This is a genomic window from Paenibacillus lautus NBRC 15380, assembly GCF_004000945.1.
Lineage (GTDB): Bacteria > Bacillota > Bacilli > Paenibacillales > Paenibacillaceae > Paenibacillus_AQ > Paenibacillus_AQ lautus.
Genome location: NZ_BIMF01000007.1, coordinates 1 through 115,343, shown reverse-complemented (window position 1 = coordinate 115,343; position 115,343 = coordinate 1). Strand labels below are relative to the sequence as shown.

At 47.6% G+C, this 115,343-nt stretch carries 100 protein-coding genes and 2 pseudogenes (1 of these 102 running past the window's edge); 17 read left to right on the top strand and 85 right to left on the bottom strand.

Annotated elements, in window-relative coordinates; genetic code table 11:
• From codB to PLA01S_RS14880, 3 genes are all read right to left on the bottom strand, one after another.
• Positions 1-993, bottom strand: partial view of a cytosine permease gene (gene codB / locus PLA01S_RS14890; RefSeq protein ID WP_100537367.1) — the 5' portion only. Its footprint begins 285 nt before the window's first position; 993 of the gene's 1,278 nt are visible here — the first part of the coding sequence; it begins with the start codon at positions 991-993; its stop codon lies beyond the left edge, outside the window.
• A gap of 297 nt (positions 994-1,290) precedes the next feature.
• Positions 1,291-1,704, bottom strand: coding sequence for a cupin domain-containing protein (locus tag PLA01S_RS14885; protein ID WP_127592884.1), 414 nt, complete (start codon positions 1,702-1,704; stop codon positions 1,291-1,293).
• Between the two features lie 28 nt (positions 1,705-1,732).
• Positions 1,733-2,479, bottom strand: coding sequence for an SDR family oxidoreductase (locus PLA01S_RS14880; protein ID WP_127592989.1), 747 nt, complete (start codon positions 2,477-2,479; stop codon positions 1,733-1,735).
• A gap of 394 nt (positions 2,480-2,873) precedes the next feature.
• Here PLA01S_RS14880 and PLA01S_RS14875 point away from each other — a divergent pair, with 394 nt between their 5' ends.
• Positions 2,874-3,419: a TetR/AcrR family transcriptional regulator gene (locus tag PLA01S_RS14875; RefSeq protein ID WP_127592883.1), complete on the top strand. Its 546-nt coding sequence runs from the start codon at positions 2,874-2,876 to the stop codon at positions 3,417-3,419.
• Positions 3,420-3,682: 263 nt separating this feature from the next.
• On the opposite strand, the gene PLA01S_RS14870 is transcribed toward PLA01S_RS14875, so the two are convergent.
• The 5 genes from PLA01S_RS14870 to PLA01S_RS14845 all read right to left on the bottom strand — a co-directional run bounded on the left by PLA01S_RS14870 (position 3,683) and on the right by PLA01S_RS14845 (position 7,839).
• Entirely contained in the window at positions 3,683-4,909 is a 1,227-nt protein-coding gene (locus tag PLA01S_RS14870) for a copper amine oxidase N-terminal domain-containing protein (protein ID WP_127592882.1), read from the bottom strand.
• Positions 4,910-5,215: 306 nt separating this feature from the next.
• The gene (locus PLA01S_RS33025; protein ID WP_371860420.1) at positions 5,216-5,407 is read right to left on the bottom strand and encodes a GrpB family protein; all 192 of its coding nucleotides are present in this window, start codon (positions 5,405-5,407) and stop codon (positions 5,216-5,218) included.
• Positions 5,408-5,464: 57 nt separating this feature from the next.
• The gene (locus PLA01S_RS14860) at positions 5,465-6,301 is read right to left on the bottom strand and encodes an isocitrate lyase/PEP mutase family protein (protein ID WP_127592881.1); all 837 of its coding nucleotides are present in this window, start codon (positions 6,299-6,301) and stop codon (positions 5,465-5,467) included.
• A 425-nt stretch (positions 6,302-6,726) separates the two neighbouring features.
• Positions 6,727-7,296, bottom strand: a complete 570-nt coding sequence (locus PLA01S_RS14850) for a YdeI/OmpD-associated family protein (RefSeq protein WP_127592880.1) — start codon at positions 7,294-7,296, stop codon at positions 6,727-6,729.
• Positions 7,297-7,374: 78 nt separating this feature from the next.
• The gene (locus tag PLA01S_RS14845) at positions 7,375-7,839 is read right to left on the bottom strand and encodes a VOC family protein (RefSeq protein ID WP_127592879.1); all 465 of its coding nucleotides are present in this window, start codon (positions 7,837-7,839) and stop codon (positions 7,375-7,377) included.
• 98 nt (positions 7,840-7,937) lie between these two features.
• On the opposite strand from PLA01S_RS14845, the gene PLA01S_RS14840 reads away from it, so the two are divergent.
• Positions 7,938-8,846, top strand: a complete 909-nt coding sequence (locus PLA01S_RS14840) for a helix-turn-helix transcriptional regulator (protein ID WP_127592878.1) — start codon at positions 7,938-7,940, stop codon at positions 8,844-8,846.
• A gap of 142 nt (positions 8,847-8,988) precedes the next feature.
• Here PLA01S_RS14840 and PLA01S_RS14835 read toward each other — a convergent pair whose 3' ends face one another.
• The 36 genes and pseudogenes from PLA01S_RS14835 to PLA01S_RS14655 all read right to left on the bottom strand — a co-directional run bounded on the left by PLA01S_RS14835 (position 8,989) and on the right by PLA01S_RS14655 (position 57,165).
• The gene (locus PLA01S_RS14835) at positions 8,989-10,440 is read right to left on the bottom strand and encodes an extracellular solute-binding protein (protein ID WP_127592877.1); all 1,452 of its coding nucleotides are present in this window, start codon (positions 10,438-10,440) and stop codon (positions 8,989-8,991) included.
• Positions 10,441-10,532: 92 nt separating this feature from the next.
• Complete coding sequence (locus PLA01S_RS14830; RefSeq protein WP_127592876.1) at positions 10,533-11,561, bottom strand: alpha/beta hydrolase family protein; 1,029 nt, start codon at positions 11,559-11,561, stop codon at positions 10,533-10,535.
• Positions 11,548-13,455, bottom strand: a complete 1,908-nt coding sequence (locus PLA01S_RS14825; protein ID WP_127592875.1) for a hypothetical protein — start codon at positions 13,453-13,455, stop codon at positions 11,548-11,550. Before PLA01S_RS14825 ends, PLA01S_RS14830 begins: the two co-directional genes overlap by 14 nt.
• Positions 13,436-14,674, bottom strand: a complete 1,239-nt coding sequence (locus PLA01S_RS14820) for a DegT/DnrJ/EryC1/StrS family aminotransferase (RefSeq protein ID WP_127592874.1) — start codon at positions 14,672-14,674, stop codon at positions 13,436-13,438. Before PLA01S_RS14820 ends, PLA01S_RS14825 begins: the two co-directional genes overlap by 20 nt.
• A 23-nt stretch (positions 14,675-14,697) precedes the next feature.
• Positions 14,698-16,401, bottom strand: coding sequence for a polysaccharide deacetylase family protein (locus tag PLA01S_RS14815; RefSeq protein WP_127592873.1), 1,704 nt, complete (start codon positions 16,399-16,401; stop codon positions 14,698-14,700).
• Between the two features lie 125 nt (positions 16,402-16,526).
• Positions 16,527-18,122 carry an extracellular solute-binding protein gene (locus PLA01S_RS14810; protein ID WP_127592872.1) on the bottom strand — a complete coding sequence of 532 codons (1,596 nt, stop codon included), beginning with the start codon at positions 18,120-18,122 and terminating at the stop codon, positions 16,527-16,529.
• 84 nt (positions 18,123-18,206) lie between these two features.
• Entirely contained in the window at positions 18,207-19,082 is an 876-nt protein-coding gene (locus PLA01S_RS14805; protein WP_127592871.1) for a carbohydrate ABC transporter permease, read from the bottom strand.
• 33 nt (positions 19,083-19,115) lie between these two features.
• Positions 19,116-20,078: an ABC transporter permease gene (locus PLA01S_RS14800; protein WP_127592870.1), complete on the bottom strand. Its 963-nt coding sequence runs from the start codon at positions 20,076-20,078 to the stop codon at positions 19,116-19,118.
• Positions 20,066-22,579 carry a heparinase II/III domain-containing protein gene (locus PLA01S_RS14795; protein ID WP_246059529.1) on the bottom strand — a complete coding sequence of 838 codons (2,514 nt, stop codon included), beginning with the start codon at positions 22,577-22,579 and terminating at the stop codon, positions 20,066-20,068. Before PLA01S_RS14795 ends, PLA01S_RS14800 begins: the two co-directional genes overlap by 13 nt.
• Positions 22,580-22,998: 419 nt before the next feature.
• Positions 22,999-26,037 (bottom strand): Ig-like domain-containing protein, encoded by a 3,039-nt coding sequence (locus PLA01S_RS14790; protein WP_164817426.1) that lies wholly within the window; start codon positions 26,035-26,037, stop codon positions 22,999-23,001.
• Between the two features lie 227 nt (positions 26,038-26,264).
• Positions 26,265-27,161 (bottom strand): RCC1 domain-containing protein, encoded by an 897-nt coding sequence (locus PLA01S_RS14785; RefSeq protein ID WP_127592867.1) that lies wholly within the window; start codon positions 27,159-27,161, stop codon positions 26,265-26,267.
• Between the two features lie 535 nt (positions 27,162-27,696).
• Positions 27,697-28,332 (bottom strand): DUF8580 domain-containing lipoprotein, encoded by a 636-nt coding sequence (locus tag PLA01S_RS14770; protein WP_127592866.1) that lies wholly within the window; start codon positions 28,330-28,332, stop codon positions 27,697-27,699.
• Positions 28,333-28,396: 64 nt separating this feature from the next.
• Positions 28,397-29,091: pseudogene (locus PLA01S_RS32540) on the bottom strand (beta-xylosidase family glycoside hydrolase).
• Positions 29,092-29,244: 153 nt separating this feature from the next.
• A complete protein-coding gene (locus PLA01S_RS32535; protein WP_246059572.1) occupies positions 29,245-29,457 on the bottom strand; it encodes a family 43 glycosylhydrolase in 213 nt (70 codons plus the stop codon).
• Positions 29,458-29,706: 249 nt separating this feature from the next.
• Positions 29,707-31,443 carry an ABC transporter ATP-binding protein gene (locus PLA01S_RS14760; protein WP_127592988.1) on the bottom strand — a complete coding sequence of 579 codons (1,737 nt, stop codon included), beginning with the start codon at positions 31,441-31,443 and terminating at the stop codon, positions 29,707-29,709.
• Positions 31,412-33,247, bottom strand: a complete 1,836-nt coding sequence (locus PLA01S_RS14755) for an ABC transporter ATP-binding protein (RefSeq protein WP_127592865.1) — start codon at positions 33,245-33,247, stop codon at positions 31,412-31,414. The genes PLA01S_RS14760 and PLA01S_RS14755 overlap by 32 nt, the downstream gene beginning before the upstream one ends.
• 25 nt (positions 33,248-33,272) lie before the next feature.
• Positions 33,273-34,763 (bottom strand): carboxylesterase/lipase family protein, encoded by a 1,491-nt coding sequence (locus PLA01S_RS14750; protein ID WP_127592864.1) that lies wholly within the window; start codon positions 34,761-34,763, stop codon positions 33,273-33,275.
• Positions 34,764-35,037: 274 nt separating this feature from the next.
• The gene (locus tag PLA01S_RS14745; RefSeq protein ID WP_164817425.1) at positions 35,038-36,402 is read right to left on the bottom strand and encodes a sensor histidine kinase; all 1,365 of its coding nucleotides are present in this window, start codon (positions 36,400-36,402) and stop codon (positions 35,038-35,040) included.
• Between the two features lie 22 nt (positions 36,403-36,424).
• On the bottom strand, positions 36,425-37,108 hold the full coding sequence (locus tag PLA01S_RS14740; protein ID WP_127592862.1) for a response regulator transcription factor: 684 nt from the start codon (positions 37,106-37,108) through the stop codon (positions 36,425-36,427).
• A 656-nt stretch (positions 37,109-37,764) separates the two neighbouring features.
• Positions 37,765-40,089 carry a beta-L-arabinofuranosidase domain-containing protein gene (locus tag PLA01S_RS14735; RefSeq protein ID WP_246059527.1) on the bottom strand — a complete coding sequence of 775 codons (2,325 nt, stop codon included), beginning with the start codon at positions 40,087-40,089 and terminating at the stop codon, positions 37,765-37,767.
• Complete coding sequence (locus tag PLA01S_RS14730; protein ID WP_127592861.1) at positions 40,086-41,309, bottom strand: NAD(P)/FAD-dependent oxidoreductase; 1,224 nt, start codon at positions 41,307-41,309, stop codon at positions 40,086-40,088. Before PLA01S_RS14730 ends, PLA01S_RS14735 begins: the two co-directional genes overlap by 4 nt.
• Positions 41,306-41,638, bottom strand: a complete 333-nt coding sequence (locus PLA01S_RS14725) for a (2Fe-2S)-binding protein (protein ID WP_127592860.1) — start codon at positions 41,636-41,638, stop codon at positions 41,306-41,308. Before PLA01S_RS14725 ends, PLA01S_RS14730 begins: the two co-directional genes overlap by 4 nt.
• Positions 41,638-41,910, bottom strand: coding sequence for a (2Fe-2S)-binding protein (locus PLA01S_RS14720; protein WP_127592859.1), 273 nt, complete (start codon positions 41,908-41,910; stop codon positions 41,638-41,640). Before PLA01S_RS14720 ends, PLA01S_RS14725 begins: the two co-directional genes overlap by 1 nt.
• Positions 41,911-41,920: 10 nt before the next feature.
• Positions 41,921-43,357 (bottom strand): aldehyde dehydrogenase family protein, encoded by a 1,437-nt coding sequence (locus tag PLA01S_RS14715; RefSeq protein WP_127592986.1) that lies wholly within the window; start codon positions 43,355-43,357, stop codon positions 41,921-41,923.
• Positions 43,358-43,399: 42 nt separating this feature from the next.
• Positions 43,400-44,293, bottom strand: coding sequence for a dihydrodipicolinate synthase family protein (locus PLA01S_RS14710; protein ID WP_127592858.1), 894 nt, complete (start codon positions 44,291-44,293; stop codon positions 43,400-43,402).
• Positions 44,294-44,340: 47 nt separating this feature from the next.
• Complete coding sequence (locus tag PLA01S_RS14705) at positions 44,341-45,360, bottom strand: proline racemase family protein (RefSeq protein ID WP_127592857.1); 1,020 nt, start codon at positions 45,358-45,360, stop codon at positions 44,341-44,343.
• Positions 45,361-45,384: 24 nt separating this feature from the next.
• Positions 45,385-46,386, bottom strand: coding sequence for a proline racemase family protein (locus PLA01S_RS14700; RefSeq protein WP_127592856.1), 1,002 nt, complete (start codon positions 46,384-46,386; stop codon positions 45,385-45,387).
• Entirely contained in the window at positions 46,383-47,579 is a 1,197-nt protein-coding gene (locus PLA01S_RS14695) for an NAD(P)/FAD-dependent oxidoreductase (protein ID WP_127592855.1), read from the bottom strand. The genes PLA01S_RS14700 and PLA01S_RS14695 overlap by 4 nt, the downstream gene beginning before the upstream one ends.
• A 22-nt stretch (positions 47,580-47,601) precedes the next feature.
• Entirely contained in the window at positions 47,602-48,672 is a 1,071-nt protein-coding gene (locus tag PLA01S_RS14690) for a M24 family metallopeptidase (RefSeq protein ID WP_127592854.1), read from the bottom strand.
• Positions 48,673-48,789: 117 nt separating this feature from the next.
• Positions 48,790-49,620: a carbohydrate ABC transporter permease gene (locus PLA01S_RS14685; protein WP_127592853.1), complete on the bottom strand. Its 831-nt coding sequence runs from the start codon at positions 49,618-49,620 to the stop codon at positions 48,790-48,792.
• Between the two features lie 6 nt (positions 49,621-49,626).
• Positions 49,627-50,493 carry a carbohydrate ABC transporter permease gene (locus tag PLA01S_RS14680; protein ID WP_246059525.1) on the bottom strand — a complete coding sequence of 289 codons (867 nt, stop codon included), beginning with the start codon at positions 50,491-50,493 and terminating at the stop codon, positions 49,627-49,629.
• 99 nt (positions 50,494-50,592) lie between these two features.
• Positions 50,593-51,969, bottom strand: coding sequence for an ABC transporter substrate-binding protein (locus tag PLA01S_RS14675; RefSeq protein ID WP_127592852.1), 1,377 nt, complete (start codon positions 51,967-51,969; stop codon positions 50,593-50,595).
• 99 nt (positions 51,970-52,068) lie between these two features.
• Positions 52,069-53,874 (bottom strand): cache domain-containing sensor histidine kinase, encoded by a 1,806-nt coding sequence (locus tag PLA01S_RS14670; protein ID WP_127592851.1) that lies wholly within the window; start codon positions 53,872-53,874, stop codon positions 52,069-52,071.
• Between the two features lie 34 nt (positions 53,875-53,908).
• Entirely contained in the window at positions 53,909-55,426 is a 1,518-nt protein-coding gene (locus PLA01S_RS14665; RefSeq protein ID WP_127592850.1) for a response regulator transcription factor, read from the bottom strand.
• A 139-nt stretch (positions 55,427-55,565) separates the two neighbouring features.
• Positions 55,566-56,111: a helix-turn-helix domain-containing protein gene (locus PLA01S_RS14660; RefSeq protein ID WP_100537406.1), complete on the bottom strand. Its 546-nt coding sequence runs from the start codon at positions 56,109-56,111 to the stop codon at positions 55,566-55,568.
• A 169-nt stretch (positions 56,112-56,280) separates the two neighbouring features.
• On the bottom strand, positions 56,281-57,165 hold the full coding sequence (locus PLA01S_RS14655; RefSeq protein ID WP_127592849.1) for a LysR family transcriptional regulator: 885 nt from the start codon (positions 57,163-57,165) through the stop codon (positions 56,281-56,283).
• A 124-nt stretch (positions 57,166-57,289) separates the two neighbouring features.
• On the opposite strand from PLA01S_RS14655, the gene PLA01S_RS14650 reads away from it, so the two are divergent.
• Complete coding sequence (locus PLA01S_RS14650; RefSeq protein WP_127592848.1) at positions 57,290-58,771, top strand: carboxylesterase/lipase family protein; 1,482 nt, start codon at positions 57,290-57,292, stop codon at positions 58,769-58,771.
• Complete coding sequence (locus PLA01S_RS14645; RefSeq protein WP_127592847.1) at positions 58,758-59,531, top strand: sulfite exporter TauE/SafE family protein; 774 nt, start codon at positions 58,758-58,760, stop codon at positions 59,529-59,531. The genes PLA01S_RS14650 and PLA01S_RS14645 overlap by 14 nt, the downstream gene beginning before the upstream one ends.
• A gap of 74 nt (positions 59,532-59,605) precedes the next feature.
• Here the strand turns inward: PLA01S_RS14645 and PLA01S_RS14640 are convergent, their stop codons facing one another.
• Positions 59,606-60,523, bottom strand: coding sequence for a LysR family transcriptional regulator (locus PLA01S_RS14640; RefSeq protein WP_127592984.1), 918 nt, complete (start codon positions 60,521-60,523; stop codon positions 59,606-59,608).
• A 143-nt stretch (positions 60,524-60,666) separates the two neighbouring features.
• On the opposite strand from PLA01S_RS14640, the gene PLA01S_RS14635 reads away from it, so the two are divergent.
• Positions 60,667-61,686 (top strand): alpha/beta fold hydrolase, encoded by a 1,020-nt coding sequence (locus PLA01S_RS14635; protein WP_127592846.1) that lies wholly within the window; start codon positions 60,667-60,669, stop codon positions 61,684-61,686.
• Positions 61,687-62,097: 411 nt separating this feature from the next.
• On the opposite strand, the gene PLA01S_RS14625 is transcribed toward PLA01S_RS14635, so the two are convergent.
• Positions 62,098-62,598 (bottom strand): DinB family protein, encoded by a 501-nt coding sequence (locus tag PLA01S_RS14625; protein WP_127592845.1) that lies wholly within the window; start codon positions 62,596-62,598, stop codon positions 62,098-62,100.
• A gap of 156 nt (positions 62,599-62,754) precedes the next feature.
• Complete coding sequence (locus tag PLA01S_RS14620; RefSeq protein WP_127592844.1) at positions 62,755-63,063, bottom strand: hypothetical protein; 309 nt, start codon at positions 63,061-63,063, stop codon at positions 62,755-62,757.
• A 237-nt stretch (positions 63,064-63,300) separates the two neighbouring features.
• On the opposite strand from PLA01S_RS14620, the gene PLA01S_RS14615 reads away from it, so the two are divergent.
• The 4 genes from PLA01S_RS14615 (at position 63,301) to PLA01S_RS14605 (ending at position 66,581) form a co-directional block, all read left to right on the top strand.
• Entirely contained in the window at positions 63,301-63,975 is a 675-nt protein-coding gene (locus PLA01S_RS14615; protein WP_127592843.1) for a response regulator transcription factor, read from the top strand.
• A complete protein-coding gene (locus tag PLA01S_RS32530; RefSeq protein ID WP_246059524.1) occupies positions 63,960-64,637 on the top strand; it encodes a HAMP domain-containing protein in 678 nt (225 codons plus the stop codon). Before PLA01S_RS14615 ends, PLA01S_RS32530 begins: the two co-directional genes overlap by 16 nt.
• A complete protein-coding gene (locus PLA01S_RS32525; RefSeq protein ID WP_246059521.1) occupies positions 64,631-65,041 on the top strand; it encodes a sensor histidine kinase in 411 nt (136 codons plus the stop codon). The genes PLA01S_RS32530 and PLA01S_RS32525 overlap by 7 nt, the downstream gene beginning before the upstream one ends.
• Before the next feature lie 61 nt (positions 65,042-65,102).
• A complete protein-coding gene (locus PLA01S_RS14605; protein WP_127592842.1) occupies positions 65,103-66,581 on the top strand; it encodes a serine hydrolase domain-containing protein in 1,479 nt (492 codons plus the stop codon).
• A 79-nt stretch (positions 66,582-66,660) separates the two neighbouring features.
• On the opposite strand, the gene PLA01S_RS14600 is transcribed toward PLA01S_RS14605, so the two are convergent.
• Positions 66,661-67,890: a multidrug effflux MFS transporter gene (locus PLA01S_RS14600; RefSeq protein WP_127592841.1), complete on the bottom strand. Its 1,230-nt coding sequence runs from the start codon at positions 67,888-67,890 to the stop codon at positions 66,661-66,663.
• Positions 67,891-68,048: 158 nt separating this feature from the next.
• On the bottom strand, positions 68,049-69,098 hold the full coding sequence (locus tag PLA01S_RS14595) for an NAD(P)-dependent alcohol dehydrogenase (RefSeq protein WP_127592840.1): 1,050 nt from the start codon (positions 69,096-69,098) through the stop codon (positions 68,049-68,051).
• Between the two features lie 211 nt (positions 69,099-69,309).
• Between PLA01S_RS14595 and PLA01S_RS14590 the strand changes: the two genes are divergently transcribed.
• A complete protein-coding gene (locus tag PLA01S_RS14590; RefSeq protein ID WP_127592839.1) occupies positions 69,310-69,858 on the top strand; it encodes a TetR/AcrR family transcriptional regulator in 549 nt (182 codons plus the stop codon).
• Between the two features lie 111 nt (positions 69,859-69,969).
• On the opposite strand, the gene PLA01S_RS14585 is transcribed toward PLA01S_RS14590, so the two are convergent.
• A complete protein-coding gene (locus PLA01S_RS14585) occupies positions 69,970-70,746 on the bottom strand; it encodes an NAD-dependent epimerase/dehydratase family protein (protein ID WP_127592838.1) in 777 nt (258 codons plus the stop codon).
• Between the two features lie 363 nt (positions 70,747-71,109).
• On the opposite strand from PLA01S_RS14585, the gene PLA01S_RS14580 reads away from it, so the two are divergent.
• On the top strand, positions 71,110-71,295 hold the full coding sequence (locus PLA01S_RS14580) for a DUF1049 domain-containing protein (RefSeq protein WP_127592837.1): 186 nt from the start codon (positions 71,110-71,112) through the stop codon (positions 71,293-71,295).
• Between the two features lie 262 nt (positions 71,296-71,557).
• On the opposite strand, the gene vat(I) is transcribed toward PLA01S_RS14580, so the two are convergent.
• From vat(I) to PLA01S_RS14535, 10 genes are all read right to left on the bottom strand, one after another.
• Positions 71,558-72,187, bottom strand: coding sequence for a streptogramin A O-acetyltransferase Vat(I) (gene vat(I), locus PLA01S_RS14575; protein ID WP_127592836.1), 630 nt, complete (start codon positions 72,185-72,187; stop codon positions 71,558-71,560).
• 416 nt (positions 72,188-72,603) lie between these two features.
• Positions 72,604-73,581, bottom strand: coding sequence for a hypothetical protein (locus PLA01S_RS14570; protein ID WP_127592835.1), 978 nt, complete (start codon positions 73,579-73,581; stop codon positions 72,604-72,606).
• Positions 73,571-74,149, bottom strand: a complete 579-nt coding sequence (locus PLA01S_RS14565) for a sigma-70 family RNA polymerase sigma factor (protein ID WP_127592834.1) — start codon at positions 74,147-74,149, stop codon at positions 73,571-73,573. The genes PLA01S_RS14570 and PLA01S_RS14565 overlap by 11 nt, the downstream gene beginning before the upstream one ends.
• A gap of 210 nt (positions 74,150-74,359) precedes the next feature.
• Entirely contained in the window at positions 74,360-75,163 is an 804-nt protein-coding gene (locus PLA01S_RS14560; protein ID WP_127592833.1) for an undecaprenyl-diphosphate phosphatase, read from the bottom strand.
• Positions 75,164-75,452: 289 nt separating this feature from the next.
• Positions 75,453-76,277: a squalene/phytoene synthase family protein gene (locus PLA01S_RS14555; RefSeq protein ID WP_127592832.1), complete on the bottom strand. Its 825-nt coding sequence runs from the start codon at positions 76,275-76,277 to the stop codon at positions 75,453-75,455.
• 116 nt (positions 76,278-76,393) lie between these two features.
• Positions 76,394-77,119 (bottom strand): dimethylarginine dimethylaminohydrolase family protein, encoded by a 726-nt coding sequence (locus PLA01S_RS14550; protein WP_246059569.1) that lies wholly within the window; start codon positions 77,117-77,119, stop codon positions 76,394-76,396.
• 98 nt (positions 77,120-77,217) lie between these two features.
• On the bottom strand, positions 77,218-77,370 hold the full coding sequence (locus PLA01S_RS32520) for a hypothetical protein (RefSeq protein ID WP_246059519.1): 153 nt from the start codon (positions 77,368-77,370) through the stop codon (positions 77,218-77,220).
• Positions 77,371-77,913: 543 nt separating this feature from the next.
• Positions 77,914-80,523 (bottom strand): phosphoenolpyruvate synthase, encoded by a 2,610-nt coding sequence (ppsA, locus tag PLA01S_RS14545; protein WP_127592831.1) that lies wholly within the window; start codon positions 80,521-80,523, stop codon positions 77,914-77,916.
• Positions 80,524-80,825: 302 nt separating this feature from the next.
• A complete protein-coding gene (locus PLA01S_RS14540) occupies positions 80,826-81,290 on the bottom strand; it encodes a DUF8821 family protein (RefSeq protein ID WP_127592830.1) in 465 nt (154 codons plus the stop codon).
• A 78-nt stretch (positions 81,291-81,368) separates the two neighbouring features.
• A complete protein-coding gene (locus tag PLA01S_RS14535) occupies positions 81,369-81,848 on the bottom strand; it encodes a GyrI-like domain-containing protein (protein WP_127592983.1) in 480 nt (159 codons plus the stop codon).
• 110 nt (positions 81,849-81,958) lie between these two features.
• On the opposite strand from PLA01S_RS14535, the gene PLA01S_RS14530 reads away from it, so the two are divergent.
• Positions 81,959-82,921 carry a helix-turn-helix transcriptional regulator gene (locus PLA01S_RS14530; protein ID WP_127592829.1) on the top strand — a complete coding sequence of 321 codons (963 nt, stop codon included), beginning with the start codon at positions 81,959-81,961 and terminating at the stop codon, positions 82,919-82,921.
• A 95-nt stretch (positions 82,922-83,016) separates the two neighbouring features.
• On the opposite strand, the gene PLA01S_RS14525 is transcribed toward PLA01S_RS14530, so the two are convergent.
• The gene (locus PLA01S_RS14525; RefSeq protein ID WP_127592828.1) at positions 83,017-84,408 is read right to left on the bottom strand and encodes an amino acid permease; all 1,392 of its coding nucleotides are present in this window, start codon (positions 84,406-84,408) and stop codon (positions 83,017-83,019) included.
• 751 nt (positions 84,409-85,159) lie between these two features.
• Between PLA01S_RS14525 and PLA01S_RS33020 the strand changes: the two genes are divergently transcribed.
• Positions 85,160-85,753 (top strand): class I SAM-dependent methyltransferase, encoded by a 594-nt coding sequence (locus PLA01S_RS33020; protein ID WP_127592827.1) that lies wholly within the window; start codon positions 85,160-85,162, stop codon positions 85,751-85,753.
• A gap of 91 nt (positions 85,754-85,844) precedes the next feature.
• Here PLA01S_RS33020 and PLA01S_RS14515 read toward each other — a convergent pair whose 3' ends face one another.
• Positions 85,845-86,918: a phosphotransferase enzyme family protein gene (locus tag PLA01S_RS14515; RefSeq protein WP_174819220.1), complete on the bottom strand. Its 1,074-nt coding sequence runs from the start codon at positions 86,916-86,918 to the stop codon at positions 85,845-85,847.
• A gap of 253 nt (positions 86,919-87,171) precedes the next feature.
• Here PLA01S_RS14515 and PLA01S_RS14510 point away from each other — a divergent pair, with 253 nt between their 5' ends.
• Both PLA01S_RS14510 and PLA01S_RS14505 read left to right on the top strand, forming a co-directional pair.
• Positions 87,172-87,915: an EcsC family protein gene (locus tag PLA01S_RS14510; RefSeq protein WP_127592826.1), complete on the top strand. Its 744-nt coding sequence runs from the start codon at positions 87,172-87,174 to the stop codon at positions 87,913-87,915.
• A gap of 316 nt (positions 87,916-88,231) precedes the next feature.
• A complete protein-coding gene (locus tag PLA01S_RS14505) occupies positions 88,232-89,581 on the top strand; it encodes a glycoside hydrolase family 64 protein (RefSeq protein WP_174819219.1) in 1,350 nt (449 codons plus the stop codon).
• A 309-nt stretch (positions 89,582-89,890) separates the two neighbouring features.
• Here PLA01S_RS14505 and PLA01S_RS14500 read toward each other — a convergent pair whose 3' ends face one another.
• The 15 genes from PLA01S_RS14500 to PLA01S_RS14430 form a co-directional block, all read right to left on the bottom strand.
• A complete protein-coding gene (locus PLA01S_RS14500) occupies positions 89,891-91,336 on the bottom strand; it encodes an MFS transporter (protein ID WP_127592825.1) in 1,446 nt (481 codons plus the stop codon).
• A gap of 299 nt (positions 91,337-91,635) precedes the next feature.
• On the bottom strand, positions 91,636-92,049 hold the full coding sequence (locus PLA01S_RS14495) for a VOC family protein (RefSeq protein ID WP_127592980.1): 414 nt from the start codon (positions 92,047-92,049) through the stop codon (positions 91,636-91,638).
• A 59-nt stretch (positions 92,050-92,108) separates the two neighbouring features.
• Positions 92,109-92,633, bottom strand: a complete 525-nt coding sequence (gene paiA / locus PLA01S_RS14490; RefSeq protein ID WP_127592824.1) for a spermidine/spermine N(1)-acetyltransferase — start codon at positions 92,631-92,633, stop codon at positions 92,109-92,111.
• A 24-nt stretch (positions 92,634-92,657) separates the two neighbouring features.
• The gene (locus tag PLA01S_RS14485) at positions 92,658-93,110 is read right to left on the bottom strand and encodes a MarR family winged helix-turn-helix transcriptional regulator (RefSeq protein WP_127592823.1); all 453 of its coding nucleotides are present in this window, start codon (positions 93,108-93,110) and stop codon (positions 92,658-92,660) included.
• 289 nt (positions 93,111-93,399) lie between these two features.
• The gene (locus PLA01S_RS14480; protein ID WP_127592822.1) at positions 93,400-93,954 is read right to left on the bottom strand and encodes a dihydrofolate reductase family protein; all 555 of its coding nucleotides are present in this window, start codon (positions 93,952-93,954) and stop codon (positions 93,400-93,402) included.
• 127 nt (positions 93,955-94,081) lie between these two features.
• Entirely contained in the window at positions 94,082-95,113 is a 1,032-nt protein-coding gene (locus tag PLA01S_RS14475; protein WP_127592979.1) for an alpha/beta hydrolase, read from the bottom strand.
• A 349-nt stretch (positions 95,114-95,462) separates the two neighbouring features.
• A complete protein-coding gene (locus tag PLA01S_RS14470; protein ID WP_246059514.1) occupies positions 95,463-95,825 on the bottom strand; it encodes a hypothetical protein in 363 nt (120 codons plus the stop codon).
• A 112-nt stretch (positions 95,826-95,937) separates the two neighbouring features.
• The gene (locus PLA01S_RS14465) at positions 95,938-96,714 is read right to left on the bottom strand and encodes an SDR family oxidoreductase (RefSeq protein ID WP_127592821.1); all 777 of its coding nucleotides are present in this window, start codon (positions 96,712-96,714) and stop codon (positions 95,938-95,940) included.
• 323 nt (positions 96,715-97,037) lie between these two features.
• Positions 97,038-98,000 (bottom strand): glycoside hydrolase family 43 protein, encoded by a 963-nt coding sequence (locus tag PLA01S_RS14460; protein WP_127592820.1) that lies wholly within the window; start codon positions 97,998-98,000, stop codon positions 97,038-97,040.
• Positions 98,001-98,059: 59 nt separating this feature from the next.
• Positions 98,060-99,115, bottom strand: a complete 1,056-nt coding sequence (locus tag PLA01S_RS14455; RefSeq protein WP_127592978.1) for a glycoside hydrolase family 88/105 protein — start codon at positions 99,113-99,115, stop codon at positions 98,060-98,062.
• Positions 99,116-99,186: 71 nt separating this feature from the next.
• Positions 99,187-100,839 carry an extracellular solute-binding protein gene (locus PLA01S_RS14450; RefSeq protein WP_127592819.1) on the bottom strand — a complete coding sequence of 551 codons (1,653 nt, stop codon included), beginning with the start codon at positions 100,837-100,839 and terminating at the stop codon, positions 99,187-99,189.
• A 53-nt stretch (positions 100,840-100,892) separates the two neighbouring features.
• The gene (locus tag PLA01S_RS14445; protein WP_127592818.1) at positions 100,893-101,792 is read right to left on the bottom strand and encodes a carbohydrate ABC transporter permease; all 900 of its coding nucleotides are present in this window, start codon (positions 101,790-101,792) and stop codon (positions 100,893-100,895) included.
• Between the two features lie 14 nt (positions 101,793-101,806).
• Positions 101,807-102,898, bottom strand: coding sequence for an ABC transporter permease (locus PLA01S_RS14440; protein WP_127592817.1), 1,092 nt, complete (start codon positions 102,896-102,898; stop codon positions 101,807-101,809).
• Positions 102,899-103,022: 124 nt separating this feature from the next.
• Positions 103,023-105,293 (bottom strand): helix-turn-helix domain-containing protein, encoded by a 2,271-nt coding sequence (locus PLA01S_RS14435; protein ID WP_127592816.1) that lies wholly within the window; start codon positions 105,291-105,293, stop codon positions 103,023-103,025.
• A gap of 944 nt (positions 105,294-106,237) precedes the next feature.
• Positions 106,238-107,161 (bottom strand): phosphotransferase family protein, encoded by a 924-nt coding sequence (locus PLA01S_RS14430; protein WP_246059512.1) that lies wholly within the window; start codon positions 107,159-107,161, stop codon positions 106,238-106,240.
• A gap of 409 nt (positions 107,162-107,570) precedes the next feature.
• Between PLA01S_RS14430 and PLA01S_RS31970 the strand changes: the two genes are divergently transcribed.
• On the top strand, positions 107,571-107,744 hold the full coding sequence (locus PLA01S_RS31970; RefSeq protein WP_164817423.1) for a hypothetical protein: 174 nt from the start codon (positions 107,571-107,573) through the stop codon (positions 107,742-107,744).
• Between the two features lie 204 nt (positions 107,745-107,948).
• Here PLA01S_RS31970 and PLA01S_RS14425 read toward each other — a convergent pair whose 3' ends face one another.
• The 8 genes from PLA01S_RS14425 to PLA01S_RS14390 all read right to left on the bottom strand — a co-directional run bounded on the left by PLA01S_RS14425 (position 107,949) and on the right by PLA01S_RS14390 (position 113,932).
• Entirely contained in the window at positions 107,949-108,395 is a 447-nt protein-coding gene (locus PLA01S_RS14425) for an SRPBCC family protein (protein ID WP_127592815.1), read from the bottom strand.
• An 11-nt stretch (positions 108,396-108,406) separates the two neighbouring features.
• On the bottom strand, positions 108,407-108,841 hold the full coding sequence (locus tag PLA01S_RS14420) for an SRPBCC family protein (protein WP_127592814.1): 435 nt from the start codon (positions 108,839-108,841) through the stop codon (positions 108,407-108,409).
• 2 nt (positions 108,842-108,843) lie between these two features.
• On the bottom strand, positions 108,844-109,344 hold the full coding sequence (locus PLA01S_RS14415; protein WP_127592813.1) for a MerR family transcriptional regulator: 501 nt from the start codon (positions 109,342-109,344) through the stop codon (positions 108,844-108,846).
• Between the two features lie 266 nt (positions 109,345-109,610).
• Positions 109,611-110,258 carry a DJ-1/PfpI family protein gene (locus PLA01S_RS14410; RefSeq protein WP_127592812.1) on the bottom strand — a complete coding sequence of 216 codons (648 nt, stop codon included), beginning with the start codon at positions 110,256-110,258 and terminating at the stop codon, positions 109,611-109,613.
• Between the two features lie 250 nt (positions 110,259-110,508).
• Positions 110,509-111,102: a YdeI/OmpD-associated family protein gene (locus tag PLA01S_RS14405; protein WP_127592811.1), complete on the bottom strand. Its 594-nt coding sequence runs from the start codon at positions 111,100-111,102 to the stop codon at positions 110,509-110,511.
• A gap of 130 nt (positions 111,103-111,232) precedes the next feature.
• Complete coding sequence (locus PLA01S_RS14400) at positions 111,233-111,919, bottom strand: endonuclease/exonuclease/phosphatase family protein (RefSeq protein ID WP_127592810.1); 687 nt, start codon at positions 111,917-111,919, stop codon at positions 111,233-111,235.
• Between the two features lie 457 nt (positions 111,920-112,376).
• Positions 112,377-113,309 (bottom strand): hypothetical protein, encoded by a 933-nt coding sequence (locus PLA01S_RS14395; RefSeq protein ID WP_127592809.1) that lies wholly within the window; start codon positions 113,307-113,309, stop codon positions 112,377-112,379.
• A 62-nt stretch (positions 113,310-113,371) separates the two neighbouring features.
• Positions 113,372-113,932 carry a pyridoxamine 5'-phosphate oxidase family protein gene (locus PLA01S_RS14390; protein WP_127592808.1) on the bottom strand — a complete coding sequence of 187 codons (561 nt, stop codon included), beginning with the start codon at positions 113,930-113,932 and terminating at the stop codon, positions 113,372-113,374.
• Positions 113,933-114,259: 327 nt separating this feature from the next.
• Here PLA01S_RS14390 and PLA01S_RS14385 point away from each other — a divergent pair.
• Positions 114,260-115,343 (top strand): annotated as a pseudogene (locus PLA01S_RS14385) (IS3 family transposase); the annotation flags it as partial.

Here is a 115,343-nt window from a genome sequence, read left to right as displayed (position 1 = left end):
CGCACCCAGCACATTCAGAAAACCGACAAAATTGTTGTACATCCACATGGCCAATACGGTACCCACAATGCCGTTTACAATAACGAAGAATTTTTTCGAAATTTTTGTGATGTTGGCAAATCCCAGTCCGGAAGCGTAAAGGGCGTTATCGTTGGTCGTCCAGATATTCAGCCCCAGTACGATGATCGCGGGAAGGATCAATCCTTGCAGGAACATGACCTCCGAGATATCTGCCAGGTTATAAGCCATTGCGCCGACAGCCCCGAACAGGAACATGAGCGAATTCCCCAGGAAGAACGCAATGACCGTAGCGGTAACCGCCTGCCGGGAAGTCCGGGAGAAACGTGCAAAATCGGGCGTCAGCGTTCCGCCGCTAATGAATGAACCGATGCAAATGGTCAATGCCGCTGCCGTGGTGAGTGTCTGTGTCGGCGTGTAATCGAGCAACCCTTGAAGTCCGCCCAGTGTATCTGCGCCTTCGAACATGGAGTAACCACCGAGAATGGTAATAGCCGGAACCGCGATATAACCCAAAATGACGAGCGACTTCATGCCGAAGATGGCCGATGCCGTCATGGCGAGACCAAACAAGAAGATCAACAGGTACACGTTCCAATCCATCGCTTTGGCGACCGGGATCGCAAACATCGCCACGCCGACGCCGAACCATCCGACCTGCGTAAAGCCGAGCAGGAACGAAGGCAGGTACGAACCTTTCTCACCGAACGCATATTTTGCCAGCAAATGCGTGGAAAGGCCCGTTTTGGCAGCAATATGTGCCAGCGCTCCCGTATAGATGCCGAGCGCCAAATTGCCCGCCAGCACGACGCCGATAAACTCCATGAACGTCAAGCTGACGCCTAATGTCCCCCCTGCCAGCATGCTTGCCGAAAAGAAAGTGAACCCTAACATGACGGATAACGTCTTCCAAAAATGGTTTCTCTGCGTTTTCGGCACCTCTTGCCACGAAAACTCTTGATCTTGTTTGCTCATCAGAATACCTCCAGCTTAAAGTGTTCTGATACCAAAGAAGCAGAAAAAAAAGAGGCCACTCGTCAAGTCTTAAACTGACAAGTAGCCTCTTTTTAGTACATCATAACCCGCGCGAAGACGCAGAGCATCCCTGATGGAATACTCAATGATTCACGCGTGATTATAAAAATCCGCTGCCCTTGCCAGCCTCTCTGGACTGAATTAAAGGTACCAGTATTCAATTACATTCTATTATTTTGGAAAAACCTACGATTGTCAATGTTATATTTATCCAATGGTGTTTATTTTGCTTCCCGTTTATATAGTTGCTCTCCCATATACTTCATCTGAGACAGGTTCCAACCATTCCGGCTTACCCGCCGTGATAGCAATGTGTTCAAACCAGCTGTCTTTGGCGGCACCATGCCAATGTTTCACACCATCATGAGTGACAATCACATCACCAGCCGTTAAGAATTGAGCCGGTTTTCCTTCTTCTTGGTACCACCCTTCGCCTCCAGTGACTAATAAAATTTGGAATCCATCCCGATGGATATGCCAGTTGTTTCGACATCCCGGTTCAAAGGTTACATTCCCCACACCAACATTCACTTTAGGGTCGGCGATCAAGGTTTTAAGATAACTTTGCCCCACAAAAAATTGTGCATATGCTTCATTTCGCTCTCCTACGGGGAAAATAACGCCATTTTTCACTTCTTCATGTTTTGCCATTTTGAATTCCTCCAATAAAAAACGGTTTCTAGCCTACTTGAACGGTAGGTCGGATAATCATTTCATTAATTGCTACATCGGATGGTTGCTCGATTGCAAATGCGATGGCGTGGGCAATTCTGTCAGCATCAATGGCAACTTGATAAAAATCCTCCAGTCCGGCTTTCATTGCAGGGTCTGTTGTCGTTTCCAACAGTTCACTGCTGACCGCCCCAGGAGAAATGTTGGTCACACGAATATTGGTGCCATTCATTGCTTCTTCTTGACGCAAACCTTCAGAGATTGCTTTTACGGCAAACTTGGTGCCGCAATAAACCGTCCCGCCCGGATAGATGTTATGTCCGGCTACCGAAGAAAGATTGATGACTTGGCCTGATTTACGTTCTCTCATGGATGGAACAATCGCAGCAATAGCATAAAGGACACCTTTGATATTAACGTCAATCATTTGATCCCACTCATCAACTTTATTCTCGGCCAGAAAAGCTTGCGGCATGATTCCGGCATTGTTGATTAATACGTCGATTTTCCCATATTCTTTGAGGGCATACGCAGCGAGTTCTTCCATCTGTTGACGAGAAGTCACATCTGTCACTTTAAAAATCGCTTGTCCTCCACTGGCTTGAATCGCATCTTGCAATTGCTTTAACCGGTCTTCACGACGAGCAGCTAGAACTAGCTTTGCACCTTTTGATGCCAGTTCTTGTGCAGTCGCTTCTCCAATCCCGGAAGAAGCACCGGTAATAACGATAACTTTATCATGAATATTAGACATCATCATTAACACCCTTTCTTAATGTTCAGGAATCATTTCGTTAATGCAGGCTACTGCATTCAATGTTCTCGGAAAGCCCATAAGGTAATCCTGAATATGCTTTTGATTGGATGGGGCACTTTCCCTCAATTTTGTAGTTGAAATTTTTGCTTGCTCTTTTCAACACGATCCATACGCATATCCCCCCTTGAATGTAAGTACCATTTCTATTATTTCTTAGGAAGTATAGTTGATGTGTTTGTAAATCGTACATTGATGCGGTATCGCACATCTGTGTATAATATAAAATGAAAAAGGGATGTCATCAATAATCAAATTGCCGCAATATGTGCGTTATTATACAAGTTGATTCATATTGTGCGATATTTTATAAGGAAGTTCGGTGAAGGATAACATGTCAAGGGTGGATCGAAGAGTACAAAAATCTCAAGAAGCCATAAAAAATGCGTTTATTGAACTCATGTCTGAAAAAGGTTTTGATCACATTACGATACAAGATATTTCCGACAGGGCCAATGTCGGCCGAAGAACCGTTTATGATCATTACCAGGATAAATTTGATTTATTGGATAAACTCATAGGGGAACATATTGCTGAATTAAAAAAACTATGCGAATCCGCATCGGAATTGAGTTTTACGGAGGGAAATCTGCTTTGGTTTGAGTACTTTGAACGTAATTCCTCATTCTTTTCAACCATGTTGGGGAGTAAAGGTGCCCTTGCGTTTCGTAATCAATTCCTGACATTTGTAATCGAGGAGTTAGAGCGGGATGTAGATGTGACTACAGGGAAAAACCAAGGATTAAGTAAGGAATTGATTCTCAAATTTTTTGGAGCAGCTATCGTGGAGATCGTAGAAGCATGGTTTACCAATGGATTATCTGAACCGACTCAAGTCGTAGCAGAACAAGTGGGGATTTTGTTAGATAGAAATCTATAGCTCGCCTGCCAAAACACCTCCATATTTATGTACTTTAAATGAGAAAAGCCGCATCTTATGCGGCTTTCAATGTCTATTCAAGTCGGGATAAGAAAGTCCTCCACTTTCTTATCTAAACAAAATAAGTCTCCACGGGCCTTCAATCGCATGCCGCCTCACCTACTTGGTCAGTATTTGGGACACCATGAAATCACTAAAGTTTAACGAGGTTCATTTTCGGCGAGATATACCCGAGTTGCCTGCCCATTTTTACAATTTGTCCTCTATTTCATGTCCTGCCAGCTTTTGAAATCGTGAATGGCGAAGCCGGCATAGCTTGCGTAGTGCGCCAATTGATTATGGGCGGACTGCAGCTCTTTTTCCATCACTTCGCTGCTCATGGAATAGAATGAGACCCTCGGACCCTCTTTGCTTTTGAGCGTTTCTACAGCAACAACAACTTTCTTCTTCAGCGTGGAGGCCTCTCTCAGCATGGCCTGTGCATTTTCCACAATTCCATTGCTGCCTAATGCATGATTCCGATAATTCATGATGACGAGGCAATCGAACTTCTCCAGCATCCATGCGCTCATACTGTAATCCTTCCCCGGTACATTAATCGTATTCAGCCAAAATGGAACGTCGATCGCAATTTTCAAGCCGCTTCCTTTGGTTTCTTTCTCGATCAGTCTCATATTGTCCATCCAGCTTTCAAGAATCGTCTTATTGTCCTTCGTCCATTCACTTAGCGCATAAGGTTCAATATCGAAATGCAATCCCGAAAAGCTTGCTTCCGGACCAACAGAGGAGTTATAGGCTTTGACCCAGGCTATAAATTTTTGAATATCCTCCTGCTTAGACTTATAGGCCCATTCGGGACGACCCTCAAGTGCTTCCACTTGAATTCCTTCGCTCTTCGTTTTTCGAATAAAGCCCTCATATATTGCAGAATCTATATCTCTATCAACCTGAAGGTAAATAGATGTCACACCTTTCATTTTTGCGAAGCTTATAATTTTATCTTGATCTTGTTTGATGATGTTACTGTCCCATATCCATGTTCCTTTCGGAACACTGGCAACTGAGGACATAATGTTCACCCGATTGTGCGCAGGCTGCCAATCCACAATTGCATGCAAGGTTTCACTAATAAAGCGCAGCGGAACCATCGTGCGACCTTTTTTAAGCACCGCCGACCCTTCAAAGTCTACTCTTTTTCCATTCACCAGTGCATGATTATGGCCAATCACCAAAATAATGATGTCACGGTTAAGCGAGATCGTGATTTGTTTTAATTTTCCGTTCCATTTCGTAGTAGCTCCGAGCTTGTCGGATACAAAAGCAAGTGGAACCATCGTAAGGTTGGATTTCTGATCAACGTATGGGTGCTCATCTGGGAATTGTACTTCACGCCCATCCACGGATACTCGGACTTCAGAAGCGTAAATAGCGGGGGAAAACGCAGCTAAACTTAGCATGATAGCTAATGCGCATACTAGCAATTTTTTCATGGGTGACTTCCTCATCTTTTTGAATTTGTTCTTTTCCTTACTGTGCACGCATTGTCGCACAATGAGATTATAAGGTATGTAATTATTGGTAACAAGATCAACAGGCTCGATCGATGTGCAGAATTTGAAATAAAAGATGGCTTTTACATAAATCTCGCTGTTCTTGTCATCTTACACATAAGGAGGACAGAACTTGTAGCGTTATAGTACAAGAACTTGTACCCTTTGCCGTAACTCGCCCTTTTCGATTTCCTTCTTCTTATATACAAAATAAAACTTATTTACTATTATTTTTCCGTTTCCATTCTATCGCTCTTCGTTCCAAGTTCTGCACAAAATCAGGTTTACCTTACCATATCCTTCGATATCTTTAGGAAACTGTCGGGGGAGTCCTTCTGTTAACTTTCCGTATTCAATCGCGTCTTCATTACGCGATTGAAGGTAATCGCGAACCGCAAGATGACGTTCTATTTCAAATTCATTATCATATTGTTTCACGGATATCACTTAAAAAAGCCTGATAAGTCAGGCTTTTGTTAATTTTCGTTTTTTGCTTCATTCCCGTTTCCTGTCAGTTTTGGATAAATCGTCATAATTAAGGGCTTTCGAAGTCATGTGCTCAAAAGTTCCCTTCTCCAACATTTCTTGGCCCATGCGATGCAGCAGCGATATTGCGGCCCGAAAAGGTCCTGAGCCGGTGCTGATGCGCTGAATCCCTAGCGCTTCAAGTTCATTTGCGGAAGGCATCCCCGGCCCTGCCAATACATTGATCGGACAGCTTATTTCGTGGCGCAGTGTTTGGATGTCGGAGATTTCCTGGATTCCGGGGGCAAAAATACAATCTGCCCCGGCTTCCTGGTAAGCATGGGCCCGCTTGATCGTCTCTTCGAGCCTCACGGCAGGCGACATAGACTTGATCCAATAAGAATCGATCCGGGCATTGATAAAGAGAGGATAACCCATAGCATTCCCCAGCTCACGTATCACGGCTAATTTTTTTTGCTGGACCGGAATATCATGCAGCGGCGCTTGTCGATCCATGTTGCTGTCTTCAATGTTAATCCCCGCCGCGCCTGCCTTGATCACCTGCCTGACCGAGTCCGCGACTTCATCAAGCGTCTGACCATACCCGTCTTCCATATCCACGGTAACCGGAATATCCACGGTTTGCACGATCCTGCGGACCGTATCCAGCATCATATCGAAGGGCATATTCCGATCCGCATACCCATGGGAAACCGCAATGCCGGCACTTGTCGTGCCAATGGCCTTGAACCCGCACTTCTCGAAGCTTCTAGCACTCGCAGCATCCCATGCATTGGGCAAAATAAAGAAATTGGAATGAAGCTTTTTAAAGGCGGTAACCTTTTCAAGCTGTTTTGTCATGTCCATACTATACCCCTCCCCATCTATTTTCTCTGGCCTACTACTGTGTATAGTATAAACCGAGTACTATTCGATACTCATCGAAATATGAATGTATCGCACCAGATGAGAAGACCTGGTTTCTTTGCGAGGATGAATACAATAATAATCGCTCCGATACTGAATTTAAATGGAATGAATTTGAATTGCTCAGTTTGGAAGCAGCAATGGACGATGAGATATGGAAAGCAGAAATTACTGCGTGGTGGGATCATTGCCTGCCGATATGATCTTGAATTTGAAGAAGTTGAACAAGCAGCCCATAATCTTGAAGAGTTTTTTGAATTAATTATGTCGAACTCCATAGAGTTCCATTGATAGACAGGTAATGCATACAACCTTAGTTCGGTACTCAACCAGACTAAGGTGGTTGGTCTTCGACCCAGAAAATATTAATAATCTAGTAGACGGCCATTATCGTTCCATTGACCGTACATTTTGTTTTCTCTCGTGTTGGTTATGAATTTGTCTAATCTGCTCTTAAATAATTCCGGTTGATTCCTATAGCTTTGTATCGTGTCGATCCGCACTCTTTTATATAGATCCGGAAATGCCATGAAATTCTCATATACTTGCTTTTCCTTTTTTAGCCTTTGTTCTATGACCTCATCTATTCTGAATGAATCGGGATCCATGTCAGGAAGAACCCTTCTGCCTTCGTCACTCATGAACCCCAACTTTTCGAGGCGGCGGACACGTTCTTTATTCAATTCAGTCCATGAGCTTATTTTACTTCTAGGAGATAGTCTCTGGGCCAGCTCGGTTTCGGACACTTTCTTTTTGACTCCATCAATCCATCCAAAGCATAAGGCTTCCTCAACCGCGTCCAAATATAACAACATGTCAGGGGTTGGCGTCATACTAACCAAGACCCAGCAAGACTTCTCAGTCTTGCAATGGTTCTGCAGCCAAATCCTTAAATCCTCTCTCGTTGTTGCTGGCATTACATGCTCGTTTTTCATAGCTAAAACCCATCCTCGTCCTTTCTAAAGAGAATATCAAAACATGGCCTTTCATTGGAAGGCCATGTTTTGAATAATTTACTGTTTGTTTGAAATGACTTTATCAAGGAACCGATCTGCGTCACGATTAAATTTCCAGGCAACTCCAAACTTATCAACCAGCATACCAAAGCACGAAGACCAAGGAGTATCCGATAACGGCATCACAACATAGCCGCCAACAGACAATTGGTTAAAGTATTCTTCCAATGTTTGTTTATTCTCCATGACCAGACTAATAAGTATGTTGTTTCCTTTCACAAACTCACCCGTTACCGCCTTCATGGAAGGCAAAATATCCGACATCATGATTTTCCCGCCTGCAAATTCTACCGAAGACTCCATGATCATATTTAATTCATTTTCTGGCATTGGATAGTTTGGATCCTGCGGAAAATCTTTAAATTTCACTTTTTTTACCTCGTTCGCATTTAGAGCCTCCGAATAAAATTCAATCGCTTGTTCGGCGATTCCATCAAAGTTTAAATAGGCAATAGCTGACATAAAGTTGTACCTCCTTCTTTTGATAAATGAAGTATAATTTATTAGTGGTGACAGATGCATGTCACCATTTAAAAATTTGTACCAAAAGAGGGGCAGCTATGGAGAAGGTGGAGAGATTAATATCTATCATCATGATATTGCTGAAAAAAGATATCGTTTCAACAAAAGAATTCGCACAATTATTTAACGTTTCCAAGCGAACGATTCTTCGCGATATGGAAACACTGAGCTTATCCAACATTCCCATCTATTCTGTTCATGGAATTCATGGCGGATACGGTATTATGGATGAATACAAGGTGGATAAACGACTTTTAAGCAGCTCCGACTTAGAAAATATATTGACTGCGCTCGGCGGATTGGAACAAATTCTAATTAGCGAGGAAGTTGAAATCACGATTAGAAAAATGGAAGCCATGGTTCACCCCATGTCCAGGAAAGGTTCAATCCAACTGTCATTTTATGATTGGGAGGGTCGATCCGAGATTCTTCAAACCTTGAAGACATGCCAAGAATCGATATTAGCGAAAAAGTTAATTTCGTTTGATTATATAGATAAAAATGGCACGATATCGAATCGAATCGTCGAGCCGTATCAGCTTCATTTTAGCGAAACGAGTTGGTATTTGAAGGGATTCTGTTTACATCGTCAGAGCTATAGAACATTTAAATTATCCAGGGTCGATAATCTCAATATGGATGAAGAAACCTTTATCCCGAGGGATTACGGATTAGAACAAAATACAGCCAGTTATCAGCCACAACTAGTCGCCGTTAAAGCGTTGATTTCGCCCAGCATCAAGGATCAATTTATTGAAAGGTACGGTCGAAAGAGTATTGAAAACTATAGTTCTGAATATTTCCTGGCTACCATCCATGTTCCTAAGGACAGTAATGGATTTCAATTTTTAGCAAGCTTCGGTACAAATCTCGAAATCGTAGAGCCTAATTCATACGTGGAGGATTTTCGCAATTATTTGCTTAAAATGGTCGATAAATATTCTTAAAAGTTCTCTTTTCACATGAACATGTTGGTGACTTGTAACGGGTCGCTGACTCTTGCTGCCAACACAAAAACACCTTCAAGACCGTCTCCATATCTTACGACATAGCTACGTTCTCCTGAAGGTGCTCTTCTTTACCGATTCGTCACTTCTCCATCGCGGTACCGGCGCCCTTCAAGCCCAGCTGGGAGTTGAAGAGCTGCTCGATCCGGGTGCAGGTATCCGCCGGGGTTTCCATGCCAGCCCACAGCAGATTCAGCTCATCCAGCAGCGTCAATATTTCAGATTGGCTCATGTTGAGGATATGCAGCGGATAAGCATGCGGCAGCACCTCGAGATAACGGTTATAGTGCTGCGGATGAATGTCCGGATTCAGCAGGCTGTCATCTTCGGCCACTGACCGCAAAACCGGAATGGTGCATCCGTATTGTTTTAGCAGTTTCTGTGCTTCCTCGCCTGTCATAAAATCCACGAGTTTTTCGGCGATATTCCGATGACTGCTCGCAGCGTTGATCGACAGACCCCCACCTAGCAGTATAGTGGCGGGTTTGGTCCCTTTCGGCAAGGTCATCACATCCCAGTCGATGGAATGGTCGCGGAATTCATTCATGAAATAATAAGTGGACATGATCATCGCAACCCGTTCCTTCATAAACAGGCTTTCGGCTAGATGGCTGCTGCCATGGGAAAAGATCGGCGACACATGCTCCTTGTACATCAGCGATACGCAAAACTCCAGCGCTTCGATGTTCCGCTCGTCCGCCATCGAGCTCCGGCTGCGGTCTGCAGCCATGATGCTGCCATCATTTTGAAGCAGAAAGACCGGCCAGCGGTTGGGGGACGATGAGAAGCAGAAGCCGTAATGATCGGTCATTCCGTCTTCGTTCGGGGCCGATGTGCAGGCTTTGGCCGCCTCCAGCAGCTCCTTCCAGTCACCAAGACTGACAGGGTGAGGCAGGCCGTGCTGACGGAAGATCGAACGGTTATAGCAGATGACTACCGGAGAGAATACAAACGGCGCCGCGAGCATGCCGCCTTCATGATTGAACAGCTCGAAGACCCGCGGATAGCTGACCCCTTCCTCCATGAGACGGGGAGGAACATATCCTGTCAGCAGATTCGTGCGCCCGCTTTCGGTCCATTCCCGGAAATGCTGATCCGACATAATAAACAGATCAGGCCCTTGACCGTCCTCCATTGACCGGATGATGGTTTCGGTGTAGAAATCCTCGGAATACAGCACCATCTCCACCTGAACGAACGGATGCTTCCGCTCGAACGCCTCGATCATTTTTTCGATAATCGGAATTTCATAGGAGGAAGAGAACCAAGCGAGTCTCAGCACGACAGGCGTTCTGTCTTCATCCGGCAGCTTCACCCGGTTGCCCTTGCCCGCGATTTTCTCGATCAATCCTTCGTTCACCAGCTCATCCAGCGCCTTCCGGATCGATACCCGGCTCATTTCATATTTCTGACTAAGCGTATTTTCCGGCAAAATAAATTCACCCGGCTGAATAACACCGGCAACGATTTCATTCCTTAATTCTTGGACAAAGCGTTCATAACGCTCATGAAATTCATTTCTTCTACGCAACAATATATACCGCTCCTATACATGTCTATAACATTCAGTATATCATGAGGGACAACAGGATTCCATGCACTGTGGTTAAAGAACGCGTATATATTTTACTCCGCAAGCTGTTTTTCAAGAAAAGCATAGGCGCGCTGCCGGATATCCGGCGGAAAATCATGCCCCTCATGACCGATCCAGCACTCGAAAGCAGATGAAGCGCCCAGAAAATCATACAAACCATCCAGTTCCCCCAGTCCCGTGACAATCTCCCTCCAGTTCGGAAAAATCGGGTCTCGCGTTCCGCACCACATCAACATCGGCACCGGAGCCGCAAGCGCCGCGATTTCATGCCACTCAAACGGAAGGGAGCCGTTGCTCAGGCTGTCCGTAATGGATGGGATATGGGAAAACCATTCCCGAAAGCCCCAGCGGTTCGGCTCCGGATCGCCGCGGAACATCGTAAATCCGCAGCTCGAGACGACGGCCTTGATTCGTTTATCCATTCCGGCCAGAAACCAGCCGTTATAGCCGCCCAGCGAGTGGCCGATGACGCCGGTCCTGTGTGGATTTACCTGCGGCAGCGAGGTCAGCACGTCGACCCCTGCCATGGTATCGGAGAGCATTTTGCCGACTACGGTCCACGCAGGGTGCCGTTGATAGAACGGAGCCGTTTGAAACGGCGCTTCCCCTTCGTAGATTCGGTCGCCGAACGTAATGGAGTCCGGAGCCAGCACGGCAAAACCGCGCTGTACCAACTCTAGGCCGTACTGCCGGTTCGCCCGTCCGGAAGCCAGACATACATCGTCTTTTCCATACTCGGTTGTCGGGTGAAGGGCAAGTACAGCAGGAAATCCTCCTACAGCAGGCTTTCCTGAAGGGAGCAACAGATAAGCCGGGATCGAATCCCCGTCCGGTGATTGGTACATGATCGCCTGTCTTATGTGATCTTCTTCCTCATGCACAGAAAGTACCTGGATGCCCCCGCTGTCTGCGACGGCTCTCGGCTTATAATCAACCGTCTCCGGGGTCTCCCCCAGCAGCTGCAGCCATCGCGCTCTCAGCCTGGACTCCTTCTCCATCCAGGCCTCAAGGGTATGGATTCCCTCCAACAGCGGCACAATTTCCCCATTAAACTGAGTCATAAAAGTAATCACTCTCCTCTTCCATCCGATACCGCCACAGCTCAGCACCGGAACCGAAATACACGCCTCCGTTCAGGCAGGCGATTCCGCTGGTCGCTTCGACCGGAAGCACTTCCAGCAGTTCCGGCTGCATGCTCACCGTATTTACGGTGAATAAAGCCCCGCTCAGCAGACCCAGAAGGAATGGATGCCCCTTGCGTTCTATCATGAGCAGTCCCTGCCGGACAATACCGCCCCAGGAAGAAAGATCGCGGCAATGAATGATCTTTTGCAGTCCTGCATCATAAACAAAGAACACCGATTCCGAGGTCAAGCCATAGAGAAGTCCGTTTGCGCCGGAAATCAGCTGAGCGATTTCCCTGGCACCCGGAACCGGTACCCAGCGCCGAATCACTTGTCGGGCAGGCCAATTCAACTCATACATCACCGCTTCCTCGGCCGTGCTTATCCCGCCGCCGGGCGTCTCGATGCTGGTGCCGCCGAACACCCTGCCATCCGGCAGCACTGCAAGTGAAATCGTACTCTGCCCGCTGACCATTTCCCGGTTCTCCAGCATCTCCACCTGCCCGGCCTGCACATCCACGATGCCGATCCCGCCTCCTGCCGCACCATAACCGGGAAAGCCGCCGTACAACACATGGCGGCCGTCCGGATGAGCGGCTGCGCATCTCGGCCTGTGGACAGCAGCATTTTCATAGATCAGGCGGGGATTCCGATGGGGTCCTGGATCCGTACACCATTCTTTCGCCGTATCCAGCAAATGGATCATGCCCCCGGCATAAGCCGCACCCACGATGATGCTACCTTGAGCCGCATAAGCGGCAATATTGCCGCCGCCTCCCCTCTCCACGATATCGCCGCCCCAATCGGTCAGATGCCCGGCTGCGGTATCGTACGTGAACAAATGAAGCGGATGATTGGAAGTGCCGTATAGAACGCCGTCCGGACCACTGAACAGCGGGGAGAGTGGCGTTCCGCCTCCTTTGTAGGCAAGCGGAAGCCGGCTCAGGCTTCCGTCCGCTTCCATGATTTCGATCTGCCTGTCGGACAGCTGCCATTTCAGCAGCACTCGACCGCCGTCAAGGTCCAGGTGCAGCTTGTTGTAACCTGCCCCCTTATACAGGGACGGGCTGACCTCCTCCGCCGGCACCTGCTCTGCCCCCTGCTCACTCAGCAGGTACCATATGCCGTCTCCGTTCTCCCCGGATGGCAGCCAGCCGTAAACGGCGCCGTCGCAGCCTTGGTGAACGGCAGCGCTGCCTGTCGTACCCGGCGGTCCCTCCAGTACGATCTCAAGCTCTCCGGTCTCCTCATGAAAACAGGCGATGGCCGGCGACGACGTGCCCAGTCCTGCATAGACCTTCCCGCCGCTCCCGCAGGCAAGCGTCATGCCATACTTCCTCTCGGCATCCAGCCTACATAAGGTACGCGAGGAGTCTGACGAGGCATCGAGCTCAATCAGATAGCTTCCCGGGTAAGTTGTTGCGTAGACCCGAGCTTCTCCATTCACGGCAAATGCAAAGCCGGCTCCCTCTTCCCCTTCAGGTACCCGGTACTGACCAACAAATGCCGGTTTGAACGGATCTACAACGTAAAAATAGCGGCCAGCTCCCGTATAGAACCATCCCCGGGAATCACTGATCGACGCAAACGGATACTGGCCCTCACCTCCTGGAAAATAAAGCTGTGTGCTGTTTCCTGTTCCCGGATCCGTGATCAGCACATATCCCCGGGCGGCGATTATGATGCGTTCGGTCCCGTCCGCTCTCTGGCACACCGCTGCGGATCTGCTCTCGTCAATGTCAACGGGGACGCCGATCCGCTCAAAAACCCCCACCGTCGCCGTTACCTTGCCGTCGTTCCCTTCTTCCGTATTATTCATCGCTTTTCGCATAGTAGGCGCCCACCTTGGCAACCGCCTGAATGATATGCTCAATATCCTCGGGCGAGTAGAATTCGTTCATCGGAATCTGCACCGCCGTGTCTAAAATTGCCTCCGCGACAGGACAAAGGCCAGGCTCATAAGAGACGCTGCTACCGTCAAACGGAACATGGCTCCCTGGATAAGCCTGCCGGTTCTGGAACAGCGGCTGCATATAGCATACCTGCGGGATATAGCCGGCACGGTTGGGGATCCCCTCTGCCTCCAGCGCCCTGCAAAACTCTTCGCGGCTGCAGGTCAGCTTATCCAGGTCGAGGCGCAGCATATAGAACCAGTATGTACAGTCGTGCTCCGGGTCGACCCGCGGCGGAATGACGCCCTGGATTCCCTGCAATCCTTCATTGAGCCGGTCGCCGTATTGCTGACGCCGCCCGCAAATCCAGGGGAGCTTCTTGAGCTGGGCGATTCCGACGGCTCCCTGCAGCTCTGTCATCCGGTAATTCGGCGCAATATAGCTGATTCCCCGGTCAACCGTGGTGCCGAGACGGCGGTAGTTTTTGTCCGCAAAGGCGTGAACGGTTTCGTAATCCTCGGGCTTTCCCGAGTTGATCAGCACCATGCCCCCGTCCCCGGTGGAGATATGCTTGAAATCGTTCGTGCTGAAACACCCGTAATCGCCGATGGTACCGGCCAACCTGCCCTTGTACCGGGTCAGGTAGGCCTGTGCGCAATCCTCGATGACCTTGATGCCATGCTTTCTCGCGATCTCCATGATCGGGTCCATATCGCACGGATATCCCGCCAGATGGACAACGAGGATCGCTTTCGTTCTCGGAGTAATGCAGGCTTCGACCGAGGCCGGATTCAGATTGTAAGTGTGCGGCTCAAGATCGGCAAACACGGGAATCGCATTCTGGTACAGAATGCCGATCAGCGTTCCCTGGTCCGTAATTGGGCTTGTAATGACCTCATCCCCTACGGAGACGCCAGCCGCACCCAGCGCGACATGAATCGCCGCGGTGCCGGAGGATGTTGCTACACTGTATTCCCGGCCATACATCGCATTGAAATCGGCCAAAAACTGTTTAACCTTGGTGCCGAAATGATAAAACAGCGTGTTCTGCTCCAGCGCTTCGAGCAGTTGCGCGGCCTCCTCTTCCCCGAATCTTTTGCCTGTGCCAAAAGGACCGGTCTTGACCGGCGCCCCCCCATCAATCGCTAACGGTGCCACTGTCTGATTCCTCCTCATTGTCGTTATTCGGCTGCTGTTTTCATAATGCTCGCAGCTTCTGCACACGGCCGCCCAAAGCGAATGACCGCCTGCGAAGCTGATAGCTCCACCTCTGCATCCGACGGCTGGCGCACTACCGCTCCCTGCGGAAGATTCTCGGTGATGAGAGTACCGTCTGCGCCTACCCGGAGCACCGCTGCTCGTCTGGCCTGCTCCCAGCGGGTGATCTCCTCGCTCGTCCAGAACGCATAACCGAGCCGCTTCGCGGTTTCGACCGCTAGCGAAAACGCATGCCGGACGTTCCCTAGATGATGGATGTGCTGCTGGTGAAACAGAAAATGGGCGACGCCGCGAACTTCCGCCACCTTTTTGAGAAACGGGGCGATCACCGACGCATCCGAAAGCGTGGGATGCTCCAGGTCCTGGGTCAGAAAGCCGATCTGCAGCACCCGGTATAGCCGGTTGCGGTCATTCGAACGAGCGATCGGGTAATACGGATGGCTGGTACCGAACGGAAAGCCGACATTTCCTTTTTTGCTCGGTCCTCTTGTTTGATCCGCTTCGATGCCGTTCTGCTCGCACCATACATAGAGCTCTCCCCAGCCCTCAAAGCGGGTATAGTGGTTCTTGTTCGAAATGACCGGCGCGCCGCTGGTACTCCGGATTATGTTCAGTTGACGGGAAAATTCCTCGGCGCTCCATATCCCCTTCTCCTGCTCCAAAGCATTATAGTGAAATGCCAGCTCATGCCCGGCAGCCTGAATTTCTTTGTAGAGCGACGGGGAATAGCCCGGCTCGATCATGCACCAGGTCGAGCGAACGCCGTTTTCCTGAAGCACGCTCAGGGTCGTTCGGGCCGCCTCCTCCATGTTGAAGTCGCTGTCGTGTGATATCATGGCCACCTGATTGACGCCTTCCGGCCAATAGTCCATAAACGGAAGCGTCATTCCCAGCGCATCCGCTTCCTCCAACAGCTGACGGACCATCACCTCGCGCCACCAGTCTGCATACGGCGTATCAAAGTATGGCATTCCGGTCTCCGTCACCGAGCGGTCCTCATTCCAATCCAGCTCACACCGGTCATCGGCCTTCAAAATGCCTTCGTCCACCGCTCCGGTACCGTCCGGTGCGGGGATGCCGTCCTGGACGACCGGGCCGCCGCCCTGCTGCAGCAGAACGATATTCGCGGGGATGTCCACATTCCAGCGGATCAGCCGGCCTGCACCTAGCGGAAACTCCAGAACGGCTGCGGCTGCCTCGGTTCCCGCTATACGGAGTCGGCGCAGAACGCCATTCGCTTGAACCGGGATGACGGAGTTCTCTGACACCATCCACGGATCGCTGCTTACCGCCCTTAGAACCGGTATGCCTTGCGCATAACTTAACCCTGACAGGTCCCCATACACCGCATCCCGGATGGCAAAGCGGCTACAGCCCAGCCGGCCGGCCATGCGGTTCAATCCGCCGTAACTGATGAGCGTCGCTCCTCGGCGGGCCCACTGCTCCAGTCGGTTCAGATCCTCTTCCATCTCTCCTGGGTGCAGTACGACGATGATATCGGGTTCATATGACTCAAGGGATTCAGCATTGTCAAACCTTGCAAAAGGAATGCCCGCATGACCAAGCACCTCCTCCACATAAAGCTGAAACAGGTCCTGACCGTGTCCCCAGAAGTATTCCGCCGACTGCCTGTTAAACCACAGACCGATTTTCGCTGTCTTTTTCATGATACATGTCTCCCTCCTCCACAGCTCGCATTCCCATAGGCTCTAGATATGCCAATGCAGAACAGGGGCAAAAAGATTTGCCCCGCTGTCCTACAGATCATGTACAAAGCGTCATTTCAAAAGTCTCACTTAAACAGGGCCTTCGGATCCTTCTCTTTGATATTCGCGTTGTATTCCTGGATGATCTGGGCACCGCCTTTGTCCAGATACTCCTGAACCAGTTTATCCCAATCGGAAACCGGACGGGTGCCTGCAATCATTTTTACCTGTTCATCCATGACATACTTTCTCATATCGGCGCCTTTCGAGTTGTCGGTCGGCGACTCCAGTCCATTGATCGGGTTAGCATAAAGCTTGATTTCCCTATACATTGATTCGATCTCCTCCACGAGATCGACCAGCTGCTTGGTCTGATACGTAATGGAGTAATCATTATCGAAATCCTGGGGCGCCCACGAAGTGTTATCAACAAAATAAGTGGAAGGCGCAAGTCCGTCGGATGCGAAATTCTCCTTGTTGACCTGCACGCCGTCCTTCATGTCATAACCCACACCGACTTTGCCCGACCACCAATCAAAATCGGCGTTTTTATCATTCCGCTGATCCTGCGGATAGAACTGGCGGCCGAAATCAATCATTTCGAAAATCTTCTTCAGCTTTTCCGGCTCATCGGCAAGTTTGGCGCTCAGCACGGTAATTCCGTTGTAGCCCGCCCCGGACGTAAGCCCTTTGTTGCCGTATTTGTCTTCGAAAGGGCCAAGACTGATAAACTGGGCATCCGGATGAATACTGAGCAGGCCGTTCATGTAATCCTGCGACATGCCGCGCGGCGTTCCAATAAAGATGCCTGCTTTGCCGGAATAGAACTCCTTGTTGGTGTCTCCCCAGTTCAGGATGGCGTAGTCCTTCGTCATCGCTCCCTGCTTGTAGAGCTCAGACAGCATCGTAATGAACTCCAGGCGGCCTTCACCGATAATGCCCGGGATGTAGTTGCCCTGCGCATCCTGGTGGTACCAGGCATCCGGGTCCCAATACGGTCCCTGGTTGAAGTTCGGGTTAATGTCCTGGCCGATGGCGATCCCGTAGGTGTCCTTCTTGCTGTTGCCGTCCGGATCTCCGTTCGTGAATGCCAGCGCCACTTCTTTCAGTTCCTCATAGTTCGTTGGTGTTTTCAGGTTCAACTTGTCGAGCCAGTCCTTACGGATGACCGTCACCACCTGATACTTCGGAGAATACTGCGGGATGGCGTAAATCTTGCCGTTCACCCGCATGGCATCCCAGATGAAATCAGGCACCACTTTAAGCGACGGATACTCCTTGATATAAGGCTCGATGTCCAGGAAAGCCCCTTGCTTCGCAAATTTATTGTAGCGGTTCTTGATGTCAGCCGACATAAGTCCGATCACATCGGGAATTTTACCTGAGGCGAACACAGCGTTGATCTTCTCATCAAAGGCGGTATTCGGCACAAAAACAGGCTTGTAGTCGACTTTAAATTTCTCGTTGATCATGTCAAGTCCCGGACTTGAAGTCGGTGGCGGATCACCGTAGCGAAAATCAATCGTTGAGATCTCATACGTCTGCTCTGTCTGTGCCGGTTTCTCCTCCCCCCGAGTGGTCGTTCCAGGTTTCTCCTCCGCTTTCGGCTGGCCGCCGCATGCAGCCAGGCTGACGGAGAGCAAGGCTGCCATCACTGCGGTAAGTCTGCGCTTCTTTAACATGTACTTTCCCCCATTCTTATCAATGTTGGAGTGTGACCTCCATTTATGATTCATTCGGACAGCTTATCCGGCCGTTCGAAGTCATCAACCCTTGACGGCGCCCAGCATGACGCCCTTGGCAAAGTGCTTTTGCAGGAACGGATACACGATCAGGATCGGCAGGGTCGCCATCAGAATGGCGGCCATCTGAATCGTTTCGGGAGGCGGCGGATTGTCGAGGAACATGTTATCTCCCCCGAGCGTGCCTGTCGTTTCCCCCACCACCACAATCTGTCTCAGCACGACCTGGATCGTCCATTTGGCCGGATCATTGATGTACAGAATCGGCGCAAAATAGTTGTTCCAGTGCGTGACCGCATAAAATAGGCTGAAAGCCGCCAGCGCAGGCTTCGAGAGCGGCAGGATGATGCGTCCGAAAATTTGCAGGTCATTCGTGCCGTCCACGATACCCGCCTCGATCATATCGCTTGGTATGTTCATGAAAAATTGGCGGATGACAATCAGGTTGAAGGGCGCGATGGCCACCGGCAAAATAAGCGACCAGATGGAATCAAGTAGCCCCGTTTCCTGAACGACCAGATAGGTAGGAATCATACCGGCCGAGAACAAGAGCGCAAATACGACCATAAACATGACGGTACGCTGGCCGACGATCGGTCTTGACAAGGCGTATGCCATCGTCGCCGTAAAAAACAGATTGACGATGGTACCGAGCACGGTAACCAGCGACGTGTTCAGCAGCGCCTGTCGGAACGTCCTGGAGGCCCAGATATATTCATAGGCGTCGGTCGTCCATTTGGACGGCCAGAGCAGCAGTTTGCTGCCCAGAAAATCCTCGAACGAGGAAAATGAAACCGAGAACAAATATACAAACGGAAACAGCATGACTGCGGATATGACAAGCAGCAGACTGATATTCACGCCGCTGAACAAGCGGTCCGCGATGGATTTTTGCTTCATATGTCGTTCTCCTCCCAGAAAGAATCGAAGCCCCTAATATACGCCCTGCTCGCCGAACCGCTTCGACAGCTTGTTGGCGGCCATAACCAGCACAAGACCGACCAGACCCTTGAATACGCCGACCGCGGTGGAGAAGCTGTAGTCCGACTGCTGGATCCCCTTGTAATACACAAAGGTGTCGAGCGTATTGCCGATGTGCATGTTAAAGGCGTTCAGCTGAAGGAACACCTGCTCGAAGCCGACCTCCAGCACGTCGCCCAGACGTATGATCAGCATGATTATGATCGTGCTGCGGATGGCGGGCAGCGTAACATGCCAGATTTGGCGGAAGCGCCCTGCGCCGTCCATGACGGCCGCCTCGTAAAGAGCCGGGTTGACGCCTGCCAGCGCCGCCAGGAAAATAATCGTTCCCCAGCCGGCTTCCTTCCAGATGACCTCCAAAACCAGAAAAGCTCGGAAATAATCGGGCTCGGTGAGAAATGGGATCGTCTGCTGCAAGCCGAACAATTCTCGCAGCACGTCGTTAATCAAGCCCTCGTTGCGGAAAAAGATCGTCACGATGCCGACCACCACGACCCAAGACAGAAAATGCGGCATGTAAACGATGGACTGCAGCCCTCTTTTCAAGAGCGGATTTGCTACCTCGTTCAGCATGATGGCCAGAATGATCGGCGCCGGAAACGCGAACGCGATTTGCAAAAAGGAAATGGTCAGCGTATTCCAGATAACCTGGATAACCTCCGTGCTTTCGAAAATCCGGGCAAAATTCGCAAAACCGACCCAAGGACTCTCCGCGAACCCCCGGAACGGGCTGTATTCTTTAAAGGCAAGCGATATGCCCAGCATGGGGAGATACCGGTACACGATAAAGTAAAGCAGGCCCGGCAGCAGCAGCAGGTATAGATAACGGTCCCTCCACATTCGGCTCCGGATTCGCTTCCAAGCGCTCTTTTTGGCGGGAGCGGATGGATTGACCTCCGAAATCACGTTTTCCACACAGCTTCTCTCCCTTCCGCCTGACCACCTCTGCCGATATTCATAAGATTCCATTCATAATAGCCAGGTGGTGCGGTTTGTTCGACTTCCACGCCAGCAGTTATCTGCTTTAGCTTGAAGGAGACCTCTACATGATGGTGGTTATGCACAATGCAGGTTGAACGGCGGGCATCGCTGTATAGGCTCAGAGGCAGCTCCGCCTCAAAAGCGATGTCTCCGCCGGACAACCGTTCAGCCTTCCACAAATTAAGCATGCCGTTACCGGATATGCGGGCGGCTTCTCCCAGAAAAGTCATGCCCCGGTAGCGGGCTTCCACAGCGTCAGCGCAGAACAGCCAGATATCCTCCGCCTCGCCCGGCCTTCCCACCGTTAAACCGGAAGTCAGGCTTCCGGTATCCTGCTCCTCCTGACGGATGGCCAACCTCTCGCCGTAATGGACCCGCGGATTGATCAGCGTGATGAACCGTCGTCTTTTGCCTCTCGTGCCACCGACAGCTACATAAGAACCGTAGGTTTCAGCCCCGGGGTACTCGCGGAGGGTGAGCACCTTCTCCTTAGGAAAAGGAAACATGAGCTGCAATGCGGCGCTTTCCCCTTGGAATACAACGGATTCACTTCCCAGATTCTCGCCCGGAGCCTTGGGCTCTTCTCCATCCAGAACCGCCGAAGTCGTATGAAACAGCAGCTCGGCCTCATCCGATTCCTGATGAAGCTCCACGTCATCCACGATGAAGTAATATGACGAATCGATATGTAGGACAGATCGCCGGTAGCGTTTCAGCAGCCCGCCATAGCTTTCGGCAGCGTCCCCGACAACCGCCTCAAATGACGGGAGTAACAACTCCTCCCGGAGACCCCCGCCACCCAGGTGGATCTGCCCCTGACCATTGACGAGCAGCGAATTGTGGCCGACCGTGCCGGTCGTGTAATCCGCCTTTGGACCGGGTACATAATCCTGGTAGCCGGGATTGATCAACAGCCACTCTCCGCCGACATTGATCACCAGATTGTTCTGGTCCTTGTGATTATGGTCCTTCGCCGAGCTGCTTGAAGTAAAGCACAGCAGATGATCCTCATCACCCCATCCCGACCGCAGGACGGCCCAGCCTACACTCCGGAATACCGCGGAAGCACGATTGCCGTACAACTCTGATGGGCTTGCAGGTGAGATCTCTTTCCGTAAATAAAGAAGCGATGCATGATGCGTTGCAGCATGCTTGTGCAGGTACCACACCGCTGCCGGATGGCCGTAATGGGTAGCTGTCATGGCCATGAGGTAAGCGATATCCAGCTTGGAAAACGAATCCGACAGATTCGGGAACGAGCTTTCTTCTCCCGGCGCCAGCAGCCGGAAAAAACGTTCAGGAAGCTCTTCCCGCAAATACGGATGCTGAACCAGGCCGTCATCGCCGCTGATTCTCCGATAAAGATCCGCCGCCATCCAGGCATGGCGCGCAGCCACATTGTCGTACAGCAGCCCCTCTGTTTCTCCGGACACCTTTTTTCGGTCCAGATAGCTTTGAAGATAACTAAGTCCTGCTTGCAAATATTTGGCGGCAAACGGGTTCTCATCCATGATGGCCGCTGCACCGTACACCATTGCCACCTGCTTGGCTGCCACGATGTTGTGCATATCACGTCTTCCGATATCGATGGCCAGCGGATGCAGCCCTTTTTCCAAAATGGCTTCGCGAATGGATCGCCGCTCTTCTTCCGTCAGCAAGCTGTGTATGGCATCATAAGCGCACGAAGCGCCTAGCAGCAGATGGGCGTTGCTCAGATTTCCTTCCGCGCCCCGCTCATCAAACTCGTACCATTTGCCGAAGGCGACCAGGGACAACAGATGCTGCTTCACTCGAACCGCATACTTTTCCTCTTCCGTCACCAGGAAGGCCGTGGACATGACGACCAGCCGCTCCTCTATCGCTCTGGCATACATCGTCCAGAACGGGAAGAAGGTATGGCCTTGCGGTTCTGGTACCCGCTTTGGCTCCGTTAGGGGCAGCACTATCTTCCACCGATCCGATATGGAGGGATACAGCACCTCGAAGTTATCTTCCTCCACATAGGCGTCCGCTTTTGCCAAGTATCCGGCCCATAGCCCGGACGCATCGATTACCCTCGCGGAACTGCCGTCATCCCTCTTAATCCGTTCCCGAAATTCAGCGAGTTCCTCTTCCGAGAACAAAATCCTCGGACGGTCCTTCAGCTTCAATTTCGTGGGTTGACCAGCCTGCCTTACAAGAATCCTCCATTTAAACACTGAAAATCTATCGTCCAACAGGTCTAAGGCAATTTCGGTCTCGCCCGGCTTTAACCCAGTGATCAAGCTGCCGTTCACCCCAACGATCTCCGGGTCACAGCAAGTAATGCTAAAGGTCGTATCCGATTGCGGCTCCATTCTTCCGCAGGGGTACACAAGCATGAAGTTAAGCCGATGTTCCTCCCCGATCTCCAGCATCGAGGGCTTAATAAATTCCATCCGCAGCAACAATCGCAAGCTCCTCCTTTAATAAGTGAGTTTCTTTCTTTTCAATGAATCAAGAAAACGCTGTCATAAGTTTTTGCAACAAAGCGCAAATCGAAGCTATCCGTCGTTCCGTAACTTCTGGTTGCCATGCTTCAAATGAATTATCTCGTTAATATACATGTATATTACTTGTATGTATAATGATCTGTCAATTCAAAATTTTGTCTTATTCATCCAACTGCAACGTGATCAACAGGAAGCATATCCCCTTCATACGGCCTGTTACAAGGAAACTTGCCCGTTCCAAAGCGTTAGGCTGTAACCCTATTTATTTCCGACTTAAATCCTTGTTGTTAATCTCGGATCCGTTACTTGCGGCGTCCGATAAGGTGAATCCCAATGTAAAGCAGCACCAAACATTCCATTTGGTGCCGCCTTTTTTTGGCTTGCTATTTAACCGTAACTACACATTCCGCCGTCTTGCTGCCATCCAGTGTCGTGACGTTAATAACCGCCGTGCCCGGCTGCAGTCCTTTGACGACTCCGGCAGCGCTGACGGAAGCAACCGCGCTGTTGCTGGAGGTCCAGGACACATTCTTTACCGTTGCAAAAGATGGCTGAACCTCCGCTTTTATTTCGGCCGTTTGATCGACGGACAGCTCGAGGGTGCTGACGCTTAGACGCACCTCAGTAACCTCAGCTTTGTTATCCTCGATCACATGGCGCCAGAGCTCGTTACCGGTCACAAAGTACAGGTTGCCCATGTTATCCCGTGATAACCAGGCGGCCTGATTCCTCATGATCGTCATTTTTTTGTCCTCAGGATGGATGGAGAACAGCTTGCCACTCATTGTTCCGTAGACGAGGCCGTCTTTCCCGATAACGAGACTCGCATCTCTCCACTGTCCGCCCGCTTCCGGAAACTTCTCGTCATGATACACCACCTCTCCGGACGAAGGGTCATAAATAAATAGCGTGCCCATGGCAAAACCCCAGATATTCCCGTCCGGACCTTCAATCAGTGAAGTGATAGCTCCTTTCCCGGGGACAGGAACCAGTTCCCTTTCCTTGACTCCCTTCGCAATGTCCCACACCAATAACTTCGCTTCACTTTCAGTCGGCGTGCTGCCGAGACCTCCACGGATTGAACTGCCTGCATAAATCTTTCCATTCTTGTAGGCCAAGGACACGATGCTCTGATTCGGCACGATCTGCGTATGAACCGACAAATCATGGGTTGCCGGGTCATAGACGCTGAAGGCTCCACCAAGCTTACCGTAGTCCGGAACCGTGCCAATGAACAGCTTGTTTTCCGCTCCCTGCATAGCAAATGGACGATCCTGCAGATGATCGGTTTTCAAATCAAACAGCTTGTTCACCGTTCGGTTGGTACCGGAGCTTCTCCAGGGCTTCGTTGTGTCATATTCAAAAATATTGGCGCCCGGATAGGTGCCAAAGTACATTTTGTCTCCGATGGAGGTCATCCCTTCGGTTTGCCCGATTGAGTTATTGGTGGAGAGCCCGGTGCTCGGATCATAGATGCCCATGCCGCCGGGAAGAAAACCACCGGCATAAATTTTCCCGTCCGGTCCCTGTCCGGTAATATGCAGATCGATAGGCTGCTTAGGAAGCGGCATGATGACCTGCTTCAGCGTTCCCTGCTCCAAATTGTATTTGATCACTTTTGCCGAAGCATTTCCGCTAACGCCGATCAGCGTCGGACCGGGATAATCGGGGTCATCAATCAAGGCTGATCCCCAACCTATTACGTTGGAGACAAAGTTGATCTTTTCACTGCCTGTGTATATTTCCTTCACTTCGTTGGTCGACAGATCATAGCTTTTTAGAATGCCGCCGTAAGTAAAATACACCTTACCATCGTGCGGTTCGGACACCCCCCTGGAGTGAATCAGCTCATCATCTTTAATCACTGCGCCGGTTCCTTTATCCAGCACGATCATTTTGTAGCCGGGATCCATCTTTAGAAACAGCTTGTCGCCTACGATGTTCAGATCATAAGTGCTCGTCAGATTATACTGCGCCGGCATGATGTTGGTCTTCTGATCGGTATTCAAATCATGGCGAATAAGATAGTTTTTCGTTCCACCGCCTCCGACATACAGGACGTTCTCCTCCTTGTCGTAAGCCACACTCCGCGGATAAATCTGACCCGGTACAGGGTTGCCGAAATTCGTAAAGCCTTTTACCGGGTCATATTCGAACACGGAGCCTGACGGGTAAACACCACCGTAGATTTTGCCATCCAATCCCGGAGTCAGCTCGAAGAATTGAGTGGTTTGACTGGACGTGCCCTCGGCTGGGTCACCGAGATTGACAATCGTATCGGTCGACGGATCATACCGGTAGAGTGAAGCGGTGCCGTAGGAACCGAGATAAACCCTGCCGTCCGTTGCTACCGCCATCCCCCAAGCCCCGGTTGACCCCGGAAGATCGATCGCCTTTAACGTCTCCTCGGTCTGAATATCGACGACAACGAGCTGGGCCGGATCGCCGACCTGAACCATATAAGCGACATCGCGTCCGTTTTCATTGCCGAACACTGCCCGCATGACATAGTTGTTATACACCTGGATGCCCAGATTTTGATAGGCGGGAACGACTTCCACGGATTCCTCGTCTTCTGCCAGCACGTCGCCGCTTTCGCCGTCGATCAGCCGATAGCTGAAGGTGTACTTACCGATTTCCGAAAATTTAATCCGCCAGTCCTTGGTGGAATGGTCGTCTGCCGGCAGCTCAAAACCCGGCTTTCCGTAATCCCCGCTGTTCAGTATCGAGTGATGTCGTCCCTCTTCGTCCTGAACCGTGAACATAATATCACCGTCTCCCTGGGTTTTGGACACCTGTAGATAAGCGGATTTGTTTCCTCCGTTCTCGTGAGCTTTCGTGGAAATCGTGACGGGCAGCGTCAGGTATTCCCCCGCACCGACCTGATCCAGATCCGTGATCTCGATCTGATACGGCGATCGGCCCGTGGTCACATTCACCTTCTTTACCGCGGCAGCAACCACCGTTCCATCCCGACTGACTACTTTATAGGTCACCGTATATTCTCCCGGCTGATCGAACTCTGCGCTCCAATTCGAGGTATTAGAATATTGGGGAGTCAGGCGGAAGCCCTCTTTTTGCAATTCCGACCGGTCAATGAAGGATACCTCTCCGGCTCCGGGAACCTTGGGAGAGCTGTAATCCGCGTGGCCCGGCCCGCTCGTATTCACTTCAAAATAAACATTGCCATAGGTTGCAGGAGCGGGCTCATAGGTAGCAAGCGTAACTGTGTAATCGATCATGTCGCCTGCGGCCGCCGTGTCCGGAAGCGTAAGCTCTAGACGGTACGACGAGTGTGCAGGCTTAGACTCAGGGCTTCCCTCGGCATAGGCGACCTCCGGCATAAACAGCTGGGGAAAAATCAGTGCAAATGCAAGGGTCCAGGTCCAACCTTTGGAGCGGAATAATAATCGAGACTTCATTTCTTGTTCTGTTTTATCCTGGTATGTAATTGTATCCCTACCTTTACTATACATGTATTTAACATGTATTTTATGTTCATAAGTTACCATGTATAAAGGGGCAGGTCAACGCCTGATTATTCGCTTCTCTACTCCCCAGTCGAAGTCGATCCCCAGTATCTCCGGCGCTAAGAACTTATATATTGAACACAAAAAAAGCCGCATCTCATGCGACTTTTATAAAATAATTACCTGCCGGGCAGCTGGATGCCGTACCAGCCGCTTACATCGCATTGGCCATATTCATTATCACCCACAGCAACGACCGTGCCGTCCGACTTAAGGCCGAGCGTATGAGCGCAGCCCGCCGTTACCGCGACGATGTCGCGCCAGCCGCTTACGTTGCATTGGCCATGCTCATTCCAACCCACAGCCATGACCGTACCGTCCGACTTAAGGCCGATGGTATGATAACTACCCGCCGCGATCGCCACGATACCGCTCCAACCGCTTACTTCGCACTGGTCGTGCTTATTCAAACCCGCAGCCAACACCGTGCCGTTCGATTGAAGTCCGACGGTATGAAGGTAGCCCGCCGCTGCCGCCACGATGTCGCGCCATCCGCTTACATTGCATTGACCATACCGATTATTCCCCACGATAGTTACCGTGCCGTCCGTTTTAAGACCGACGGTATGCCAGTCACCTGCCGCGACCGCCACCATATCACGCCAGCCGCTTACATTACATTGACCTTCATTATTTCGTCCCACAGCCACCACTGTGCCGTCCGATTTAAGCCCGACGGTGCGACGCCAACCCGCCGCGACCGCAACAATATCAGACCACCCGCTAACATCGCATTGATCATGCTTATTCCAACCCACAGCCGCCACCGTTCCGTCCGATCTAAGACCGATGGTATGAGCATTACCCGTGTTCGTTGCCATATGAACATTACCGGCCGCGACCGCTACCATATCGTGCCAGTCACTTACGTCGCATTGGCCGTATTGATTATCTCCTGCAGCCGTGACCGTTCCGTCCGATTGAAGGGCCACGGAATGACGTCGCCCCGCCGCTATGGTAGGTTTGGGCCACCGCTTTTCCTCTATCACTGCTTCTGTCAGTGAAGTGTAATCCATGCTTTACCTCCCTCGATTTTTTAGAACCAACTTCGATCATATAACATTCAGGCAAGAATTCGCTTGATATACCAGAAATCCTTGCGGGGAGGGGCATTGTCTCTTAGAAAAGGGATATAGAGTATTTATTAAAAAAGATTATTGTGCTGAGCAGTTTAAGGAAAACCGTCTTTTTCATTGAAAGCCTGAAACCCCTTAAATCATAAATAAAAATCCCATCATTAAGAGCTTGATGGGACTTTAATTTTGAAAAATCACTGTCACATCCTGGCACAGATCTCATCACCACAGATTAGAATGTGACTGAAGGGTACTTCTGCAATCCGCCCGAATTCTGATGGTGTAATCCCATCGCGAGTCAGGAAGCCATGAGACTCTCTTGTCACATGCTTTCTTGGCATTTCCTCCAAGTGTACATAGATTTGACCTCTAATGATAGACCCAATTATTCTTACTAAAGATTGAATAAATTGACTGCCTCCATAAATCCTTCCGTGTTCACTAGAATTGACAGACATGGAGAAAACCTCGTTCTTTATGAATTGCTTTGAACCGTCGATAACGAAACAAGGACCGGTCCGGCAAAATCCGAAGCTTCCTCGCCTTTTGGATTGTGAAGACGGAACAGGAAAGCGTCGCCTGTTTCAGACTGCCACACGATATAATCGTTAATCCCTTCATCACTCGAGGTCTGAAGGTAGAGTTCGGCGGAACCCAGCGGATGCTCGACGAGCTCTCCACTAAAATCGGATACTTTGCCGAACTCTTCCAATTCCTTTTTTCCTGCACTTTTAAGCTGCGTTAGGTCATAATTTGCAGGCAGTGCCTCAATATCAACATAGTATTCTGGATTGCTGCTTAGAAACAGACGTCCTTTGGCAGCATCGAAAGCGAACTTTTCGAATACGTACAAGGAAAAACCTTCGTTCTGATGCAAGGTGGCTGTATGTGACTGGTTACCCTCACCAGTCATCAAATCAAAGGTTTCGTTCTGGGGACGCGTCCCTTCAGAAGCTTGCTCGTTCTCGGTTTCAGGAGCCGTGACCTCTTCATTGGCCGGTGTTGATATTTCAGGACTGGCGGGAGGCTCAGCTGCTCCTGAGCATGCCGTAAGCGATAGAACCACGGCGAAGATCGTTATTTTTAAGAATGCAAAATGCCTTGGATTCACGTCGGATCACGCCTTTCTGTATTGAGTTCATACACGCTTCATGAGTTTCATTACATGAATATGATCAATATGAGTTATTACCCAAGTAAGGGTTTCGAAACGCATAAAGTGAAAGCTTGTGTCCTGCCAGAGATAGTACGATCAACATCAGGAACCAAACGATATCTCTTTTGATCCCCCCTTTATTTAGATAGACGTGAGCACCCCATGATAAGTTACGTCTACACTCGAATAGTTTGTTAAGCTTCAGATCACTCCATCCCCCGCTTGACGAACGATCGATGACTTCATAATCAAACCAGTCAAACAGCGCAGGGGTTGTTTCGTTGTCACCGAATGCATACAAAGCCAACATTACGCCTGTAAACCCGCCGGCAATTTCCGTCGAAAGCAGATGGGTTTCGCCCGATCCCATAAAGATGACCTCCGATGATTTTTGTTCGATGGAGAATCGGAAATGCTCGGGCCTAGCTTCGATCCTTAATACGACGGGTCCCTCAGAACATTGAAGGGTTTGCTCTGTGCTAAGCGACCCCACGGTACGTCTGAATACGACGGATTTTTGACCGTTGACCAGCCTTACAGCCAGATCATAATGATTCTTTTCATTCATAAATACGGTTAATCCGCTTCTTCTCCCTCGTGTACAGGCTCATAGCCCAGGGCAGTGGATATATTGCAGGAAAAATGGCATAAACGACGTCCGACAAAAGCGGGGGAGCCTGCATCATGTAGAGAGGATGGATGGCCCCGAAGCACAAGATATCCCAGACGCTCATGCAGTGACCTGACCAGCTTTCCTGCAACGGATTGCGCAAAAAGACCCAGTCCAAACCAAGGCTGCCCTCATCGAAATCATCTCTGATTGGCTTTGCAGGCCACCGGAGTTCGGGCAGCTGCGGGGTCCATCTCCTACTCCACGCGTCCCTCGATGCCGATGCTCGGCCAACCGTCAGCCGTCCACGTGACGGGAGCCAGAAATGTCTCTCTGCCGAGATGATGACGCATAGGATAAGAAACCGGCCTGATCCCTAAGAAAACGGCCCACCAAGTGCCATCCTGGGCCTGCACCAGATCTGCGTGTCCTGTCGCGTGTATGCTGCTTCTCCGGCTTCGATGCGACAGGATGGGATTATGCGGACATGGCTCAAACGGTCCGTAAGGATGTGGGCTTCGCGCTCGGATTTTCCACTTCCCAATAGTATAGATCGCCTACAATTCCTCCCCATAACAAAAAGCCGCAATTTATGCGGCTATCAATGTCTATATGTTCTTGTCATCTGACAATTGCGAGGTCTCCTTCATTCTCCTGTACTTATCATATTTTTTATTTATTACAAAACAGGAATTTTTTAGTCGTTGCTGCCCTAGCATTCACAGAGTAATCCGCCATTCGCCTGCATCATGCTGCCGTCTCCACAGCCGGGCATACAGGCCATTAAACGAGAGCAATTCGTCATGGCAGCCTTGCTCCACGATCCGCCCATGATCCAGTACAACAATCCGGTCAGCACGCTGCACGGTCTTGAGCCGGTGAGCGACAACGATGACGGTTCGGCCTCGAACAAGCCGATCGATCGCTACTTGAATCTCCGCTTCGTTCTCAGGATCGAGAGAAGCCGTTGCTTCATCGAGTAGAATGATCGGCGCATTTTTCAGTATCGCCCTGGCGATGGAAATCCGCTGTTTTTCACCACCCGACAGTGTGCTTCCGCCTTCGCCTACCATCGTGTCGTAACCGTTTGGCAACTTCAGGATAAAATCGTGACAACAAGCAAGGCGCGCCGCTTCCTCAATTTCCTCGCGCGTTGCGTCGCTTCGTCCGAACCGGATATTGCTTTCAATCGTATCCTGAAAGAGATACACATCCTGAAACACCATAGATACTTTGCTGAGCAACGCTTCCGGGTCCATGGCACGAATATCCTCCCCTCCCATCCTCACGCTCCCCTTTTCCGGGTCGTAAAACCTGGCAATAAGCCGAAGAATGGTACTTTTGCCGCTGCCCGAAGGGCCGACCAATGCGGTGAAGGAACCTGCAGGCATGCTTACGCTCACGTCTCTCAGGACCGGTTGATCCAGATAGCCAAACGTAACCTGTTTCAATTCGACATCATGATCTGCAGGGGGCTGCCGCTCTCCTTGCATGACCGGTTCCCGCAAAAGCTGCACGACGCGTTCGCCAGCCTGCTCGAAATAGCGAAACTCCGCATAACCGGCGAGCGCTGTCGTCAGCGGATCGAAAATTCGGGTTCCGATGATCAGGAACACTACGAATGTGATAACATCCAGGCTACCGCCTATCAGCAGATGGACGCCAGCCATGACCATCAGGGTAAGACCGCCACGAACACAGGCAATCGCACTCAGCACAATCGGCCCTATCGTCCCTTCGAGACGGATGCTCTGCCGCATCAATTCCTTGAATGACTGTTCAAGCCGAACAAAACGTTCTCCGGTCAAGTTATAAGCTTTGATCACCCGGATCCCGTTCAAATATTCTTGCAGCCGGCTGGAGGCATCCATCTTGGCCCGTATATGCTCCGAGCCGAGTTTGCGCTGGATGCCCGTTGTCAAGAGCACCAGCAGGATGGCTACCGGCAGCGCCGCGAACAGGGAAAGCGCTAGACGCCAGTCTAGGAAAGACAGGCCAACCAAGGCGACAACCGGCATGACGGCAGCCCCCATCATCTGCGGAACTAAATGAGAGATGCCGTGTTCCAGCATCGCAAAATCGCCTACCATCCTATTGGCCAAATCGCCCGGATCTCGCTTGTTCAGGTACCCTAGCGACAACTTGCGCAAATGCTCGGCCAGCCGCGATCGTCCATCCGCCGCCGCGCTATATGCATCGCGGTATTGGGCACGATAGGCGGGAATTTCGCATGCGAACAAGAGAACGAGCGAAACCGCCAGAGCGCCGCACACCCACCAGAGCCGTGCCGTATCGAGCGGCATATCGGGATAAATAAACGGATTAAAGATCACTCTCGCCGCTTCCACCAACAGCGCAAAAGGGATTACGCCAGCCAGATTGGCCACGGTCGTGTAAAAAACAGGTTTGACGAGCGATCGCGGATTATCCGCCGTAATGTTGCGCAGCATGCTCATGATCATTTTCCGCCCCCCCTTTGCCCAAATGCCATTGTGTCGCATGACGATAGGAACGCCACATGCGCCCGTACAAGCCGTTAGCCGAGATGAGGGCTTCATGCCTTCCCCGCTCGACGATTCTCCCGCTTTCCATCACGAGAATTTGCTCTGCATCCCGAATGGTGGACAGGCGATGAGCGATGACGATGACCGTCTTGTTTTTCATCAATGCTTTCAACGCCAGCTGCATCTCATACTCATTCTCCGGATCGGCAAACGCCGTCGCTTCATCGAGCACGAGGATGGGAGCGTTTTTCAGTATCGCTCTGGCCACAGAGATTCGCTGCTCTTCCCCGCCGGACAAATAGACGCCTCCTTCTCCTATCAACGTGTCATACCCAAACGGAAGGGTCTCGTCGATGAACGCATGACACTGCGCTGCCTTCGCCGCGGCGTACACTTCTTCCGGCGACGCATCCGGCCGTCCGACCACAATATTGTTGTACACGGTATCGTAAAACAAAAACGATTCCTGAAACACGAATGCGACGGTATTCATAAGGTCAGGGGTCGCGATTTCGCGGATATCCACATCGCCGATGCGGATCGCTCCCGTGTTCACGTTCCAGAAACGAGGCACCAGATTGGCAATGGTCGATTTGCCCGCTCCCGACGGACCGACGAACGCCGTCACTTCCCCTTGGCGGGCGGTAAAGGAAATGTCCGTAAGCGCATCGCGATCTGAAGGATCCGTTCCATACGAAAAATAGACATGATCGAATGAAATATCGTATGAAGACGGGCGCCTCGGACGCTCAGGCTCCCGCACTTGCCCTTCCGCCAATATGCGGTCGACGCGCTGAACGCCTTCGTTAATATCCCTGAGCGTTTCGGCGAGGAACATGATTTTGAACATCGGGGCAGATATACCCGGAGCCATGACTAGGAAAAACAGCAGAACGGAGGCGAAGGCAACGCTCCCCGGATCACGGCTCAACAATAACACGCCGACAGGCAGAACAAATGCGGCAAGCGAGCCGAGAATCACCTTAAAAATCAAAGATCCGTGTTGAAACTGATCCGTTAATTTCACACCATAGTCTCGGTAGTTAATCATGTCCTGATAAAACTGGCGAAATGAATGCACGGTTTGCCCGAACACCTTGACGGCCGGCATCCCCTGCACATACTGGACGGCGGAAGCATTCATCTGTTCCAGCGAATCATGGCAAAGCTTGAGGTTTTCTTTCGTCTTCGGTCCGCTGATCAGCGCGATCTGAACCGCAAAAGCGAGGACAATCGGCACGAAGCACGCAAGCGCCAACCAAACATTCAACGTAAACATCACAGCGATCATCAGGACCGTGGTCACAGTAACATGAACGAGATCGGGTAAATGATGAGCAATGAACATTTCCACTTTCTCCACGTTTTGTTCCAGCGTTTTCTTGACGGCTCCCGTCGACTTATCGTTCAGCCAGCCAAGAGGAAGCTTGCCGATATGGCCGGAAAGCTTGACCCTGAGACCGTAAAGAATACGAAAAGCGGCGATATGAGAAACCATTCCTCCCGCATACATCGTGACCAAGCCGACCGCCAGGCCGATTAATGCGATAACGCCCAAGCGCATCATTTTCGCTCCGTCTACCAAATCCGGCGACGCTGCATGTTCCAACAACTCTTTCAAAATGAAATAGACAGAAGCGTAAGGCACCAGCATGCAAACGGCGCTAAGCGAAGATAACAGCCCGGAGACAATCATCAGTCCGCGCTTCTCTCCAGCGATTTCCAGTAATCTGGTAATTCCTGTTTTATTTTTCATACTCTCCCCCATGACTGACACCTCTCTAATGTATAAGGAAGCGATTTATTTCAGCTAAGTCACCTACAGCACCGATAACAGAAGCATATCGCATGGTTTGTCTTTGATTCGGCTCATAGGGTGGCCATGGGATGGGAAAGCCGGGATTGCCAGTTCGAATAAATTCAATCCAAGCGCCGCGAATAGCAGTTGATAAATCAACAGCAACCTTTGGTTCAGTCCCCTGCAATGCCGGTATATTGCTGCATGCTTCGAGATTTCCGAATACAAAAGGCAATTCTAAACCATGGCAGGCTTTAAAAGGAGATTCAGGCGGCGACCAATCGAACTGATAGACCCAAGTATGGGAGCCAGCTAGATCCGCTGCTTCCGCTAACCTTAGAGCGGGGAACCGAAATGTATAGTCAGTTATCAGATCGGATAACAGATTGATATTCGTGCTGCCAGGTCGCCGCCAGCGGTATTTCTCGATTGTTTCTGCTTTCCCGGTCAAAGTAAGAAAGCGCTCGTTTACCATAGTTGGATCAGCGGGTTTTACGTTCGCTAAAAGAACATTTGCTTCCTCTCGATTGGTACCAATAATGAGATCAATGCCGGCTTCACCAGCACCTTTTGCAGCTTCCTCAATAAAACGATCCGTCGTAGAAAGTGATTCGAAAACCGGCATAAAAGGCAGAATAATCTGTGCAAAACGCGCAGTTTCCTGAGCCAATTTTTCGGTTGCTTGGTTGATTTGGTCAGGTGAAATTGCCTTTAATTGTGTGATTATTTCATGTGAATCCCTCTGATCAACATTCAAGATTTCCAGCAACCGGTTTCCGTTTTCATATGCTTTTGCTTCTGATAAAGGCGCGAGACTTGCGGGAACACTCTGCAGTATAGCTCTGTGGAATAGACCATGAGCGTTTGGCATGGCCAATAGGCACATAATGGCATGTGCTCCTGCGGATTGCCCCATGACCGTGACCTGATCAGGATCACCACCAAAACTCTCAATATGTTCTTGAACCCATTTTAATGCCGTGAGAATATCCGTAATTCCCATATTTCCATCGCTAACCCCCGGATAACGCAAAAATCCCAAAACACCCAGCCGGTAATTGACTCCAACGGTAACGATGTTTCCATCCTTCGAAAGTTTTGCTCCATCATACCAGTCTAGCGACCCAGCGCCGGTCAAATAATGTCCACCATGCAACCAAACGACAACAGGCCGTCTTTCCTTATCAATGGCAGGCGTTGAAATCGTGAGCGATAAACAATCTTCTCCCTGCGGCGGTTCAGATAGATTTCCGATGGCATGACGTAATGGAGAAGGAGGTTGTGGTGCAATATTGCCATGAATGCTTGCATCTCGAATTCCTGTCCAAGCAGAAACAGGGTGTGCTGGGGAAAAACGAAGCTCCCCCACTGGTGCCTCGGCATAAGGAACACCACGAAACTGAATGACGCCATTTCTTCGAATGCCTTGAAGTGAGCCGAGCGAAGTTTCTGCAATCCAAGATTCGTTTCTCATCGAAGGTTACTCCTTTACTTTACCTAGTGAGCAAGGGCAGAGCTTAATGATTTCACCAGGTAACTAGGTATTTGAAAATATTAAATCTAGATTCCAAAATCATTTTAGACTTCTTGTAGTCTGCTCCCCCCTTTTATATGTATCATTACTCTCCCTCCCCATATCAAATGATGGCTCCTGGTTCAGGATTGTTATCGAAACCGATATTACGCATCCAATATGAACGAAACATGAACAATAAGGGAATAAATGTAAAAAAGAGTGAACATATCGTTCACCCTTTTCGCTCGCTTTGTTTTTCAATTGCTTTCACTAGTTGCACAGCTGGCAAAAAGATGGTCACTGCCGTTCCTTTTCCCAAGGTGCTGTCTACTTCGACCGAGCCGCCGTGCAATTGAACAACGCGCTTAACGATCGCGAGTCCAAGTCCGCTTCCCCCCGCTTCGCGGTTGTGCGATTTATCTGCCATAAAAAAGCGTTCGAAGATACGTTTGCGGTCTTCTTCGGCAATCCCGATTCCCGAATCCCGAATGACGATCCGTACTACGCCATCTGCGGACCGAAGCTCGATTGAGATGTCTCCTCCCTCCGGCGTGAATTTGATGCTGTTGCTGAAAATGTTTAACCATACTTGGCTCAACAGGTCTTCGTCTGCATGAATTTCTGTATTTGGAAGCTTGAGGTGAATGTTTAACCGTTTGGCAGCCCATTGCGGCTCTGCTCCTACGACAATACTGCGCAGCTGCCTGTCAAGCCTAATGATCGACGGATGGAAGGGATGATGGTTCGAATCCACCGTGGCCAGTCGGAGCATGTTCTCGCTGAGACGGGACAGCCGCATGCTTTCCTGCCTGATTATGTTCAGACAGCGCAGTTGCTCGGCTTCATCGAGATCGCCCTTTTGCAAAATGGAGATAAAACCCGATATGGAGGCCAACGGTGTTTGAATTTCATGGGATACGTTGGACACGAACTCCTGACGCATTCTTTCGACCTGACTAATTTCGTGAGCCATTTGCTGAAAATGGTCCGACAAAACGCCCAATTCATCACTGCTCTTCGTCCGAAGATCGATGTTATAGTCTCCTCCGGCAATCTTTTTGGTTGCGGTCGTTAATGCTTTTAATGGCTTCACCACAACGCTTGTCAAGAGGATGAACTTGAAGTTGCCGATCACGAGCGCAATCAAAATCAAGGTGCCCATCATCATGCAAATTTGAATTATATTCGAGCTTTCCGGATGGATGACAAGTGCCCACTGCCCTTCCGCTGTTTGTATAGGGAATCCCATGTGCAGGCTCGTCGGTGTGGGCAGGAAGGATGTACGCTTCACAACTTCGGTACCTTCCTGAACTCGGCGTATATCCTCATCCGTAAGGTTTGACTTGTTTGTTTGACCATAAGCGTAGAGCAAACCGTTCCGATCGTATATCGTTAGGGATACCTTCTGCTTTTCGGATAACTGTTTCAGATAGAGGCTGCGTTCGGCTGGCGTCTGTCGTGACAAAACGTCTGCAATCAACGAGCTTCGCATCGCATATTCGTTTTGGATGGACTTCGTGAGTTGGTCTTTAAACAATAAAACGGTTATCGGAATGGAGCTTCCGAGGCCAACCGCAATTGCACCAAGAAAGATCAATAAAATTTTTATATTTAAGCTCTTAATCATTGTTTTCCGTCTCCAGTCTGTATCCGAGACCGCGAACCGTTACAATTTGAAAATGTTTGGTGTAGGCGGCGAAACGCTCACGAAGCCGCTTAATATGTACATCGACCGTCCGCTCGTCCCCATCGTGGTCGAATCCCCATACCGCTTCAATTAATTGTTCCCGCATAAAGATTTGGCCGGGATAGCTTGCAAGCTGATATAACAGCTCGAATTCCTTGAGCGGCAAATGCCAATTCACTTTGCCGTCAGAAACGGTTCCCCGAAGCCGATCCAGCTTGAAGCCGCCCAATTTAACCATCTTATCGGCCGCAATCCGGTAACGGCGCAGCACCGCTTTCATTCGGACCACCAGTTCCTGTGGATCAAATGGCTTGACCAGGTAATCATCGGCGCCTAAGCCAAAGCCCTTCACCTTCTGACTCGTCTCGTGCTTGGCCGTAATCATGATGATCGGCAGTTCGGGGTTCAAAAGCCGTAGCTCGCGGCACAAGTCCCACCCATCCATGACAGGCATCATGATATCCAGCACAACCAAGTCCGCAGGCGAACTCTCCATTTCAGCAAGCGCTTCTTTACCGTTGATCGCTCCTCGGACACGATATCCTTCGTGGCCCAAAATAATTGATATCATTTCCATCATATGCGCATCATCTTCTACAATGAGAACACTAGTCATACACTATTCCTCCTTACGAATCCAGCCCAATTATAGCGTTACCCCGGGAATGCCATCGGACCGAGGATAACGGCAACAAATTTGCCTCCGGGCTTAAGAATTTGGGAGACTTCTTTGAAATGCGATGCGGTTGTTCGCACACATTCTAACGGGGTACAAGCAAAGACTGCGCCAAATTTTCCCACAGTACATTTTGCTTATCCGATTTACCCGCGTCCCTATCCAATATGTGGATGCCCCGCTCCGTCCAGTTCATACAATTCCTCACTCAAACAAATATAGGGAAAATATAACATGGATTGTAATGAGGATAAACAAACCTGCTAATTTATATTTCTTTGAACAACATACCTAAGATCATATTTTTATGCTATCATCCTGCCCTTAAGCATAAAGAAGGCGCCGCTTAATTTCCACGGCGCCTCATGGTGAATTTATTAGGATCTAACTCGTTATGCTAAAAGGCCCCCATAGCCAAACACTTTTTTTCAAAGTGTACAGTCTATGGGGACCAGCCCGTTAGCTTAATGAAATAAAGTGAAATATAGTTTTTTCAACAAAAACTGAACAACCTTAGACCGGTTGATACCGAGCTAAGGCTGCTTTTTAAGGTTGTTACTTGACAGGGGTAAGTTCAACTTGGTGACTATTTGCAGCTAAACCCGATCAACATAGACGTGATAGCGTTCATGATACACATGCGCAAGTGGGATGAACAATACATCATCCGCAACATAGCGGAAAGCAATCTCGTGCTGCCCTGTTTCCTTGATGAAACTTTCCTGCAACGACTCTTGTCGCAGCAGAAGACGCAGATAGTCTTTTGCTTCAGAGAGCGCAGCCAAAATGTACGGGCCATACGCCAGCGACACACGCTCTTTCCGGTCGGGCGCAGCTTCCAGACGGAGCCGGCAGTCAAAGAAGAGTTTGATCTCGTCCCCATCCTGCCAATCCCGACTTACGCAGATATACCCTTTGAAATCTGCGGCCATATCGGCCTCCTGGCCGTTGATCTCCAAACGACAGTCCGGCCCGCTCCAGTAAGGACGGCGAATCTTCAGTTCGAAAGCCCCTGTCCCTTCCATCCGCAGCGACACATTACCGGGGGTGTGAGTATCTACGTCCAGCATCAGCTTCACCTGCCGTTCCCGCCAATGGATTGTTGAAGGAACAAACAGGTTTACATACAGTGCGGATTCATCGTAAAAATAAACCGCCTCCGTATATTTCATATGATTCTCCAACCCGGTGCCGTGACAGCAAGTGTTCCCTGCTAAGTCAAAGGATTTCGCACCACCAGGCGCCAGCGGCATGAAATACGTGCTCCCTCCCGTCGGCTTATGATCGCAAGAGGCCAAAATGTGATTAAACATTGTCCGCTCGTAATAATCCATATATTCCGCATTCGGGCCATATGCAAACAATGCCTTCGTCAGTTTCAGCATGTTATAGGAGGCGCAGGTTTCCGCGGTTTTGTCACTGAGATATTCACCGATCCTGCCCGGCTGCCGGAACATTTCGCCCTCACCGGTGCCGCCGATTGAATACGTATGGGCATCCGTTACGGCCTGCCAGAAAAAGCGGGCCATATCGTAATATTCTTTCTCACCGGTGGCCTGGAATATTTTCAGCGCGCCGATGATCTGCGGAATATGCTGGTTGGCATGCAGTCCGCCGATGGCGTCAATCTCCGCACGCATCGGGACAAACAGACGGTCATTGTCGAACAGCCTTGCCGCAGCTAGATGTTCGGGTTTATGCGTAATGGTATACAGCTCAGCGAGCGATTCGTTGATGCCGCCAAATTCGCCGGCGATGTACATGCCCCACATGGTTTTCAATACACGGTTCGAAAGCCTGCTTAAGCGGCGGTACACCCAATCCCCGAGTTTATCGGCAATCACCAGCGCCGTGCTGTTTCCCAGATGGCGGTAACAGTCAAGCAGTCCGGCGAAAATTTTATGCAGAGTATAGTAAGGAGCCCATATCTCCGGATAGCGGGTAAACTGCTCCAGCAGGTCAAACTGCTCCTCAGAGTATCCGCTAAGGAAGCCGCCGTGAAAACCGGGTTGGCTTGCAAAAGCAAGCTGGCATTCCTCCAGCGAAGCGATCATATACTCTGCCTTCTGTTTAATGTCTTCATCCCCTGTAGCCGCATAGCACAATGCCAGCGCCGACAAGTAATGTCCTGTCGTATGCCCTCTCAGCAGGCAATCCGGCGAATCCCAGCCTGTCATTTCAGGGGCTCCGCGCGTATCCAGCCCGGCGGCTGCCCGGAAATTATATAGCATTTGGTCGTCATTGACCTCCTTCAAGAAAGCGAGGCTTCTGTCTTGAGCGGCTTTAAAGGCCGTTCCGGCCTTCAGAATGACTGCCTCAGCGGGAAAGCTATTCGCGGCGGGAGCGGTGTCCATTATTTCACGCTCCAGCTTGGCCGCCGTGTAGACCTCCGCGCTTACCGGAATGGCCGTGTCTTTTAGCACCCCTTGGATCATGACGGAGCCGGGCTCCTCAAAAGAGCGTTCTTCTCCTTGTTCCCAATCCACGGCATGGGAAATGACTTCCCCCTCTACCGTTTCGACCACAGCCACTGCCGGTAAATAAAATGTCCTGCCCAGCTCGGCTTTCAGTCGAATCGGATAGATCCGGGACACTTGAATTTTGTTTTTTTCCTCCAAAATGGTCACTTCATAGACTTTTTCCTTGATGCAGCCACCATACTGAAACGTAGCGTGCAGCGGGACCGTACGTTTGCCGATTCCGTATTTCGGCCGGGTCACCGAGCCGTCGTCATGGAGAAAGCGGGAATCCTCCGATATCCAAGTGATCTTCGAGCCGTATTTTCCTTTTCGGGGCAAGCGAAGATCAAATTCCACCGTTGCCAGGTTGCCCAGATACAGCGTCTCTATATCCTTCATAACAATGCGCTCATCCTCTTTAACCGTACTCATGTCACGCCCAAGGGAAAACGATTTTTTCAAATCCATGCCTCCTCTTCCCATTTCTTATATAACTGCTCTCTGGCATCTGGAATGCCTGAATGAAACTGGATCAATGCAGAGGCGCGAACCTGGCGGACATGCTCCATCGCTTCATGCAGGTATTGTTCCTGATCCTTCCCCAGCGCCCCGGCATCGCGACAAATGGTGACGGCCGCAACCCTGCCCTGGGCCATGGCCACCAGTGCGCTTTCAATCCCCGCAATATTGCCGGCGACATACAAGCCCTCTGCGGGTGTCTGCATGTTCTCGTTGTGAATCGGGATATGACCGCCCAGTTCCTTCAAATAAACAAAAGGGCAGCCGGCTACCGCAGCCAATTCCGCGAGCGGGTACAAACCGCCGGCAAGCGCCACGAAATCCACCTGCTCCTCCCGCTCGCTTCCATGAATGATTTCACCTGCTCCGGTTACATCCGCCAGCGTCACGGATTCCACATGATGTTTACCATTGATGGATATCGCGGCAGTACGCAGCTGCAAAGGAATATCCCAAATTTTCATTCCGCCCCGCGGAAAAAAGCGGGACACCGCACCAGCCATTCCCAGGCTTGCACCCAGCTTTCCTCCGATTCTCATCAGCGGAGACGGCGCCATATGAGCAAGGTTCAGCAATCGTTTCACCGCTTCTTCAGGCAGAGCGTCCTTACCGGATACAGAACTTCGTTCTGGCAGCACAATCCCCGCAATCGTTACCCCGCTGACGGACAACTCGCGGGCAATCGCCATAGCGAGTACATTCACGCCGATAATCAGCCCTCGGCGGCCCGGCTTTACATAATGTACATTGGCCATCACCTGAGCGGCCCCGATCGACATGACCCCGGGCAGCGTCCAGCCTGGGGTCGGCTGAGGAATTTCGGCGGCCCCTGTGGCAAGCAGCACCCTTGGAGCCGTGAGCGATCCGCATGTGGTGCGTACAACCCAGCGCCGGTCAGTCCGGAGCATGCCGTGAACGGAAACACCGCAGCGGATGTCCACCCCCAAAACACGGCATTTTTCTATCAGCTGTTCCGCAGCCCGCCTTCCTACCCACCAGCGGCCATTTTCCTCGTGAAATTGCCCTAGCATGCGTCCGCCCGGCTCTGGGAATTCATCCAGCACAGCTACACACAGGCCATGCTCGGCCGCCGCTGCTGCGGCGGATAATCCTGCCGGACCAGCTCCTACAATCAACAGATCGAATGACGGTGTCTTGGTCATGGCAGCTTCCTCCCCGTAATATCATTTGGAAGCTGCCGCCCTTCGCAAATAAGCATCCCCTCTTCGAGCGGGGTAAGGCAAGAGCGCACCGGCCCCCTCCCTTCCACGTTCAGCCGGCATTCCATGCAGTGGCCGATGGCGCAGTACAGCCCCCGGGCCGAGCCGGTCTCCTCGTGTCTGCGCAGCGTGCGAATGCCGGAGGCCAGCAGGGCCGCCGCGATCGGCTCGCCTTGAAGTCCGGTCAGCTTCCTCCCGTTAAACGTAAAGCTCACCGGTTTCCGCTCTTTCCTCTGCGGTCCCAAAATCGGATGAAAAGGAATCCTCTCCATTACACATCATCCTTTGCCAACTGGCCGAAGGTTACGGGCCGTACCGGCGGACGGTACGCGAGCAGCTCCGGATCCCGAGGGGAATCCGGATTCTTGGTATGAATCCAGGCTTCGAGAAGCTGTCTGCATACCCTGCCTTGACAAGCTCCCATAGCGGCCCGCGTTTTCATTTTTAACTGCCGAGGAGTGCGGCATCCTGACTCGTAGGCGGCCTCCAATTGAACAAGGGTCACTTCTTCACAGCGGCACATGATCATAGAAGAACAATTCATCGGAAGCCTCCTATCGATAAGAAATAGCGCACGTCTTAAGCTCAGTATAGAAATCCATTGCAGCCTGCCCCTGTTCGCGCGTATGGGAGCTTGACAGTTTCATGCCGCCGAACGGGGACTGATATTCGACTCCCGCCGTTTCCTGGTTAACGCGGACCATTCCCGCCCGGACCTCGTCCAGGAACCGGTGGGCATAAGATAAATTTTGTGTAAACAACGAGGCGCTCAGTCCATAAATCGATTGATTGCATAAGGCCACCGCTTCATCAAAATCGGCCGCTTCAAGCACCGCGGCGACGGGTCCGAAAATTTCCTCTTGAACCAGGGGATGCCCGGCGTTCAAGCCCCCAGCCACCAGCGGCCGGATATAGTAACCTTCCTGATCTCCGGTTACAGGGGGGCCTTGCGCCAAAATTTCCGCTTCCTCGTTGGCCAACTGCACATAAGACATCACCGTTTCATACTGGCTTGCGGACGCCACGGGACCCAGGTAAGCCTCGGAGTCAAGAGCCGGAGCAAGCTTGATTTGGGATACGGCTTCTGACAACGCCTCGATAAATGTTTCATAAATTCCAGACTCAACGATTATCCGGCTTGTTGCCGTGCATTTCTGGCCAGCCGATCGAAACGAGCCGCTGACAACGAGCGGCACCGCCGTTTCAAGATCGGCGTCGTTTAACACAATCGCGGCATTTTTACCGCCCATTTCAGTCTGGTATTTGATATTGCGTTTTGCACAGATTTGAGCGATGCTAAGCCCCGTAGATGTTGAGCCCGTGAAACTTAAGGCATCCAAAGGGATTTGCTCCAGAAGGACATTGCCGATCTGACTGCCCTTGCCGACAACCAGATTCATGACGCCTGGCGGAAGCCCCGCCTCGGCAAAAACTTCAGCGAGCCTGGTCGCGGTTAACGACGCAAGCTCCGCCGGCTTCCATATCACCGTGTTTCCGCTAATCAATGCGGGGGCTATTTTCCAGATGGGAATCGCAACCGGGAAGTTCCAGGGCGTAATAATACCCGCCACGCCGAGTGGAACCTTTCTCGTATACTGCAGCACGTTCTGCTCGCTGGAAGGGATAACCGACCCGTTTGCGCGAACACCCTCCGCTGCGTAATATCGAAGCAGATTCACTCCTCGCTTGAGTTCCCCCCGCATTTCTACAATCGGTTTTCCCATCTCCATGCTTGCAAGAAGAGCCACGTCATCTGACTTGGATTCGAGTACATCTGCCATGCGGTCCAAATGCCCGGCCCTGGCTGAGCCGCTCATACGGGACCAGGAGGCATAGGCCTCGCGCGCCGCCTGCTCGGCCTGAATAACGTGTGATGGATCCGATAAATGCAGCATTCCCACCTGCTCTTTAGTGTTGGATGGATTGATCACGGCGACCTCCCCCGCCGCAGGCTTGATCCACTCTCCGCCGATCCAATTACGGCTGTTTATCATTTCCTTCCCTCCTATTCCTGAATCCTCTAGCTTTTTGACCTAGGGCTTCATAGCCGGCTGATTCCGGTTGACGGCAAACTCATACGCTTCCTTGATCGCTGCATAATCGGCTTCAGGCAGCGGAAGGCGAGGCGGACGCGTTGGGCCTACCGGAAATCCGGCCAGCTCCATCATGTACTTGATCGATTGAACCAGCTGCGGACTGGCATCGAAGTGGAACAACGGGAGAAGATGGCGATACAGTGCGGACGCATCCTGAAGCTTGCCTTGTCTCGCCAGGTTAAACAGCTCCACGCCTTCCTTCGGCAGGGCATTCGGCACGCCGGAAATCCACCCCGAAGCTCCGAACAGCGCTCCTTCCATCGCTAAATCGTCGACGCCGATCATCACTTCCAGATCCGTATAGGCCAAAATATCGTGCACGCGGCGGATGTCCCCGGAGAATTCTTTGACGGCAACTACATGTTCGAGTTTGGATAGTCTAGAAAGCAGCCGCGGCGTCAAATCGACCTTGTAATCATGCGGATTGTTGTAAACGATAACCGGCAGCCCCACTTCATTGATCGCTTCATAATGAGCGATAACCTCAAACTCAAGCGGTTTGTAATTAATCGGAGGCAATGCCATTACGCCGGCAGCGCCCGCATCCTTGGCATGCTGTACCCATTCGACCACCTGCTTGGTGGAAGGTGCAGCAGAGCCGACCACTACCGGCACCCGGCCAGCCGCGGCTTCGATGACGGTTTCAACAACCTTGGCCCGCTCTTCCCGGGTCAAGGTTGCATATTCACCTAAAGATCCGGTCGGGATCAGACCGTGCACGCCTTGTGAGATGAGAACATCACAAAGCTCGGCCAGACGCTGGTAATCAACCTCGTAATTCGGTGTAAACGGTGTGACAAGCGCGACATAAACCCCTTCAAATGTTGCCATATCGACATTTCTCCCCTCTAATCCGTTTCGTTCCATATCCATATCTATCAGTAAAGAACAAATCCTTCTGGCAGCGGATCGGTCGGATCCAGCACGAAATTCATAAATCCCATAATATAAGCGGTTCCTGTAAGCCGGGGAATGACGGCTTTGTACCCGTGCGTTTCCGTTTCCTCTGCGATGCTTCCAACCGTTTGAGCGCCGGCCATCCCCTCGTAAATGACCAGCTGTCCCGGCTCAAGCAAGCCCTGGGAATGTAAAACCGCCATATGGGCAGCGACGCCGGCGCCTCCCGGCGACCGGTCAAGCTGAACTCCGGCAAATACAGCCGTGCTGCGATATGCGGGCCGGTTCGGGGTTCGGCCATCGCACCGTTCAACCCTTTGATAGAAAAACACGCCATGAATCCCGGAAATCCAGTCCAGTTCCGGATGTTTCACCTCGTGCTGCCGTTCGACCTCATCGCGGATCAGCCTGCCCCACTCCCGCAGCTTCTGAAGCGGGAAAGCGCCTTCGACTCCAAATGCGGTTGTGTCGACCACGGCATAAAATTCGCCGCCAAAAGCAATGTCGACCCTCGCCGCCACACCTTGAACATTCACCGTAACCTGCTTGGCATAAACGAAGCTCGGAACATTCAAAAAGGAAACGGACCGGACTTCATGCCCTACGCAGTCGGCATAAGCCGTCACCGTACCAGCAGGGCAATCGATCAGGACCCCATTGGCCGCATCCGAAGGATCCAGCTGTCCCGTCGCCGTCCATGCTGCAACCGCCGCGATGATGCCGTGACCGCTGACGGCCGCGAGACCTTCCTGATTCAGGAAGAGCAATCCGAAGCGCGCTGCTGCCGTTGACGGTGCCGTGACAATCGCTCCCGTCATCTCGCGATGCCCTCGCGGTTCGGCCAGCAGAAGCTGTCTGACGGAATCGAAATGCCGTTTGACAAATAATGACTTTGCGTGCTGCGAGGAGCCGCTTAGCTGCGGCAGGCCGCCAATGATGATCCGCAGCGGCTGGCCGCAGGAATGGGTATCCATCGCCGCATACCATTTCGTTGTTTCCATAATGCTTGCCTCCGGTACGATTCATTAGAGCAGGAAAAAGCCCTGGTTCAGCTGATCCTGATCCTGCAAAACAAACTGATGAAAGCCCGTGATCCATGCCGAACCGGATATTTCGGGGATGACCGCCGGCAAACCGCCCACCGTCGTTTCCTCCACAACCTTGGCCCGGAACAAGGAGCCCACAATGCTTTCATGCAGAAACTCCTCCCCCTTTTCAATCTCTCCCTTGGCGTATAGCACGGCGGCTTTCGCCGAGGTTCCCGTCCCGCAGGGAGAGCGGTCGATGCCTCCGGGAGGAACCACAACCGTATTCCGGCAGCGGGCCGACGGTGATTCGGGATCGCTGTAAAACTCAATATGGGTGAGCTCGCGAATAACGGGATTCTCGGGATGTACAACCTCCACCTCGCGATTGATCGCCTCCCGTATTTTTATCGCCAGCCGCACGATATCCGAGCCCCGGCCAGGAACCAGCGGCAGATGAAGCGAACGTGCATCCACAAGCCCGTAAAAATTGCCGCCGTATGCAATATCGACGGAAATTTCGCCGAGCTTCTCCACGTGAACCCGGACATCTTGCTTGTATAAAAAAGAAGCGACATTCGTGAACGAAACCTGCTTCACCTTGCCGTTCTCCACCATTAGCCTTGCTTCAACAAGTCCCGCCGGAGTATCCAGCTTGATGACGCTTTTGCTCTCGGGATAAATTCCTCCCTCGACCAGCGCGGTGCATAAACCGATCGTGTCGTGACCGCACATCGGCAAATATCCACCGCTTTCTATGAAAACAACCCCGATATCGGCTCTTCTGTCGCACGGGGGTGTCAGAATGCAGCCGGACATCACTTCATGTCCCCGCGGCTCCAGCATCAGAGCCTGGCGAAAATGATCGTAATGCTCAGACATATACACCATCTTCTCGGTCATCGTTCGACCGATTAGCTCCGGCGCTCCGCTTGTCACGGTCCGGGTCGGGTTTCCCCCCGTGTGTGTGTCGACTGTGCTCACCAGCTTGGATATTCTCACAAGATGACCTCCTGACGAACCGTCCCGCGGTGGAAACGGTCATAACGCAGCGGCTCTACCGGAATGCAGGTCGCTGCTCCGCTCAGCATTTCACTGATCGTTTTCCCCGTGACGGCGGCCAAACTGACGCCGTCGCCTTCATGTCCAGCCGCAATATAGAATCCGGGGATTTCATCAACGTGGGAAACAATCGGTAGATGATCCGGGGTCCAGGGCCGCAATCCCGCGTAGGTTCGAAGCAGCGGAATCTGCTCCAAGACAGGAAAGAAGCGGATCGCCCTTTCAGCGATGAGCCGAATGACCTCCTGATCCACGCGGGCGTCCATCCCTGCAAATTGGCGGCTCGAGCCGATCAGGAAATTTTGCGAGGCGGTCGGTTCAAAAACGAGCGCGATCCCGTACTGCTCAAATTTCGGATCAACGCTGCGCTTCCCGCCAAATTTGCTGATCAGATAGCCGAATTCCATCACCTTCCGTTTCCCGATGCTCTCCCATCGGGAAGCTACCAGGATATGCCCTTTGCGGGGCTCGATCGGAATATCGAGTCCGATCATTCGTCCAATATGCTTCGACCATACTCCAGCGGCATTGATGACGGTATTCGTGCGAATCGTACCGCCGGCTGTCTCCACGCCGCGGATTCTCCCGCCCGCATCAAGCAAAATCGCCGTGACGGGTGTATGCACCCGAAGCCTGGCCCCATATCGGCGGGCGGCGGATGCCAGCGAGTAGGTGAGCAAAACCGGATTCACCGTAGAATCCGTAGCGCATTCCAGGCCCCCCAACAGATCTTCGGCCATATGGGGCCACTCGCCGCGCAGATCCTTATGGTCGAGCATGCGGAAGGGAAGGCCTGCCTCCCGTTGACGTAAAACCCAGTTTTCCGCTGCAAGCATCTCCTCTTCCGTCTCGCAAACAAGGATGCTACCAGGGGCCCGATACTCAAATTCCTCGTCGAGGTCCTGTGCCCATTCCGCCACCAGCTCCTGTGATTTTAAGGACATCTGGCTGTCGAAGCCCGGATCCTTGTCAATCGCCAAAATGTTGCCGTCGCATTTGGAGGAGGTTCCCCCTGCGATTTCACCGCGCTCTACTACCATCACGTCCATTCCCGCTTTCGCCGTATAGTAAGCGATGGACATGCCGATAATCCCGCCGCCGATCACGACAACTTCCGCAGATTCAGCATTCATGGATGGATCCCATCCCTCCCCTCTATAAAACGATCAGCTCTTTGTTCGATGTTGTCAGTACTTCAATGCCGGTTTCTGTAACCAAAATGTCGTCCTCGATGCGAACGCCTCCGTAATCAGGAAGATAGATGCCGGGCTCAACCGTCAAAATCATCCCTGGCTCAAGTGGCTCTTCCGTTTGTTGAGAGAGCCGCATAGGCTCATGAATCTCCAAACCGAAGGCGTGGCCGAGACCATGGCCGAAATATTCTCCGTATCCGCGGTTGGAAATATAATCCCTGGCCAGCGAGTCTCCTTCCTTCCCGGTCATTCCCGGTTTTAGCCCCTCCAGGGTAGACCGGTTGGCTTCCAGCACAATCCGGTAAATCTCCCGGTGACGTTCCGTCGGTTTGCCGATAAAAACCGTCCGCGTCAAATCGGAGCAGTATCCTTCAACATTCGCCCCAAAATCAAGGGTCACGAATTCATTCAAGCCCAACAGCTTGTCGCTGGCTATTCCGTGCGGCAGCGCCGAGCGTACGCCGGAAGCGATGATGGCGGGGTACGCCGACGAGACCGCGCCGTTTTTGCGCATGAAATATTCCAGTTCCGCTGCCACCCCCCTTTCGGATACGCCAGGCTTCATAAAACCCAAAATAAACTCAAAGGCCTTTTCCGTAATTTCGATCGCTTTTCGGATACAACGCTGCTCCTCTTCGTCCTTGATACCTCGCAGCTTTTCGATGACTGGCCCGGTTGGCAAGAGTTCGATGCCCCCAAACGTCCGCTCATACGATTCATAGTCCGCGTAGGAAACCTGATGTTGTTCGAACCCCAATTTCTTGACGCCGACCTCGTTCAATTTCTCACGGATCAGCTCAAGCGGCTGGCCCCCATGCTGCACTACCTCAAATGCCTTGGCCTGCTGCTCCGCTTGGCGGGTGTATCGGAAATCGGTTACCAGCCACGCCTGACTCTGTGTAATGACCGCCCAACCCGCGGTACCCGTAAAGCCGGTAACATATCTCCGGTTAAACGGGCTGGAAATCAACAACGCGTCTATTTCCTTCCGCTCGAGCGCTTCCCTTGCCTTTTTAAGTCGTTGAGACTCCATATTCTTCACACTCCCTCCGCATTGTGACAAATCGAATTTCATTGTTTTCCAGAACTTAATGAAATTACATTGAATTATATTCAACTTTGTTGATCTATAGGTATGCAAACACCCGCATCATCCTTTTATTCCGGTCAACGTAATCCCCTCGATAAAATAACGCTGACCTATGAAAAACACCACGATGACCGGCAGAATCACCACGGTCGAAGCTGCCATCAGCAGATGCCACTGCGCGCTGTGAAGAGACTGGAACATTTGCAGGCCAAGCGCCAGCGTGAACTTTCTCTCCTCATTTAAGTACACCAGCGGTCCCATAAAATCGTTCCAGGAATTCATAAAGGAAAACAAACCGATCACGATAAGGGGCGGTCTGGACAAAGGAATAATAATCCGGGAGAAAATGGTCCACGGGCCGGCTCCATCCACATAAGCCGCTTCGTCCATATCTTTAGGTATCGTGGAATAAAACTGCCTCAGCAGGAAGATATCAAAGGCTGAGCCGAACCATACCGGCAAAATTAACGGCACATAGGTGTTAATCAGATCGGCAAACCTCCAGCCGATAAAGGTGGGAATCAAAGTAACGGCGCCGGGAAGCATCATGCTGGCTAGCAGCAAGCTGAAGAACAGTTTCCTTCCCGGCCAATCCAGCCTGGCGTAGCTGTAAGCACCGATCGAACTGCTGAAGAGCGCTCCAAACAAGCAGCTGAGGGTAATGATCAGCGTGTTGCGGAAGAACCGGACAAAGTCAATGGTTGTCAGCGCCTCGACATAATTTTGAAGTCGAAACGGCGAAGGGATCCACTTCGGCGGCATCTCAAAAATCTGCAGTGAATTCATCATCGAACTGCGCACCAGCCAAAACAGCGGCAGCAAACAGAAGGCAGCTCCCACAACGAGGACCGAGTAAACGATAATCTGCGAAATACGGCGGCTTCTTTTCACAGGGAGCTACACCTCGCTTTCGTAAAATACCCAGGACTTCGACGTCCGGAAGAAAATCACAGTGACCAAAAGGATGATGATAAAAAGAATCCACGCAATGGCCGAAGCTTGCCCCATTTCGCCAAACTGAAAGGCCTGTCGGTAAATGTAATAGTTATAAAACAAGCTGGCGTTATTGGGACCTCCCTGCGTCATAATCAACGCCTCGGTAAACACCTGAAAAGCTCCGATCGACCCCATGATCAAATTAAAGAAAATAATTGGCGTCATCATGGGAATCGTAATATGCCGGAATTTCCGGATGGCGCCGGCGCCATCCACGATGGCCGCCTCGTACAAGGATCTTGGCACCCCTTGCAGGCCCGCCAAGAAGATGATGATGGTGCTCCCCATTCCCCATAGGCTCATCAAGACAATCGAAGGCACTACGGTTTCTTCGGAATACAGCCAGTCGAGTGTGGGCAGATTCAGCGCTTCTAGAAAGCTGTTGAACAATCCTAGATCAGGACTAAACAACCATAGCCAGATCATCGAGGAGGCGACTGCAGGTACGATGGACGGCAAATAAAAGATCGTGCGGAAAACGGATTTGCCTCGGATAAATCCCATGTTCAGTAAAAATGCTGCGATGAAAGAGAATACCAGCCCCAGTGGAACACGGAGGATCACATATTTGAAGGTGACCCATAACGAGTTGTAAAAATAGGGATCCGTTCCGTCAAAGAGCCGAGTATAATTGGTGAATCCGATAAATTTAGGCGTGTTGACAATGCGGTAATCCGTAAAACTGAGCAGCAAGCTGGCGATCATTGGCAGCATGACAAACAACATCAGCCCCAAGATGCTGGGTAGGGCAAACAGGATGCCTGCCATTGCAATCCGGCGTTTGTGCAGAATATGAATCCCCCCTATCTTAATTAACTATCGTTAAGGTCTAACAGGCCGTGATTTAAAGCGGCTTTTAGTAAAGAATCACCTACCGTAATATCCCTCGATCAGCGGCAGTACTTTGGGCTCCACGCCTCTTAACGCTTCTTCCGCGCTTTGTTTGCCCGTCCACACCAAATCAAGGGCGGGTGTGACGAGCGCGTTGATTTTATCCAGGTTCTTTACTTCAAATCCCGGGGTGCGGATGCCGTTTTCAATGGTTTGCTTCATAAAAGCTTCCGTGTAGCCTTCCGGATGCGCTTTGTTCCCTGCCGCCCATTTGTTGATCTTCTCGGGATTCGTGTACCACTCTTTCTTCAGCGGCATCCATAACCCGCCTTCGATCAGCGGCAGCACCGATTCGGGATCCGCCATGTATTTATACAGCAGCCATGCCTCTTCAGGGTGCTTGGTTGATTTGAAAATGACCGTCGGCGCGCCATCAAGCAGCGTGTTGCTTACCTTAAGCTTCGGCAGTACCCCGACACCGAGATTAAAGTCCTGCTCTGCAAAGGCTTGAAGAGCCCAGTTGCCAGACACCGTCATGGCGACTTTTTTCGTCTGCAGCGCCGTGTCCGGCAGGTTTTTGGTCTGCAGCGGGGTAGGGGAAACATGATGAACATACATCAGATCTGCAAGCTTTTGAATCGCTTCGATTGCCTCCGGCTGGGCAAGCCCAAAACCTTTGCCGTCTTCGGTCAGAAAGTTGCCGCCATTGGAGACTACCGCCGCCATCATGTTATAAGGGTCGTACTGAAGGCCGAACTGCCTGATTTTGTCCGGATTAAAATTCGGATCCAGCGCATTTCTTCCTTGGTCATCCAGCGTTAATTTTTTGGCGTATTCCACAAACGTGTCCCAATCCCATGCTTTATCCGCCTCCGTCGGAGGCAGTTCGACTCCCGCTTCCTGCAGCAATTGTTTGTTGTACATTAGACCATAGCCTTCGACGGCGGTGCTCATCCCGATGGTATTGCCTGGATCAATTTCATACCATACCTGGTCCAGGTAGTCCTCTTTGTTAAAATCAGGGTCGTTCTCCATAAGCGGCGTGAGGTTCAACAGTTTCCCGTCACGCCCCCAGCTCAAAGCCGCTCCCGATGACAAATAACCGAGATCCGGTGCCACATTACCTGCCACCATCGTAGTCAATTTTGTCAAATAATCAGCCGGAACATGCATAGGCTCCACCTGGATGCCGGTTTCCTTCTCGAAGCGTTCAAGCGCTTCTGTAACCGTTTTCTTTTCAATCGTGTCTCCCCAAAAGGAAAATTTAAGCGTAACCGTCTCCTCCTTGCCTTGGCCTTCCTTGCCAACTTGCCCTTCTGAAGCTCCTCCGCTGTCCGAACAGCCTGCCAGCAATACGCTGATGGCCAAAGCTGACGATAAAACCGCTCCTGCAAGACGTTTGGCTATGTTCATCTACTCACCCTCCATTCATTGGCTGATCGTTCATATATTTATTGTAAAAAAGAGCCGTCCCGAAAAAAATTCTAACATTTTTGTATTGGTGGAGAATTTTCAGTTGTTCGATATAGGCAGGTTGATGTTTACGATGGTGCCCTCTCCTTCAGCCGAAGTCAGGGTGATCCCATAAGCGTCCCCATAAATGAGTTTGATTCTTTTATCCACATTTCGGATGCCGATGGAATCGCCTTCGAGCTTGACCAGTTGTTCTAATTTGCCGGGTGGGATGCCCGTGCCGTTATCCTCCACCGTAAACTTGCGCGCCTCGCCAGCCATCCATCCCCGAATGGCAATCCTTCCCCCGCTGTGCAGACGGGAAAATCCGTGGACGATCGCGTTCTCGACAAACGGTTGCAGGAAGAGCTTGGGGACACGGTAAGCATAGAGCTCAGGAGCGATGTCATACTCGACGGTAAACCGGTCCTCGAAACGCTGATTCGTGATGAATATGTAATGTTTCAGCCAGTTCAGTTCCTCGGCCAAATCACCGGTGTCCTGGCTGTTCTCGGAGGTATAATGCAGCATGGAGGACAAGCTGACAATCATGCGGCTTAATTCTCTTTGGTTGTTTTCAAGCGCCGTCCAATTCATGATGTTCAGGGTGTTGTATAAAAAATGAGGATTCAGCTGTATGTTCAGCGACATGATCTCGGTTTCTTTTTCTCGCAGCTTGACTTTGTAGTTCTCTTCAATCAAATTATTGATCTTGACGTTCATTTGATTAAATTTGTGGATTAACAGCCCCATCTCGTTGTAGGATTCCACCGGTATTCGGGTATCAAATTCACCTTCGCCCGTCTTTTTGATCGCCTGAAGGAGTTGATGAATGGGCCTGATAACGGAATTGGCAAAAATAAACGCAAGCAGGAGCGAAAAAAGCAGGAGGGCGACAGCCAAGTATAAAGTGTAGGATTTAATCTCCGGCAAAAAAGCGGCCGCCAACGCTTCGGGCGATATGGTGACACCCGATATCCAGCCCGTTACCTCCGATGTATCAAAACAAACGATGAGCGGCTTCCCATCCTGCGTAACCGTCAGGGTCCCGCTCTTCATTTCTGCCATTTCGTCAAGCCAACCGGGATCGACGCCCGTATCTCCCTGCTCGATGGTCGTGCCCGCCACGGGCTTTCCGTCCGGGCTGACAATAAAAAAAGAAGCTCCTGTGGAAGGGAGCGTGTCAGCGAAGCGGGAATGATAGATTTCCGGATGATAAACAATCGCCAGCACCGGGAGTTCAGCCTTGCCCTCTAGTTCGATGACTTCGCCGTTGTTGATGTTGAACAGCTTCAGCAAGCGGACACCCGCCAGCAGGCGGTCATATTCGGGAGGCTTGGAGCGGCTGATATCCTGCTTAAACATCTGATCAAACGAGAAGGTAGGCACCCACTGCATGGCACCGTCCCCCTGTAGTGCAGCCTGGTATAAAGCCGTTTGGTTAAAATTCTCATATGGGATAAAAGCGGAGGCGCCCGTTGGGCCAATGTTGGAATAACTGGTCATGAGGTGGATGGAATAGATTTGCTCCAAATCCGTAAAGTATTTGTTTAACGCGCGGCTGACCTTTTTCTCCATCGTGATCATGCTGTATTCGTCATGCGGATTTGCATGCAAATACTGCTCATACAACGTTTGCTCTGCGATGATGGCCAGGCTGCTTTCTTCTACCCGCGCAAGCTCCGTGTCCATGATTTCATTGTTTTGTTTGACGATGGAATAAAGATTTTGCCGGGCAAATTCGGAGACAAACTCTCTGCTGGAGTTAAAATATTTCCAGCTCAGGATGCCAAGAGGTATCGAAACAATGAGGGCATAGGTTAAAAAAAGCTGAAACCTGTAGCTGAGATCTTTTAAGCGCGGCAATAAACAACGTCCTCTCAAATGACATCCCTTCCTTTTAGCGAGTAGCGGATAAATGGCGATATTCTTCCGGGCTTGTGCCAAATTCTTTGCGAAACAGTCGAATGAAGTACTTTACATCCTTATACCCTACGCACTCGGCAATCTGGTAAACCTTTTGAGAAGTTTGCAGCAGCAGGCCTGCGGCCGCTTTCATTCTAGTATGTGTGATGTACTGATGGACGGTCATGCGGGTATGCGTTTTGAACAGCATACAAAAATACGAGGCATTAAAATGAAATTTTACCGCCAGTGTGCTTAGTGACAAATCACCTTCACTATAGTGCGCATCAATATAGGCTTTGCAGCTGTCGATAATGGACCCGGCATTGTACTGCCGCCGTTGTTCCAGGCGATCCGTCAGCTCGAAGATCCATTGCCGGGCCGCCTTAACTAATTCATCAACGGTATGGCAATGCAGCAAAGCTTCCTCGTAGACGGCGCTATGTAAGGGTGCGAGCCCTTTCTCCATTAGGAGAGAGGTGGCTTGATGGATAGAGGCCGCGAGAAAGTATTTCAATTTTTCCGGCTCGGGATAACCGCTGCCGACGGCCTGGTGAACAGCCGAATCCAGACAGGCTTCGATTTCCGGCTTATTTCCGGATAGTACCGCTTTGGTTAATCCACTGAATTCAAGCTTCACGACGGCCGGACGATCTTCGTTATCCAGTGGCTTGGCTTCATACACCGCCCCTCCGCCTTTATAAAATCTTGTTTTGAGTGCGTGACAGGCCTGCTGGTAAGCTTGTTTGGCTTCCTGTCTCCATTCTGTAAAATAACGGCCCATGCCAAACGTTAGTTCCGCCCCGTATTCACGCTGGAAGAGTTGAATGACCTCCTGCAGCTTCGAGTTCAAACCGGGAACAACCATGGAGGGAGGATCGGAGCTTATCATCAAGACGGCAAGCATTTTGTCCTGTAAGCAAAAAGCGCAGGAAAACCCCAATTCCTCGATCATCGGCAGCAGTATCCCTTTAAGTCCGCTCAGCAGAAGTTTGTGATCTTTCGCCTCGCCAAAAACAGCGGTGAGCACGATACCGCGCTTAAATTCCGGGAACGTGCTCTCCAGTAACCGATAATCCTCGTCGGACGGACATCCCTCCAACATCTCGGAAAGCGAGAATTCGACGGACGCAAGGCGTACAGCGCTTGCTCTGCGCTCCGCTTTTGCAAGCAGCGGCAGAATGTTTTGTTCCTCAACTGGTTTCAGCACATAATCGCTTGCTCCCAACTGGATGGCACGTTGCGCATAAACAAAATCGGAATAAGCGCTCATAATAATGATGCTTTCATTCCCTCCGCGGCGGGTCAGGCGCTCCATCAATTCCAGGCCGTCCATCACAGGCATCTGAATGTCCGTAAAGACCAGATCCATCCGCTGAAGCTCCATGCTGTGCAGAGCTTCCGCCCCGTCTCTGGCATGAAAAATGTTATACTCCGGTTTCAGAGCCTTCAGCATCCGTGACATTCCTTTTCTGTGCTTCGGCTCGTCATCCACAACCAAAATGTTTAACATGATCCATCCCCCTTGTACTGTGATGAAAAAAAGCCCACGCGGAAATCAAGTAAATGGGAAGTTTGAACTGCCATCGTTTACATGAGTCCTGCATGGGCTTCATTAACATTGCATGATATTTATTTAAAATCACCCTCTCCTAAGCATTGGAGTTGGAGCAAAACACCGACAGATACTTGACCTCATCGGTAACCAGTGTATATGAATGGTTTTCAACCGAATCGAAGTACAGGCTGTCACCGGCATTTAACGTGTACTCTTCTTTCCCTACGTAATAAATCATCGTGCCTTCCAGCACATAAATAAATTCCTGCCCGACATGTGAATATGTCCTTTTGCCTGTTTTCCCTTTCTTTGCAACAAAATAAAACGGCTGCATTAATTTCTCCGGCCGTTCGGCCGCAATCGCGGAAAACGAATACCCTTTATCCGTCTGAACCATTTTCCCTTCACTTCTAGCTTTCGGTGTATATACCGTTCCATTCAAATCGCTGTCGTCCAGCAAAATCGAAATTTTGGTTCCAAGCGTTTCGGCAATCTTGATGAGCGTTCCGATGGGAGGCACCGTCTTCCCATTTTCGATTTTGGACAACAAGCTCTTGGTGAATCCGCAAGCCTTTGCGATGTCATCCAGGCTCCGGTTTTGCTCCTTTCGAAGCCTTCGGATTTTGCTCCCCAATTCCATACGATTATTCTCCTAGTAAAAATAATGTCATTCAACATAGTTTAATAAAATGAAACAACATTAAATTAAAATTGTCAATAAAAATTAACAAATATGCCTAGACAATTTAACATACCTGTGATTTTCAAAAAGGCCGAGATGGCCATGAGAAAGCCCGAGGAATCCTCAACTATCCATGCGACCTACCCAATCTTGCAAAGTAGTTCACTACAAAATCGCGAAACTGCACTGCAGTATGGGTTATATAGCGGTCCTGAGGCCAAGATAGAGCAATCGAGCGATTGCACCAGTTTTCTTCTAGTCGCAGCAAGACGACTTCAGATCCGTTGGAACCGCCCCAAGTAATAGATGGAAAAAAAGCAACACCTTGACCCGCGCGAATCAACCCGCGGACTGTGGCAGGGTCATCGCTCTCATATCGGATTTTCGGAGTAAACCCCGCAAGACGACAAAATGCATCGGTCGTCTCTCGTAACGATTTGCCCGGAGGAAGCATAATAAAACTCTCATCCTTAAGCTCCCTTATTCCAATATGTCCGCGGTTAGCAAGTTGGTGCGTTGTGGGAACTGCAACGTAAATGTCCTCCTTAAGCAAAGAAACAGACGTGGTCCCCTGTGGAAGTGAAACAGCATCGGAAAGGCAAAGATCAAATTTTGTTACTCCGGTATATGATTCGGAATGCTGAAGAAGATGGAATTCAGCGTGGGGACATTCCTTGCGGAAATCGGCCAATAAATCTGGTAGTAGGTGGGATGAAACACGAACGTCCAGAGCAATGTAAGGTCCAGCCGCACCGACTAGATCTTGCAGCTGCAGTTTACCATCTTCAATCGCTTTCAAGGCGATATCCACTTGATGAAGAAACAACGCGCCATGATGATTCAAACGTATCCGTTTGGGCTCACGGTCAAAAAGCTTGGTGCCCAGCTCAGCCTCGAGGGAAGCGATCATTTTGCTAAGTGCTGGCTGAGAAATATGTAAGTAGTCTGCTGCTTTCGTAAAATGCTGCATTCGAGCCGCGGTCTGGAAATATTTTAGCTGAAGCAGTTCCATTTCTGTTCCTCGCTTCCTATGATACATAACTACTAGGTTATGTATATTATGAATTAACATATATTATAGCTCATGCTGAAAACAAGTTATACTAATTCAAACCATATGATAGGAGATGACTTCTTTGATCGTACAAACGGATGCCGGGAAAGTTGCAGGTGTGCTATGTAAAGGCGCCCACGTATTCTGGGGCATACCTTATGCGGCTCCAGCAAACGGAAATCGCAGATTTAAGCCTCCTGCACCTCCACTCCCATGGTCAGGTATAAAAGACTGCCGGCATGTCGGAACGATTGCCCCACAAAACGCTGGAGGGCAGAGTTCAAGTACAACTCTTGTTCAGTCAGAGGATTGTTTACATTTGAACGTGTGGACCTCTGGCTCTGACAAAGAGCTAAAGCCAGTGCTGGTGTTCATTCATGGCGGTGGGTTCATATCCGGAAGCGGAGCAGACAGTGACGGTTCCCGGTATGTGGTGGAAGACGGGCTGGTTTACGTATCCATTAATTATCGTCTTGGGGTGCTAGGTTTTCTCCACCTAGAGGACATTCTTGGTGAAGAGTACAAGACTTCGGGGAACAACGGCATGCTTGATATTGTATTTGCGCTGGAGTGGGTTCAACGGAATATCTCCGCCTTCGGCGGTGATCCGGAACGTGTTACTGTCAGCGGGGCTTCAGCCGGTGCCAAATGTACCGCTTCGCTGTATGTGATGGAGGCTGCGCAAGGGTTATTTTGCCGAGCAATTGCTCAGAGTGGTGCCACTCAAGCGATAAGGGATCAAAGCACTGCAAACGTGACAACACTTCGGATACTTGAAAAGTTGGGCTTGTCTAGTGAACCTGGGCGGTTGTTGAAGCTTCCTTTTGAGCAATTAATTGAGGCACAGTCCGCCGTTGGATGCGGTACCTCGCGCAGTCTGCATATGTTCGGGCCAGTAGCAGATGGGCGCATCATACCCTTGAAACCACTCTCAAAATTGGCTGATCGTGAGAAGATGCCGCCAATGCTGATTGGAACAAACGAAGATGAGTCTACTATTTTCATCCACAACGATATTGAGCTTCAATCTCCAAACCCAGTAACACTGGAACGATTCTTCGGGAGAAATGCTTCAACTATATGGGCGACGTATCTAAGTTATTCCGAAACGATGTCAGATGCAGATGCATGGCGCACGATATTAACCGAACATTTATATGCGGTTGGAGCCATCCAGTTCGCGAATGCACTGGCATCCTCGGGAACCCCTGTATGGATGTATCGTCTACGCAGCGGCGGTGTCCTGGGAGCGACGCATGGATATGAAAGCAGTCTCATTCATTTTGCAAATTCATCGCACCCGGTTCCTGTCCATCTGACCAATGATCCCCACACCATACCAACTGAACAATATGAACTGGCAAGGAACATGCGTAAATCCTGGGTAACCTTTATTCGTCATGGGAATCCAAATTCAGACGCATTACCCGTTTGGCCAACTTATAATAATGAATGTAGTACTATGGTGCTGGACAAAGTCAGTTACGTCCAAGAGAATATGCCTCAGCCTGCAGGTATAGGTGTTCACCATCAAGTATGGAGAATTTTAGATGCAGATGATTAACATTACGCTTGTGATGGTATTGCTTGGCCTTCTCTTAGGCTTTGTTGGCGCTGGGGGCTCTGGTTTCATTATCTCCATATTAACGGTCGTTTTCGGTTACCCCATACATTTAGCGTTAGGAACGGCATTAGCGGCGATGTTTTTCTCCTCTCTTTCCGGTTCGGTCAGCCATTATCGTGAGGGGAATATGATATTGAAGACAGGTATTATTGTCGGTTTAGCCGGAGCAGCGGGCGCATGGCTCAGCTCAGGCTGGTCATCATTCATTCCGGAGAGCTGGTTGGGCCTGATGACCTCCGTGATGCTTTTTGCATCAGGGATTGCCTTGTGGCTAAGAATGCTGCTCGCCCCCAGTGGCCCGAGTGCTTCAGTGGACATGACACCGGCTATCGCCAAAGGGATGCGATATTGGTCATACGCGATACTAATCGGTCTTGTTACCGGGATCTTGTCTGGACTGTTCGGCATTGGCTCCACGCCCTTCATCCAGTTGGGACTTATGCTGCTGCTGGGTATGCCCATGCGTTATGCTGCAGGTACAACCATGTTGATTATCATCCCAACTGCACTGGCAGGTGGAGCAGGCTATTTTAAGATAGGTTATCTGGATGTACATCTGCTAATTGCAGTTGTGATTGGAACCATGTCAGGTTCATACGTAGGGGCAAAATTCACAAAACGTGTTCCTGTGGGTTGGCTTAAAACAAGCATGGTTATCACCCCGATGATTGGAGCAGCAATATTACTGCTGAATGTATAATATGAAGAGTTACTTTCTCTACGCTAGTTTAGCGACCTTCGAATGGTACCTTGTCTCGCAACAGCTAGAATAGACTAAACGGATTTAATCTCTTTATTCTCCTCTTCCACAGCAATAACCTCCCTTGCTGCTTCTATGAAAGATAATATGACGGGTGAAAGCCACTTGTCTTTATGCCATAACATCTGTGTATACACGTGCAAGTCCGGAATTTGCCATGGAAGAGCAACAAGTTCGCCCCGTTCCACTTCGGCTTCCGCGACGACTTCAGGAAGAAAGGCAATACCGATTCCCGTAATTGCACATTGTTTAATGGCTTCGGCACTTTGAAACTCTAAATACGTAATACTATCAATGCCCTCTTTCTCAAATGACCGGTCAAACATCGTTCGATAGGGACAACCCTTTTCATTCGTCAGGAACACTTCACCGTGAAAATCATCCAACTGCAGCACAGTTCGTTTTGAGAGCGGATGGTCAGGAGCGGCGAAGAAGCGGAACGTTTCTTCCAGCAACGGCTCCACAGCAAGTGTGCTTGAGCGAATGGGTTCGTCCAACATAAAGACGACATCCGCGGTTCCCTCAAATAGCGTTTGCTTCAGCTCCTGATTGGGAACGGAGCGGAAGATCAGACGCACTCCAGGATAGCGCGAACGAAATAGGCGAAAGACAACCGGAAGCCGATAGGCGCAAAGAACCTCGTTGGCACTGATCGTTAGAGTGCCGGTTAAGTTTTCGTTGTCATGGACGACGCTGCGAGCTTCGTCCAATTGGTTTAACACGCCTTCGATATGAGTCAAAAAGCGTTTACCCGCAGTTGTGAGAACGAGCTGTTTGCCCAAGCGGTCAAAGAGACGAACACCAAGCTCATCCTCCAATGCTTTCATTTGCATCGTGACGTTGGAGGGGACATAATTCAGCACTTCCGCAGCCCGACTGAAATTTAAAGTTGATGCAACCGTGCGGAACGTGTTCAGTTGGCGCAATTCCATCATTCCATCTCCCTTTACTTTCAAAATTATTGAACATAGCTTTGAAATTCATTCACTTTTATTGAGAGTAACACGGAACTATACTAACAACAAGAAATACATTCTAAATATATGGTTTCATTTTGAAGGGAGCAAACAACACGATGGATTATGAGATTTTTGATTTGGGTGACGTAACCTTGCAATCAGGAGTGACGTTACCAAGCGCTTTTCTTGCTTATAAGACTTATGGAAGATTGAATGAACAGAAAGATAATGTCATCGTCTATCCAACGGCTTTTGGCGACCAGCATGTTCAGAATGAATGGTTGATTGGAAACGGCATGGCACTGGATCCGGAAGAATATTTCATTATCGTTCCTAATCTGCTGGGCAACGGATTATCTTCGTCTCCCACGAATACGCCGCCTCCTTTTGACAGGGCTAACTTTCCGCAGGTAACTATCTATGACAACGTTAATTTCCAGCATCGGCTGGTGACCGAAAAATTCGGTATTCAAAAGATCGCTCTCGTCGTTGGATGGTCCATGGGAGGCATCCAGGCATTCCAATGGGGGGCAAGTTACCCCGATATGGTGGAACGAATTGCTCCTTTTGGGGGCATTGCCAAGCCTTGGCCCCATACATTTGTGGTTCTGGACAGTATGAAAGCTTCGCTGCTGGCTGCGGTAGGCTTCGATTCAAGTAAACTAAACCAGCTGACTTCTTCAGACATGCGCGCCGTTGGCCGGGTCTATGCGGGATGGGGAGTATCACATGCGTTTTATAGAGAGGAACGTTATCGTGAGCTGGGATTTGACTCCCTGGAGGATTTTGTGGCTGGTGTTTGGGAAGACAGCTTTATGAAGATGGATCCGCATAATGTCCTGACCATGTTATGGACAGGCCAACATGCAGATATTAGTGCAAACCCCTCTTATAACGGAGATTTCGATAAGGCGCTTAAGAGCATTAAAGCTCTTGCCTGCATCATGCCGGGGAGCACGGATCTCTTCTGCACTGCGGATGATAACGAATACGAGGCTAAGCTTATGCCTAATGCTGAGTTCAATCCTATCGAGTCAATCTGGGGCCATTTTTCCGGCCGCGGAATCAACAGTGCCGATAATAAATTTATTGATGACAACCTAAAACGCTTGTTGGGTCTTAGTACAAACGGATAGATCATTATTTGCACTGGAATTAGAAAAGACCATCCTACATGGTTATGAAATCATTCAGCTTCTTTCACCAAGGATCTTGTAACTTATACTCCTTACTATTCAAAATTTGCACTATACTCATCTTCTAATTCACAGAAAAGGCGGTGCAGCTAAATGCTGCGCCGCCTAGATTTGAGTTGTCACCGTCTGGCGTTCGCAACATTACAACTTCCTCTTTAACGTCTTGAAGCCCTATTATCCGCTCCACCCACTCGCCTTTACATCAATTGTTGCGCTATCTCCCAAATATGTCCGCCCGCCTCTTCATAAAACGACTTCGAAGCATGCAAATCCTCGACAAACAAAGTAATGACATTTACACTGTAGGACCCTAAGGAAGTCATTTCTACACCTCATCTCGTTTTTTATGTATCAGACAAAGAGTCCTCCTAAGCGATCATCGGCAGGAGGGGGATTGCCTAGATGTTTTGCCATCGATACGATTTGACCTTTGTGATGAAATTCGTGTGTCACAGCATGGGTTAACAGCAGCAGAGGAGTAGGTCTCCTTGGGTAACCCTGCCATTCATCACCTTGCTCAATAGGTTCAAAACAGCGATCGTAATACGCTTTCAAAAATCGTTGCACGATTTCGTCTACTTCCATAAATCTGTCACGGACATCCTTCACATCTGCATGTTCAATCTCGTGTACAGAAGTTTCCTTGTGTTCACTGATCTTCTTAAATGCGAAGGATCCCAGCCAGAACCGATAAGAATCTGCAACATGAAATTGGGTCCGTAGGATCGTTCCGTGACCAAACTCGGGAATTGTTTGATGTAATACATGAGAGGGGATCTCTTCCAAAAACGAAAACAAGGTTTCCCTAGCGGATTTGATCCAATCGTATTGTTGCTGCAAGATTTCAAGCATTCAAATCCCCCCTCTAACTTTAGATTAAATGATGACTTCCCTCTTTCGCTTATCCTAACACAATGTAAGTAGTACGATTTCTTATCCATTGCTATTCAAGCCAAGCAAGGTACTGTCTACACTTTCCGCTAGCTGACATCCTAAGCACCTTAAGAATTACCCTTCCACGATGTCTGCCCGTAAATCAGTTGCAATTTCGATCATGAGGGGCACAAGCTCTTGATGGGAGACGGCTACATACAACTCCCCCATATAGAGTCTGAATGGAATCAAGGCTTCTCCATGTTTCCATACAAAGAAATCCCCTTCTATAGACATGGAGCTCTCCTCCCCTTTCACAGTCAGCACCGTCTGATAAGTAAAATCAGCTTTGGATGAAAAATATGGTTGGCATTCTTCCAATGAAATCTCCTGATCGTTAGAGTTTGGTTGCATGGATCTCGTAATCCGAAAACGTTGATTCATAAATATCCTCCAGAAATAAAATAACTTGTATCTTCGATTACTTTAATCGTTTAGCACTTCTCTACGGTGGAGGTATCGAAGCCCCACCGACTCAGCCAATACTATTCATACCACGATTGGTTAACCTCGTCTACACTGCCACTGACTTTCCATGCTTTCAATTAAAATCCGATTGGTATGCCGGATCATCTTTGATATGCTGAAATCAAACACATGAAAACTGGAGATGAAGCATGAATGCATAAGATACTAATCGTGGACGATGAAGCGGATCTTCGAAAGCTGCTGACCGATTACTTTGAAATCAACGGCTATTTCGTCATGACGGCCAAGGACAGCCGGGAGGCTCTGCGAAAAGTAGAACTTGGTCCCGATCTCGTTTTGCTCGATATCAACATGCCAGAGCAGAACGGCCTTGAACTATGCGAAAGAATCAGAGGTTTTGTCTCGTGCCCGATCTTATTTTTGACCGCTCGAATCGAAGATGCGGATAAAATAGCCGGCTTTCGGGCAGGCGGCGATGACTATATCCTAAAACCTTTCAGTATTCGCGAGCTCGGCGCCAGGCTCGAAGCGCATTTGCGCAGGGAACAGCGAATCCTAACCAAAGCCTCGGTGAGGTTTAATCACGATTTAGTCATTAACTATACGGCCCGCGAGCTCTATTTCCAGGATAAACGAATTCCTCTGGCAAAAAAAGAGTTCGACATTATCGAGCTGCTGTCTATGAATTCCGGCATGGTGTTCGAGAAGGAGCGCATGTACGAAAAAATTTGGGGACTGGACGAAGAAGGCGATAGCAGCGTCATCGCAGAGCATATTCGGCGAATTCGCTCCAAATTCAAGGAATACGGCTGCGACGATCGAATCGAGACGGTTTGGGGAGTTGGATACAAATGGCCAAACTCGTGAATAGGCTGCTGCTAAAAAGACTTAACTTGCTGCACTCCTTCATCCTGTTATGCATTCTCACGCTCTTGGCCGTACTGGCCATCATCACCGTGGAGTTCGCCTGGGCGGAGAACCTGCGGGGGCGTTTTGGAGAGACCAATTGGATTCTGCCCTCCCTCGTCGCGGCGGTGCTGCTGACCGTAGCCGCCGGAATTGTCACTATGTCCGTTCTATTTTACAGATGGAAACTTAAACGACCGCTGGAGATTCTGAAGCAAGCATCCGAGAAGATTTCGGCCAATGATCTAGGCTTCAGCATCTCCTATGACAGCCGGGACGAGATGGGCGAGCTGATCGCCATATTTGAAAATATGCGATCACAATTGGAAAAAAATTTAAAAGCGCTCTGGCGTTCGGTTGAGGAGCGCAAGCAGCTCAATGCTATTTTTGCCCATGATCTGAGGACGCCGCTGTCTGTGCTGAAAGGATACGCCGAGTTTCTCGCGACCTATTTTCCCGAGAAGAAATTGTCAGAAGCAAAGGTGCTGGACCTGATCCATACCATGAACCTTCACATCGTTCGCCTGGAGAACTATGCGGAGGCCATGAACTCGATTCAAAAGCTGGAGGATGTCCCGGTGCATCGCGTCGGATGGACATCCTCCCTTTCACGGCTATGTTGAACAATAGTGCTGAACAAATTGTTAGACAATTCGACAAAAGCTTCGCCTTTTCCATTGAAAACGCTAATGCTGAAATCAACCTGGATGCCCATGTCGTCATGCAGGTATTCGAGAACCTGGTGGCCAATGCGGCGCGATACGCAACCCATCAGGTGAACGCTCGCTATGTCATTCGGGGTGACTCTATGCATATTACCGTCACGGACGACGGACACGGTTTCTCGGAGGAAGCCCTGGACAAGGCTGCGCTCCCTTTTTACCGCGGGGACATGTGGGATGCCACCGAACATCGTGGGCTAGGACTATATGTTTGCAAGGTGCTTAGCGAAATACATGATGGGAGCTTGCAGGTCGAAAATGGACCTCATGGCGGTGGATGTGTGACGGCAAGTTTTGGATTGTAGTTGATAAATAGTTGAACATTATCCGATAGCATTTCCTTATCTTGATTGAAGGGGTGCTATGATGCCGAACACTAAACAAAGATTGTTCATCGTATTTACCTGCTTGCTGCTGTTATGGACCGCGATGGCAAAGTCCGTATCCGCCTTGGAAGTCCGAGACCGCACGGAAATTTGGCGGGAGATCGACGAATACATGAGTCAGAGCTTGAAGGCCAACCATATCGAAGGTGCGTCCTTGGCGATTTCCCTAAACGAAGAGGCCTTCTACACTAAAGGCTATGGTACATTTGCAGATAGCAAAAGCATAACGGGCGAAACACCTTTTCCCATTGCTTCGCTTAGCAAGTCCTTTACCGCATTAGCCGTACTGCAGTTGGTGGATAGAGGCAGGATTGATCTGGATGAGACTTACGTTTCCTATTTTCCCGAACTTTCGCCGCGGGATCCCCGAGTTCATGACATTACGGTTCGGCATTTATTGAATCAGACCAGCGGTCTGACTGATAGTACAAATCCCGATATGACGAGGACTCCGCAATTCCAATCACTGCCTGAGGCAAACCGGTTATTAAACGAGGTTGAACTCGCCCATAAACCTGGAACAACTTACAGCTACCATAATCCTAATTACGTGCTGTTGGCGAACCTCGTGGAAAGCATCAGTGATGAGCGTTTTTCAGATTACTTGAATCGTCATATTTTTAAACCCCTGGGGATGAACCATACCTACAGTGTCAGCACGACGCATCAAATCAATCGGAATGAAGCTATCCCACCAGGTCATTACTCAATTCTAGGCCGCTCCGTGAGTCGCTCAGAGCCGCTGTGGTTTATTGATGGTCCTGCAGGCATCGTTTCAACCGCGGAAGACATGTCCAAGTGGATGATTGCCCAATATAGCGGCCACCTTCTTTCCCCGGCGCTGAGGAATCAATTTCATTCAGCCGGAGAGACTTCGCCGTACGGCATGGGATGGCTCGCAGACCAAGACGAATCACGCGGCCGTACAATCTCTCACAGCGGCATTTTCTGGACGTATAAGTCGGAAGAAACGGTGTATTTGGACGAGCAGATGGGGATTACGGTGATGTTTAATTCGGGATTGAACGCATTTGTGAATTACTCGGAAGTCATCGATGGGATCGCGGCTATTATGAGGGGAGATCAGCCCGAAATCTCTTTTCTTAACGACCGAAACATGGCAATGATCATGATGACGCTGATTCTCGCAACGCTTGTCTGGGGTGCCTATGCTTATGTTCGTATCCGTCGGAGGAAGAAACGCCTTACGACCGGTATGTTTATTCTGATCATGGTCGTTAGGCTGATTCCGGCCCTTATCCTCTTGTCTCTCCCCCCATTGCTGACGTTTATCGGCGGAGGGCGCGTGCTGCCTTGGTCCGGTCTTTGGACTACCCTGTCGTCACCTATTATATGGCTTGTTGTATGGTCGCTTGTCAATTTCGTGCATGTGGCTTGCTACTATAACAACTATACTCAATACACAAGGAATGGCCAATTGAAAGCTAACAACCCATAATGCCTCAAAGTTCACCATCATACCGATTGAAGAAAAAGGCAGCGCATCAACTGCCTTTTTAAATCGTTCACCTTTACATTTACGTATGAGATTCAGAGCTAGTTTTACCGCCGGATAATTTTTGTCTCCCTTGAATCAGGAAGAGATAGGCAGCAATAGATAATAAACTGGTAGAAAAGATGACAATTCCAAAAGGAATCGCAGAGTTTTCTCCCGCAATTCCCACAAGCGGAGACGTCACGGCACCTAACGCGAATTGTAAGGAGCCGAGCACGGCGGAAGCGCTGCCTGCAATATGCCCCTGCGACTCCATGGCTAACGTAAAAGAGATAGGCCCTATGACCCCAATGGAAAAAGCAAATAAGAAGATCGAAATAAACATGGCAGACAGTGCTCCATGTACCAATACGACGAACAAGATTGCCGCAGAAGATAGAAACGCTATAATTAACCCGATCCTAAATAGTCGGCTTTCTGTTACCCGGCCTGCAAGAAGTTTAACGAATTGAGATCCCGAAATAATAGCAAGTCCATTCAACGCAAAGAGGATCGAGAACATTTGCGGCGACACGCCGTACATGTTTTGATAGATAAATGGGGTGCCCGCAACATAGGCGAAGACACCTGCGAACAAGATGCCATTGACAATAGCATATCCCATAAACGACCGCTCTCGGAACAAGCTGTTATAATTTTTGACCAACGACCGGGGATTGCTTGGTACCCGCTGCTGTACAGGTAAGCTTTCCTTTAACCCTCCTATGGTTATCGCCGTTAATGCTATGCCTAGCGCCCCTAAAAATATAAATACGGCTATCCATGAGCTGTTGGACATAACCGCACTTCCGAGCGTCGGCGAAATTAACGGAGCCACATTGCTTATCATCGTTAAGAGCGCGATAAACTTCGTCATTTCAACCCCGCTAAACCCGTCTCGAACAATAGCTCGCGAAATAACGAGCCCTGCCGATGCAGCAACCCCTTGAATAAATCTTAAACATATGAACCACTCTATGCTCGGTGCAAAAGCGCATCCGATCGAGGACAGGATATACAATATCATGGAAGTCAGCAAAGGCGGACGTCTTCCATAAATGTCACTTAGCGGCCCCATGATCAACTGTCCTAATCCCAAACCTAACAGGCTGGTGGTTAAACTCGCTTGAACCGCCGCTGCGCTTGTTCCAAAAAAAACAGCGATTTGCGGAAGCGATGCAAGATACATATCAACCGTAAATGGCCCTAATGCCGAAAATGCTGCCAAGATCAGGGCAAATCCGAGAGAATTCTTTTTGGTCTTATATTTCATTCCTCTATCTCCTATAACTGATTGATTGTTCTCTTTAAAATAACGCATTTGCTTTAGGTGTTATCGCATTTATTCGTACGCACGACCAACTCTTCTCATCCAATCTGAAGGGCACACCACTCGGCGTGCCCTTCATTATTTTGGAATGCAATGAATTCTTATTCGTTCTCCATTGTGCTGATATCGATGACAAATCGATACCGGACATCCGAAGCAAGTACGCGTTCCCAAGCCTCATCAATCTGATTGGCGGAGATAACCTCGATCTCAGGCGTAATGTGGTGTTCGGCGCAGAAATCCAGCATTTCCTGTGTTTCTCGAATACCGCCGATTGCCGATCCAGCAAACGACCGACGATGCGGGATAAGAGAGAACACTTGAACAGGCAATGCCTCCGGCGGTGCACCGACGTTCACCAAGGTACCGTCCACTGCCAGCAGTGACAGGTAGGCATTCAAATCGATCTTGGCGCTCACCGTATTCACGATGAGATCAAACGTACCGGCTAGCTTCTTAAATGTCTCCGGATCGTTGGTGGCATAATAATGGTCCGCGCCTAACTTCAAGCCGTCTTCTTTCTTCTTCAAGGTTTGAGAAACAACCGTTACTTCTGCTCCCATGGCATGAGCAAGCTTCACAGCCATGTGTCCGAGGCCGCCAAGTCCAACAACCGCGATTCTTTTGCCAGGACCAGCACCCCAATGGCGCAGCGGCGAGTACGTTGTGATCCCAGCACATAAAAGCGGTGCGGCGGCATCAAGATCAATGCCGTCAGGAATTCGGACCACGAAATCTTCCGTTACGACGATGTGGGTGGAATAACCACCCTGTGTATATTTTCCATATCTATCGATAGCTGCGTAGGTACCCGTATGTCCATGAAGACAATATTGCTCCTCACCTCTTTGGCAGCTCTCGCACTCACCGCAGGAATCAACCATGCACCCAACCCCTACTCTGTCACCAACCGTATACTTTGTGACTTCCGGACCAACCTGGGTGACAATGCCGGCGATTTCATGTCCTGGAACGAGTGGATATTGGACCGGCCCCCAGTCCCCGCGAGCGGTATGGATGTCAGAGTGGCAAATACCGGCGTACTTGATCTCAATGAGGACATCATGCGGCTTAAGATCCCTACGCTCAATCGTGGTTAGTTTGAACGGACCTTCCGGACCGAACACAGCACGTGCATTAGCATTCATCATGTATAACCTCCAGGTAATATCATTTTTATTTGGGAATCGTCGTAATCCACAGAGAGTGGTTAAACAAAATAAGTTGTTTAATCAACTTGTGTCTATTATTATAGAAGAAAGAAGTCGAAGTTCAATGGTTAAATAAGCGTAATTTGTTGATATATCAACAACATCATCAAAAATGTTCATTATTTTGGGAAGGTCAGGGGGAAAAGAAAAGATGGCCAAAGTAGATCGGAGAATTCTAAAAACGCAGGAATCCTTAAAAAATGCCGTTATTGAATTGATGGCTGAAAAAAACTTCGATGACATTACCATTCAAGACATTGCAGACCAGGCAAATTTAAACCGCGGTACCATTTATCTGCATTATCAGGACAAGTATGATTTATTGAATCAAATCATGGAGGCACACATTAATGAATTAAAAGAGATGGATACATGGGCATGTGAGATGGAATGGGCGGATGCTCTTGTTCCGTATTTCGAATATTTTGAAAAGAACTATGTGCTATTTTCAACCATGTTAGCGTCCAAAGGTGCCCCTTCCTCTTTCAGAACGCGGCTGCTTACTTCATTCATGGAAGGATTCAGAGGTGAGATTGACAAAGAAAGCGGAAAAAATGCGGAATTAAATGAAGATGTGATGCTGCAATATGCCGGCACTGCTTATGTAGGTGTCATTGAATGGTGGATCCGAAATGGAATGCCCTACTCGCCGCAAGTCATGGCCAAACAAGTCGGGTCCTTGTTAGAAAGAAGCCTTTAACTCAAAATGAAAAAAGCCGCAATACATGCGGCTTTCAGTCGCCAAACCTGCAGACAACACCGATCTTTATCGATGCTTGGACTCCAGGTTACCGGTGAATCTTCGAAGTTGCTATTGCTGCTGTCCCCCCTGATAGACCGTCTCATCCTGATGCACCTTGCGTCCCGCTGCTTTGGCTAGCTCAAGCAGCTTGGTTGCGTCATCCTGAGGTTGGTATCCGATCAAGTCCTTCAGATAATCGATGTTGTAGTAGTTATCGCTATTGGCGGAGGTGCCGTACAGATTTAAATACTTAAGTTCGTCATCAGCTTCAATGCAACAAACGATCAGTTGGAGCATATCACGCTCGGATATCCAGATATGCCCCGCACGCTCAGAATGAGGACGATCGTCCCCAGGAAAGTTGCCAATACGAATATTTAACGAAGAGATCTTGCCCTGATCTGAATAAAGTCGGCCCAGCAGTTCGATATAACATTTGCTGAGCCCGTAAAAGCTATCCGGACGGTACGGATCGTCAGGCTCTACCTTCTCGGAAGTCTTATAGAAACCGGTCGCATGATTGGAACTGGCAAAAATAATGCGGCGAACGCCATTTTGCACCGCTGCCTCAAATAACTTGTATGCACCGCTCACGTTACCAGCCAGCACCTTACCGAGAAAATCCCCGTTGTCCTTTATCCAGGCAAAATGAAGCACCGTGTCAATTCCTTGCGTGAGCTCGGCCAACCGGGCCTCGTCCACGATGTCCATTTGTACAATGCCTTGCTTATCATCCGCCTGTATATCCGCTCCGACAATGTCATACCGATTGTCTTTTTGCAGCCCCTTGTAGATTACATTCCCTATGGTGCCCGCCGCTCCGGTTATTAACAGTTTGCGTTTCATTCGTTTAAACTCCTTTCTCGCTTCGTCGTCACGCGATTGCTGTGCTGTTAGTAATTACCCGTTAGGAGAAGGATATATACGATAATATTCGTCTGACTTAGTACCATTTAAAGAATGAGTATTCTAACACGAGTGCAAACTCGGGACCATAAGTTCATTAAAACGGAAATTAAGCTTTCCATAGCCACCCTTTAGGGCGATTACAAAAAGCTTAATCTGCTTTAGAACGTCAATTGAGCACTCTTTAAAACTTTCCAGGGAGAAATATCCGATTTTATGTAGAAGATCATTCACGACGTCCGACAATTCCGTGGCATAAGTTCATTACTGAAAAGGAAATACTCTTCATGAAGGAGGGTTATCATGGTTAAAATCAACAGCTGGCTCGGACAAATGGCTCACAATTATTTGTTAATCGTAATTGCAGCCATCATCTTTTTTGGTATCAAATCAATTCTCGGTTTATTAACTTACAGACACTACAATAAGGAACTGCAACAATTGCACAAAAAAATAGATCTCCTTTTAAAAAAATTTTCAAAAGAATGAGGTACGGCGTGTATGATCAGAACTGAGCCTCACCCCCTCCAACCCCCATCTATGGAATCGTCCCATTTTGTACGGAACCTTCTGATTCTTACACTCACGTAACAATGCAAAAACTCTCATCCTAAACAAAAAAATGACCGGCGTTCAACCGGTCATTTTACTTTATACTCTTATGCTTTGACCATGGGTATAAATGGTCCAACACTTGTCTGCCCGTGAGCCTTGAATTAACATTTTGTTCGTACGGTGAAGAATTCGCCGTCTACCGTCTCATCTTTCTAAGCAAATCCATATTGCCGCTTCCAATCGCGCCAATATATTGATTGATGACTTCGATATCGCAATCCCACCATTTGATTTCCAATAACTCTTGAATGATTTCTGTTGAAAACCGCTTGCGGATTTCCCTTGCAGGATTTCCTCCAACGATCGTATAGGGCTCCACATTCTTTGCAACGACAGCTTCTGCGCCAATGATAGCCCCGTCGCCAATCTGTACACCTGCCATGATCGTTGCACGCCTTCCGATCCATACGTCATTTCCAATGATCGTATCACCCTTGATCGGCAAATTTTCTATAGATGGAGTGAATTTCTCCCAACCGTTTCCAAAGATATTAAATGGAAAGGTTGAGCCGTCCATCCGATGGTTCCCTCCATCCATCATAAATCTGGTTTCGGAAGCAATTGAACAAAACTTTCCGATTATTAATTTAGTTCCAATGAATTCATAATGGTATAATACTTGATCCTCAAATGATTCTCCGTTTAATGCATAATAGTATGAATAATCTCCTGCGATAATATTAGGTTTCGTGATCGTGTTCTTAATAAATTGGAGATTGTTATCCCCGGGGAGAGGATATCTCTCATCTGGATTCGGTCCTGTCATTTCTACATCATCCCTCTCATCGCAATTTATCCGGCTGGAACGCTACCATCTTTCAAACCATTATCGGCCACACAAAAAAACCTCCTTTCCGGTCAACGGATAGGAGGCACACATACAAACACAAAGACGTGCTGCTATACAAAAAAAAAGCAGTCGCAATTTATGTTCACATATAAAAGCCCACACTAATCCTATCCCGAAAACCTGGAAAATAGATTTTCTTGGTGGATAGGATTAATAAATCATCGGCTTTTGGTCACCCTTTCTTTACTGAATAAGACAAATTTACCATACTCCACATATGGAATCAACTCCCATTAACCGTTTCTGTCCCTCCAGTCATTTGAAATGGTGAAACTCGAGTAGCTTCCGCCTTCCTCTTCATTTAGTATTAGCCATTCCCAGCCGTTATCACCCTATAGACTTCTTGCGGCTTCCATCAGCTGCTCTTTAGTCATAGCCGTCGAATCGCTGCCTAACCGATAAATGATCGCCTGCCCCTCTTTTTCAAGCATCCAGCTGATTTCTTGGTAGAATTGGCTGTCGGTATATATATATGAATCTTTTTTAAAATAATGGGCCGTATGTCCATTCAGGTTCATTTCTTCATATTTCGCTGAAGATGGGGCTACCATCTGTAATTTCACTGTGGAATCGGGCGCGGTTTCCATGACCAAATACATCGTCTCTTGATCTGAGTTCCGGTATACGGATGTGTAAGTTAACAACGGAAACGAGGTTGGTACGGGCGTTTTTCTCCATGTAAAGTCTTTTCCCGTCTCTTCGCTTTCGGCTTTCAACTCTTCCATTAAAGCTGTGATATCCGTTTCGGAGCCCACATAAAAGCCGAAAGGAGACAGCTCCATTCCTCCCGCGAACCTGTACGTTCCAAGCAAGGAAGCTGGAGGCAAAACATCAAAATGACGGTCCGTTAATACCTTTCTCCAAGTATCCAGGTCCTCGTTCACTTCCGGCTGCGAGACAAGAATGAACGGCAAGCTCTTGACGTTATCCAAATCGGTTAAATAGACGACGGCTGACTCTCCCGGGTTTAGCTGGGCTTTCACCTCATTTCGTGCCAGGCGGATACTCTCGAGCTGAGTTTTGCTTAACTTTACATCCTCTAACGTTACGGCGGACATTGTCATATTGCCTTTCGTCTCTTCAAACAGCAGCGTTCGACCTGCATAAGCAAAGCCGCTTACGACCGCAATCAGTAAAATGACCATTACGGCCTTGGACCATTTCCATCTTCTTCTCATCGGTTGTTCTCCCTTCTTCTCCAGCATTTGTTTCCTGTAGACGTTCATTACTCGCAGATCTATAGAAGGAGGACACACCATGTTTTTTGTGTTTTCTTCAAACTCGTCTTTCAATTGTTGTTCAATAGACATAACCGTCCCGCTCCTTTCTGTGGTCCCGCTGGCTATACATATGGCGCAGTCGTTTCAGGGCATGATGGTGCCTGGATTTTACGGTGCCTATTGGAACCTTTACCAAATGGGCGATTTCTTCAAGGGTCAAATCCTGATAATACCTGAGGACGACAACCTCTTTGAGCTTCATAGGCAGCGCTTCAAGCATCGGAATCAGCTCCAGGCGGTCACTAAGGAGGGATACTCGATCTTCCATCGCCAATGGAGGCGGTTCGGAAAACACTCCTTTCACCCTTTCCAATATTCGATTCCTGCGCCAGCTTTTTCGCTTCCAGTTCCGAACTTGCCTGATAATTAAGCCGTTGAACCAAGAACTGAATTTCTGCTCCAGCCTATAATTGTCCAGGCTCTTAAACAATTCGATATACACCTCGCTCATAATATCCGGGACGTCGTGCTTGCTTGGGGTAAGATAATAGATTAATCCGAAAGCCTGATCACGCGTTAAATCATAAACTGCCTGGAACGCTTCTTCATCTCCCTGGCTCATCCGGATGAGCCAAGGTTGGATATCCATTTCATTCATAGGGCCGGCCTCCATCTTAGGACTTACACCTGATATTGGCTCCATCGCCCAATAAGGTTCAATATGATGTTAAAAAAACCTTGGGCAAGCTCGTCTTCATAGTACAAAAAACGCAGCTTTCCGGCTGCGTTTTTTCTTATTATACTAGGATTTTCTTTTAGCAAAATGGTAGCGGAATAGATTTCTTTAGCAATTCATGCCGAAAACCGGTCATTGGATGACAATTAAATAGAAGAGAGCTGCTAAGACAAAACGGTATAGCGCAAACCATTCCAATCGAAGTCGCTTAATCAGTTTGATGAACGTCACGACTGCAATCAGTGCCACAAGAAAGGATGTCGTAAAGCCAATGAACATGAGAAAGAAATCGTCAGCATTCAGCAAATCGCGACTATCGTATAAATCCAACAAGCTTGCACCAAACATAACAGGTACGGAAATAAGGAACGTAAAATCTGCGGCGGCTTTTTGGCTGGTGCCAAGCAAAAGTCCGCCTGAAATCGTCGAACCCGATCTCGAAAATCCCGGCCACAAAGCCAAACATTGGAACAGGCCAATCCCGAAAGCTTGCTTGTAATTAATCCCATCCATCGTATCAGCGGTTTCAGTTCTCCTACTCCGTGCAGCAATGATCATCAACAATCCACCGGCAACTAGACCGATCAAGACAGGGGTTGGGCCGAATAATTGGCTTTTTATAGTGTCCTTGAAGAGAAGATATAGAATTAATGCCGGTAACATAGCCAAAATCATATGAATGACATTTAATCCTTTACTTTGGGAAAAATCCATTCTAATGAGATTAGCGCCAATTTCCAAATATCTTTTCCAATAAAGAATGAGAACCGCCATAACTGCACCCAACTGAATAACAATTTTAAAAGTTATTGCAGCGTCTCCCTCAAAGCTCAGCAAATTGCCTGCTAAAATAAGATGTCCGGTAGACGATACCGGTAAAAATTCAGTTAAGCCCTCTATAATGCCAAGTATTATTGCTTTAACTACATCAGTCATCAATGAATATCCCCCTTCGGAAACAAAATTGTTCAGCAATTTCCAGTATAAGGGGGACATCTATATATTCCCATCGATTAATATAACAATATCCCATTCCGTATGACATAATTGTCACATTGCTCATTGTTTTAGTCTTAAGCAGCCCTTTGACTAATAATTGGGAGGATAGGCACCCACTTGCTACAACATGAACGAAATTGTTCTCACACACAGACTACGTGAAAAAGGACAGCCCTGCTAAGCCGGGACTGTCCATCATCCAACGTTCTGATATGAAGTAATTATATTATCCAGTCACACGATTCACAATTTTTAGAACCGTATCCCGCGTTAATTTACTTCCACCCGCAGAAATGAGGTTGACTGTAGCATGAGCTAACGCTAATGGAATCTTGCAAAACTTTAACGCTGGACCATCCTTCAGGTCTGCGATATAAGAGTCTGCGGTTTGTAAATTACGGCGCGTATACTGTTGCATCTCATGAAATCCCCAACCATCAGGGAAGAAGTCAACGCCACGTTTAAGATCCTCATCTCTATTTCTAAGTATATTTACCGACTGTAGCCCTCTTCCGAAGGCAACCGCCTTCGTTAGATCAGATTGCGTTCCGTCATGCCATAACCATAGTTCGGATAACATTTCTCCAACCATACCAGCAACGCTATAGGTATATCGATCCAGATCCTCTTCTGTATGAATGTTCCACCCGCTCTGAACCCATTCAGACATATGTAACGCCATCTTTGCGATGTAATGATATACGATTGGAGCTCCGGAAGACGGACAAAGAATCGCCCATTTATCTAGTTGCATCGTAACTTCTGGTAATACGGTCCGATAAGGTGATAGGAGTATTGGTGTTGCTTCCATAATATCCTGCGACTTAAATATTTCATGAATCCCAAAAAGCAATTCAACTTTCAATTCGTCAGTAAGTTCATTATGATCCTCGATTTCGTCTATTGCTCGCATACATAGATAGGCAGATGTAACAGCCTCCTTTAATCCTAAATCCAAATAACTAATGGGTATATAAAAAGTACGGCTCGTCTTCTTTAACATGGACATGGCTTCATTCAAGGCGACGTTATTAATGAGTACTCCCTCCAAGTATTAGCTAAGTTTTAAATTGCTCATTACTTACCATGATAACATACGTTGATATAGTCAATCCAAATTGTACTTAAAACAAAAAAAGCCGCAATGGATGCGACCTCTTATAACATTTAGCCATCACTTCTTAAAAGAGGCTGAGTGCTACATCTGAAAGATCCACCGAAACTTCTTGATATTTTAAAATCTACATACTCTACGTTAATCCCTCTTTTTTCTAACTCATCTCCAATAAATTTAAATTCATGATCTGTAATATATACATTTTCATTTACAGGAAGACCATTTGTTGCAAGTCTGGAAGCGTCATCTAATGTTACATTTATTTTATCCCAACCTTTAAACTGTTCAGGTATGCCATCTAATAATGCTTCTTCACAAACAATCATTAACCCGTCTCTAACCAAGCTAATAGCACAGTCAAGATGAAGTATTGTATGATGAAGGGGTACCTCGACTACCTCATATCCAAAGTTTCTTACCAAATTCCTCATCCATTTAACACCATTTTCATTTGATGCAAGTCCAGATCTACCTACAAATATAGTTTTATCCAGGACTAAAACATCTCCTCCCTCTAAAAATGGCCCATCCTCTGAGTATTGCCCTTTTGATATATCTGGTTTAGGAATAGATAAGTATAAGCATTTATTATCGTTTGACTCCATTGCTAATATATTTCTAACAGGTAGTATTTCATTTCTTCTATGCGGAAATCTAAGAGACCCTTCTATTAAAAAATGCCCTACTGTGAAGAAAGGATCTCTTACGAAGAAATTACTATAACCATCCTCTTTCCCCATCTCCTTTTCATAGTCCGTTAGCAGCCTAGGAACGATTACTTCTACATTATATTTTTCTAAAACTTTCTTTAAATTTGCTCTTTCAGCTTCCCATTCTTTCTGTCTTTCTGGGAAAACCTCTCTATAGTTTTTACCTAATAGTCCTTACCTCTATATAAATCTCTACTTTCTTCTGTTAAGAAATCTTCATCACCTAAATCTTCCTTCGATGGGAATGCAAATTCAGATTGAGCCATAACGACTCTTTTTAATGGAGCAAACTCACTTTTTACATAAACATGACTCATACAAATTCCTCCTGATATTTATTTGGGTTACACCGCCTGTTAATTAATTGCTTAAGGATTCGCATAAACATCATTTAATAAAAGAGTAAGATGTTTCCAATGATGAGTAGTGAACATAAAATTGTTTTCTCTACCACATGTTAAATCAATCCTTGCAAATTCACTCATCCATCATTATAACAGACGGATTGACTGACCGTAGCTCGAGACTAGGCATCGTTATAACAAAACAAGAGGCAAACCGATATTCTCGATTTGCCTCTCACCCCTCCATGGGAATGACGCGTTTATAGATTTGTTCTCTCGAAATACACTAGGAAAGATCGTTTCTAGCTAGTCTCAAACCTTGCAAAACAGCACGCGTCTACCATCAAACTCAGAGGGATTGGAGGAATCTCTTGATTGCTTGGCCGCCTGCCTCAACTAGAGGTTCGACTTGCTGTGTCGCCTCATCTGGCAAGAAGTCACTAATCGACGCCTGCGAATAGTTTAGCGGCGTTTCCGAAGTCCCGAAGCTGGACATTGACCACACGTATTCATTCATTACAATATTTCGATATACCCTTCTGTTCCATTCACGCGAATTCGTTGCCCGTCTTTGATCAGTTTGGTGGCATTTTCCACGCCGACAACTGCGGGTAAGCCATATTCACGTGCAATAACTGCTCCATGGGTCATCAGTCCACCCACTTCGGTGACTAGGCCTTTGATGGATACAAACAATGGTGTCCAGCTAGGGTCAGTAAAGGATGTGACTAATATATCTCCATCTTCCAGATCAGCATCTTCCATGTTTAAGAGGACACGTGCTCGCCCCTCTATAACCCCGGAGGAAACAGGCAGACCTGCAATCGCTCCGACAGGGAGATTCTCTCGTTTGTACTCGCCTGCGATGATTTCACCATCCGAGGTGATAACACGCGGCGGAGTTAGTTTTTCATATATTTTGTACTCGTCTTTTCGTTTGTTGATCATCCGGTAATCCAGTTTATGTGTGCGTACGACTTCGTGAAGTTCCTCAAAAGTGAGATAATATATATCTGCTTTTTCATGAATAACACCCACTTGTACGAGTTGTTCGGCTTCTTTCAGTAAAGCCTGCTTATAAACGAAGTAGCGATTAATATACCCGTATTTTGGATATTCACGATAACCGATGAAATTCCGGACGAGGTCGATCATTCGTTTGGTTTCTTTGGCTTTTTGTTCACCATCCGGCAATTGCTTCAATCGATATAATAAGTCTTGTTCTTTTTGCAGAGCTTCCTGTCGCCCTTGCTCAAATCTCCTATTGCTTTCGTGAGGCTCAAAGTTTTTGATGTTATTCAGAATTAAAGGCACAAGCGTAATCGGTTTTTCGCTCCAACGCGTTCGAGTAATATCGATTTCTCCGGCACATCGCATACCGTATTTGTTGAGATAAGCTTGCACCGCGTCTCGGGCTTCCTGTCCGCCTTCAAACTTAGGTAGTTCATCCAAAAAGGGATCATCTTTTACATGTTGCAAATATTCAATCACTTCCGGATAAGGACGGATCGCATCTGCGACATCCAACAACGCCAGACCCATTTCCGAAGTAATATTGTGGGGCACGGATTGCGAAAGCGTATCGGCTGCGTTTTTTTCCCCCAACCACTTCATCATTTTCTCGTTGATCCATTCGGAAGCATCCATAGCCGCCATAAACACAGAGGAACTTCGGGGGTCGAATAAGATCTTCTTTAATTGTTGGATATCTTCCAGAATAAAATCAAACAAATCCGATCCCGATTTCGCTTGGATGTTATGTTTTAGTTCTTCTACTGAAGCTTGATTGCTCTTAATCAAATCGGAAACGATTGCCGGATCGTGTTCGAATTGCGCTTGAACGCCTGCGGACGACTTGCCTTTACCGCGATTCCCGGAACTCAGTTCTTTATCATCAGTCTGCACCAGTTTTATAAAATCTCGCTCTATAATGGTCTCAAGTGCGTCTTTTATGAGCGGATCGGATCGTCCCAGAGTTAGTAACGCATCTCTGCCGACAGGCGAAGCCAACATAGCTGAAATATCGACAAACAACCTCCCACCGGCTTTACGCATAGGTGCAGAAGTAATTAACAGGTAAAAAGACAACCCCAGTGGTTTTATAGGATCCGTCATCATTTGTTGATGACCAACAGAGATATAGACGTGATTTTCTTGATCGCTCGCTTCAGGGATCGGATATAAAGTCGTGATTGGCCGACTCTGAACAATATAAAAGGTATCATTGGCCAAACACCATTCGATATCTTGGGGCTGGCCGAAATAAGCTTCGATTTGTCTTCCGATGCGTGCCAGTTGTAGAATTTGCTCATCAGTAAGTGTTTGAGTCTTTTGCTGATCAGGATCGATCTGCTTTGTCTCCGTTCCGCCTTCTTTTCGTCCATAGATCGCCAATGTTTTGGCTGCTATCCTCTTATCGACGATCTCCCCTTCCCGTACTTTATAACCATCGGCAGATACTAAACCAGAGACCAGCGCTTCTCCAAGTCCATAACTGGCATCGATGGATAACACCTTTCGGCTCGAGGTCATCGGATCGGCGGTAAATAATATCCCTGAAGCCTGTGGGAAAACCATCCTTTGCACAATAACGGATAAATAAACTTGACTGTGGTCAAATCCATTTTGCATACGGTAGATCACCGCGCGATCCGTAAATAGGGAAGCCCAGCATTTGCTGATATGCTGCAAGATGGCATCGACGCCGATGATGTTTAAATAGGTGTCTTGTTGACCGGCAAAAGAGGCATGCGGTAAATCTTCGGCAGTCGCACTAGAACGCACGGCATAAGCATGTTCCTCGCCAAACCGGGAGAGATAGTGAGTTACGGCTGTCACTACATCGGGAGGAATTTCTATATCCATAATGGTTTGTCTGATCTTCTTGCTGATTTCCCCAATTTGATCTCGATCTTCTGCTTTTAGCATAGTTAGTCGACCCAGCAAAGCATGATACGTTTCGTTTTGTTCGATGGCTCTTTGATATCCCACGGTTGTAACACAAAATCCTTCGGGAACCTGTATTCCTTCGATTTTTGATAATTCCCCTAAATGTAACCCTTTTCCGCCAACGAGCCAAAGCTGCGTTTTTTCCATTTCCTGAAAATCGAGAACCAACGAACGCATTCAACATCTCTCCTAACCATTAAATTGAGAAAAAACGTTTGACAAGGCATTTTTGGCATGGTACAATTAAATTGTAAGATAAGATATTTGTGTCAATTCGCCTTTTGTCAGTCGTGGTCTGATTATATCACCATGTCTGTTTATATGCAATAAAAAAGAACCTTCAGGTTCTTTTTTTGTTTTCCGCTATCTTAGTGGCATCCAAACCAAATAAAAAGAGCTGCGAAATATCGCTGCTCTTGTCAATTGATAGCTAGCAGGGTTTTCACTGCATGCACAAGTTTCTGTCTTCTGTTAATGCTTTAATATTCTCCTTTAATGACGAAAAACGAGCCCCGAATGGTTCCAGCTAATTTCGACTTCTGTCTAGCAAACTTAAACTTCCCTTCCAACTCCTGTGGTACCTCCATCCCCTCCGAAAGCTTAAAACCAACAGCCCGCTTCTTAGAATCATCCACCGTATACATGACGTTGAGGGCAAGACCATCCTCATAAAAGACGTAGGCAAATTGGATATTTTCCACTTGAAAGCGCGACGTTTCTAGAGGTTTGGCCGCAAACTCAAGATCACGTTCTTCTTTTAAAATTCGGTTTACATAATCAAGGGTTTCCTGGCTTTCGCTAGCGGGTACAACTGTAAATTCATGCTTATATTTGTTCATAAAGTAACGGGCTTCATTCGCTCGTAAACCAGCAAGCGCTTCTGCTGCGGGTGAAGACTCTAAGCCATGCGTAGACACATTTTTAAAATCAACGATATAGGACATTTCCATTCCTCCTAAAAGTTTTGCGAGCATTACTTCATTGAATCGACTTCGAGTAAAGCTCGCATCGAGAGCATTCGATTATTTCCTTACAACCGGAATCCACAACTCACCGAATACAAGATCGTTTCGATGCCCCATTTCAACCGTTGCATTTGGCCCGCCAACATAGGCAAAATTTTGTGCTTCCGGCAAGACTTGTCCAAAGGCAATGCCAGTAAGTTTATTACTCAACTCATCAGCCGTCTTCCCTTCCCCTTTTACAACGAGGTATTCCCCTTTAGGAAATTGAATCACTCGGGTTGCTTCAGGTAACGATGTCTCTGTCATGACGCCGGCATAATGCATCATCTTGTTATTCACCGCTTCGTTTACGGCAAAAATGTAGTCGTTTGCGGCGATGGCCTTTAACGTATCCAGCCTTCCATCTTGTTTCACTGCCTCCCAAAAATCGGCCTTCTCCTTGTTTATGCCAGCATAGTCTGTGTAATCGCTCTGAAGCTCCGTTCCAATTCCTAATACGATAAAGCTGTCTTTTTCCTCAAGCGCATAATTTGTCATATTCAAAACCTTCCTCTTTTTTAAATTTATCAAATGATTGTCTTTTCACTTGATAGGTTTATAATAACCTTAAATCATGTCAAAAAATGATACTGTTTAGGAGAGGCCCGATGAAAAAAGTTGAACGGATCAATACCATCATGCGATATATCAACAACCGCGCCCACTTTACCATTTCTGAGATCATGCAGGAATTTAACATCTCTCGTTCGACGGCGATTCGAGATATCCGAGAAATTGAAGCCATGGGGATGCCGCTTGTTGCTGAAGTTGGGAGGGACGGGGGTTATTTTGTTATGAACAACTCTGTCCTGCCCACGGTCCGCTTTACCGATACTGAAATTAAAGCGCTGTTTATTGCCTTTATGGCCACAAGAAATCAACAACTCCCTTATCTAAAGAGTCGTCAGTCTTTAGCTGAAAAATTACTAGGCCTCATCTCGGAGAACCAGCAAGATGACCTTGTGCTTTTGAATCAAATATTGCTTTTTGAAGGGACCAACCCCAATAACCCAGACCTGCTTGACCTGTCTGACCTGCCCCATCCGATGTTAGAAAAGCTCATCCAAATTCTTCTTGTGGACAGGTATTTATTGGTTTCCATCAAAGAAGAAAAGATGATAAAGTCTTATACCATTTATCTCTTACACCTCTATCGTGAAAAGAGCTTATGGCTAATTGAAGGCTTTGACTTAGAGGAAGAAAAGAGGCGGATTATTCCTGTCGACAATCTCACCCATGTAGAACCATACCCTCCGAAAAAAAGAGTAAGTAAGAAAAAAATTTTAGAACAACTAAGTAAGCACGAAGAAGTAATCAACCTTGTCCTTGATCTTGGCCCCAAGGCGATTGCCCAGTTCAAAAAATACCATCCTTTAAAGTTTTCAATTTCATATACGAACCCGTATCAAACCACAGCTACCTTAAAGACTTTTATCAATGTTCATCATTCAGAAGAATTAACTGAAATTACAAATTGGCTGCTTTTCCTAGGTGGAGATATCAAGGTCAGGGAGATACCGGAAGAAGTCTTAGCAGGTTTACAAGAGAGATTAAACTTATACTGCCCATAAGCAGTACCCGTTTCAACCTTAAAATTAAAACATCCCATTCCTCTTTTGGTGAGAATGGGATGTTTATTAGTATCTTCAAATGGAAGTCTTCCAATTCATTTGTTGCTATTTTCATGATTGGTTTGATCGTGTAATGGAGCTGCCTTGCCAACCCCAAAAGCGTAATAACTCATCACAACCATACCTAAGAAAATAATGCCGGATATCAGGGAGATGCGAGTTTCATCGTTCATCCACATACCGACCAGTACCATAAGCAAAAAGGCAATGGTCACATAGTTTGTCACCGGGGCGAAAGGCATTTTGAACGGATGATGCTGCAAGGCATCCCCCTTAATTTTTCTGAAATTGATTTGACTGATTAGAATGACAAACCACGGTACCATACCGGGAAGTACGCTGGCACTGTACACGTGCACAAACAGATTTTCGGGTGAAATATAGCTTAAGATCACGCCAATGCCCAATCCCACGAGTACGCCAATCGTTCCAAGCAAGGGCACGCCGTTACGGGACAGTTTCGTAAATATTTTCGGTGCCTGTCCATTGACTCCTAATGTATAAAGCATGCGTCCCGCGCTAAAAATCCCGCTATTACAACCTGACATGGCAGCTGTGATGACAACAAAGTTGATCAGCCCCGCAGCAGCAGTAATGCCGATTTTCGCAAATGTAGCAACGAACGGACTGCCGATGGCTTGCAATTGATTCCAAGGGTAGACCGTAACAATTACAAAAATCGCGCCAATATAGAAGATCAAAATCCGCCAGATAATACTTTGCGTCGCGCGCATTAACGTTTTTTGCGGGTTTTTCGCCTCACCTGCTGTAATCCCGATCAGTTCGACTCCTTGATAGGCCCCAATCACTAGCGAGAGAGCAAAGAAAAACCCCGACCACCCACCGGTAAAAAAGCCCCCATGCTGCCACAAATTAGAAAATCCGATCGCATTCCCGCCGTTGCCTATTCCGAACAAAATCAGACCAAACCCTGCAACAATCATCAAGATGATGGTAACGATTTTAATCATCGCAAACCAAAACTCAAATTCACCAAATGATTTCACTGAGAATAGGTTGGCTGCACCGAGAATCACGATTGCGACGAGCCCTGGTATCCAGGCGGGCAAATCCGGAAACCAGTACTTCATGTACGTCCCAACAGCAATGATCTCCGCCATCCCGACAATAACCCATTGGAACCAGTTGCTCCAAGCTGTCACATACCCTGCCAAAGGATGAATGTACTTATGTCCAAAGGTCGCAAATGACCCCGTGCTCGGTTCTACATACTGCATTTCCCCCATTGCGCGCATGATGAAAAATATAAATACCCCTACAATTGCATACGCAAGCATCACCGAAGGACCTGTCCATTTGATCGTGCTTGCAGAGCCCATAAATAATCCGACACCGATTGTGCCGCCTAAAGCAATCATCTGAATATGACGAGCTTCGAGCCCTCTCTTTAATTCATTGTTTTTCATTGCAGTTTCCCCCTCTGCTGCTCTCTTTGCTGTTCATTTGGACAAGTTCCAAAATCTCATAAGAAGTAGACGCCAATTTTGTTTTATACACGCTAATCCAATTGTAGTAGCTTGTTCCTATGAAAACAATTATATTCATTTGGTAAACCTACAAGGGGCCCTACTATTCTAGAATGACATCAATCTCATTTATTATCAGACCTTATAAATGTATATAACCCCATCCTAATAATAGGACAGGGTTAACATTGCACAATCTGAATAATGCGTGAACCCCATGGACCCGAGTGATCTTTGAAGGAAAACAAATGGTAAAACAAAATGGTAACCATACTTTTTCTGAATGAAGAGTTAAAAACCTACCCATAATACGATAGTTCGGAGCCCGAACAAATATCCCAGAATAAGGAGTGAAATGGTATGCAGCGGATGATCCCTTTCAAAATCAATAATCAGAAAACCGTCATGTCTTTATTAGCTGTAGGTGTAGGTGCCACACTCATTGGAATGGCATATAGACGCAGGTCCAATAGAAATGTTTGGGGTCGAATGATGAGGTCTATTCAATAATTTTCTTGAACAGTAAAAAGAATAAAGCAGTCGGATTCAAAACTCCGGCTGCTTTGTTTATACAACCGGTTTGCTTTTCTTAAACGAAGGAAACCGGTTATGTTTTCTAAGTATATCGAATGCTGCAATGAGTTAAATTAACTTTTGAGTTCCATAAATAAGGTGGTGACTTGTTTACACTATGCCTCTATCCCCGCGCCTGTATCACTGGTTTGTCCGTCCACAATGGATTACAAAAAAATACATCCATGACCATATCCAAAATCATTTCCAATTGGAGAATAAGTTCATTCTTGATTTTGGGTCGGGTACTGGAGCCAATTGCTCCATTTGTCATTCAGATCGGTATCTCGGCATTGAACCCAATATGGATCGGGTTCGTCTTGCCAAAAGGCTGTACCCCAACCACAAATTTGAAATATTTGATAAACACCAGATCCCTATAGAGAATAATACCATGGACTATATCTTTGTCGTTGCTGTTCTTCATCATATATCAGATGATCAGATTCGTTCTTATTTGATCGAGTTTGAACGAATCCTGAAACCAGGTGGGAAGGTTATCGTCATGGAGCCGTATTTTTGTATGAACAGAACATTTAACAATCGATTTATGAACTGGTACGATGATGGGGAATATATCCGCAGCGAGAATAGTTACCTTAATTTATTTCAAAAAGGGCAATACGAATGCGAGGTCATAAAGAAGTTTACAAAGTGCATGTTATATAACGAAATTTACTTCACGGCGGAGCCAACCAAGCAGCTAAATTAATAGCCTCCTGTGCACTTAGCTCTCCATCCGAAATTACAGAGGTTTCTGACTTAATATCGGACACCGCATATTATCAAAGCTTGCTAAAAGACTAAATTTTTCGTTCCTCATACTCAAAGGGTTCTTCACACGAGTAAATCTCATGGAAAAATCCTTTATACGGGATATCGTCTTCCAAACATTTTATGAGATACGATAACTCCTCGTCACACTTCGGTTCCTCACCATTGTTCTGCATCCCCTCGAATGTATCAACAATATTTTCCATGAGGGTTACTTTGATAAATAAGGGCAGCTTATCCAACATCGAATCTTCGATCTTGGTCTCGGATCTGTATCCCGCGAGGACGGTTTCAAAATAATCATCCATAAACTTTCTGCGTTTATCGGCGTCTGGTTCAAATTGTATCCAGCCCACCCCGTGTGTCCAGAGATCTGCCAGGTCATACATATACCAACCGAAACATGAATTATCGAAATCATATACGGTTATTTGCCCGGTATCAAAATCTATCGAATAATTCCCATCGTTATAATCAAAATGAATCATACCGAAAGTTTCCTGGTTTCTGTCCAAGCCTTCCAAGGTAGTAAGGAGCTTTGTCAGCTTCTCCTTGAGAATAAATAAAGACTCGGGTATTAGTTTATCGATATATTCGGCATTAAATCTGTCAAAGAAATGATACCGGCGATGGACAGGAGTATACCCTTTTGAGATCTGGTGCAGTTTCCCCAGGACTTTACCGCAATTATAATAATATTCGGTAATGGGAGCTCCTTCCCGGTACCGATAATGATTTTCTACAAGCATTTTCCCCTTAGCCTTTTCAAACAAGCAGATAAAAAAGGTATGATTATTGTGAGTGATCTCCTCCAGCAGATTCCCCTTCCGGGAGCTGATTACATTGGAGACACTGCCTCCATGCTCAAATAGATATCGAACATATTCGACTTCACCCAGAAAATCATTCCGGCTCCTGTCAGGTAAGAAAGCGATTCTTAGTATTTTTGAATGGCTCCCTTCTTTCTCACAGGTATATACGACATTCCTTCCTCCTTCATGTGGCGGAATCAGCCGGATATCATAGCCCTCCAACCCGTACAACTCTGATATTAATGGAAGTAAATAGGTATCACCGATGTTAACAACCTCGTTATTATTCATAGCATCTCTCCTTTAACAATTCAATACACACTTACAGAATAACCCTTTTTTACATATGACTACAAATCAAAAAATGATTATAGCGAATTTCTCCCAATTACTCGCTCTTGGTTCATCCACAGTAAATCACCTTACTAAGGGCTGCATGTGCGAAACTGGACTTTAGTCGAGGTCCACTACCTGCCGCAGTCTGTTCCGATTCACGAAGATATTCGTTACAATATAGCAAAGACTTTTGGAGGAGCGATTGATCATGAATTACGCACATAAAGTGCAGAGGGAAATTGCCAACTGGGAACAAAAAATGTTCAAACCGCCGGGATGGCTGGAAAAAACATCGAAAACCATCGGCAATCGAATTAATCATTTGATTCCCCCGAAGGTGCACAGCATGATTACGACCACCATACGATCGATCGTGCGCACGGCGCTGTTCGGTGCGGAATATACGCCCAGCCGTCCGGTGCAGCATACGCTGGAACTGGAGTCTGCCGATCAAGAAGCGAAAGAGTTGTTTGCCCTATACCAAAAAATCGCGGTTGCCGAAGGCGCTGGAACGGGAGCTGGCGGCATTATGCTCAGCATGGTAGACTTTCCAGCTTTAATTGCGATCAAGATGAAATTTTTGTTTGAGCTGGCGCATGTTTACGGTTATGACACCAAACACTTCTCCGAGCGGGTATTCATTCTCAAGGTATTTCAAATGACGTTTTCGGGACCGGAAAACCGTGCCAGGTTGCTCTATTCCATCAAGCATTGGCATATGGAAAAGGAACAATGGCTCTCCGACGCCGAATATTCCCGAAATATGGACTGGGAGACATTTCAGATCGAGTATCGCGACGCCATTGACTTCCGGAAAATGCTGCAGATGGTCCCCGGGATCGGCGCTATCGCAGGCGCATGGGCCAATTACACGATTCTAGATGAGCTGAACGAATTCGCCATGAACGCTTATCGCCTGCGCAGATTGCACGATGATATCGTTATGGATTAATCCTCTCTCCATTTACGTCCAGGAAACAGGGGGGTTTTCGCGATGACCGCGCCCTTCCTATTAAACAACCTATGTGTAAAACACATCACTGTGCTCTATTGGATGATTACAAGAGATGACCCCTCATCCGAAATTGCGAACCCCTTACCGAAATTCCAATACTCCTATATTTTGGTAAAAGGGATTATAATCGTTTTTGTAATCACATTGATTCTAATGTCAGACAGCCAAATACAGCCGCCAACACAAAGGAGGAATGCTGTTTCAAACCCAATTACGAAGTTGCTTTTATCCCCATTCTAAAGGAGGAACTTTGATGATGCGAAAGGGAATACCTTATCTGCTGATCCTGTCGTTGCTGTTGACCTGTTGTACCCTCTTCGGTACGAAGGCAGAGGCTGCGGACTATACGCAGGGCGTCGAATTATCCGGAAGCGTAGCCACCGTATGGTTCAAATCCACCGTTAACACGAGTTGGGTCGATGTCCATTATAAAGTGAACGACGGCGTACAGCAAAATTTCAGAATGGCTTACAACGCTAGCAAATCCCGATACGAACAGGCCATCTCAGGCATTGCAGCAGGCCACGTGATTACGTATTCTTTCACTTACAATAACGGAACCCCAGCCTACGACACCGGTGTCTTTACTTACACCGCCGGTTCCACGCCACCTCCCTCTTCTTCCGGCTCCATTTATGACATTCATCCATCCTCAATTCCCATGCCGCCAAACGGCGCCGTCTCGGTGAAAATCATGAACGGGACCCACGGCGCCTATACCGACCAGCAAATATACTGGGGCGTTCTCGGTATCAATCCCGTCAACAATCAGTGGAGCTATCTGGACCTCAATGGCAATCTGATCCCAATCTCCAGCGCCTTGAATGATGCGCCGGGACATCTAACCAAGAACGGTATCAACTACGCCAACATTTATCACAAGGCCAGCGATGCTTCCTGGGTCACCTTGCCCCGGATCACGTCGGGCCGAATGTTCCTAAGCGTTGGCACTCCAATGTACATGAAGACTTATAACGATGGATTCGCCGGCCCCGATCTGAACAATCCGACCGATCCAAACCGCGACATCTATTTCGATTTCGTCGAATTCACGATTGACGCGGCTGGCTATCACGGCAATACGACCCGCGTCGACGGATTCGGTTTTCCCCTCCAGCATCGACTGATCAACATATCTGGTTCCTTCGATCAGACCGTGGGTGAACTCGAATCCGAAACCCGAAACGGAATCTTCGCCAAATTCCAGGCCGAAGTTCCTGGAGCTTTCAAATCGCTGGCCACAATTCAAGCGCCGTATCGCATCGTCGCGCCGATTCACGGCTCTTTCGCCCAGGGTGGTGCTAATGCGAACTATTTCGGCGGGTATGCCCCATACAGTACGCAGGATATTTTCCGGTGCGACGGCTCTTTAACGGATGCGGCAACTTGTGCAGCCATCAATCGTCACGTATATACGACGAATGACTGGAATAACGTGTCAAATTACTATCAAGCCGCGCCGGCCAATTATTACGCGAAATTCTGGCACGATCACAGCATTAATCGCTTGGCCTACGGGTTTCCATATGACGATGTCAACGGTCAGGCTGCTTACCTTGAAGTGGGCGATCCGAAAGGTCTGATCATTCGCGTAGGCTGGTAATCATCCACGATTGCTAAAGCATGGAACCCGCCGATATGCAAAAAAATGCCTTGGTATCAATGAAGCTGCCTGTCCGGCGGACCAAAACTGATCAACATTAAGCACTTATTTAATCGGCAGGTACATAAGTTTTTGTTTGCCGACAGTTGAATAAATTCAAACTTCAAAAACAAAAACGATGCCATAAAAGTCATCGTTTTTGTTTTTGAACAATTAAGTGGTTTGCAACAGTCCCGCTGTTTACGCATAAGTTGAAAAACAGCAGCCATTTCTCTGGATACCCATCTCTTCCGTTTTGTTGAACAACGATTACATCGCTTTCGGAACGTTTGAGTCTGTCTGTTTAGGCGAACGGATAAACATCAAGGCTAATATCGCACCTGCAAAAGCAACGATTCCAGACCAAAGGAAAGCTTGCTGAAAACCATGATTAAGTGCTGCCACAGGATTAGAATCTGATATGGAAGCAGTCGTTGATGCAGCGATCGCTACCATGATAGCAAGACTAATGGCTGATCCTATCTGATAGCTTGTATTAGCAAGTCCGGATGCCAGCCCCGCTTCTTCAGGCTTAGCTCCCGACATAGCGGCCATCATAGAAGGAATATAGGCTAAAGACATTCCGAGAGCACCTAATAGTGAAGCTGGAAGTATATGAATAAGGAAACTGCCATCCACAGGCGTATTGGTCGAGAACAAAAGCATTGAACATCCGAGGGCAGTCAATCCAATCACGATGTTTGCTTTTATACCGAATCTACCGATCAATTTGCCCGTAATAACGATCATGAAGATGGCAATCAAAATAGTCATCGGAAGCAGTCCGACACCTCCGGCGAATGCTGAAAACTTTAGTACTTGCTGCATATATAGATTCAGAAAGTACCATAACGGAATCCAACCACCAGATAACATGATGAGTGCGATATTACCAGCGGCCAGATTAGGCGCCTTAAAGATTCGAAGAGGCACAAGCGGTTCCTTTTTGATTAGCTGAATAATGAGGAAAAGGATAAACAGTATTACCCCAGCGATAAGTGTCCACAGGGTGATTGCTGCTCCCCATCCATTATGTTCTGCCGTTACGATACCGTAAACGATTAGAACCAATGATGCTGTTACTGAGATGGATCCTGCGACATCAATGCTTCCTTTTCTACGTATACCTTTTGCTAAAAGACCAGGAGATAAAAGTAAGGCGACAACCCCGACAGGTACATTAATTAAGAAGGTCCATTGCCAACTTAACCACTCCGTTATAACACCACCCAGAAATACCCCTGCTGATCCTCCAGCAGCTGCCGAAGCACCCCAGAACCCCAATGCTTTACCCAATTCTTTAGGATTACCGCTGAATAACATCATCACGATGGTTAGAGCTGAAGGTGCTATTAATGCGGAACCGAATCCTTGCAGTGCACGACCGATGTTTAGTGACTCTTCGTTCCATGCAAAACCAGCGAGCAAGGATGCTACTGTGAGGATCATAAAGCCCCACATGAACATGCGCCGTTGTCCAAAGAGGTCTGATAATCGGCCACCGAGTAGTAATAGACCACCGAAGAAAATCACATAAGCATTAAAGACCCACTGTAAACTTTCCTGAGTATATCCAAGCGCTTCTTTGATTGCTGGCAATGCAACTCCGATAATCGATGTATCCATAATCACCATAAAATTCGCAAGACACAACAATGCTAGTGCGAACCATCGTTTTGGATCTGCTTGTAAAAGAACCTGCCCTTGATTTGACATTATATATTCAACCTCCTTTAGCTACATATCACCAGGTTCTTTTGATTCGATAAATTAACGCTCTCGACGGCCGGCTTAGAGAGTAAGTTAATTTCAATCCATTATTTACCGGTGAGTTTTGTAATTATAGTATACCCCCCCACCCTATATTGTCAATAAATTTTTATTTAACAAAATAATTTTTTCATAACAATTAACGAAAACAGCATTCGAAAAAATACAGTGATAATAAAAAAGGCGCAGAACTTGAAGTTCTACGCTTACAAATTGAAGAGGAGCAATAGCGACGTGGAATGGATTTAAGAATTCCAACTCGAGCACAGAAAATCCTTTCGATTCAAGATACTACCGAGTGACATATGCGTTCCCTCGAAACGGGCGAGGCATCTAGAGATCGTCGCTACCGTACGTTTGATCGAATCTATAATTCGAGATCTTACGTCTGGAGGAGCCGAAAGCGGAATAAGATGGGCGTCGTCGGGAATTCTCCCCCCTTCCTGCACAATCGTTACGATTTCAATAAAATTGTCGACAAAATCGATATGAGCATTAGCTGCTCCAAACGGTTTAGGGGCCTCCCCTTCTTGTTCTGCCATCATCGGATACGCCGGCGGCGTGCATACGGTGCCTAGCTTACGGTACAACTCCAATGCCGTCTCCATATCTTGGACGACATGCCCGACATGATGAATTTTGTCAATTTCAGTACCCATCATACAACCTCCTTATCATTTAATATATTCAAACAACCACGATATAGCTGAACGCCATTTCATTGTTGCATGCATGTTTTGGTCATGATAAAGTCCTTCTGTTCTTCATCCCCCATATAGAAAGAATGGGTTCCTGTTTGAACAAACCCCATTTTCTTATAAAAGGCAATAGCATTTTCATTTCGTTCCCATACGCCTAACCAGATTCTATTCTTATAGCGTTCCATCGCAATTTCCATTGCTTTATTAAGCAGAAACTTACCCAGCCCATGTTTTTGAAATTTGCCCTTAATATATATCCTCTCGATTTCAAGCGAATCATTGCCCATCATTTCAGTTTGAGCATCATTAGTGTTTAGCTTTAAATACCCTGCGATTTCTTCATTAACATAAATAAAATAGAACTCCGAAGAGATATTGGATACCTCTTTTTCTAGTTGGCTAATGTTAAATGCTCTTTCTAAGTAGGCTTTCATATTTTTAGATGAATTTTGATCCTTAAATGTCTCATTAAACGTCTCAACACTGATGTCTTGAAGTGAGCCTAGGTCTTCTAACGTGCACTTTCTTATTTTAAAAGTCAATTGGCTTCTCCTCTCTTGTGTAATTCAATACAATCTCTTGTTCCCCTTTTTTACAAACTCCCAATCTTTTTCAACGTTTTTTCTGACCCTCTGCAAGAGATTCAACATCGTTTCTGCTTCGCTTTCAGAAAAACCCTCTAATGCAACCCTATTGGAATAATCATGTTCTCTTTTTATAAAAGGATAAACTTGTTTCCCTTTCTCTGTTGGAAAGAGTTTTTTGATTTTTTTATTAAACTGATCTTCTTTCTTTTCAATAAATCCTTGAAGTTCAAGCTTTTTTATAGCTCGGGCTGCAGTTGTTCGATCTACTTTTATCATCTCAGCTAACTTTTCTTGAATGATTCCTGGGTTTTCACATACTCGAACAAGGTACAAGTACTGTCCTTTTGTCAGCTCATATTCTTTAAATTCGATATTGCTTATCGAATCTAATGCCCTTGCGATCATTCCAATCTCACGAAGTATTCCCTCCATAAATTGACTCCTTCGTTCTCGTTTATGTTGTAAATGCAATAAAAATTATGTATTAGTTTAAACTAATATTGTTGTATTTGCAACAAAAAACATGATGAAAAGGTAAAGCCATTTTTAAACTGCGATAAATGAATAAATGACCACTTCAATGAAATGTTCTGATTCATCGAAATGGTCATTTTTGCTTCTGCCCGTTAATTGAGAAAACGGCAGACGTTCGTTCTAGTCGGCACCGTTGTGTCATCATTGAACACAATTATGGCATCTTCTCAAGGCTGACGTGGGTAACTTACTTCCCGTTCGAATGATAGATTAGCTGCACAACCCCAGAGGAGAACGTTCTTGTGTTAACCAGCTTTAAATTCAACCTTTGTTTGATATCCGTAAACAACGGTTTTCCTTCTCCCAGAACAACAGGGTGAACAGATAATCTGAATTCATCAACAAGCCCCAAATTAATAAAAGTTGTAATAAGACTTGCTCCACCATATAGCCAGATGTCTTTGCCAGACTTATTCTTTAACGCATATACTTCTTCAATAATATGATCATTGATGTATATTGCTTTATGATCGGTCGCTTTCTGTGTCCTGGAAAACACGTATTTTTCTTTACTATGAACGATTCGCCATATTTCTTTTTCAGTATCCGTATGATCTATTTCTGGAGTGAATTGCCCCCATAAGTCATAGCTTTTTCTTCCATATAAAATGGTATCAATTTGATTTAAGAAATCAATAAACCCCATCTCAGAGTCCATAATGCACCAATCTACTTCCCCATTTTTCCCTTCAATAAAACCATCTAATGTAACTGCTAAATCTAAAATGATTTTTCGTCTCATGGTTTGTTACTCCTTTCGGGATATACCACTCATTGTAGACCATCAATATGTCATCTTATGTCATATTAATAACAAGCCGGTTTTCTTACGATATTCCCCTTAAGAATACACTTCCATGAGAGGCGGTTCAATTTATAAATGTTTCGGTCATCCACTGATAAAATTTCTCCTTCTCTTCGAATTGAGGGTAATGTGCGGATTGCTCATAAGCGATAAATTCCTTTGAATCAGCATCCATGCTGTCGAAATACGTTTTTGCTGCATTCGTTGAAGTCATGTAGTCATATTTCCCCATAATAAAATAACACGGGATTTCAAGTTTTGTTACCAGTGAAGGCAAGGGATGTTCCAATACCTCCTCTAACAAAACCTTTTGTGATAAGGATAAACCATAGTTGTAACGAATGACATCCAGTAGGTTATACTCGCTGCTTAATAAGGTATCCAGGTTATTCCCATCGGGGTTATCGATAAGCCTTGAAGCTCCGCCGTATTTCATGACATAATATCGCGGGGTAAACGCATCGCCATTTTGGATTTGATTCGCGAATCCTTCTAGCTCCAAGAGATCATCCGCGTTACCAGCTTGCTTAGCCTGGGTAAACACGTAGTTCAAACCGTCAATCTCGCTTTGTACCGTATCCCCCATTTGACCAATGCCAACATAGGCCTCATATTTTTCGGGAGCTTTATGGGCAGCCTGCATTGCAATATATGTACCATAAGAATGGCCGATGAGAATGACTTTCTCTTTGCCTAAGCGTTCCGATATATAATCCGTGATAGCCAATAAGTCATCCACCAGTAGGTCTGAAGAAAGATTCGAGTAGTCCTCGAAAAAATGATAGGATTTTCCGCTTCCTCTTTGGTCGTAATTAACCACGGTAAATCGCTCTTCCAATAAGTCTTGGTACTTCGCGGCGTACGGTATTTCTGAGCATCCAGGTCCTCCATGCACAAAAATGATGACCGGATTATGCCTGTCTTTGCCACGGATCATCATTTCTTGACGGCTCCCATTTATCTCTACTTGTTCAAGCATGCTTATGCTGGTTTCGCCTTTGATGGAGGAAGTCCATGTAGGAAAGACAAGAGCGGCTATGAGCAGCGATAGGATAGCTACACCTATCATTTTTACTCTTTTTCTAAAGTTTCTCATTCTCATATGACTAACACCTTTCCACTTATATATTGTTGTAAATTTGGGTAGGAAACAATGCGGATCCCATTAATCTCATCTTAACTAACAATCGATCACGCCAAATCCTTCTTGAGGCTGAAAATGACCTAGTCTTTGGTCGAAGAATGAACTTTGCGAAAGAGACTTTACTTATGATGTAAACCAACATTTAACGCGAACCTATCCATTAAAAACAAAAAAAGCCGCCGATTGGCGACTTCTTGTATGTTTAAAGTTATTGTCTCCCGGGATAGGGACTATCCAGCTATACCCAACGGATAGGTCAGTTCGTTGCACCTCACCTATGCCTTTTACTATGCGGCTGTCTTTATACGTAGGCATGCTGCGGACCCAATCGTTCGAGAACTCGGTCTAATTGCCGGGTTAGATAAGGCGAAACGTCGCCAAGCCCGCTCACTGCTTCTAACAATGGGAAGGTTTGCCCGCCCCACGGACCTTGCGGATCAAAGACTTGTCTGCCGACTCGCAAGCCCTCTGCTGTCATCAAGGAGTTTAATCGTTCCAAACCTTCAACAAGCAGACCGACCGGCAGCGCTTTGTTCCTCCGCAGGGACCATTCTGCCAAGTAGGACATGCCACGCAATATATCGTATTCGAAAAATCTCGGGAAGCAAGGCTTCAGCCACTCCTTATCGATGACGTTCTGCCACACCGTTTGATTGGTTACCATCCTGCTATCTCCTTTTTTGTTCGCCGCGCTTTCTTATAACGCGGCAAAGCTGCCGAATCAACCATGGATCGGCAGCTTTGCTTTTTGAGCTCTGGCAATCACAATGGTTATATCAGCAGAATCCTCCATCTGAATGAATAATTTGTCCCGTAACCCATTCGGATTCTTCACTTGCTAAAAAAACGATTAGCTTTGCAGCATCCTTAGGTTCACCGATTCGCCCCATCGGGAATTTTGGTAACAAGTATTCTTTCAATTCACTGTTCATCCATCCACTATCCGTTGGTCCAGGATCTACGGCATTAACCGTAATGTGAAGCGGCGCTAGTTCAAGAGCAACGGATTTCGTAAAAGTAGAAACAGCCCCCTTTGTTGCTACGTATGCCAAATTCCCAGGCTGAGGCGACTTGTCTTGACCTGATACCATGTTAATAATTCGACCACCATGTTTTCCTTCTATATGACGAGCAAACTCAACCGTCAAAAGAAACGTTCCTCTAATGTTCACACTATAATGAGCATCGAGGTTATTTGCATTGATGGAACGAAAATCTACGTCAACGGAATGCGTTGCATTATTCACAAGAATGGATGGGGAACCTAGTTTCTCATGAACCTCATCAAGCAGTATACTCGGTGCTTCTGATTGCGAAAGATCCAATTCCATGGATTCGCACCTTACTCCATAGCTGCGGATCTCCTCCATAAGATGCTGCGACCAGTCTACGTCATCATCCATAAAATAGTTCATACCCCGATCATACTTTGACCAATGCGTGAAAAAAATGTCTGCGCCTTCTCTGGCTAATTCTCGGCATATTGCAGTACCGATACCTTTTTCTCGGCTAGCTCCAGTAACAATCGCGATCTTATTCATTAATCGTTTCATTAAAAGCATCTCCTCGCGGAAACGCTGAACAACGTGCTAACGGAGATGTATGCTCACCATTCATAAAAACGAACACCCTAAAAAAGGCATTCGCTCGGTGTGTTTATAGCACATGAACCCAGCGATCCTATAATGGTTTAACTGAAAATGGCCAAATGAACCCTTCAATCAAAAAGGGATCAACAAATCCATTCAACTACGTAACCATTAAAGGATATCTCCCATTTCGGTCCATGCTCCTTTCGTACATCTCCTTTCACATATGGTATCATAATTCCAAATTGTAGTAAATTATGGTTCGGTAAAGAACTTCTAGACCTCGCTTACTGACGGGATCCCCATTTGGACTGGATAGCTTCAAATTCGGATTTGGTGATCGGCAGAATTGAACCGTGACGTTTTTTTAGTTTGCCGAAATCATATTCTTCCGGTTCAAGCTTCCTCCAGCATGCTCCTGTCCAATCGCTCATGTCCGTCGTTATGATTGGCAAATATCCTCCGCTAGTTGAGTATTGGTCAACGAGTAGACCCCATTTTTCCTCGCCATTGAATTTAAAAAACTCCGGACCTTCGACGTCCTTCCCCGTCAGCGTAAACCCGAGTGACTCTAGCGTCGAAATCGCTTTCCATTCTCCCATTAGACGGTCGCTTGTCTCGATGGTGATCTGCCCGTCGCAGGAAGCCCGGAAATACTTGTCGCCGGCTTTAATCATCGTTGTGTCGATAATCGTACTTTGTTCACCTCGGGTTATATAAATCTCGGCTGGCGTAAACGTACGGAAATCCTGCGTTTTGCAGCAATAAATATGCAGCCCGCGGCCATCGCTGGCGCGAGCGTCCCGGCTGGAAGCCCAGAATATCAGATAATCGCCTTCTCCCTCATCATAAATCGCTTCCGGTGCCCAAGCGCAGCCCGCTTCCTCGGGAGCCAGCTCTACCATGCGCGGTTCAGACCAGTTCACCAAATCCGGTGATTCCCAGATAATCAGCGAGCGGCTGCCGGTTATCGTAGCCTGGGAATTATGCCAACCGCCGCGATGACAGATACTAAGGTCGGTTGCGAGCAGATAGAAACAGCTGTCGTCCACGCTCCGAAGTATAAAGGGATCACGAGCTCCCTGTTCCCCAACAGCAGATCGCAAGACAGGTTGGTTCCGGTTCAGATCCTTCCAATGGAGTCCGTCTTGGCTCAGAGCGAAATAGATTTGCTCGCCGTCCTCCTGCTCGCCGGTAAAATGAACGAACAGATATCCGTACAAAGATTCGGTATTTTTTGAATTTTGCATTGAGTGTCCATCTGCCTCCCGACTTCTTCGAAGTTTAAACGATTGGATCGCTGCCGATGCTATGTTTGCGATTCTCCTTGCGATTCGACAACTTCGATGACTGCAGCCAGGAACGCAAGTGTCAGTCCTTGTCCCCATCCTTGTGCCCACTTTCGGTCAATACCGAGATATCCTTCAATATCGTTCATGACAGCCGTTCCCCCGGACACGTTCAAGACCCGCCCGTTGTCAGCAATATTGGCAAGAACGCCGTCTAATGCTTTCCGGACTTGCTTCGCATGAAGCGGATTGCCCTGCATCACCATCGCTGCCGCGATACCCGCTGTCGCCGATACTTCGCCGTAGGCTTCCGGGTAATCGAGCACAGTGCCCCACAAGCCGTCCTCTTTCTGCAGCCTTTTGATCGCCGCGAGCTGATCGCGTAAAGAGCTCCATATGTGCATCATTGGAGGATAAAGATAGCCTTCCGGCAGCCCTCTTGCTGCACGTGACATCGTATAGGCCGCCCATGCGTTGGCCCGCGCCCAATGGATGCCGGACATATGATCCTCTTTAACGTGGTTGTAGCCGTGATACCATAGACCGGAATTCTCGTCTTGCAGGTAATGAATATGCCGCTCGAATTGATGCAAGGCGTCGTCAATGAGCGTCTTCTTCCCGAGCAGCACGCCGACCCGAAGCTCAAAGTATGCCGCCATGAACAGGGTATCCGCCCAGCACTGCTCGGGAAAATCATTATTAGCCGAAACCGTATGCTGAAGCACCCGGTCTCCGAACCGCAAAGCGTGATGTTCCAGATAATCGATTTTACTTAAAATGATATCCAGATATTTTTGTTCCTTCGTCTGTTCATAAAGGGTGAGCAGCATGTGCCCCATCGCGCATGTATTCACGGTCCATCCTTCTGGCAGGCCCGCTTCCATGTATTCCTCGACCCAATCGATCATCCGTTCCAGGTAAGAATGCTCGCCAGTCACGTCGAACATGCGGCTGACGCCATAGAATGCGACACCGCCCGGCCAGTCCCATGTCAAATCCATCCCGAACGTATAGTTGGCAACGCGCTTCGCGGCTTGCTTTAAATCTTCCGAAGTGATATCCATTTTCAGATTCATCATGCCCTCCATATTATGTAGAGCTCCCGCTTACGGCAGGAGCCCCGAAGTTTTAGTTTGGATTATCGCGATTACCGGAAATGGCCGGCATCAATCGCTTCTTGCTTCTCGTCCAAGATTTCTTGATAGCCGGCATCGAGGAATTTCTGCTTGGCCGCTTCGTACTTCGCATCAAACTGGTCTTCCGGCGCAAGGACAATGTCCAGATACAGCTCCTGGAAGAGGTTGTTTAAATCTGCCTTATACTCGTTTACTTTCTCAAGAACTACAGTGAACAGCGGGTCCTGGATCTGATACGGTTTTATTTCTTGCCGATATTTTATCATGTCTTCGACAATTTGCTCGTAACCGGCAGGCGTCCAGTTGTTTTTGTTGGCTTTAAGCGTGAGTTCAGGCGTTTCAAATGTAGGCGCTTCCGTTATAAGTGCCCAATAGTCCTTGTTATTGTTCTGGGATAGTACGGATTCGTCCTTGAAATCCGGGTCTTTCACCGGCAGGCCATCGGAATCAAGCGTATAGTTTTCCCCTTCTACTCCGTTCTGCAGGAACATCAGGTTCTCCGGTTGGCTCATCCACTCGAGGTACATCCATACGGCTGCGCGCTCCTCCGCCGTTGATGCATGGTTGATTCCCATGATCAAGCCAAACGTCCAGTCGGCGCGGCCTTGCGGCACATTGCCCTCCGGCACACCAGTCCCTGGAGGAATTACGGCAAATTCAGCTCCCGGATTGTTCTTCAGTGTAGCTTCGAACACGTCGGTGTTGTTGGTAATGTACAGTCCGTACGTGCCTGTATTGCCCGCAACAAACTCGGCCTTGAGCTTGTTATCATCGTCGCGAAGATAGAACTCTTTGTCAATAAGTCCGTTATGATATTGATAACTTAAGTTACGCAACCATCCTTCGGTTGCCGAGGTCGTAAAGTCCGCAACAGATAGATCTGCATAAAGTGCGTGGACCTTCGGGTCGGTCGGCCAATCCCGGAAGCCATAGCTGTAGTTGAACACATTTCGTGTCAGACCGGCCCCGGCAACTCCGATTCCTGCTTCCTTCCATTTCATGAGCATTTCATTGTATTTCTCGAGCGAGGTCAAGTCCTCGACCTTCATCCCCACTTTCTCCACCCAGTCTTTACGAATGATATTAACAAAGTTGCCATAGTTGTTTAAGTCCGGACGCTTACCGAAGAAAAATGTATTTTTTCCATCCACGACGCCATATTGCTGAATCGTCTCGCTCATATTGCTCCAATAGGTTGGCGCATAGTGTTCAATCTCTTTCCAGTCCAACTCCTGCATAACACCTTCTCCGTAGTAAGCAAGCGCCTGCGGCATGTCATAGTGGAAAATGATATCCGGCGCCTTGCCAGCTGCGAGCAGCTGCTGATAAGTCGTAACTTCGTTTGTGCGGGCGATCGGGGTGAACTTCACTTCGATATTATATTTGTCGCCGAATTCCTTCTGAATCCAGCGCGTGTAGTAGTTATCGGTTACGTTCCAGCCTTCGAACGCACGTTCATACACGGGAATTTCCATGGTAACTCGTTCCGGGAAACCTTGCGAATAATCGGGATAACTGCCTGCGGCGTTTTGGCTTGGTGTGGTGCCTTCATCCGATGGAGAAGGCTCCTTCGAGCTATTGGTGCTATTCCCCGTACAGCCGGCCATAAGACCGGCAATGAATAGTAAAGCCATGAACATAGACATGATTTTCCGTTTGCTCATCGTATATCCCCCTTTTTAAATCTCATCCTATCGATGCAAAAGAATCTCAAGCACTATTCCTTGATAGCTCCAAGCATGACTCCCTGGACAAAATACTTCTGAATGAACGGATAGACGCAAATGATCGGCAACGTCGCAAATACAACACATGCTGCTTTGAGCACTTCAGGATTGCTCAGCGAGACTTGCGTCATCTCAAGTTGAAAGCTCTCGCTTGCCTGAACAACCAAGTAATACAATTTCAACTGCAACGGCCGCAGATCGACATTATGCTTAATGTAGAATAGGGCATCCTGATAAGCGTTCCAGCGTCCGACCGCGTAAAAAAGGGACAATGTCGCCAGAATCGGCTTTGAGAGCGGCAGTACGATGCTGAACAGGATCCGGAAATGCCCCGCCCCATCCATCCGAGCCGACTCTTCCAAGCTGACCGGAATATTGCTGGAGATCGAAGTCCTCAATATCAGCAGGTTGAACGCGCTAAAGGACAGCGGTAAGATGAGGGACCATATCGTATCGAGCATCCCCAGGCTGTTGATCAGCATATATTCTGGGATAATGCCGCCGCCAAAAAACATCGTAAACATAAAGATGAAGGTAAAAAATGAACGTCCCTTAAGCTGCTTTCGCGATAGAGGGTATGCTGCACAAATGGTGACGATCATACCGATAATGGTGAACAGCACCGTAATTACAACGCTTACATAAAGGGACCTCAGGATACTCTGATCAGCGAAAACTTTGCCGTAGGCCTCCAGAGTGAAACCCGCTGGCCAGAGAAACACCTTGTTAGCAATAACGTAAGCGTCTTCGCTTAGAGATTTTGCAACGACATGAACGAATGGAAGCAAACAAGCAAGTGAGGCAGCAATAAGAATGAGACGGATCAGGATATCCCATATGTCCAGTTTCCTGGTGCGGCGAACGGCATAGCTGCTAACGGATGTTTTCATCGCTTCCCTCCTTTCTAAATGACACCGTCTTCGCCCAGTTTCTTGGCAACCCGATCAGCAATTAATATAAGGACGAGCCCCACGACAGCCTGGAACAACCCGAGAGCAGTTGCTCGGCTGAAGTTCCCGCCTTCAATGCCCCAGCGATATACCAAAACGGGAATGGTTGTAGTGAACTCCGTAGTGGCTTTATTCGCTAAGGCAAACACACGCTCAAAGGAACCTGCCATCACGTGGCCCAAGTTCAAAATCAGCAATGTCACGATCGTCACTCGGATCGAGGGCAGGGTAATATTCCACATTTTCCGCCACCGGCCTGCACCATCCACGACCGCCGCTTCATACAACTCTGGGTTAATGCCGCTTATTGCGGCCAGGTAGATGATCGTCCCCCACCCCATGCTCTGCCATACGCCAATGAAGACATAGCTGAGCAGCCAATTGACGTCTTCTTGAAGGAACGGGATGCGTGTCCCTCCCAGATGCGCGATCAGATTATTGATCATACCGGTTCCTTCGCCCAACAATTGATAAGCGATTGCGCCGATAATGACCCAGGACAGAAAGTGTGGCAAATAGAGCAGGGTCTGATTTACGCGCTTGAATAGAACGTTCTTGACCTCATTAAGTAATAATGAGAGCACAATCGGCATTGTAAAGCTAAATAAAAGGTCCGACACATTCAGCAAAAGCGTGTTGCGAATTGCGCGACTGAATTCGGATTTTGCGAATATGTCTTGAAACACTTCGAATCCGACCCATTCGCTGCCCCAGAATCCCTTGGCAATCTTAAAATCCTTAAATGCAAGCACGAGACCGCTCATCGGCGCGTATTTAAAAACCAATACAAACGATAGAGGAATGAGGAGCAGGAAGTAGAGCTGCCAATCCCGACGAAGATAATAGAGAATCCCCAGCTTCTTATCTGTTAAGGGGATTGAAGCGGTTTCATTTTTGGATACAGTGACTAGACCTTTCAAAATCTCACCTCCTCCATTCACGATCTCCCCGACTCGGTTCCCTAGTACGGTGACCTCGAGGTTGGACTTATCATATCGCCCCGATCGTCCGCAGGTAAACGCCGAATATTGATACATTTCCGTCATGATTGATTCCATATTTAGCCGATTCGATATTCAAGTGAGTGCAAGAATCAGTATTGACTAATCGAATCAAATATTGCGATATATATCGCTTCACTATACCTGTGAAATTGGATGGGTTGAGCCTTCACGATGTTCTGGACCTCTGCATCTTATAGCTGCTCGGCGGCATCCCTTCAAATTTTCGGAACAGACGATTGAAGCTTCGAACATTCATGCAGCCTACCTCGGATGCAATCTGCGCGATTGACAGGTTACTGTTCAGAAGCAGCTCTTTTGCCTTCTCGATTCGCAGCAAGTTGAGATAGTCCGATATACTTTTCCCCGTTTGTTCGTAGACAATTTTTCGCATGTAGGAGTAACTGATTCCGATTTCTTTAGCCATCTCTTCAAATACGATTTCCTCACGGTAGTGCTCATTCAAATAATGAATAATTCGCTCGGCGTATTTGTTGGATGCGCCCGGCGAGCGCGTAAGGTAGTGAACAATCTCGCTGTAAAAGCCAATAACATATTCTTCAAGCTCATCAAGCGTATCAAAAGAAGCCAAGGCAGCGTAAATGTTCCCCCGCCTCGTGAATATCCGCGCTGTGCTGACATTATTCTCTCTAAGGTGTTTAATGGTCACGCCAACCAATTGATGATAGATGAACAAGATATTATCGTAGGACACGTATTCGGCAGAACGGATTTCGTCACGAATGATTCTCAGTTCTTCGATGATGTTGTCCAGATCGCCATGTCCAAGGAAGTTGAGAATTCGTCTTTCGCTGTTAGCGGGATAGATATATTTCTTGTCCCGTGCTTCCTCCTCCTTCCAGTACGTGATGCCGCCGCTGCCGGCGATCATCCGCTGCTTGATCGCTTCCAAGGCCTCCCCCAGTCGATCGGAGACGAGACTAATCGAATCTGCCGGACTGCTTACGCCGATCGTTACGGAGTACTCCAGCAATTCAGCCGCAGTGTTCCTCATCCTATCCAGCGCGTTATGAATGCCGATTCTATGGTTGTCATCTTCCTCCTGACTGTAGTTGATCAAAATTACAAAGTGACCGTCACCATGATAGACGCAGCGCCCATAAACCTCTTTCGGGAACAAATGATCACACTTCGAGAGAAGCAGGTAGCGATGGTAGCTGCGAGTTTCCGGATTGTTCCGACTGATATACTCTCGATAGCCATCGATAGAAAGGACGGCAACAAGAAAGTGCGAAGCTGGGAAGATTTCTTCGGCCTGAGGCGTCACTTCCCCCCGCAGCAAACTATAAATGGCGTGGCTCTGGGCATCCTGCTCGCGGATGCTGAGCAGCTTATAAAGTCCTTCCTCCTCTTCTTGCATTCGTCTGAATGCCGCCTCCAGGAATACAAGCTCATTTTTATCCTGTACCCCTGGATTGACGCGTCCGCGAATCGTTCGAACCAATTCCCTTGCCGGCTTGGACAACCATGTTGCAATAAATACGGTCAGTATGGATCCCGCAAAAATAATAACAATCGTAAGCAAGATGATACCTCTCTGCAAAGAGTGGGGTTTGTTCATCAGTTCGTCGACCGAGTATATACTCACGTTCGTCCAACCGAATTCGTTCGAACGGGACCACGCGTACAGCAATCGCTCGCCGCTTAGCTCCCGAAACATGTAGCCTTCAGACAATTCTTGTCGGGTGATTTCGGTAATAATCGGCTCCTCATAGGCGTTCTTGAGCAACAAACCCTTGTCATGATGGGAGATGATGACACCGCTTGGCTTCATGAGCAAATAGCCTTGCTTCCCCGATTTCGTTGATCGCAAATACTGCTCGATTTGACGCTCCTTCAAATTGACCACAATCGTTCCGCGAGTAGCGGTTGAAAGACGGTTTAGAGGGAGCGCAAACGATATTACGTTCACTCCCGAATCAAGCCTTCGCGGATACCACACGCCGCGTATCCCTTTTTGCTCAAGAAGCGCCTCGTTCAGCCAGTCGATGGATTCATATTTGTCCAAACTCGTAATGCCTTTATCCGTCGAAATCACGTAATTCGCATCGTCGAGGTAAAAGAAAGACGAATACACCCCATCAACGCTCTGATTCAGATTCAACAATTCCTTGAGCACCGCCATCGCTTTGCTCACATTCATATAATCCTTCTTGAGCTCCGCAAGGGACTTAAACGGGCGGATTCGATCAAAGATATCGGTGCCGCCAAGGCGTACCGTATTCTGTGACAAATTGTTAAGAGCGTTCTCGTTTAGCTCACGATTGGCATTTAGTTCTGCAAGCGAAGTTTCCGCGAAGGCATGCTCCGAATTCCGTAGAATCTGAGAGCTGCTGTACCAGGTTAAAATTGCCATCGGAATGGCCATGATGCAGAATAGGATCAATGCCAATTGCATCATCATCGGAATTCGCTTCATTGGACCCCTCCATCCTTTAATTGGTTGTATTAGAATCAACACAGATCAATAAAGCGCTTTCATATGTATGAGTCTTGTGCAACAGCATGATTAGAATTATTGAAACTGGGGATCTATTGAATGGTTCTTCGTTCGTTAGCCTCCCTTCGTTTGATCATCAAAATGAAAAAAATCCCCAGGTTATTTCCTTTCGGAATGATAATCCATTCTCCTGCCGTTATAACAGATGACCAGGAGTTTGAAAACATTATCTTTTTACCTTCTTGAGCGGGATTTAGACAAAAAGGTAAATTCGTCACTCGTTCATCCATAATTCGAAAATCGGCGCACATTGCTTATTACGAAATAAGCTGAGCCATCAGGTGGCGTCAGCTTATATGCGTTATAAACCTGAAAAATATTTTCATGAAGGGCTCGTATGAATTTGATTCGTAGGGGCTGCAGTGGTTACCTGGCACTTTTAATTGAAATGCTTTATATTTGTCCATTGTAAGACATAGTCAGACATGGTTCATTTTAAAGAATGGATCTCATGTTATGTTAAGCCCAAATTCTCCCACTCGTAAATCACCAATAATGATATTTTTGATCAATATCTGATTCGATCCTAAAAATGAATCATATTTTACCATCTTGATCAAAAATGACATGCCATAAATCTGTTGCATTAGATATCTAATCGACTACATATCTGCACCACACATCCGCGCAATTAAAAGAGCGGGAGGCTTCTCCCGCTCTAATGATGTAAGTACGTTTAGATGATATCTGCTTGCTTGATTCTCATTTTTACGATGCCTTTCGGCTTTTCACCAGGTAAATGTACATCAGCTCTGCTGCCATGGCCCGATTGGTAACAGCCTTCGGAGACAGCTTGCCTCCACCGGTGCCTTTAACCAATCCGGTAAACTGAATTGAGACACAGAAACACGGATCAATTTCTGCTAATCCAAAATCATGTCAACGACTTGTTTCGCAAACGCAGCATAGGGCTCAATCAGATCAGGACTTTGATCAATAGCCCACCTGAGGTTATCGAAAGCCCTTAATAGCAGCAAATGCCTCATGTCATCAAGGTCTTGTTCACGTATCCCGTACCCGTCTAAAAACGCTTTGAATTCCTCAATATTCGGGCCTTCTTCTAGTCCTAATATTTGGTACTGCATCAATTGAGTAACAGCTACATGCGGTACCACGCTTACTTCTGCATTGCCCCAATCCAGCAATATAACTTGGTTTGCCTGATTGACCATCGTATTCTTTAAAGAGATATCTCCATGATTTAAACCGAAGCGGAACGTTTCTTTCTTCAAATTCTCGAACAGCTTTCTCACTCTCTGCGATTCCACCTGCGTAATTACGCCAAGCTTAATCAAGCGATCATGCTCCGTCAAACTATTGATATTATACTGCACGTACCCGTGCCAACTGCCATCTGATCCTGCATGAGAAGGTGACTGAAACTCACCATGGACTGGATCAATCAGATTCCCTCCAAATCCTTTCACTTGAATTGAATGAATAAGCTTGGCATATTCGCCAAGCTGCCTCCAAACTTCGGACTTGGGAACCGTACTGTCTAACCCGTTGTCGCCATGTATAAATGTTTGAATCATATATGCTGTTTCATCAACGATACCAATGGACAACACCTCAGGCCCTGGAATGCCAACTGCGGCTGCTTGCTCGATACACCATTTTTCTTTGACAAAGCTTGGAAATGTATCTTTATCGTTCATGCGGACAACGACTTTACAACTCTCCGTTTCGACTACGCAAACCTGATTTACGATACCTTTACCTATGATCTGGTATGATGTTTTCGGTTGTTCTAGTAGAAAATCGCCTGTTATTCGTTCTGCTTGCATAACTACAGAGTGCTCCATCGTATCTTTCATTCCTTTCAATAAAGCTCCACGATAAAATGTTCTATCACATAGAATACCAAACTGTAGGAGATCATGACTGGTAAAGATTCGTTATTAACTAAACTATACTGGCCGTAAGTTTTAACAAAAAGGCAGTCGATCCTAATGACCAACCTGTTCCATTATCCGTATTGTGTGAAAGAAGGCGAATCTGCTTGTGTTCTTATTTGCTTCTCTTGTTTTGTCGCATCTGATGAGGCGGCTGATTTGTCGTCTTCCCGTTTCTCCTGCATGGTTCCGTATCTATACGCAGCTGCCTTATCAGCAACTCTCCCATCCCTTTTCTGCATAAATCTGATCTCAATACACATTCTATATGGTACAGCTTAGAAAAAAGGTGGAATGTGAAATGGCAAATAACAACAACTATAATCATAATCAGCATGATCATACGGATAATAATGGTCAGCGGAAGAACAAAGTACATGGTGGGGAGTATCGCAATGGACGTCTTAGCCAAATTAAAAATAATAACCCGGATGGCGAAGATGTTCCGAATGAGTTTGTAAGTCGAAAAGAGTAATAGGAACACAATGGATAATCCTTCAATCTGGCTCTGTCTTCAAATTTAATTATGCGAGAAGGTGTCGATTTCCCCTCCTCAAGATACAAGACCCCCACTGATTCTTCGTTTGATCAGTGGGGGTTAATATGTTCATCGACGTATTCTGGTAATAACTACTTTCGGTTGTTGGGGAAAAGAATACCTTCTGCATATTCTCAAAATCTACACCATTAATTCTTCCAGCAAAGCGTTCAGCCGATCTAAGTTTTGTTCATTGGCCTCGACGCAGTATTGCTTAGCTTCTTCGAACTCCGCTGCTTTCATGAATAGCTGGCGAAAAATGACCCTTGTACGGTCGCCCAGTTCCTCGAAAGTAGCCGTCAACTGAAATTCGTGGCCTGACAAATGCCTGAGTATGATTCGCTCCAACGGCAAGATTTCCTCAAAAACGTTATGGTTGGGATAGTCAACGCCATCCGGCCCATGCATGACATACCGCCATGTACCACCCGGCCTTAAGTCGAATTCATGAAAGGTATTGGTGAATCCATTCGGTCCCCACCAACATGCCAACTGATCCGGATTGGTCCAGGCTTCAAAGACCCGCACACGCGGAAAATCGAATTCTCGCGAAGATATAATTTCGTTCTCACCAATAGTAGACTTCATGGGTATACCTCCTATTCGAGTGTTTTGCCAAGTGTATCAAGCATTTCATTCGTGCCATGCTCACGCACTTCCGGCGTATCATACCCGTCGAAAAATGCCCCTTGCTCGGTGAAGACCAGCTTTGTGCCGCCCTTGGTCGGGATGAATTCGACTGTTGTGAGTGAAACGGACATACGAATGTCGTCCGAATCCAGGGAGTAGCTATAGACGATGCGCTCTTCCGGCACAATTTCTTGGTAGCATGCGTCAAAGGTAAAGACGGGACCCTCTGGCGGTCCTCCTCTGCTGTATTCGCGTCCTCCGACACGGAATTCGAAAATATCGGGTTTTGAGAACCACTTTGCTTTGGCAGCCGGATCGGCCCAAGCTTGATAGACCTTTGCAGGCGAAGCTGTATAAGTCCGCTCCACAACGAAGGTAGCATGTTTGACAAATCGTTCGTTCACGGTTATTCCTCCCTTAATTTCGATTCTTTCTCTTCCTCGGCAATGAAATCACCCAATAAATCCAGATGGTGCTCCCAACTCGTTCTCCGCTCGATGACTAACTTCTCATGGCTCTTTTTAATCGCTTGCATGAGATCGGTGAAGTCTTCCACTGCTAATGGAGCCTTCCCCTGCATCGACTTGGATACATGATGAAGCTGTTCAAGGAGCATTTGCTGCAGCTTGATTTGTTCTTTGATTCGGGCTATTTGCAGGTTGACGATCTCTACTGGACTCATCTGCTCGTCGTTCAGGACAGACTTGACCTCCTCCAAAGATAAGCCTAATTCCTTAAGCGATATAATCTGCTGCAGGCGTGACAGGTCAGATTCATCGTACAGCCTATGTCCGGAGTCCGTCTTGCCGGATGGCGAGAACAAACCGATTTGATCGTAAAATCGCAAAGTCCGCACGGTGAGTCCCGTTTGTTTGGCAAGATCCCCCACCTTCCAATTTCGTTTCATAAGTGCTCCTTTGTTAGCGCTAACTATGTACCGGTAGATTAAGTATAAAAGATGACGTTACGTTAGGTGCAATCGAAATTTTTTATTTTGGTAAAAAAACAACTACATGAATCCCCACTTGAACACATATTGTCTTTCTGAATATATACATGTCGCTACATCTTAATAGCAAAAGAAGCCGCGAGTTCCGCGACTTCCTATGCGTATATGTTCTAATCCTCCGACAATCCTCTACTCCAATTACAGACTCTTTATTTGAGTATGTTTTAATTTCTGATGGATGAATTACTCTCTTGCAGCGTCTCCATCATGATATAAAAATATTGACTGTCGCCAGTATTGAAGTAGTTATACCAAGCTTCCAACGTTTCATTCTTAAATAGTTCCAGCAGCGCAATAACCTCACGCGCTAATAGAAGTCCGCCGGCAGCACCGGTTGTGATAAGATTGCCGTCTACAACGATCTTCTCGTTTTTATAATAGGCAGCACCTTTGTATGTGGGGCAGAACAGAGTTAAATACTCCAGACTGTTGCTCGTGTGTTGACGATCATCCAATAAACCGGAATTGGCAAGTGCGGTGGTCGCACCGCATATTGCTGCAACTTTGCCGCCTTCGTCCAGCAGTTGTTTTGCTTTTTGGACAACGGGTGCATGTTCGGGATCATTCCAATGGTCTGCCCCCGGCAAGAGCAGAATCGCGGTGGTTTCATGCGTGATCTCATCTACCGTCAGATCCGGTAGGATCGTCATACCGCCCTTTGTTGTGATCGGACGTTTGGAAGCCCCAACCATTTTGACAGGAATACGGCTCCCTCGATTTTTAAAATATTGTCCCGAGTTAAGCTCTGCGATTACAAAGCCAAGCTCCCAATCCGCTATCGTATCTAACACGTAAGCATAAGCGTATTTCATGTACTCCTCCTTGATTATCTATGATTTCGTTAGTACCGTTTGATTTCCAACGCTAATTGTAAACGTCAAATGTTGACAACGGTATGTCAGTGATCCATAGGATAAGAGCGTCCTCCACTTTCTGATCGAAGCGAAGTACTTCTAAATTCCCACGCCACCCAAATAAGTGCTAACTGCAAACAAAAAACTCCGCGTCTAACGCAGAGGTTAGTCTATGTATAATCTAGTCGTTCCACAGAGATAACATTTATTAATCATTTAATCCCTTTCCAGCTAGGATATGCGGGATATATTTTTCAACCCTTGATTCTCGGGTTTTGGATTGCTTGGGTGTAGAAAAATGGAGAAGGTAAGCTCTTTGTCGTCCCGGCGTCAATGCTTCAAAAGCCGTCTTTAAGCCTTGGATTTCTACGAATTTATTTTCTAATTCTTCCGGTATAATGTATTCCGTATTCTTTTTATAGGTCACTCGCAAACCCGCCTTCTCAACTTCAATGGCTTCATCAATATATGTTTTCAAGATAAGTTGCATTTCATCGATCTCTTGAACATTGGTGAACCGGATCTGACGCGCTGCCTGAACATTCGCTGTTTGTTGGATTAGGATCCCGTGGGGATCTTTTAACAATGCGCCTTTGTGAAACAGAAGCGCACAGTAATCCTTAAATCCATGAATCAAAACGATGTTTTTATTGTCAAACGTGTAACAAGGATGCATCCATTTAAAATCCTCGGTCAGCCCGCAGTCAAGAGCGATTTCTCTCAGCAGCTTGAATTCTTCCTTCCACTTCTTAAGCTTGTTAAAATAAGGATCAATCTTTGAATTCCTCTCACCTTTGATCATCAAGATACCCCTCCTGAATTGAAAATCTATAGATCATGACATTTTTCATTATCCTCTAGAAGTTGATTCAAGCGCAACATATTCTAGAGCCACCATTTCCCCTCATTTTACTCCCAATAAAGTCCATATGTTACTGCCCGCGAATATCTGCAATGACCGGATAATGATCCGAAGCGTCGTATGGAAGAACTCGGGCTGTGGCCCGTTCTGTCGGCATGTTTACAAAGATGTGATCGATCTCCATACCATTTTCCATGGTAGGCAGGTTGTTCTGAAGAGTGACTTTTGTCCATTGGGAGCTCAACCGTTTCATGAAAGGATCGTCCATCTCCATATTAAAGTCCCCAGCCAGGATCGTCGGTTGTTCCAGTTTCTCTAAAGCATTCCAAAGAATGGGGTTCTGTTTTATCCGCTCTTTCATATGTACTCCCAAATGGGTATTCACTACTGTGACCACGTCTTCATTAATTTGCAGTTTTACCATTAAGATACTCCTTCTCTCTTTAGACCCGCCAATATACTGTATTTCTTTTGATATTATCGGATAGTGGCTTAAAATGGCGTTTCCATATTGAACGAAAATGAAGTTAACGCTAGGAGAGAAACAAGCGTGCATCCCGAGCAGTTTAGCCAGCCTTTTCAGCTGATCTCGAAAGCCGCTTCGGGGCATAAAACGGTCCACCCCTTGCAATGCAACAATATCCGGTTGGGCTTTTGTGATTACTTTCGCTATGCGGCTCAAACTGGCTTTCCCATCTAATCCTTTTCCATGCCGTATACTGTAGGACATCACTTTCAGATTGATGTTGTCATCCATAGAATTCACCTTTTCCGTATTATGTAATATTCGTGTAGTTTACGATAGAGATAAAAGCTAATATTCCAAAGGAAACGATGAAATCTAAAACCAAGCTTATCCCCGCAACCCTTTGTTATTTTTTCACAATAGGACAACATTCATGAGTCTCAATTAATGGCAATTGCTATAAATATCTTGTTACAGAAAAGCAATTCACCCGAGACGATGGTATATATAATTTCTTGCCCATTTCGGTTAACAATGCAAGTTCTTGTCCTCCGCTCGGGACAAGAGCTCACATCGTTAAAACCAAAAAAGCCGCGATTTCAGCGACTTTGTATGTGTTATGTTCTTGTCCTACGACTTTCTATCGTCACTTCTATGTGTTTTTGTCGCCAATCACAGCTTCGGTTCTGTTAACGCTAGGTCAATTTTCAAATAGCATCGGAAACGTTTTTGATTGTAACTGACCCGTTCATTGGATCAGTCCTGTGATCAACTGCAAATCCATACCCGTTCCGCTAATTAATAATCGTTCCTTCTTGTTTCCGAGTAACTGCTGGGTCCAATCCACGAAACCGCCATCCACAATGTTCACTCCATCCACATACACTTCGAAGTTCAGGCCTTTGTAATACTGGTTGGTGCTATCTACCCTGTCTTCAATAAATAAGCAGGAGGGAAACTTTACATTCAAATGATCAACCAATCTATCCAACAAACCTTCTGAATCGGTATAGCCCTTCCGCATATGAAGAAATACCTTAATCTCCTTACCTAGTTTCTCGCCGTAATAATTGAGATAGAAATCGATATGCCGGGTCAGCGAATCTTTTTCGAAGCGATAAGAACCGGTATCTTTTCCTGAACTAACCAAGGTAAATAAACCGAAATGAGGAAGGACATTGGCATTTTTAAACCATTGCCCTCGAGTGACTCTGCTGGCCGCGCAAACATGCACATCGCTGACGCTGTTGTTTATTGTTTTGTTCTTTATGCCATTCGCCAGATAGATCGCAAGCATATTGGTGCTGTCCGACATCAATTCGACGCCTCTTGTCGCTGAAATCACCTTGTTTTGATCTACCTTCGCAATCACCGAACAGCTTCCCAGCGGGCTAGCTGGAGAAAGTTCCAGTGTGGTAAATCCACGATGTTCAGCCAATTCGAGCATATCAAGCTCTATTTTCCTCAGCTTTATGGGACTGAGTTCGGAAGGCTTTACAAAACGATTCGCCGTATATTTGTTGAGCAAATCGACGGGAGAACTTTGAGCCGTAATTTCTTTTGAAAGCGCGAGAAGAAGTGTCGTCATTTCCGATTGCGACAATGTTGTCGTCAGTTCCGTAATCAAACGTTCATTTCCTAATTTCGCGAGGATTGTATGTACGATTTGGGGATGTTCCATACTCCATCTTCAACCTCCTCAAAAGTCACTCTTATTCCATCGCCCAACGCGAGATACTACCGCTATGTCCTTATACGTTTCCCTAGAGACGTCGGCAATCGGTCGAGGCTGCTCAAGTTCTTTTCCTGCCAGTAACCGTGCAAGCCTTCTTCCCCTTTATGCTCCGCCCACCGCTGGAGCGTATCCCTCTCCTTCTCGTACGTCATGAATGGCACCGAATAACCGCAGGACGTCTGGACTTTATGTATATCGACCGTAATGATCTGCCGGACTCCAGGCAGCGGTTCGAACATTCCGTATACCCGCTCCCACTCGCTGTCCCCCGGCAGAATGACCGTTCCGGTTCCGTACAGGCGCAGAATGTTCGGCGGACCCTGGAATGCGCAGAACATTATCGTGATTCGGCCGTTCTCTTCAAGATGGGCGCTGGTCTCATTGCCGCTCCCGGTCAAATCCAAATACGCGACCTTGCGATCGGACAAAATCCGGAACGTGTCATATCCCTTCGGCGACAGATTGACATGCCCATCCCGCGATATGGGCGCCGTTCCGACAAAGAACAGGTGCTGCTTTCGGATAAAGTCCGTATGCTCGGGGAGCATGGCCGGAAATTGTTTTCCCATTCGAATCCCCTCCGATGAACTTGTATTTTGGCTTCATTCACGCGTGAACACCGCCCCAGATCGAGCACTCTAAGCATTCGGGACGGATCGCTTGCTTCATTCGTGATCTCGCTCTTGCTATACGTTCATTGTATTCTAAGCCGCCACATAAATATAATATATTCTTAACCTGCATAGATACACTCCGGTTATGAATGAGGCGACTAGTGGCCTATTCAGCAGCTCCGGATCTTCTAGTAAACGTCATTCATTAATAAAAAAACCATCATGATTGAACTGCACCCCAATTGTTAGACACCATCTAACATTGGAGGTGCAGTTTTTTCTATGGCTAATTTTAGTCCGGACGAAAAATTACAAGCGGTTATACGTTATCAAAATGGATCAGAAAGCATGAAATCGATTGCGAAATCAATAGGACTTCATCATACTGTCCTATTACATTGGATTAGACAATATGAGCACCATGGTGAAGAGGTCTTTAAAAAGCGCTATACACCGTATTCCGTACAGGATAAACTAGACGTACTTAATCATATGAAAGAACACGGGACGTCTATTAGAGAGACAGCTGCAGTATTTAATATTGCGAGTCATAGTACCATTCTAAGCTGGCAAAGAAGCTTAGAATTACATGGAATAGACGCCCTACAACCAAAGAAAAAGGGGCGTTCATCCATGAGAAAGGATCCAAAACAACTGAATGATCAAAAGCCTGTAGAGGGGTCTGTAGAGGCTTTACAAAAAGAGATAGAACTTTTGCGTATGGAGAATGCTTATTTAAAAAAGTTGAACACCTTAGTTCAAAACAAGGAAAAATCACCAAACAAGACAAAGCGCAAGTAGTCTATGAACTAAGGAACCAATTTTCGGTGAAAGCACTTCTGCAGCTCGCAGATATCCCGCGTAGCACGTATTACTACTGGGTGAATACATTCGGTATGCCGGACAAGGATTCTGAGTTAAAGGACGTTATTCAAGCGATTTACGAGGAACATCAGGGGCGTTACGGTTATCGCCGTATTCGAGATGAGTTAGTGAATCGCGGTCACCATGTAAATCATAAGAAGGTGCAGCGTTTGATGAACGTGTTGGGATTGAAGTGTCTGGTACGCATGAAGAAATATCGTTCATATAAAGGTTTGATTGGCAAGATTGCACCAAACATTCTAGAGCGTAACTTCCTCGCGGAAAAGCCAAATGAGAAGTGGGTAACGGATATAACAGAGTTTAAATTATTTGGAGAAAAACTATATTTATCTCCCATGTTAGATCTTTATAATGGGGAGATTATTACGTATACGATCGGTTCAAGACCAATCTATTCCCTTGTTTCAACAATGTTAGATCAAGCATTCAATCGACTAGCGGATGAAGATACTCTTCTGATTCATTCGGACCAAGGCTGGCA

Excerpts from the sequence above, each read along its gene's own strand:
- PLA01S_RS14580 (WP_127592837.1), top strand. The coding sequence starts at position 71,110 with ATGGTTAAAATCAACAGCTGGCTCGGACAAATGGCTCACAATTATTTG.
- PLA01S_RS14635 (WP_127592846.1), top strand. The coding sequence starts at position 60,667 with ATGGATTATGAGATTTTTGATTTGGGTGACGTAACCTTGCAATCAGGA.
- PLA01S_RS14475 (WP_127592979.1), bottom strand. The coding sequence starts at position 95,113 with ATGAGAAACTTTAGAAAAAGAGTAAAAATGATAGGTGTAGCTATCCTA.
- PLA01S_RS14690 (WP_127592854.1), bottom strand. The coding sequence starts at position 48,672 with ATGGAGTCTCAACGACTTAAAAAGGCAAGGGAAGCGCTCGAGCGGAAG.
- PLA01S_RS14665 (WP_127592850.1), bottom strand. The coding sequence starts at position 55,426 with ATGTTAAACATTTTGGTTGTGGATGACGAGCCGAAGCACAGAAAAGGA.
- PLA01S_RS14600 (WP_127592841.1), bottom strand. The coding sequence starts at position 67,890 with ATGAAATATAAGACCAAAAAGAATTCTCTCGGATTTGCCCTGATCTTG.
- PLA01S_RS14615 (WP_127592843.1), top strand. The coding sequence starts at position 63,301 with ATGCATAAGATACTAATCGTGGACGATGAAGCGGATCTTCGAAAGCTG.
- PLA01S_RS14875 (WP_127592883.1), top strand. The coding sequence starts at position 2,874 with ATGTCAAGGGTGGATCGAAGAGTACAAAAATCTCAAGAAGCCATAAAA.
- PLA01S_RS14620 (WP_127592844.1), bottom strand. The coding sequence starts at position 63,063 with ATGAATCAACGTTTTCGGATTACGAGATCCATGCAACCAAACTCTAAC.
- PLA01S_RS14430 (WP_246059512.1), bottom strand. The coding sequence starts at position 107,161 with ATGCAAGCAGAACGAATAACAGGCGATTTTCTACTAGAACAACCGAAA.
- PLA01S_RS14870 (WP_127592882.1), bottom strand. The coding sequence starts at position 4,909 with ATGAAAAAATTGCTAGTATGCGCATTAGCTATCATGCTAAGTTTAGCT.
- PLA01S_RS14725 (WP_127592860.1), bottom strand. The coding sequence starts at position 41,638 with ATGGAGAGGATTCCTTTTCATCCGATTTTGGGACCGCAGAGGAAAGAG.
- PLA01S_RS14595 (WP_127592840.1), bottom strand. The coding sequence starts at position 69,098 with ATGATGAATGCTAATGCACGTGCTGTGTTCGGTCCGGAAGGTCCGTTC.
- PLA01S_RS14405 (WP_127592811.1), bottom strand. The coding sequence starts at position 111,102 with ATGATCAAAGGTGAGAGGAATTCAAAGATTGATCCTTATTTTAACAAG.
- PLA01S_RS14585 (WP_127592838.1), bottom strand. The coding sequence starts at position 70,746 with ATGAAACGCAAACTGTTAATAACCGGAGCGGCGGGCACCATAGGGAAT.
- PLA01S_RS14625 (WP_127592845.1), bottom strand. The coding sequence starts at position 62,598 with ATGCTTGAAATCTTGCAGCAACAATACGATTGGATCAAATCCGCTAGG.
- PLA01S_RS14705 (WP_127592857.1), bottom strand. The coding sequence starts at position 45,360 with ATGGAAACAACGAAATGGTATGCGGCGATGGATACCCATTCCTGCGGC.
- PLA01S_RS14390 (WP_127592808.1), bottom strand. The coding sequence starts at position 113,932 with ATGGGAAAACAATTTCCGGCCATGCTCCCCGAGCATACGGACTTTATC.
- PLA01S_RS14675 (WP_127592852.1), bottom strand. The coding sequence starts at position 51,969 with ATGAACATAGCCAAACGTCTTGCAGGAGCGGTTTTATCGTCAGCTTTG.
- PLA01S_RS14655 (WP_127592849.1), bottom strand. The coding sequence starts at position 57,165 with ATGGAACTGCTTCAGCTAAAATATTTCCAGACCGCGGCTCGAATGCAG.
- PLA01S_RS14465 (WP_127592821.1), bottom strand. The coding sequence starts at position 96,714 with ATGAAACGATTAATGAATAAGATCGCGATTGTTACTGGAGCTAGCCGA.
- PLA01S_RS14720 (WP_127592859.1), bottom strand. The coding sequence starts at position 41,910 with ATGAATTGTTCTTCTATGATCATGTGCCGCTGTGAAGAAGTGACCCTT.
- PLA01S_RS14565 (WP_127592834.1), bottom strand. The coding sequence starts at position 74,149 with ATGAATGAAATGGATATCCAACCTTGGCTCATCCGGATGAGCCAGGGA.
- PLA01S_RS32520 (WP_246059519.1), bottom strand. The coding sequence starts at position 77,370 with ATGAGTCATGTTTATGTAAAAAGTGAGTTTGCTCCATTAAAAAGAGTC.
- PLA01S_RS14825 (WP_127592875.1), bottom strand. The coding sequence starts at position 13,455 with ATGCGAAAAGCGATGAATAATACGGAAGAAGGGAACGACGGCAAGGTA.
- PLA01S_RS14510 (WP_127592826.1), top strand. The coding sequence starts at position 87,172 with ATGAATTACGCACATAAAGTGCAGAGGGAAATTGCCAACTGGGAACAA.
- PLA01S_RS14810 (WP_127592872.1), bottom strand. The coding sequence starts at position 18,122 with ATGTTAAAGAAGCGCAGACTTACCGCAGTGATGGCAGCCTTGCTCTCC.
- PLA01S_RS14790 (WP_164817426.1), bottom strand. The coding sequence starts at position 26,037 with ATGAAGTCTCGATTATTATTCCGCTCCAAAGGTTGGACCTGGACCCTT.
- PLA01S_RS14850 (WP_127592880.1), bottom strand. The coding sequence starts at position 7,296 with ATGAAAAACGAGCATGTAATGCCAGCAACAACGAGAGAGGATTTAAGG.
- PLA01S_RS14645 (WP_127592847.1), top strand. The coding sequence starts at position 58,758 with ATGCAGATGATTAACATTACGCTTGTGATGGTATTGCTTGGCCTTCTC.
- PLA01S_RS14660 (WP_100537406.1), bottom strand. The coding sequence starts at position 56,111 with ATGGAATTGGGGAGCAAAATCCGAAGGCTTCGAAAGGAGCAAAACCGG.
- PLA01S_RS14445 (WP_127592818.1), bottom strand. The coding sequence starts at position 101,792 with ATGAAAACATCCGTTAGCAGCTATGCCGTTCGCCGCACCAGGAAACTG.
- PLA01S_RS14570 (WP_127592835.1), bottom strand. The coding sequence starts at position 73,581 with ATGTCTATTGAACAACAATTGAAAGACGAGTTTGAAGAAAACACAAAA.
- PLA01S_RS14400 (WP_127592810.1), bottom strand. The coding sequence starts at position 111,919 with ATGGATGACAACATCAATCTGAAAGTGATGTCCTACAGTATACGGCAT.
- PLA01S_RS14540 (WP_127592830.1), bottom strand. The coding sequence starts at position 81,290 with ATGTCCTATATCGTTGATTTTAAAAATGTGTCTACGCATGGCTTAGAG.
- PLA01S_RS14860 (WP_127592881.1), bottom strand. The coding sequence starts at position 6,301 with ATGGACATGACAAAACAGCTTGAAAAGGTTACCGCCTTTAAAAAGCTT.
- PLA01S_RS14470 (WP_246059514.1), bottom strand. The coding sequence starts at position 95,825 with ATGGTAACCAATCAAACGGTGTGGCAGAACGTCATCGATAAGGAGTGG.
- PLA01S_RS14530 (WP_127592829.1), top strand. The coding sequence starts at position 81,959 with ATGAAAAAAGTTGAACGGATCAATACCATCATGCGATATATCAACAAC.
- PLA01S_RS14845 (WP_127592879.1), bottom strand. The coding sequence starts at position 7,839 with ATGTCAGCTATTGCCTATTTAAACTTTGATGGAATCGCCGAACAAGCG.
- PLA01S_RS14500 (WP_127592825.1), bottom strand. The coding sequence starts at position 91,336 with ATGTCAAATCAAGGGCAGGTTCTTTTACAAGCAGATCCAAAACGATGG.
- PLA01S_RS14450 (WP_127592819.1), bottom strand. The coding sequence starts at position 100,839 with ATGAGCAAACGGAAAATCATGTCTATGTTCATGGCTTTACTATTCATT.
- PLA01S_RS14495 (WP_127592980.1), bottom strand. The coding sequence starts at position 92,049 with ATGGGTACTGAAATTGACAAAATTCATCATGTCGGGCATGTCGTCCAA.
- PLA01S_RS14805 (WP_127592871.1), bottom strand. The coding sequence starts at position 19,082 with ATGAAGCAAAAATCCATCGCGGACCGCTTGTTCAGCGGCGTGAATATC.
- PLA01S_RS14525 (WP_127592828.1), bottom strand. The coding sequence starts at position 84,408 with ATGAAAAACAATGAATTAAAGAGAGGGCTCGAAGCTCGTCATATTCAG.
- PLA01S_RS14435 (WP_127592816.1), bottom strand. The coding sequence starts at position 105,293 with ATGAAGCGAATTCCGATGATGATGCAATTGGCATTGATCCTATTCTGC.
- PLA01S_RS14695 (WP_127592855.1), bottom strand. The coding sequence starts at position 47,579 with ATGAATGCTGAATCTGCGGAAGTTGTCGTGATCGGCGGCGGGATTATC.
- PLA01S_RS14680 (WP_246059525.1), bottom strand. The coding sequence starts at position 50,493 with ATGGCAGGCATCCTGTTTGCCCTACCCAGCATCTTGGGGCTGATGTTG.
- PLA01S_RS14480 (WP_127592822.1), bottom strand. The coding sequence starts at position 93,954 with ATGAGACGAAAAATCATTTTAGATTTAGCAGTTACATTAGATGGTTTT.
- PLA01S_RS14605 (WP_127592842.1), top strand. The coding sequence starts at position 65,103 with ATGCCGAACACTAAACAAAGATTGTTCATCGTATTTACCTGCTTGCTG.
- ppsA (WP_127592831.1), bottom strand. The coding sequence starts at position 80,523 with ATGCGTTCGTTGGTTCTCGATTTTCAGGAAATGGAAAAAACGCAGCTT.
- PLA01S_RS14460 (WP_127592820.1), bottom strand. The coding sequence starts at position 98,000 with ATGCAAAATTCAAAAAATACCGAATCTTTGTACGGATATCTGTTCGTT.
- PLA01S_RS14515 (WP_174819220.1), bottom strand. The coding sequence starts at position 86,918 with ATGAATAATAACGAGGTTGTTAACATCGGTGATACCTATTTACTTCCA.
- PLA01S_RS14640 (WP_127592984.1), bottom strand. The coding sequence starts at position 60,523 with ATGGAATTGCGCCAACTGAACACGTTCCGCACGGTTGCATCAACTTTA.
- PLA01S_RS14425 (WP_127592815.1), bottom strand. The coding sequence starts at position 108,395 with ATGAAGTCTACTATTGGTGAGAACGAAATTATATCTTCGCGAGAATTC.
- PLA01S_RS14730 (WP_127592861.1), bottom strand. The coding sequence starts at position 41,309 with ATGACCAAGACACCGTCATTCGATCTGTTGATTGTAGGAGCTGGTCCG.
- PLA01S_RS14395 (WP_127592809.1), bottom strand. The coding sequence starts at position 113,309 with ATGGAACATCCCCAAATCGTACATACAATCCTCGCGAAATTAGGAAAT.
- PLA01S_RS14505 (WP_174819219.1), top strand. The coding sequence starts at position 88,232 with ATGATGCGAAAGGGAATACCTTATCTGCTGATCCTGTCGTTGCTGTTG.
- PLA01S_RS14710 (WP_127592858.1), bottom strand. The coding sequence starts at position 44,293 with ATGGCAACATTTGAAGGGGTTTATGTCGCGCTTGTCACACCGTTTACA.
- PLA01S_RS14785 (WP_127592867.1), bottom strand. The coding sequence starts at position 27,161 with ATGGATTACACTTCACTGACAGAAGCAGTGATAGAGGAAAAGCGGTGG.
- PLA01S_RS32525 (WP_246059521.1), top strand. The coding sequence starts at position 64,631 with ATGTTGAACAATAGTGCTGAACAAATTGTTAGACAATTCGACAAAAGC.
- PLA01S_RS14590 (WP_127592839.1), top strand. The coding sequence starts at position 69,310 with ATGGCCAAAGTAGATCGGAGAATTCTAAAAACGCAGGAATCCTTAAAA.
- PLA01S_RS14410 (WP_127592812.1), bottom strand. The coding sequence starts at position 110,258 with ATGAAATACGCTTATGCTTACGTGTTAGATACGATAGCGGATTGGGAG.
- PLA01S_RS14455 (WP_127592978.1), bottom strand. The coding sequence starts at position 99,115 with ATGAATCTGAAAATGGATATCACTTCGGAAGATTTAAAGCAAGCCGCG.
- PLA01S_RS32530 (WP_246059524.1), top strand. The coding sequence starts at position 63,960 with ATGGCCAAACTCGTGAATAGGCTGCTGCTAAAAAGACTTAACTTGCTG.
- PLA01S_RS33020 (WP_127592827.1), top strand. The coding sequence starts at position 85,160 with ATGCCTCTATCCCCGCGCCTGTATCACTGGTTTGTCCGTCCACAATGG.
- PLA01S_RS14760 (WP_127592988.1), bottom strand. The coding sequence starts at position 31,443 with ATGAGCATGCTGCGCAACATTACGGCGGATAATCCGCGATCGCTCGTC.
- PLA01S_RS14885 (WP_127592884.1), bottom strand. The coding sequence starts at position 1,704 with ATGGCAAAACATGAAGAAGTGAAAAATGGCGTTATTTTCCCCGTAGGA.
- PLA01S_RS14750 (WP_127592864.1), bottom strand. The coding sequence starts at position 34,763 with ATGAGAAACGAATCTTGGATTGCAGAAACTTCGCTCGGCTCACTTCAA.
- PLA01S_RS14485 (WP_127592823.1), bottom strand. The coding sequence starts at position 93,110 with ATGGAGGGAATACTTCGTGAGATTGGAATGATCGCAAGGGCATTAGAT.
- PLA01S_RS14840 (WP_127592878.1), top strand. The coding sequence starts at position 7,938 with ATGGAGAAGGTGGAGAGATTAATATCTATCATCATGATATTGCTGAAA.
- PLA01S_RS14815 (WP_127592873.1), bottom strand. The coding sequence starts at position 16,401 with ATGAAAAAGACAGCGAAAATCGGTCTGTGGTTTAACAGGCAGTCGGCG.
- PLA01S_RS31970 (WP_164817423.1), top strand. The coding sequence starts at position 107,571 with ATGGCAAATAACAACAACTATAATCATAATCAGCATGATCATACGGAT.
- PLA01S_RS14415 (WP_127592813.1), bottom strand. The coding sequence starts at position 109,344 with ATGAAACGAAATTGGAAGGTGGGGGATCTTGCCAAACAAACGGGACTC.
- PLA01S_RS14830 (WP_127592876.1), bottom strand. The coding sequence starts at position 11,561 with ATGACTCAGTTTAATGGGGAAATTGTGCCGCTGTTGGAGGGAATCCAT.
- PLA01S_RS14440 (WP_127592817.1), bottom strand. The coding sequence starts at position 102,898 with ATGACGGAAATGTATCAATATTCGGCGTTTACCTGCGGACGATCGGGG.
- PLA01S_RS14755 (WP_127592865.1), bottom strand. The coding sequence starts at position 33,247 with ATGAAAAATAAAACAGGAATTACCAGATTACTGGAAATCGCTGGAGAG.
- PLA01S_RS14560 (WP_127592833.1), bottom strand. The coding sequence starts at position 75,163 with ATGACTGATGTAGTTAAAGCAATAATACTTGGCATTATAGAGGGCTTA.
- PLA01S_RS14880 (WP_127592989.1), bottom strand. The coding sequence starts at position 2,479 with ATGTCTAATATTCATGATAAAGTTATCGTTATTACCGGTGCTTCTTCC.
- PLA01S_RS14740 (WP_127592862.1), bottom strand. The coding sequence starts at position 37,108 with ATGACTAGTGTTCTCATTGTAGAAGATGATGCGCATATGATGGAAATG.
- PLA01S_RS14535 (WP_127592983.1), bottom strand. The coding sequence starts at position 81,848 with ATGACAAATTATGCGCTTGAGGAAAAAGACAGCTTTATCGTATTAGGA.